The following is a 115,343-nucleotide window of genomic DNA, read 5'->3' as shown; positions in this document are numbered from 1 at the left end:
GATGGGACGCGCCGGTGCCTCGTCGCTGGGGCGCTCGTCGAACGCCGTCGACACGGCCGCGTTGCCCAAGATCGCGTCGCGCAGCGCGAGCGTCTCCGGCATCGGCGCGACGCCCATTTCGGCCTGGAGCCGCTTGGCGAAACGTTCGAACTGCGACAGCGACGACGAGCGGTCGCCGCACTCGTAACGCAGGGTCATCGCCAGACGCAGCGCGTCTTCACGCCACTCGTCGATGGCCAGAATACGGTCGGCGTAACCGACGGCGTCGCGCGGCCGCGAATCGCGCCGCAGCGCGAGCGCTTCGGCGAAGCACGCGTCGACGTAGAGCCCGCGCAAGCGTTCGCGATCGGCGAGCAGACACTCGTCGAACGAGCCGGAAAGCAGATCGCCGCGGTACAGCTCGATGCCCTCGGCCCGGCGCTGCGGATCGGCAACGGTATCCTCGAACGTGCGCGAGTCGATCCACGCGGGTGCTGCCGGGTTCCACACCAGGTGCGTGCTCGTCGCCTCGATCCAGGGCGTCGCGTCGCATGCGGGAAGCGATTGCAGCAGCAGATGCAGCCGGCGCCGCAGGTTGGCGCGCGCGTCCACGTCGAGATCGTCGGGCGAGATCTGCGCGGCCAGCGACGCGCGCGTAAGCGGCTCGCGGCGCACGGCCAGTAATGCGAGCAGTGAAATGCAGCGCGCCGGCGGCAGTCGTAGCGGCTTACCGTCGAACGCGAGCGCCGGCTCCCCGAGAATCTTAAGAACGAGTCCGTCCACGGACCCGATTCATTCGGCGAGCCTGGTTACCGGAGCCTTGGCTCGAGCAGCTCGACGGGGATACCGTTGGGATCTTCGACGAAGGCGATCGCTCGGGTCCCGCCCGGCGACTTCTTGACGTCTTGAAGAATCTTCACGCCCGCCGCCTTCAGGCGGTCGACGAACTCGCGCAGGTCGCCGTCGCTCTCGACCGCGAGGTGCTCGTAGCGGTTGCCGAGGTTGTACGGCGGATGTTCTTCGAGATCGTACACGAGCTCGACGTACGCGCTCCAATCGCTTCCGACGAACGCCATGTCGGCGTTGCCGGGATAGTGAAACGGTCCGTCGAGCAGCTTGAGCCCGAGCTTGTTCGTATAAAAGTCGATCGACTCGTTCATGTCGTTGACGAAGATCGACGTGTGCAGAAAGCGCGGCATGTCTTGATCTTTCTCGAAACGAAGGGGCTGCGTTGATGTCTACCCGGCAGAGACGCTTTTCGGTCGCCGCCGCGACGCTCTTCGTGTTTTTTGGAGCCTTGGTAGCGTGGGACGCGGTTCGATCCGGCGTGGCTCTCCCCTGGCGGCACATGTACGACTTTCCGGTGACCTACTGCGGCGGTCGCGTCGTGGCCGGCGGCAACGACCCGTTCCGCTACGAACCGCTTCACCACTGCCAACAGCAGGTGGGAGGAACCGACTTTCACTCCGACCCCGCGCGCGTTCTGCCGTGGGTTATTCCGCCGTATTCATTTCCGCTGCTCGCAGTGCTCGGCCGCATGCAGTTCGACGCCGCCCGTACGGTCTTTGCAGTGCTCGTCGCCGGCGCAACCTTGGCTTGCGTCGTTTTCCTGGCATCGCTCGGCATCGACGTAACGCTCGTTTTCGCGGCACTGCTGCTCTGCGTCGGGTACTTGCTCCTCTACGCTGCAAACGTCGTCGCCTTCACGCTTCTGGCCGTCGTGCTCTGCGGCTGGGCCCTGAGCAAGAAGCATTCCGTGGCCGCCGGAATTTTTGCGGCCGCCGGCCTGATGGAACCGCACATCACCCTGCCGATCTGTGCTGCCGTTTTTCTTTTCGGCGGCCTGCGCGCTCGCATTGCATTGTTAGCCGGCGCCGCCGTGCTTGCCGGCGTTGCTGCGATGGTGCCTATTGCGCAAATCCTCGAATACGCTACTCGCGTACTACCGGCTCAAGCCGTCGCCGAGACGCACTTTCCGTATCAATATAGCCTCACGTACGTCTTAACGCTTTTTGGAACGCCGCCGCAGCCCGCAATCCTTGCCGGAAACCTCATGTACGCAGCGCTCGCGGTCGCAGCCATCGGCGTCGGTTACAAGCTCTCCAAGACGTTGAACCGGCCGGAGATGATTGTATTCACGCCGGCCGCTGCGGTGGTTTTCGGCGGCTCCTACATGCACATGGTGGATATCGGCTTTGCGCTTCCGGCGGCGCTCGTGCTCGCGACGGAGGCGCGCGGCCGCGCACGAACGATCGCCGGCGCGGCGCTCTGTCTCTTGGCGGTGCCGTGGCTGGGCGCGTGGCAGTTCCACCATCTGTTCTTGCTCTCGATCTTTGTTTGCGCCGTGATCTTATGGCGGCTGCACGTTCCGTTGTTGTCCGCGGCCGTCATCGTGACGGCGGTCGCGCTAACGCTGTACGCGTTCGACCCGATTCCGGGATCGTTCCACTCCGGTCTCGGACCGTTGCACTATCCGCCGGACGGACTCGCCGTCACGGTGTGGCAGATCATCGTCGCCGGTACGAGCGCACCGGTCGCGCCGTGGCTTGCGATCAAGATTCCAACGTGGCTGGGCCTCGGCACGGTATTGGGCCTCGCATGGCTAATGCGGCACCCGAAGCGAGATACCGTTACGGCGTAACGGCTAGCGTTATCGCGCCGGCGATACCGTTCCTAATGACAAGGCTCGGCGTGCTGGAACCCGCAGCGTACACCAATACGCGCTTCGTCGTTCCGACATAAAGCCGGTCGCTCGAGTCCACCGTTACCGCCCACGTGTTTATACCGGTCGACAGCCTTCTGGACGGTGTGCTTTGCCCGGGCGCATAGACGGTAACGTTCGAATTCCGATAATTGGCCACGTACAGGTTGTTGGAGCTGTCGACGGCAAGTGCCCGCGGCTCGTTAATTCCCGTAGCGATCGCGTGGCTCGGCGAAGAGGCACCTGGCGCGAATACCACGATCGAATTGGAGCCGTAATCTAGTACGTACAAGTTACCCGCGTGGTCGAACACCAGTGCGGCCACGTCATTGCCTACGCTCAGGGTTCTCGACGACGTCTTAGCGCCCGGCGCGTACACCGATACCGTACCGCTTGCCGAAATGGGCCCAGTCCGACTGCCGACGTACAGGTTCCCGGAGCCGTCAAACGCCAGTGCGGCGGGCTGCACCACGCCGATCTGATAGGACGGCGTTGAAGTGCCCGGCGGAAATACCGAAACCGTATTCGCGCCGAAGTCGGCGGTGTAGGCGTTCCCCGACGAGTCCACCGCGACGGCGAATGGCTCGTTACTCGGCAAGGTGCGCATTGGCGTAGCGGCGTTTTGCGCATACTCCGTCACGCCACTTCCATCGTTATTGGCGACGTAGAGATTCTTGGCTCCGTCGAATGCAAACGCATATGGCTCTTCGATGCCGTCGGTCATCGTGCCGACAGGATCGACGGCCCCCGGTGGATAGATCTCCACGTTTCTTAAGTTGCCAAGTATCTGGTCGTTTCCAACCAAGAGACAGCCGTCGGGACTAACGGGCGCGCTCGACACGCTAAACGTGGCGGTGCTGGCATGGTTCCCCGCAGAGCCATTCTGTTTCATCGCAGCCGTGAGCGTTGCCGGTCCGGCAGGCGCGTTTGGATCGGCATCAACGATAAACTCGTTGGGCTCGGTCAGACCGGCGGGCGAGACGAGAAGTCCGGCAGTCGATTGGAGCGTTGACGTTGGTGCTCCGGGGCCGATGATGACGTTTCCAGCGGCGTCGAGCGCAGTAAGCGTGAAAATCTGTGGGAACCGTTGGCATGGATTGAGACTGAATCCCGATTTTTGATCGCCTGCCATTGGCGCGGAGACACGCACACCTTTGGGAATGCCGTTGAGATAGATCCCAAGGAAAATTGTGACATCGTACGACGGCACGTAGACCGGCAAATTGTCGTTCGTGGAGAGCTTGTGACCGCTGGGAACGCCTTGGGCTCCCAACGGGCCGTCGAACAGATTGATCGAGGCGCGGTACGGACCAACCGGCACCCGGAGCGTTCGTTGGTTGATCCCAGCGGTGAGATTGGTGTACGCCGAAGCGCGCTTCGCGCCCGAAGGCGAATATAACGCAATTGCCGCAGATCTGCTCGACGGCGAAATGAATTTTGATCTCTTGCTGCCTGAGGCCGGCGGAACGTCGATTCGAAACGTAATCTCTGCGCTCGCCGCCGTAGCGACCGGCCGCGCGCCCGCGTCTTGCCATGAGCTTGGGACGAAGCCATGCGGGCCCGGGTTGCCCGTGCATCCGGCCAGAAGCACCACGGCGAGCGTTCGGCGCATTACAGATTTCCGAACGCTAGAGCGTTGGCGCCGCGATCGATCGTATAGGTCGGGCTGGTAGCGGCGGGTGCGAATACGCTCACGCTGTTATAGTTACCGGCATAAAGATTGTCGCCGGCGTCGATCAGCAGCGTCGACGCGTACGCTGAGAGCGTCCGGACGGGTGTCTTCCCTCCGGGCTCGTACTCGACGATTCCGCCGTTCGTGCAGTTATAGTTGCACGTGACATAGAGCACGTCTTGAGAGTCGATGGCCAGCGTGCTCGGATTCTGCACGCCGGTCCTGATCGTATGCTTGCGTTTCGACGTCCCCGCTCCATAGATCGCGACGTCTCCCCTGTTATAGGGATAGTTTACTTCGTATGAGGTTCCATAATTGCTCACGTAAAGGTGTCCGCGCGAGTTGAAAGCGATGTGCGTCGGAACCCTGATGCCGTCGGTAATGCTGCGGATCGGTGCGACGCCTCCTTGCGAATACACGGAGATGCCGCCATTGGCCGACGAGAGGCGCCCATAAAAGAGATTTGCAACGTATAGCCGGTCCGCCGAGTCGAACGCCAGAGCGTGCGGTTCGTTGATGCCTTGCGTGATCGTGTGCAGCGGGTTAATTCCAGTGGGCGAAAAAACGACTACGGAGCCGGGCGCGTCGCCGCTTATGCTGGGCTCGTTCAACACGAACAGATTTCCGGCATGGCTGAAGGCAAGGGCCGTCGGACGATCGATTCCCTTTTCGATCGTGCGCGACGGCTTCGTCGCGCCGGGCGCGTACACCGTTACCGTATTGGCGGCGTAGTTGGCGACGTAAAGATTACTCGCGCGATCGAGCGCGAGACCACTGGGCGAGTCGATGCCTGCAACGATCGTACGGATGGGGACCGCACTGCCGAGTGGATATTCTTCGACGGACCCCGAGGGGTACGGCGACGATGCCGGACTCGCGACGTACAGATACGGCGCTGGACTAGCCGAAACCGACCGCAAACGCGGCGAGGCCGCGTATGGCCCAAAAGAACTACGATCGCCGGCGGAAGAACATCCGGCGAGAACGGCAAACAAAGCAAGCGCGACGGCGCTACGCATACGTTAGAAACGTTCTGCGCAGCGCCGCCGGTTCCCAGGACCCGAAGATTAGAGCTTGACGTTCACCGAGAAGTACATGTTCAGTGCGAGCGGATAGTTCCCTGAGAACGGATCGCCGTACGACGGTACGAACGAGTTCGCAAAGTATGGATTCTCCGCGACGCCGTTCGCCCTGAGATCGTACGCTGAGGTTCCCTCGTTGAAGTTGTTCCCGTTGTTGTAGAACTTGTTGTACGTATAGGCGCACGTGAAGCCGCCCGGCGGATAGGCTTTCGTCCATGGCGTACTCGAGCCGCCGAAGCACGTGTTGAGGATGTTCGTGACGATGAACTTCGTGGTAATGCGCGGCGATACGTCATACGACAACTGCGCGCCGAGATTGAACTGCCAAGGCTGCTGGAACTGACCGAACTGGTCGAACGTGCCGGTCTGCGGATTGGGGATGTACAGCTTGCCGGGCGTGGTTCCGTCACTCGTGAGCGCGTGGCTGCACGACGTGTAATCGGCATTGAGCGGCGTGCTCGAGGGAACGCCGGAGGTGCGCTGGTTGGAGTAACAGGAACGCGGATCCATGCCCTGGACGTCGGACGGATTTCCGTAGGTCGTTCCCTCTTGCAGCGACATCGCCGGAGTGAACGCGAACTTTCCATGACGATAGTTCAAGACGAGCGAGAACGTGTTGGGCGATAGGTACGGGTAATCCAGTCCCGTGGTATACCACGCGTGCGGGTCGAGCAGCGGCTGCGGCGCCATCGCATAGTACGGATTGCGAATCGACGTTGACGGACAGCCGGGTGCCGCCGTTCCGGTACGATCCGGCGTGTAGCAGGGTGCGCCGCCGCCCTTCTTGGTCAGGGCGTTGAACTCTTGGATATCTTGAATGTACTGATCGACCGGACCGATGGTGCTGTTGGGATAGTCTCCCCACTTCTCGGACGAGTTCGTGTACGTGTACGAGAAAATACCCGACAAGCCGTTCTTGTCGAAATCGCCCTTGGTGAGTTCGAACTCCACACCGTCCACGCGAAGCGTTCCTGCGTTGAACGACGGCGAGACGCCGAGGCTCGGGAGATCGACCGATTCATAGAGCTGATTGGTTCCCCAGCGGAAATACGGCGTTACCTTGAACGCGATGTCCGTTCCCCGCAAATGCTGCTCCCACGAAACGTCGTAGTTATTTGAGAACTGCGCTTGCGACGGATGCAGCGGCGAGTTGAACCCGAAGGGAATGAACCCGAGCAAGGTCGACGCGAGATTCGGCTGTGCGGTCGCATACTGAATCTCGTAGTTTTGCGGCGCTTGCGCGTAACGTCCGGCCGAAGCGCGGAACACGGTATCGGGGCTGGCCGCGTACGTCAGCGAGAGGCGCGGCAGGAAATACGTCTGGCTGTACTGCGACGGATAGTTGTTCGTCAGCAGAATGCCGTCGGTACCGTTGGGATGCACCGTTTGAATCGCAGTTCCGGTGGAACGATCGATCGGGCAGTGGAACGTCACGAGCGGCTGATAGTAGTAGATGTACTGCGGCGGCTGCGGAACGAAGATCGGCTGCCGGGTGACCGGATTGACGCAGAACTCGCGCTGCGCCGCATTGAACCAGAAGTTCGTGCCGGGGTTATCCGTGTTTGCCAAATCGAAGGTATCGTTTTCGTAGCGGAGCGCCGCGTTGAGATTCCAGCGATCCGTCGGGCGCCATTGGTCCTGTATCGAACCGCTGCTGACCTTCGGCATAACCGAGTTGTAGTCGGCGTTGTTGCCGAGGTACGTGAGATTCATCGCGGCGCCGTTGCGGCACGCCGGCGAGTTCGCCGGGACTTCCCCGGCCGCGCACGGATCCTGGGTATCGACGTTGTAGCCGTAGGGCGCACTGAAGAATCCCTGCGATATGGCCTTGTTGCACGGCGCGGGATGGCCGATCGGATAGTGCTTCGTGTCCTTCGTGCTGTAACAGATGTTGCCGTCGGTGAAGTTACTGACCTGTGCCGAACCGGTGTTGTCGTACTGGTGACTGTAATACCGCAGCGTACCGGAGTCCAAGTACGACAGCATGCCGCTCACCAAGTTGGAGCTCGAGATTTGATCCGCAAACTGCAACTCGAGTCCGCGCGTGTGCGAGTCGACTTCGTACTGATAGTTGGTTACGCCGAACGCGTACGCGTTGCCCCAGCCGTTGGCGGTCGCGCGGTTGGTGTTGGAATAAAAGGTGTAGCCGAATAGACGCAGGTAGGCGTTGGAGCCCATGTTTTTCTGATACTGCAGCTTGACGATGCCTGCCGTGTCCCAGCGTCCGTCGCGATAATCATTGGGAATCTGTACGGTTTCCTGATTGCCCCGCGCATCTTCCGGACAGGCGCCGGGAACGCCAACGACATTGGCGCAGCGGCCGGTCGGCGAGCCGGGGTACAGATACGCGATCGGCGGCGTCGAGGCCGGTGCAAGCCACTTCGTTCCGCCGGGGAAGGTGTAGAAATCACCCCACTGATTGGTAAGGCCCGCGTAGAAGTCGTGATAGTTGAGAGTGCCGCTATTGACGATGCCCAAGCCCAGCGGGCCCGCGTCGTTGACGCTGGAGTAGTACTGCGTGAACGTCGCCGACGACATGTACAGCAACTGGATGTCGTCGCGGCCGCTGTCGTTCTTGTGCGGTACGCCGAAGTGCATGTTGGCGACGACCTGCCGGTCATCGACGTCGGACGGCTGTCCGTAGTTTGCGGGGAAATAGCCGAAACAACCGGGATCCTTATAAAGGAACGCGTGAGCACCGTTTGCCGCCGGGTTCGTGTAGGTCGTGTTGGCGTTGCACGTGGGATACACCGCGGGGAAGAACGCCAGATTGGTCGTCTCGTCCGACGGATACGTTCCGTAGGGAACCGTATCGCTCAGACTGGCGCCGTTGTATTGGTCGAAGTAACGGAACGCCTGATTCGTCCCGCTCACGCCCACGTAGTACGAGAAGAGCCGGTCGGGCGTCGCACCGCCGACTTCAACGCGTGCGTCGTGATAGAACGTGGGCGTCCCCATGGCCAAGCCGCCGACCGCGTAACCCGGAAACGTGCCCGTCTTAATAACCTGGTTGATGAAGCCGCCCAGGCCGGTGGCGTTGGCGTCGGCCTCGCCGCCGCCGGTATAAATCTGCAGCTCTTGTTGGCCCAGCGTCGTCAAACCACTGCTGGGATAGTTATCGAACGACCGGTTAACCGGAACGCCGTCGTACTCAAATCCGATTTGATCGTAGTAACCGCCGCGAATATAGACGGTCTGATTGACGCCGACCTGGTTGGGCGGCACGTACGCGCCGGGCATCGCCGCGATGGCCGAATAGGCGGTGTTCATTCCGCCGCCGCCGCCCAGCGTGGCGGAGGCGGTCGCGACTGCCGGATTCACCGAGTAGACGTCGGTTCCGGTGCCGGGACGAACCGGGCTGAGCGAGGAGCGCGAGGTAACGTGCGCGATCTGCTTGAGACTCTTTTGAAGCGCGACGGGGACCGATTGGCTCTGATCGGCGAACACCGAGATGCCGGCCACGGACTGTTCGTCATAGCCGGCCTTACGCGCGGAGACCGTGTACGTGTCCGGAGCGAGGGAGATGAACGTGAACCGCCCGGACGCGTCGGTAGTGACGGTTGCGATCTGCGACGGGCTGACGACCGTGACGGCCGCTCCAGCGATCGGCGCGTGAGCCGTCGCATCCACGACCGTACCGGTGATCGATCCGGTGGTCCCGGCAACGACGCTCGAGACGGGTGAAAGCACGAGCGCCAGCGCCAGAAAAGCGCCCGCGGTGCGGTGAATAAGCGAAACGTTCATGCTCCCTCCAACTCCTTCGCAGCCTCTTCCATTATAAAGGCGATTCGCGTTCGGGATATCGGGGATTTCCGCTATGAGCGCGAGCCGATCCAGCGCGCGATCAGCTGCGCGCGCGATTTGACGCCCAGCCGTGCGAAAATTCCGGTCAAATGGTGCTCGACGGTGTGCTCGCTGATATGGAGGCGGGCCGCGATCGTGCGATTGATCTCGCCCTGTGCCACGAGTTCGGCAATCTGCGTTTGGCGCGCCGTCAGGCCGCTGCCGGGCTTGCCGTCAACGTGCGGTTCGGCCAGGCGGGCTGCGTCACGCACGGCGCCCATAGCTTCGTAGGACTGCCGGGCGCGTTCGCGATCGCCGGCCAGCTCGGCGCTCAACGCAGCGTGCCAGCGGAATCCCAGCCGCGCAAAGACGCGTTCGGCAGCCGCGTAGTGCCCGGCGAGCAGGAGCCGGTGCGCGCGCATCATCCGCGGCCTGCCCGTCGACCGGGCCAAGACGTCCCGCGCTCGTTCCAGGTCGGCCGGACGCCCGCATAACGCGACGTAGGACCACAGATTCCAAGCGCGATGGCTCGTCTCGACCGATGCGACGGTTTCGCTGAGCGTCGTGCGCGCCCGCGCGGCATCACCTTGCGCGCGAAGCAGTTCGGCAAATGCGGCGCCGCCGGCGGCGACGCGCTGAATCTCACCCGACTGACGCGCGTACTCGAGCGCCCGGTCGTCCGCACACGCGAGCAACAGCGCGCGATCGTTGAGCGCGAGCGCGATCGGAACGCCCACCGCCGCGGCTTTCGTTTTGAACGTCGCCGTCGTAACGCCGCAATCGAGCGCTTCCAGTACCATCGCACGCGCGCGCGTTAACTCGCCGCTCCACGCCAGCGTCTGCGCGTAGTTGAGCGCGCAATACGCCACGCGCCAGAGCAATCCGGTGCGGTGCGCTTCGGCCAGCGCGCTTCGATGGTGCTCGCCCGCGAGGTCGAGCTCGCCCAAATCGGCCGCGACGAGCGCGACGTTATTTTCGACCTGCGCGACCAGCTCGCTCGAACCGGTTTCGCGCGCGAGCCGCACCGCGTGCGCGCCGTCGGCGAGCGCACCGGCCGCTTGACCCAACGCCGCGCGCGTCTCGGCGCGCACTTCGTAAAACGCGACGTTGAGCGGCGCGTCGAAATGCGCGTGCCGGCGGCCGATGTCGTCGAGGAGGGCCGCCGCGCGCTGCGGATCGCCGAGCGTCACCGCGTAGCGCGCCACCGACAGCGTTGCGGAGAGCCACGGACGCGTCTCACCCAAACGCTCGAGACGCACCGCCGCTTCGGACGCGGCTTGCGCGCCTTCCGACGTGCGCGCGTCGACCCAGCGCTGATCGGCGATCATCAACAGTGCTTGGCAGTAGCCGATCTCGTCTTCGATTTGCTCGTACTCGGCGCGCGCGCGCTCGAACCAGCGCGCGGGTTCTTCGCCGACGCCTTCGATATAGAGCAGCGTGCCGAGCCGTTCGTAAATCGCGGCGCGCGCGAGCCCCGGCGGATAGTCCCACTGCAGCGCCGCGCTATAAAAGTGAATCGCGTCGCGGTAGGCGTAGACGTCCCACGCCGCCTGCGCCGCGAGCTCGTTATAATAGCGCGCTTTATCGGCGACGCGCGCCTCCGAATAGTGAAACGCCAACTCGGCTGCACGCTTCGACGCGTGCTGTCCGTTTTCGATGCCGCGCGCGATGCGCAAGTGCAGCGGGGCCGCCAATCCCAGCACGAGCCGGTCGGCCAATACCTGCCGGATCAGCGAATGGCGAAACGCAAACCGGTGCGGATGCACGCGGTCGGTGATGACCAGCTCGTGATCGAGCGCGCGCTGCATGGTCGCGAGCACGCGGTCGGTGGTCGTGCCGGCGATCTCGGCCACGAAGCCCGAGTCGAAGTGCTGGCCGACGATCGCCGCGCGAACCAGCACGCTGCGCTCGTCTTCGGAAAAGGTCGCGAGACGTTCGCTGAGCATTGCGTGCGCCGAGAGCGGCGACGACGTGCCCAGCACGATCTCGCCCGAATCGATCGCGATGCGCGTCAACTCTTCGGCAAACAACGGATTTCCGTCGCAGAGCGACTCGATCTTGGCAATCGTTTGCAGCGGAATCTCGGTTTCGTGATCGCGCACGACGTTGCCGATGAGGTTGCGGATGTCGAACCGGCGCAGTCCGCGCAGCACGATCGAGGGACCGCGCACGCGCAGCAGGCTCAAGCGCAGCGCTGCGAGTGCCGGATTGGACAGCATCGTCGCCGTGCGCACCGTAATAATCACTAGCACGCGCGCTTCTTCGATCGCGGTGGTGAGGTAGCGCAGCAGATCGATCGTCGCGTCGTCGGCCCATTGCACGTCTTCGATCACGATCGCCAGCGGTTTGCGCGCGGATTCGCGCTCGAGCGCTTCGGCGACGCCTTGAAAGTACGCCGCGCGCTCTTCGGCGTGCGTGCGTCCGTCGTACGGCGCCGGAAGACGGGGACGGCGCCCGAGCCGCTCGAGCACTTGTTCGATGGGCAGATACGGCCGGCGAATCTGTTCGACGCAGCCGCCGGCCGCAATGACTGCCGAATCGCCGAGCCGCCCGGAGAATTCGCGCACGAGGCGCGATTTGCCGATGCCCGCTTCGCCTTCGATTCGCACGAAGCGCGATCGTCCGTCGCACGCGCTGCGAAACGCGTCGGCGAGCAGCTCCAGTTCTTCTTGCCGCCCGACGAATGCGTCGGAGAAAGCAGCGGGAGAGATCACTCGAACGGGTTTCGGCTATAAGGTGAGGTTTTGCTGCCGTCCACGGTCACGCGGTAGATCGGGCCGTCTCCTGCCTTGGTCTTCAGGTCGAGTTTTGCGCCCGGATGGTCGAGATGGAGCACCTCGACGGTCGCCTTCAGCGGCTTGCCGGGGGTCAGCTGCTGCACGTTGACGAGATGGATCAGGTACGCTCCGCGCGTGGCATAACCGCTGCCGGGATATTCGGCCAAGGTCGCGATGCCGTTGCGATCGGTGAGCAGCACGCTGCGCTCGTCGACGGCCAATCCGTAGAACGTGCCGGTCGGCAACCGGCGGTCGTGTTCGATGCGCGCCAGGAACGTGACCAAGCGCCCGAAACGATCGCGCCGCGCGAAGTGCGTGTCGGTAATCACGTTGCGCAGCGGCGGCCACACGAGCAGGTCGCTCGTAAAGCTGATCTCGGGCTCGAACGGATTGCGCAGCGCGTCGGGCGTGCGCACCTCGAACCCGTCGTCGTTGGGATGCAGCCGGTCGGCGGCGACGGAATCGTATCCGACCGCACCTTGAATCGCCAAGCCTGCGCTCGTGCCTCCCTCAACGCCGCCGCGCTTCCACACGTTGCGCACCGCGTCGATCAGCTTGCTGCCTTTCCACGGTGCGTAGTTCGCTTGATCGCCGCCCGAGAAGAACAGCACGTCGGCACCGTCGACGTACGGCGCCAACGCGTCGACTTGTTCGCGCGACAGGCAGTGCGGAATGATGATGGTTCGCACCGACTGGAACGGCCCCAGCGGCAAGATGTACGGATCGTAGTCGTCGGTGCCGTCGGCGCGCAGCACGACCACGTTGCCGAAGCGCGCCTTGGATCCGCCCGAAATCGTCGCGTGCGCCCAATGCCACTCCGCGTCGATGTCGGTGCCGCCGCCCTCGAGAATCAACCCGGGACCCCGCAACGGCGTCGGCGTGCGTTTATAGCTGCCCACCGGCGGATAGACGCGCGGCTGGCAGAACGTCCAATGCGCGACGTCCCACCACGCGCCCGCCGCGGGCGACGTCGTTTGATTCACGATGTCGTCGGAGAATGCGTTGACTTGCGTGCGGCGGTAGATGAGCGCGATGGGCAACTCGTCGTAGAGCAGCTTTTGCAGCTGCACGTAGGTAGCCTTGCGCGCCGCCGGATCGTAGGTTGACAGCCCTTGGTGCAGCAGCGCGTCGATACGCGGATCGCAGACGCGCGACTTATTGTAGCCGTTGGGCGGAACGTTGGCGCACGCAAACTGGTCGGTCGTGTCGGGATCGTCGCCGTTTTCGAACGAGTAGAGCGCCATTTGGAACTTGCCGCCGTAGACCGGGCCGCCTTGGTCGGGCGGCGCGACGAACTGCGTCACTTGATACTGCTTGAGCGTCACGCCCACACCGACGGCGCGCTCGTACTGCGCGATGTCGTTCGCTGCGACGCCGTCGGCCGGCGTCTCGGCTTGCAAAATGAGCAGCACGTGCAGCGGAACGCCGTTCTTCTGACGGATGCCGTCGGCACCCACGTGCCAACCGGCCGCGTCGAACAGTTTTCGTGCATCGGCCGGATCGTAGGGAACGTCCGGGTATGCGCTCGGGTCGAACGCCCACAAGAAGAGTCCCGCGCCCGCGTGCCGGCTGTCGAGGGTCTTTAAATAGGCTTTCGAAACGGTGCTCCGAATGTCGATCGCTTCGGCTAACGCGTGACGAACGCGCGGATCTTTCGTAACCGGATCCTGCGTGTTGAAAATGATCGCACCGACCGCATTTTGCGGCGTGCTCGTAACGACGTATCCGGGAATGCTCTGCAGGATCGGATAGATACCGTAATCCTGTGAGTCGAAGTAACCGTCGACTTCGTGCGTGCGCAGCATGTTGAGTGCCGTCTGCGCGTTGGCGATGAATCGAATGGTAATGTGCGAGATGCCCGGCTTACCTTGCCAGTAGTACGGATTGGCCTTGAGCTCGACGCGATCGCCCGGAGCCCAGTTAGTAACCATGTACGGGCCCGATCCGAACGGTGCACGATTGAACGGCGCCGAGTTGATGTCGGGCAGCGATGCGAGTTCGTGCTTAGGGAGGATCGGGAATCCCTGCGGCGCGCCCACCGTAACGATCAGCGGCGGAAACGTCTTCTTGAGATGGAGAACCAGCGTGGTGGGATTGGGCGCGTCGGCAGAAATCACTTGATCGTACGCGAAGCGCGTTTGCACGTTGTTCTTTGGATTATTGATCGCCATGATCGACCACGCGGCGTCGGCCGCCGTCAACGGCGTGCCGTCGGCGAAGCGGATGCCTTTGCGAATGTGATACGTAATCGTCTTGCCGTCGGCACTAATGCCGCCGTTTTGCAAGGTCGGCACTTCGGTCACGATGTCGGGGATGAGGTTCCCGCTATCGTCGTATTTGACGAGATACGAGAAGACCAGCATCGACCATTGCGTCGACGACGTCCCGTTTTCCAGCGCGGGGTTGAGCGACCGCGGCTCCCACTGCTGCGCGATCGCCAGGGTGCCGGGAGCGGGGGCGTGGCGCCCGCAAGCGGCGAGGAGAGCCGCCGCGACCATCGCCAAGACGAGTCGGCGCATCATCGATCGAGAATCGCCCGTATCTCCCCCACGACCCTTCCGCTCTTGTTCTTGACGACGGGACGCGCGAAGGTCCGCACGCGCTGGAGCTGCGTTTCCGTCATCAGTCCGGCCAGGCGAAGGGCTTCGCACGCGGCCGGCGGCCGAGCCCGCTCGTTGCCGTCGATGACCTTGATCACGAAGCCGATGCGTTCGTCGATCAGGGCCCCGGCGAAGATGCCCTCGGCACCGCCCTTACAGACCAGCGACCCCTCATACGCGCGAATCATCGCCGCGTCGAACTCGCCGGTTCCCGACATGTATTCCGGATTGAGGATCATCGCGTCGCGCACGATGCGCAGCGCCCGCGCGTCGCTCGGATCGAGATCGTCGAGCGTGGCCAGGCGCCGGTACGACAGCGCCGCCTTTTGCAAGGTCGTCGCGTACACCGGGATGCCGCAGCCGTCGACCGCGATCGTCAAAGTTTCGAGCTTTTCGTCCGACGCGCGCGCGCAAAACGAGAGGATGCGCTGCTGCGCGGGGTTGGAGGGATCGAGATAGGTCGCGGGATCGGCCCCGACGGCGATGCACAGCGCCAGGATGCCCGCGTGCTTGCCCGAGCAGTTGTTCGTGATCGACTCGATGAAAGGCGGCTCCGGACCGCAACGCAGCGCGCTTTCGTCCAAGCCGATTTTTCGTAGGATGGAGCGCACGGTCTCCAGATGAAACGACTCGGCCGAGTGCGATGCCGCCATGACGGCGATCTCGCGCGCCTCCAGGCCAAAGCGTTCGACGACGCCGGCGGCGACGGCCGCCGCGGCGATGAACGGCTTTGCCGCCGAGCGCAGGTAGATCGGCACGTCGACCGCGCCGAACGAAAAGATGGGCATGCCACGCGCGTCGACGGCATATCCGGCGACGTTGTGAACCGACTCGACCACACCGCCGCGGATAACCGCGACGTATGGTTCCCCTTCGAGGAGCTGCATCCGGCCATAATCGTAGCTTGGGACGCGCCCCGCTCCTATGGCGGATTTCCGTAATAGTGGGGGCAAGAGACGCTCGATGTTTCCCGTAACCCGCGCCGACGCGATCCTCCTCGTCGCGATCGCGATCGTCGCCCCCGCTTACTCGTACTATGCCGGCCGGCGGATCGCGGCGGGCGCGATGCCCGCCCGCACGCTCGCTTACGCGCGCACGATGCTCTCGTGGTGGCTCATCAGCTTCGCGATGGGACTCATCTGGGTGCGCATGGAGCGTCCCGCCACCGCGCTCGGCCTGACGATCCCCGGCGACGCGCGGTCGTGGGCCGGCGTCGCGCTCTGCGTGCTCGCGCTCGCGTACGCCGTCGCACAGCGGCGCCTATTGCAGCAGATGACGCCGGAGAAGCTCGAGCGCGTTCGCGATTCGTTCGGGCGCACGGCCGTCGTGCTGCCGCGGACACCAATCGAATACCGTCTGTTCCTCGCGGTCTCGATCACGGCCGGTATCTGCGAAGAGCTCCTCTATCGCGGTTACTTCTTCGCCATGACGTCGCATTGGCTGACGCTTGCGGGCGCGGCCATCGTCAGCGCGATCGTCTTCGGTTTAGGCCACGCGTATCAAGGATGGAAAGGCGTGATCAAGACGGCGATCGTTGGACTCGTTCTCGGTGCCATTTATATCGGTACCGGCTCGCTGGTGTGGCCAATGATTCTACACGCACTCATCGACGTACAAGGCGGATCCGTCGGCTACAAAGTGCTACGTACCCCCAGACCGTAAGCGCGAAAATCGCCGCGGCAAATCGGGCTCGACCGACAGCAATCATGTTTGCCTCGCTGTTGGTTAGTCCGCAACGTCGTTGATGATGCGCAGCCAGCGCGACTGGTCGGAGCCGGGCCCGGGAGCGCGTTCCTTCCGGCCAGCGATGTTTCCGTGCGCGCTCCAGTAACAACGAGTGGTATAGGGCGCCGTGATATTCGTGAATTTATACGGTGGATGAGTGAAATCGAAGTACGCGTCGAGATCGTTGAGGTAAGGTGTCGTGTCGGTCGCATTGAGCGATGGCAAGTTGAACGTCGTCTCGGCGAACTTCAGCAAGGTCGCGAACTCGGTCGGCGTCTTCACGATGATCCCCGCCCGCTTGATGTACGGCGAGACGACAATCAGCGGTACGCGAAATCCCGGACCCTGTTGGTCGCGAACGACGTATGGCGGTACGTGATCGTAGAATCCGCCCCAGTCGTCCCACAAGATGAAGATGACGGTCGAGTCCCAATCGGGTTTCGACCCGATCGCGTCGACGATGCTTGCGACCCACGTCGGCCCGCAATAACCGCCCGAGATGCCGGGATGATCGGAGTTGTACGGACCCGGCATAATCCACGTAATGGAAGCGAGCGATCGCCCTGGATGCCCGGCGTACGGCAGCTCGTCGTCGAAAAACTCGTTGCTCGGCGTTCGGAAATGTTTCGTGTTGACATCTCCGGTCGATGCCGGCCCGTAGCGAAGGTGGCAGTTCTGCATCGAAATGTTTTGCGGCCACAGGTCCGCGTTGTGCCTTATGTTGCTATTGGCGTCGAGCGCGTCGATGCCCGAGCACATCGACCACAGATAGACGCGCCAACTCAGCCCTTTCGATTGGGCTGCCTCGGCGAGCGACGTGTATCCGGATCCCCCGAAGCACGGTGCCGGCCCGCTCTTCGGAAATTTCGGCGGCGTTGGAACCTCGGCCCCGTTTGCGTCGATCGTGTACATCTTGGTTCCGCTTGGCGAGTCGCAGCCCCACGGCGTGTACGCGCAGTAAACGTAATAGGCGTCGCAGTAGCCACCACCTAGATTCGGGAGGTCGAATTGAGGCGCGTCGACGGTGTTATGTGACTGTCCCATGAACAGGTACTGATGGGCCGTATACGACTCGCTGTTGTGGCCCATGAAAAAGTGATCGCCCAGTGCGTAGTAATTAGCGAGGTCCCAGTATGGCTGCACTTCGGTGCGGTTCACGTATGAGTAGATAACGCTGTCGTCAACGCCGACCGGAACGGGGAATCCTTTCTGCGGTTTTGCGTTGAGATCGAAGCCGTTCATTCGGCACGGAGCCGGTTGGCCTACGGGAAACGGCGGTGGGTTCGGCGCGTTGCACGCGAGCAGCCACTGCGGGTGATAGTTATTCGGGTCCGCGCACGAAAACCAACCAATCGGACACGACGGCTTTTCGAGCGGGACCTCCGTCAACTTGATTTTATTTCCGTCGTGAGAATACCCATACGACACGGCGTCGGCGCCGGAGAAGGGATCTTTCCCCCCAAAGATACTATCGAACGTGCGGTTTTCCTGAATGATGAAGACGATGTGCTTGATCTTCGTGCCCGCAACCGCGCTCTGGAGCGCCCGCATCGTGGCCGCCGGGGAGTTGGGCACGGCCGGCGTCACCGGCGCATGCGCGCAGGCTGTCAAAAACAGCAATGCGACAACGAGCAAACCAAGTCTCTTCATAGCTGCTCCGTTCGGTGGCCTCGGTCTCAAAAGAAGTTGGCGAGGTCGCCCTAGCTACCTCTTAAGCTGTCATCCTGAGCGTAGCGCCCGAAGGGCGCGAAGTCGAAGGGCAGGCGCCTCAAATGCCCCGCATGGTAAACTCACGGGGAAAGAACTACCCGTGAACCAACCTCTCGAGCACCGCATCGCTCAGCTGGAAGCGAGCGTGGAACATCTCAACGGCGCGTACGAGCAAATCGACAAGCGCCTCGGCGACTTGCGCTCCGACACGGTCGCCGGCTTCGTGCGAGTCGATCAGCGCTTTGATGCGATGGAACGACGCTCCGACCTCCGGTTCGAGGCCGTTGAGGGCCGGCTCGACGCTATTGATACGAGGCTCGAGACTAAGTACGACAAACTCGATTCGAAGGTGGACGCCAGCGTACGAATGCTGGTAACGTGGATGATCGGCAACACGGGCATAGTTCTCGCCGCCATCGCAGCGGTAGCGTTTTTACGACACTGATGTTTTCGGGACGGCTGCAGGCTGCGCTCCGCAATGTCATCCTGATATTGAAGATCTGATAGGCCTCGCCTTAATAGAAGAACTTGCAAATAGCGAGCTTTGGAGTCTATAACGATCCATTCGCCCGCCCTTCGACTTCGCGCCCTTCGGGCGCTACGCTCAGGATGACAGGGTTAGTGTAAGATGACGGAGTTAGTGTAAGAAGTAGCGGTACGTCGAGAAGACGAGCGCGACGCCGAGCTTGTCGGCGGCGGCAATCACTTCGTCGTCGCGCACCGAGCCGCCGGGCGCGATGATCGCCGTACAGCCGCGTGCGGCGGCCGCTTCGAGTCCGTCGGCAAACGGAAAGAATCCGTCACTCGCGCACGCCGCGCCGATCGCTTCGGTGCCGGCGCGCGCGGCTGCAATATCGACCGCGCTCACGCGATTGGTTTGGCCCGCGCAGATTCCGCGCGTCGTGCCGCCTTTGACGATGACGATGCCGTTGCTCTTGACGTGGCGCACGACGTCCCACGCAAACGCCAGGTCGTGCCATTCTTGCGCGCTCGGCACGCGTTTGCTCACGGTCTTCCACTCTTCGGGCGGAGCTTCCGGATCGTTGTCCTCGGCCAGAACACCGCCTAGCGCGCTGCGCAAGCGCAGCTCGCGGGCGAGCTCGTCGGGCAGCGACGGAACGAACTGCATCACGCGCAGATTCTTTTTCTTTTTGAGCAGCTCGAGCGCTTCGTCGTCGAAGGCCGGTGCGGCGACGATTTCGAGAAAGAACTTCGCGAGATACTCGGCGGCCTCGAGATCGATCATGCCGTCGGTCGCGACGATTCCGCCGAACGCCGACACCGTATCGGCATCGAGTGCGTCGCGCACGGCGACGGCGACGCTGGAGCGCTGCGCGACGCCGCACGGAACCGTATGTTTGATGACGGCCGCGCGCACGAAGCGCTCGTGCTGACTGCCGAACTCGGCGCCCAGCGGCGCGCGCGACAGCAGCCGTAACGTCGCGTCGAGATCGAGCAAGTTGTTGTAGCTGAGCGCCTTGCCGTGCAGTTGCTGCGGCAGCCGGTCGGCCCGATCGAGATAGAACGCGGCGCGCTCCTGCGGATTGGTGCCGTAGCGTAGCCGCTTGGCCAGCGGTAACGTTACCGCCAGCGCGCCGGGGAGCTCGCTCGGCAGTACTTCGCCTGCCGCAGCAAGATAGTGCGAAATCGCCACGTCGTATTCGGCGGTGCGCTCGAATGCGTGGATCGCTAACTTTCGCCGCAAGGGCAGCGGCATGTCGCCCGCTTCCACTGCCGCGATATACTCGGCGTACTGCGAGGGATGCGTGAGCACCGCAACGTGCACGAAGTTCTTTGCAGCGGCGCGCAGCAGCGAGACGCCGCCGATGTCGATCTGCTCGATCGCCTCGTCCAAGGTCGTGCCCTCGCGTGCGACCGTCGCCTCGAACGGATAGAGATTAACGGCAACGATCGAGATGTCGGCAATCGCGTACTTCTCGGCTTGCGCGCGATGTTCGCCGTCGTCGCGGTCGTAGAGAATCGATCCGAACACCTTGGGATGCAAGGTCTTCACGCGGCCGGAAAAGAGTGCAGGAAAACCCGTGAGATCCTCCACGTCGCGCGCCGGGATGCCGTGCTCCTCGAGAAACGTCTTGGTTCCGCCGGTTGCGAAGATGATCGTTCCTCGCTCGTGCAGCACTCGGGCCAGTTCCGCCGCTCCCGTTTTATCCCACAGCGAAAAGAGCGCCGCCGTGCGGTTAGGCAAGCGCGAGCTCCGGTTCGGCGCGCGCGAGCTCGGCCGAAACGATCGAACTGACGCCGGCCTCCGACATCGTGACGCCGTACATGCGGTCGGCCATTTCCATCGTCTTCTTGTTGTGCGTGACGATGATCATCTGCGAGTCGGCCGCAAACTCTTTGACCATGTCGGAGAAGCGCTCGACGTTGGCGTCGTCGAGTGCGGCGTCGACTTCGTCGAGCAGATAGAACGGCGACGGCTTTGTGGCGATGAGGGCAAAGATCAGCGCCGCAGCCGTCATCGCGCGTTCGCCGCCCGAGAGCGCGGCCAGCGGCATCTGCTTCTTGCCCGGCGGCTGCACGGAGATTTCGATGCCGGTTTCCGACAGATTCTCGGGATTGGTCTGCCACATCTTCGCCTGGCCGCCCGCGAACAGCCGGCCGTACATGTCGGTGAATGCCCGCGCGACCTTTTCGAACGTTTCGTTGAACTGCGCCTGCGTCTGCAGTTCGATCTCGCGAATCGATTCGAGCAGCGTTTCGCGCGCTTTCGCTAAATCGTCGAGCTGCGCTTTGAGGAAACCCTCGCGCTCGGCGAGCTCGTCGCGCTCGGCCTCGGCGTTGAGGTTGACGTTGGCGGAGAGCCGCGCGAGCTCTTCGCGCAGCCGAGGCAGATCGTCGACGACGGTATCGGGTTCTTCTTTATAACGGCCCTCGACGTCGCGACACTCGTCGTCGGTCGCCGGATTCTGCGCGAACTGCGAAACGAGCATGCCGAGCTCGGCCTCGATTTCGGCCACGCGCGTGCGCACGCGTTCGCCGCCCGCCGCCGCTTCGCGCTCTTCGTTTTCGGCCAGGCGAAGATCGGATTCGAGCCGCATCTGGTTTTCGCTTAGCGTTTCGCGCCCGCGCCGCGCGACGTCGAGCTGCGCGTCGAGATCGGATACGCCGTGCTTGAGTCCCTCGACGTGCGCGTGCGCCGAGCGCGTCTGCTCGGCCAGCGCCGCAATCTCGGCGAGCATCTCTTCGCGCGCTAAACGCGCGCGTTCGCCGTCCTGATCGAGCATGCCCAAGCGCGCTTTGGCAGCGTCGCGTTCGGCCGCGAGCGCCGCGGCGCGTTCGCGCAAATCGGCCGCGTGCGCGCTGGTCTGCACCTGCGCCGCTTCGGCCGCGGCGATCTGTTCGCGCGCTTTGGCGAGTTGCGCCTCTAAGCGCGTCCGGGCGGCGTCGCTTTCCAGCGCGCCCGGCTCGGCGCCTTCGTATTCGTGCTCGAGGGCGCGCGACTTGCGCGCGCGTTCCGCGAGCTCGGTCACCGCAGCGCGTGCATTCTCGAGCTCGGCGCGCATGCGCTGCACTTCGGCGCCGATCGCCGTCATTTCGGTACGCGTCTGCGCCATCGATAGCTCGAGCCGCGCCAGCGTTTCGCGCGCCGCGTCGCGCCCGACGACGGCGGCTTCGGCGCGCTGCTGCGCCGTCATTTGCGCGCGCTCGGCATCGTCGAGCTTCGAACGCATCGAGCTGAGCGCTTCGCGCAAGCTCTGTGCCTGCATGCGCCGCGACAGAATCGAGCGCTCGCGGTGGAAGCGGCCGCCGGTGATCGCGCCGCCGCCGGTAATCTGTTCGCCGCCAAGCGTCACGACCGTATCGCGGAAACCGCGCGTGCGCACTAGATCGATGCCGGTCTGCAGCGTATCGACGATGAGTACGTTGCCGATTAAGAAGTTGACGACGCTGCGATACTGCGCCGGCGTGCGCACGAGCGTGTGCGCGTAGCCGATGATCCCCGCAACGTTGGTGAGATCGGGCGTCACGTGGCGCCCTTCGCGGTTGCACAGCGTGTCGAGCGGCAGGAACGTCGCGCGACCGGCTTCGCGCCGGTTGAGAAACTCGATCGCGCGCTCGGCGTCTTCCGACGTCTTCGTGACGACGTTGGAGAGCCGGGCGCCGAACGCCACGTCCATCGCGCGCGCGTAGCGCTCGTCGGTCTCGATCAAGTTGGAAATGATGCCTTCGATCCCGTGCAGCTCGCCGCGCTGCCACGCTTCGACGATCGCGCGGGTGCCGGGAACGTGGCCTTCCAGCGAGTTCTCCAGCTCCTCGATCGTGTGCAGCCGCGACTCCGCGGCTTTGACTTCCGCCGCGTTGTCGCGATGCGACGTGACGGCGCCGGTGAGACCTTCTTGCGCGAGCGCCGCTTCGCGTTCGCTGTCTTCGAAACGCCCGCGCGCGTCGAGCAGCCGTTCCTCAAACATCGCAAGTTGGCGCTCGCGCTCACCGTAACGGTGCGCGGCGCCGCCGGCGGCGATCTCCGCAGCCGACGCGCGTTCGCGCGCGCCTTGCGCTTCGGCGTCGAGCCGTTCGGCTTCGCTGCGCAGGTTCTCGGCGACGACGCGGCGCTCGGCTTTCTTTGCGGCCACTTGCGCCGCGCCGGCTTCGACCTCGCGAAGCTCGGTGAAGATCGCATCGAGCTGCGCGCGCGTCTGCGCGAGTGCCGTCTGCGCTTCGAGCTCGCGCTCGCGTGCGCCGTCGACGTCGCCCAGCAGCGGTGCGAGCCGCTCTTCGAGCCCGGCGATCGTCACGGTCAGCGATTCGCGCTCCTGAGCCACGCGCGCGACGTCTTCGGACGTTTGCGTCGATTGGCGTTCGAGGGCTTCGCGCCGCGCGAGGGCGGCGGCGTAATCAGCCTCGATACGCGCGAGTTCGGCCCGGCGCGACTGCGCTTGCGAACGCAACTCTTCGAGCTGCAGCTCCTGCTGGTAGGCGCGCGTGCGCATTTCCGCCAGCGACGCGCCCAGCGACGCGGCCTTGGCGGCGGCGAGGCTGCGCTGCTCTTCATTACGTTCGAGCTCGCTGCGCAGCGTCTCGCGTTCGGCGCGGCGCGACGCGCTCGCGCGCATGTAGCCGAGAATTTCGAGATCGCGCACGCGCGCGCTGACCTTGCGGTAGCGCTTGGCGCGGCGCACTTGGGTTTCGAGTTCGGGAATGCGCCGCTCCATCTCGGCGATCAGATCGCTGATGCGAATCGCGTTCTGTTCGGTTTGTTCGAGGCGGCGCAGCGACTCGTGCTTGCGCGCGAGAAATTTGTTGATGCCGGCGGTCTCTTCGAAAAGCGCGCGCCGATCGGTCGGCTTGCTCGTGAGAATGGCGTCGATCTGCCCCTGCGAGACGATGGCGTACGAACCCGGCCCTAAGCCCGTGCCCATCAGCAGATCCAAAATGTCGCGCAGCCGCACTTGGCTGCGGTTGATGAAGTACTCGCTTTCGCCCGCGCGATACGCGCGCCGCGTGATCTCGACTTCGCTGAAGTCGAGCGGCAGCCGTCCGTCGGTATTGTCGAACATGATCGACACTTCGGCCAGGCCCAGCGGCTTGCGGCTGTCGTTGCCCGCGAAGATGACGTCTTCGAGCTTTCCGCCGCGTAAGCTCTTGCTCGACGTTTCGCCCAGCACCCAGCGAAACGCGTCGACGAGATTGGATTTGCCCGAACCGTTGGGACCGACGACGGCGGTAATGCCGCCGCCGAACTCGAGCGCGGTCGGTTCCGCGAACGTCTTAAATCCGAAAGACTTTATACGCCGTAGTTTCACATTGCCGCCTGTAGTTTAGAAAGTGCCGCCTCGGCGGCTGCTTGCTGTGCGGCTTTCTTCGAGGGACCGCTCCCCGTTCCCAACGTCTTGCCCTTCACCGTGACGCGCGAGTTGAAGGCCGGGCGCTGCGGCGTGCCGCGGCTGGTCTCGCGATAGACCGGCGTCGCCGACAAGTGCGCCTGTGCATAATGTTGCAGCCGGGTCTTGGCGTCGAGCACCGTGGACGCGTCGTGGTCGTGCTGCTCCACGTGCTCGGCGATCACGAATTTGCGCGCCCGCTCGAGGCCGTAACTTATGCACAGTGCCGCCACAAACGCCTCGAACGCGTCGGCGAGAATCGACGTGTTGTCGGTGCCGCCGGCCGTGCGCATCCCCGCGCCCAGCCGGACGATTTCGGGAAAACCCAAGCGCCGCGCGGATTCGGCAAGCCGCGCGTCGTTGACGATCGAGGCCTTGCGCACGGTGAGCCGGCCTTCGGGTTCGTCGGGAAAGCATTCGAAGAGCCAGCCGGCCACGATATGGCCGAGCACCGAATCGCCGTAAAACTCCAGCCGCTCGTTGGACGTGCCGCCGCGTTCCTTGGCGTAGCTTTCGTGCGTGAAAGCGCTATCGATCAACTCAAGATCGCCCGCGGAACGCACTCCGGCAAGCCGAAGCAGGGCGCGTAAGCGCCGCCGATGCTGTTCGCCGCTCATGGCTGGGCGCGCTAGCGGACCTTACTGAAAACGATCACGCTGTTGTGGCCGCCGAATCCGAACGAGTTCGAAAACGCGATGCGAACCGGCGCCTTGCGCGCGATGTTGGGAACGTAATCGAGCGTGCACTCGGGATCGGGAAACTCATAGTTGATGGTCGGCGGCATGATATCGTGCTGCACGGCCAGCGCCGTGAGCACGCCTTCGATACCGCCCGCCGCACCGAGTGCGTGCCCGTGCATCGACTTCGTGGAGCTGACGGCGAGCTTACTCACGTGCTCGCCGAAGGCTTTTTCGATCGCCCGCGATTCGGCCGGATCGCCGATCGGCGTCGAGGTGCCGTGCGCGTTGATGTAGTCGACGTCGGCGGGTGTGATGCCGGCGCTTTTGAAGGCGCGCTCGAACGCCAGGCGCACGCCGTTGCCTTCGGGGTCGGGCGCGACGAGGTCGAACGCGTCGGCGGATTGACCGTAGCCGAGAATTTCGCAGTAGATCTTGGCGCCGCGCGCCTTAGCGTGCTCGAACTCCTCGAGAAACAAGATGCCGGCGCCTTCGGCGAGCACGAAGCCGTCGCGCTCCTTGTCGAACGGGCGGCTCGCGCGCGCCGGATCGTCGTTGCGCGTCGACATGGCTTTCATCGAGCAGAAGCCGCCGACGGCCAGCGGCGAAACGGTCGCTTCGCTGCCGCCGGTGATCATCGCGTCGGCGTCGCCGTACGCAATATAATTGTAGGCGACGCAAATCGCGTCGTTGGCGCTCGCGCACGCGCTGCCCGTCGCGAACACGGGGCCCTTTAAACCGTACGTCATGGAGATGTGCGCGGGCGCGGCGTTGCTCATGAGCATCGGAATGAAGAACGGCGTCACCTTCGACCACGTGCCGTTGTCGTTGGCCTTCTCGGAGTTGAGCCAGAACGTGATGATGCCGCCGATACCGGTACCGACGACGGCGCCGATGCGCTCCTTGAACTCGGGGTCGTCGGGCACGTTGGCGTCTTCGATCGCTTCGCGCCCGGCCACGATCGCAAACTGCGAGAAGCGGTCGAGGCGGCGCGCCTCTTTGCGGCCGATCAGCTCTTCGGGCCTGAAGTCTTTGACCTCGGCGGCAATGCGCGTGGTGAACAGGGCCGCGTCGAAAGCGGTGATCGGGGCAATGCCCGACTCGCCGGCGAGGGTGCGTCGCCAGAACTCGTCGCGCGTATTTCCGGTCGGGGTGACGGCTCCTAGCCCGGTGACGACGACGCGCCGCCGGGAAGGCGCCTGAGTACTCGAAGCGGTCAAAACTTCACCAAGTTACCACGGCCTACCAATGGACCCTCTCGAACTCAGGCCGTATGCTGAGAGCGTGAAACTCTTGGTCGCCCTCCTGCTTGCCAGCCAGACCTTCTGGACGCTGTCGAGCGGCCCGGCACCCTCGCCCTGGCCCACGCCCAGCGCCTGGCCGGCCAACTGGTACGGCACGCTCTACTACCCCGAGTACTGGCCGGTCTGCACGATCCCGGCGACGGTCCACTGCCGGCCGCCGCACCGCCCCGTCTGGCCGCCCCGCATGCCACCGGGCAAGCACCCGGTTCAGGCACCCAAACCGCCGCGCTAGCGGGGATTGCCCAACGCGGCGTACGGTCCGGGCGTATATGGCGGGGTCGGATCGATCGCGCAGATTTGCGCCGGGTCCTCGGGCCACTGCAGCACGTCAACGAGCCGTGAGTCCGAGTGGCGCGGGATCCAAGCCGAGACGGTCTTGGCTTGCACGTCGCTATGGTAGGGCAGTTCGCCCAGGATGATCTTGGCGTCAATTGGTTCGGCGATGCGCTGCGCGTCGTCGAGGGATTGCTTGAGATCGTTGCCGTCGGCCGAATACGTGTGCAGCTCGAGGTACGGCGGCTTCACGCCGGCCGCATTGAGATCGGCGACAAGCAAGTTGAGCCGGTCCGCGGTTTCAGTGGCGTTCGACGCATCCGAACGCGCCGCCGAAATCAGCCACTTCGATCCGAACGCGCTTTGAAAGCGTGACGCAATCGCGCCGAGGTACGTCTTGGCGTTTTGCAAGGTTGCCGCCGGCATGCGCGGATCGGGCGCCTGTTCGTTGCCGAGATCGAAGCGTAACGTCATCGGGCCGGCGCCACCGATCGCCGTCGTCGCGATGCTCGATATGAAATGCCAGTTTTCATCGGTGCGTTTGGCCTCGAAACAGTCGCCCCAGGCGCTGCGCTTGCAATAGAGCGAGTTCTCCTCGAGGAACGTCGGGCCGAGCTCGAGCGAATGGAAACCCGCATGCGCGACGTCGCTCACGAAATCGTGCAGCTTACGCGCGTCGGCCGGCGTGAGGCTGCCGTCGAGCGACGTGAACGAGTCGTCTTCGACATCGGTAGAATGGTCGTGAAAGACGAGTGTCCGCAAGGTGGTGAATCCCGCGGCGTGCATCGCCGCGAGCTGGCGCCGCACCTTATTGCGCACGGCGGGATCGCCGTAATGCGGTAAGATCCACACACCGACCGAACGTGACTCTGCGTTGGTGCGGCAATCGTGCAGCGATTCTAGATGAAGCGCGTACCAGTTATAGTTGACGCCGATCCCAATCAGCACTGCAAGGACGACGTGCATCACCGGTAGCGGACCTGCGTGAGCACGATGCTCAGCGTGCGCGTGTCGCTGTTGATCCCGACGTCCGCGGGCACGTACGAAACGCCCATGTCGAGAAACGCGTTGACGTTGGCCTTCTTCACCAGCGATCGCGGCAAGGTGACGGCAACGTCGTGGAGGCCTTTGGGCACGTCGATCGGCCGCATGGCAATGCCGTTGAACGTCAGCGCGATGCGTTCGGGCACAGTGGCAAACGGCGCAAAATCCGGAACGAAGAACGTGAAGATCGCCGTCGTCGCGCCGGCCGGCTTGGCGAGCACGATCGCTGCGGACTTGGCAAGAAAGCAGCACGTTTCGCCGCCGGCAGCCGGATAGACGCCGCGCCGTTGCGCGACGGTCTCGTCTTGCGGCAGCACCAGCCCGCCTGGATAGCTAAAGGCCGGCACGGGCGTGGGCGACGGCAACGGCGTTGCCTGTGCGGGAAGTTGCACAGCTCTCCCGGTCGTCTGCGGATCGTACGCTCTCGCCAGCTCGCCTTTGTCGTTGAACGCGAGAATCAAATCGTAATCGCGCGGGCGTACGTCGCGCGCTTCAATCGGTCGCGCGTGCGGCTGCACCACGATCGGCGCGTACGGCGGATCGTGCACGACGGTCCAGTCGCCGTTGAAGTGCAGCAGCGGGCCGAGAAATGCGGGATAGATCCACGGATGATACGGATAGGCCAGGCCCGTCACGAGCACGTTATGCGCGGCAGCGATCTGCGGCGCGTCCGCGATCACGGCCCTATACGAATTGCGGTTAATGCTCTGCTGGATGAGCCCCCAGTTTTGTTCGGGATCATTACGGTTCTGCACGCTCAGGTACGCGACGGCGAGGAACACCACCAAGACGGTGACGGCGCCGATCGCGATCTCGCTGCCGACGAGGGCTAGCGGCACGAGCAGCGCGAGCAGTGGCATCGGAACGCACTCATAAAAGTAGATACGGTGATTGGGCAGCACGAGATACGGCAAGTACATCGCGATGGCGGCGATGAGGATCGTGACACCGATCCATAGGCGCTGGCGGATTGCCGTGCCCACCAGACAGAGGCCGACGAGGACCACAAACCACGTGCGCAGCGGCGCGGTGTAATATGTCATCAGCGCCCACATCGACGCCGGCGCGAAACTCGCGTAGTAGGGGTCCGTCGCGCGCGCGCTCGGATTGACGAACGGGGAGTGCACGAGATGACTATCCGCAAAGCCGATCGCCGCCGCGGCAAATGGTAACAGCGCGATCGCCACGGCGGGCGCCGGCGTTGCGCGATCGTGAATCGCCGAGGCGATCCCATAGACGACCAGCGCGGGCAAGAAGCTCTCCTTGGATAAGGCACTCAAGGCAAAGGCGACGGCGGCGAGCACGAGCGCGCCCCACGGCTTTTGCGGCACGCGTCCTTCCCACGCGTAGATGCCGAGCATCCCGAAGAGCAGGGCCAAGGTATAGCCGATATCGAGGCCCGGCTCGAAGTACATCGCCGGTCCCGCAAACGCCAGCACGAAGGCGGCGAACGCAATCCACCACGGAATCGGTGCCCGCACCGCAAAGCGCTCGACGACGAGCATGGCGAGCGCTAGCGCCGCCAGCAACAGCACCGTAAAGAAGATCAGCGATCCTTTAAAGCCGAGATGTCCGCCGGCGAGCAACGTGATCCAATAGACGGGCCGCGGCCAATGCAGCAGCTCGCTGAACGTCACGCCGCGCGCTGCAAAATCCACCGGCATGTACATGTCGGAGTGAAACGCCGAAAACGGCGCAAAGAACCGCGGATAGACGAACTGCAGAGTCGCGGCGTACGCGATGGCCGCGATCGCCAGAAAGATCGCAAACGAGACGGCCGGTGGGCGCAGACGTGAGGTCATCGTGCCTGCCGGCGTCGTAGCGACGAAACGATCAGGACGATTGCCGCCACGATCGCCACCGCGAGGGCCGCAAGGATGACGCGCAGCGCGGTGACGCGACGCTGAATATTCGCGCACTGCGCGTAACCGTTACCGAAGATGACCTGCGCACACCATGGGATGCGCCAGCGTCCCGTCCACTGAGTCCAGCGAAACGCGGGGTTGCTGGGCCATGCCACCGATCCTAACGCCCACTGCGTGCGTGTCGACTCGTCATTTCCAAGCCGCGTGTGGAGTGCCGCCAACGATTTCGCGTCGATACGCGGCAGCATCCATTCCTTGTCGAAGCTGTGTGCTCCGTCGGCCCAATCGCCGGACCATTCGTCGTACGCGTACGTATCGATGTTGGAAATGCTACCGTCACTGCCAAAGCGCATCGCGTAAAACGCCGGATTGTTTTGGTAAACGGGCGAGAGCGAGCCGAAGACGAGGATGGGTATGCCGCCGTACAATCGGAAGTCGAAGTGGTGTAGATGTCCGGCGATCGCGTAGGGTACGTGTGAACTCGGGTTTGCCAGAAGCCCGAGCAACGCCGTCGTATAGCTGCTCTTCATGAAGCTCCAAGCCAGGAAGCCGCGCGCGTACTGCGTCGAGACGGGATCGTATCCGGGTGGAATGTGCATCATCACGACATTGCGCGTCCCGGGCGGCGCGGCCAACAGCTCGCCCTGCAGCCACGAAATCTCATCGCGTCCGAGCGTCCTTGCCGGGCCATCGCAGTTGCCGGCATATTCGCTCGACATCGCTACGGTGTTTAAGACGATGAGCCGTAGCCCGTGCATCGGTAACGCTTCGGTGTAATAAGCGCCGGCCGAAAAGGCGCGCACGAAATCGGGAGCGCTGCCGTTGCGATCGATCAGTGGCTCCCAGATGCGGGCGAGGTCGCGGAGATACTTGTCGCCGGCGTCGGTCCGATAGTCGCCACACGAAGCATCGTTATTGCCGAGCGCGATCGCGAACTGGGCGTGAGGATACAGCTTGCCGAGCGAGGTCGCGATGCGCTGCATGGTCCGCAAAGCCGATTCGGCAGTCGTCGACGCCGGTGCGTTCGCGTGAACTTTGCCGGGGAAACCGTGCGCCAAGAAATCGCCGGGCAACAGCACCACCGACGGATTTGGAACGAAGTGCTTCATCTGCTCGACCGTCTGATCGAAGAGCGCGAGATTCGTATCGCTGCCGACCCGCGCCGGATACTCATCGCGATCGAATGGATTGAGGTGAATGTCGCTCAGGACGAGCCACGTCTGGCCGCCCGAGGAAGCGGGCGCTGCGGCACGAGCCGAAGCGCCTGAAGCGAGCAGGACAAGCGCTAAGGCGAGGGTGCGACAAAGCATACGCTGATCGCGGTTCGCGAGAGGAAGGCGACGCGCCTCGGCGACATGTTTCGGTTCCAAGGACACAAAGCAACTGCTATACTATTCGGATGAAGTCATTTACGTCTCTCACGGACGACCTTGTAGGATTCGGAGAGCTGGAGATTCGGCTGTGGCGCGTGGAAGGGGGACATGACAACTTCTTCGACTTCGCAGAGCGTCGCGATGTACTGTTTATGCAAAAAGGGCGCTCCATGGTCGAGGCCTATGGGCGCCTTGCTTCGATCGCCGGCAACGTCCGGAACATGCTCGAGGTAGGAGTCCTGCACGGAGCGAGTTCGGCCTTCTTCCATCAGTTGTTTCAACCATCACGGCTGGTCTGCGTCGATTTATTCGGACCTAAACCTGTGCTGGAGGGCTATAAGAACCGGTATGCGCCCGATGTGATAAAACCACACCTGGGCATCGATCAAAGCGACACTAAGCGGATGCAACAAATCATAGAGTCGGAGTTTTCGGATGCTATCGACATCGTCGTCGACGACGCGTCGCACCTGTACCAACCGACAAAGGCGACTTTCAATGTCGCATTTCCGAAGCTGCGGCATAACGGTCTCTACGTGATTGAGGATTGGGAACATTGGGGCGATCTGGCATCTCGACCTGCGCTCGTCGACTTCATCTGTGAATTGGTCGTAGAGCTTGGTTTCGGCCGCGACGTCATCCGCGACATCGGGTTTGGGCCCTGTATGGCGTGGATCCGGCGAGGATGTGCGGAGATTCCCGAAGGTTGGCCGAATTAGCCGGGCGGCTTCGCGTACTTGACTGTGGTAACCCGGTATCCGATGTCGTCGATGAAACACGCCGGCACTTCGGCGGAAAAGGTCACCGCCCTGACGCGATCGACCGGATTCCCCGCAAGCAGGGAACGCAGACTCCGCACGTCCTTTGGCACTGGATCGATCAACATCCCGTCGCGCGCGACGGCGGGAATGATTCGCAGCGATGCGTTGTCGCCATCGCCATAGTCGACGTTCATATTGATTGGCGGCACGTGATAGAACGTCTTGAAGAGTAGACCGAGCAGCGTGTAATGGAAGTCGGCTATTAAAAACGTTATGTTGCCGTGCGGCGCGGCCACCGTGATGGGCTCGCCGAATGCCACGGATCCGGCATCGGCGATTCGCTCGTTGCTGCACCGTTGCGCCGATGGCTGCAGCGCGACGAACGCGTCGTTTCCGCTCGAGGTCGTTACCGGCTGCGTGATGCCGGGCACGAGGACGCGACGGCACAGGAGCTCATCGTACGTGAAGGGCTGATCGCTGAGTGGATAGCGGTTGTCGACGCTGGTGTAGGCGACGAGCTCGCGCCGCGCCGCCGGCGTTTGTAGGCTCGCACGATCGATTAGATCTAACGCCGGAGCGTATGCGTTGCGCGGCTGAAAGACGGGCTCTGGTTTCCACTGTAGCCCGTTGGCAAAGATGACGTTAGTCTCGGAGCCCACGAGATCGATGGGATAGGGGCGAAGCTGTGCAACCACGCTGGGTGGAAGGCTGTCGGGCGCCAACGCGGCGCGGTACCCGTTGTCGAAGGCGAGTTCTCGACTGTGCCAATTAAGAACGGTCGAAAGAGCGCCGCCGATATTCTGTGCAACCGATGAAGGAAACGTTCGTGCAAGTACATTGCTTTGCGCGACGCCTTCGAGTAAGCGAACTGAAGCGAAGATCGTAAACGCGACGACCAACAACGCGATCGCCGCGGTATAGCGCAACCGCGCAGCAAGCAAGACGACCGCCGCGAGCAGACCTGCCGCGAGAAGGAAGACGACGAGGTGACCGGTGTCTTGTCGCACGAAGCCCTCTTTGAACGCAAGACCCAACATGAGAACGATGACGAGAATGCGCGCCAGACCAAGAGCAGCGCGCTCCCAAATCGCAAGTCCGATCACGACCGCGACGATGAAGAGTCCGGCAATCAGATCACGGGCGGAGCCGTCGGCGGCCATACCGGCAGAGTACTCCGAAGCCTCTCTCCATGACTCGATGAAGAACCGCGCGTACGGCGTGAATACCGCCGGAACGGCAGCACTGGTTGCCGCCACAACAAGCGCCAGCGATCCGAGTCGACGCCGCAGCGTGCCCGCAGCAATGCCGACCACTAATGGAACGATCCACGGCCAAAAACCGAACGTTACGCACGCATAAACTCCCGCCGAACCGAGACAAAAGCCGATGATGTAGATCGCCACTGCGTCGGTATCGGCAAGCGCGGCAAAGGCCGCGATACCGGCAAGAAGCGATCCCACACAGTACGAGAATTTGACAAGCCCGGCCGCTCCCGCAAAGAGTCCGAGCGCAAGCACGAGATATCGATTCGGCCGCTTTTGCGCGAGCGACGGCGGCGTTAGCGCGAGGACCAATGCGAAGAATAGTAAGATATCGATCGTCGTGACCTGCACGACTATCGCCACGATAAGTACCGACCCTACAGCGAACACAACTCGCTGCCACGGCTTTCCCTCGGCGACGCTGCGGAACACTACCAATGACGATACGATTGCCGCAATTATGATTGCCGCGATAATTTTCGCCGCATAGCTAGCCGGCAGCGCGGCATTCACCGCTAGATATCCGAGTGGTCCATACGTGAAGACGACGTCGCGGCCAAAAATTAAATGTTGGTGCACCGCCTGCCCGAGAGCAGCTTGCCACGAGGGCTCGTTCCCCGGGGTTGCCGTCCACGGGAGCACAAGCGCCACCCCAAACGCGTAGATGCCGATAAAAGAGTAGAGGATAGCCCGGGCCATGCTTGGCAACTTGCTTCCGCCGATGCGCAGGGCTAAACTCGGGAAGGCAAAAGGACCAGGGTCATTTTGCAAAGGTAGCTAAACTAGCGGAGTAATTGCCAGGAGCTTAGACCTTGGAGGGCTCGGTCGTATGTCGTGGGCACGGACCGTTAGAGTCGCCGCCGCTTTTTGTGTGCTGGCGTCGTTACTCATTGCCTGTAGCAGCCCGCCTGGGAACGTCGCGATCGTGCCCGCGACGAAGTTTGGTCCGGATCGGAAATCGGGCTCGGCATATTTCGTCATCACAATCCCCCACAGAACATCATCGGCCAATCGGCCGCATTTCGTCTCGCCGGCGACCCAATCAGTCTCGATGACCGTATTAACGCTCTCCGGCAAGACGATCTTTACGAAGAAGGCAAACGTCACGCCGACATCGCCCGGCTGCACGGGCATTTCTGGCGGTACGCGTTGCACGGTCAGCGGAATTTCACTGGCGACAGGCTCGTATTCGGCAGAGATCACCGCCTATAGCCGGACGAAAGAGGAGGGACAGATTCTTTCTCAGGCCCACGGCATTCCATTTACGCTAAAAGCCGGAGCACCGCGGAAGATCGCCTTCACGATGGACGGAGTGCCGACTTCGTTTCGCGTGGTACCCGCATCCGGTGCGGTTACCGGATCCGCGCTGACCGGCTTTACGATCGGGAGCGGCGGTGTGTGGGGAGGCACACAAACTTTTCTGATGACCCCGCTCGATGCCGACGGCGATGCCATCGTCGGCGCCGGCTCGCCGCATCTCTCGGTCGCATCCTCGGACTCGAGCTTCACGGTGGTTCAGCCCGTCGCGCCTCAACAGACGTTTACGATAACCCCGCCTCACGCCGTCAACGGTGCGACGCAACTCACATTGTCGGCGTCCTACGCGGACAAGAGCATCTGCAGCCAACAGGGCGCCCATTGCATTCAGATCCTAAAACTTACGTACGCACCATTTGCGGCGGACGACTGGATTGCTTTTGCGCACGACTTCCAGCGCACGGGTTCCGAAACCCGATCGACGGGGATCACTGCGTCGACCGTGTCCAGCCTGACGCAGCGTTGGAGTACGAATGTCCTCGACAACATTTATTCGAGCCCGGTCGTCTATAACGGGAACGTCATCGTCGCGACCTACGGCGGCATCGTTTACGACCTTTCCGCCTTGGACGGCTCTGTAATCTGGAAGACGACAATTTCATCCAACGCGTCCGAGAATACACGATCCTCGCCAATGATCGATACGGCTGATGGACTCGTCTTCATGGGCACCTGGTACGCCATCAACGGAATCGAGTTCCAGCCTCAGCCGTCGCACTTCTTCGCGCTGCGCCTAGCCGACGGGAGCGTTGCATGGAAGACGGTCGTGCCCGGAATGATCCACGATGCACCGGTCTACGCAAATGGCATAGTGTACGAAGGCTGGTCGGGAGGTGACGTGGCCTGTATCAACGGCGGCGTTAGTGCATTCGACGCAAAGACGGGCACCGTGAAGTGGACTTGGCTCACGAATCCCGTAAATAATCCCGGCGGCGGTGGCGGCGTCTGGGGAGCGATTGCCTGGGATGGATCGCACGTCGTGTTCGGCACCGGGAACACGTGCCAGGGAGGGGCATGGGACCAGGGTGCCGTCGCGCTAAACACCGACGGTTCCATGGACTGGCATTTTCAAGCCGACCCGACGTACACCGACGATAACGATACCGGCGGCGGCATATCTATCGCCAATGGCACGGACACGTTCATCAACAAAAATGGAACACTTTACACCGTCGACGGGACGTCTGGGCACCAGATCATTTCGACGCCCCTCGGCGGTGTCAATGGGGGGCATGCGACACCAACGACCAACGGATCAACGTACGTTATCGGCGCCGGCTTCTTTCCGGCGTCAAGCTCTGCCATCAAGCGTGTATCACGTGAGGTACTCAATCGGCCGGGCAACACGAAGAGCGGGTTCATCTCCTATCTAAAGGCGATAACTGTGAACGGCACGGTGCTCTGGTCGATTCCCATGACCGCCGCGGTCGATGCCTACGCGGCGATCGACAACGGCGTCGTCTACGAGGGCATGGACGATGCTGTCGATGCCATCTCCCTTCAGTCCGGAACAATTCTCAAGCAGTTTCCGGGGGCGGCGAACTTCAATGCCGGGCCCGTCGTCGTACCCAGCGGACTGTATTTTGCGGACCACCGCGGCTTCGTGTATGCGTACAGCTTGCCGCAAGCCTCAAGCGCGATCAAGACGTCGAAGCCTTAGCGGTTGACGGCGAGGACGACGACCTCCGGCGACGCAATTCGAACCCGGATGCGGCTTTCGCCGATCGCGCCATCCTGACTTGTGAAGGGTTGCAGTGTCAACGATCGTACCCACGCGTCGAGATATTTTGATTCATTTTGGGCAATGAGAACCTCCCCCTCACGCGAGGCTGCCATCTCCCGCACGGTTCCGAGAAACTCCGGATGGCTCGTGAAAACACCGGCAAGCATCCCATGCGTCGCAAGATCGTCGCGGGCCATAGAGTGGACACAGTTCGACCCGTTGAGCCTCGCGATCCGGGTCGTGCGCGTCTTGAAGCCGAAGCCCGACGGCGGAAGTTGGAACTCGACGGTTTCGGAAGGGCGTGCCGTGCCATCGGGATGATAGGCCGAAATGGCAAGGATTACAGAATCCACCTTCCACGAACCAACTGCCATCCGCTTAATGCCGCCTTCACTATCGACACCGCGCAGAAGGAACGCGTCACCGTCAGCCATGTGCTCGAGAACAGAATAGACCCAGGCTTGGCCGGTTGGCAGCGATCGTCGCACGCCGGCATGGTCCCGGATCTGCGTATCTAGAACGCTCCAATGCCACACGCGGTTGACTCGCGCTTCGCGAAGACAGAACAGCATCTGCAAGAGCTGGGCCGCACCCAATGCACCCGGCTCCGATCGTGCGATTTGCCCATGCGCGGTCATCTGCCACGTCGCAATTCCAAACTCCTGAACCTCCCGAGATGCACCGCGAAGCTCCGGAACGAGGCTCCCAAACTCGTCCCATACGGCGCGGCATTGCTGCCCGACTTGCTCGGGATCATCTTGTTGCCAGTAGTAACGAGAAAATGCGATGAAATCTACGGGTACCTGGGGTGTACGTGCAAAGCAGCTTCGGGCTAAAGCGAACGAGTCGACGTTTTGCGAGGGAATCGAGCGAACGTTGACTCGTGATATGTTGTAGAAGCTGACGGGCACGTCCGGCATGATCTCGCGGATGGCGGCCGCGGTATCTTGGTAGTGACGCTCGTATTGAGCCTGCGATCCGTCGAAGCGCTCGCGCCCATTACATTCGCTTCCAACGCGAAATCGCAATCTGGACGCACCGGAGGACCCGACGATCCCTAAGACCTCGCGGGCGACTTCACGAACGAACGCCTTCCACTCGGCTGGATCGCGCGGCGGCGCGATCTGCCCAAAAGTTGCAATCTTCGGTTCGGAGGGGAAGCAGTAAGGAACATTGTCGAGCACGAGGGTAATATCGCGGTACCCGTTGTCGAGGTATGGCTGCAGCCTCGGTCTGAGTAACTCCATACGATAGTGGATCGTGCCGTCGTCCCCGCGATAGGCGAGGTCGAGTTTCTGCAGCTCGGCTCCCGATAGTCCCGGCTTCACATATCCACCCAACAGTCGAACGACGGTCAGTTGATCCGCGAATAAGGCCTCTTTCAAAAACGGGCGTTTGAGATAAGGAAAGTCACCCTGCAGCATGTACGACGGCACGTCGATAAGTGCGTTACCCGTTTCGAGATAGGGGCCCAATGCCGCGCTGAAGCGCCAGAAGCGACCGAGCTTTCCAAGGGAAACGATATTCTCATTCCTCTGCGACGCCGGCGCAAGGGCAGCAGCGCTCAGGGCAAGCGGCACACTTAAAAACTCGCGCCTGCTAAGGATAACGTTCGCCAACAGTAGAGGCACCCAAACGGCTATTGGATGCGACCGACTTTATTTCCAAGGAACTCTGTAAACCACAAATTCCCATCCGGACCTTTGATGATGTTAACTGGGTGAGCGGCAGCCGTCGCTAAGGGGAACTGAGAAAAAGAACCATCAGTGGCAACGCGACCGATCGATTGCGATGCTTCGTTCGTAAACCACATCGCGCTGTCCGGGCCGGCGGTAATCCCATAGGTTGTGGCGGGAAAACCTAAAAAGGCGGGTACTAAGTATTCGGTGACTGGTGAACCTGCGGTTGCGACGGTACCGACACTGTGTGCGCCGCATTGCGTGAACCACAAATTTCCGTCTGGGCCGGCTGCCAGGTCAAACGGTTTTACCGAAGCACCAACGGAGTAGTCCGCCACCGACGTACCATCAGTCGTGATACGGCCAACCTTATTCCCAGAGGATTCCGTAAACCACATCGCGCCATCCGGACCAGGCGCAATACCGGCCGGTTGGCTCGACGCGGTTGGAACTGAGAATTCCATGACCACGATTGGTCCGCTCGTCGGAATGCGCCCGATCTTGTTTCCCAACAGCTCCGTGAACCACATAGCTCCATCCGGTCCAGCGGCGATGGCACGAGGAAAGCTGTGTGCCGTTGGAACGACGAACTCAAATATCGGCGAGCCATTCATCGGTATCCGCCCGATTTGCCCGACGTTGTATTCTGCGAACCACAATGCTCCGTCGCTACCAGCGGCAATGCTAATCGGGCCCGCGTTTGCCGTCGGCAGCGTATACTCGGTGATCTGCGAGTTGGAGAGCGTTGCCGTCGTTGGAATGCGGCCGATCTTGTTCGTGTTCTTTTCGGTGAACCAAATGGCGTTGTCTGAACCCACGGTGATACCGAACGGCTGACTGCTCGCGCTAGGAAGCGGAAACTCGGTCACGACTCCGCAGATGTCGCTGCTGAACGTTATCTTTAACACGAGAGCAACTGGGATGCCGCCGCTGCCGCTTCGCGGCGTCGCGAGCGCTTCCAAAAACACCGCCGAGCCGCCCGGCGGATAAGTCGGCGGTTTTGGAGGCATTAACACGAACGTATTGGGAGATGACGGTTTTGGCGTCGACACGGCCAGCATCGAGGAGCCCGAACGCAGGGTGACCGCCGGTGCACCGTGGCCAACGATGAAATTGCCGTCGGCGTCGATGCCGACCACGCTGACGGACTGCGGGGTTGGACTGCACCGCGGCATAACGTAACCCAGCGTCTGGTTTCCGTAGATCGTGGACGAAGCAGACGGAATGAAGGCAACCGCCGTTGGAATTCCGTCGAGTACCACCTTGACGTCGTTCGGGTTATTCTTTTTGATCGAAAAGGGAATGCTTTGATTGGCCGACAGCACGTGGCCTGTCGGCGTTTTTCCGCTCAGCAAGCCGTCGTAGGTGGTAAATGCAGCCGTGTAGTTCCCGACGGGAAGATCTGCTGTAATCGTGCAGGTCGTACCCGTCGAATCTGCAACGCAATGCGAGTTGGATGCTGGCGTGAGGTCAGCGTTAAAGCTTTTGACGGTGGCGTCGGCGAAGGTGACGGCGATCGCAACCGACTGTGTGGCGGGCGACACATAGTGACGATGCAACTTCTGTCTTTGGCGCCGAGCGGCGGCACCGATCGTGGGAATGGAAATGACGATCGTCGCGTGACTCTTAGTAGTCGTTCGGTGGCGCCCTGCCGCTCCCCCCACGAACGACGACGGCAGAACGCCGTTGCCGCCGCTACAGGCCGAAAGCGCGGCCAGCGCCAGCGCTGAAAAAACGAGGGTTCGCTTCATGTACTCCTCCACCCGAAACGCGTTTCCGTAGGATCTTGAGCTAAGGATCTTGATTTTCGTAGGCACCGACGTCGCAGCTATCCTTGTCGAGGACTGGATCTCTCGGAAGCCCGCGCTGATCGACGAAGATGTTGAACTGCAAGCAGCTGTCAAAGGGAATATAAGCGGTCCCGGGACTTGTTTTGCCGTCGGCGCTCGTTTGCGTCGGACCGCCGTTACTGGCCAATCCCGCGAGTTGCGGGTCGACGGCGAGATCGTGCGAGGTCGTGCCGCTGATAACGTTACCTACTACCGGGCTTTGAATGATGTCGTAGTCGCCTGAAACAACGCTGCCGTCGTTCGAGATCTCGTTCGGACCACCTGACGCGGTCCCGTGAGCCAGAATCGAGTTGGCGATAGTGATGGAGGCATCGGCATAGAGATTCTTGAGGCTACCACCGTTTAAGGAGGCCGTGTTGGCGTAGATCGTCATATTTTCAAGGCTGACGTTCGCGGCAGCATCGTTTTCCAAGCCGCCCCCGTCGACCGACGAAGTATTGTTCTCTATGGTGCTGTTCGTCATCGTAGCACCGCCGGCGTTGAAGATCCCGCCTCCACCAGCATAGGCGGGCGTACCGTACACCTTGTTCGATGCTATGGTTGAGCCAGACATCGTCAGCGTGGCCGCGTACGCCGCGTAGATGCCACCGCCACCGTCATTAGCAGCCTGCATGGCAGTGACACTGTTTCCGGAGATTGTGGAGTTCGTCAGCGTTGCCAGGCCGTCGATCCACAAACCGCCGCCCTGAGTAGTCGCGGTGTTGTTGCTAATGGCGCCGATGAACGAGAACGGCCCTTGCTCGATTGCCATCGCGCCTCCTTCCCCACCATAACCCGTGATCGCCGCGCTAGCGACGTTTGCGGAAAAGGAGCTCGCACCGCCGATGTTCACGGCGGCGAATGCGGCAACCCCGCCGCCGCTTGCAAACGAACCCGCCCCAGCTGCCGAAGCGCGGTTTGCCGAGAACGTCGCAGATGTAAACACGCTGCTTCCGCTTCCGAGGTAGACGGCGCCGCCTTCAGCGTAGCCTCCCGAGCCACCGACGGCGCTATTGCCGGTAAATGAATCGGACGGGAGCGTGGAGCTCGACTCGCCGTCTATGGCGCCGCCGAAGGCGTAGCCGGCCCTTGCACTATTGCTGGAAAACGTGCTTACGCTCATTGAGACGCCGTTGCCGGCATACACGGCACCCCCGTACGCGGCCCCCGATCCGCTCGTTCCGTCCGAGAAATTCTGGGAAAACTTGTTCTTGGAACCGGAAAAAGTTTGATCGGCATAAATGCCGCCTCCGTAACCGTACGAGTCGCCTCCAGCTTCGTTTGCATTAAACGTGCTGCCGGACACGCTTAGCGATCCCGCCGTTGTATATATCGCTCCCCCGGTTCCCCACGATCCGCCTGTTCCACCGCCTGCGATGTTCGAATCGAAAACGCTGTTTACCACAGTCGTCACACCTGAAATCTGTGCAATCGCACCGCCGACGCCGAAACTCCCCTGCGAATGTCCTCCGGCGACGTTCGCAGTGAACGTGCACGACGCGACGGTGAGCTTTCCGCTGTCGTAGAGCGCCGCGCCATAACCGAATGCCCCCACAACGGGTGACCCGGAGCCGCGATACCCCGCATTGTTCTTAAACACGTCGGAGGTCAGCTTCGCCATGCCCAGGTTGTCGATTGCTCCGCCGTAGGCAGCCGCGTTTTCTGAAAACATGCTCTTAGTAACGGTGAGCTTCGCGTGAGCCGCGTTGTAGATTGCACCACCCGCGCCCGCCCCCGACGCATCGGTAACCATCATCCGCGGAGCGTGGGCGTGTCTGATCGCGTGAGAGCCTAGGCGGAAGGGCCGTCGACTTAGCGGGGTCGCCTTCTCTGCGACGGCAGTCGAGCTGCCGGCGCCCGACGCCGCATTCCCGTTGAACGCCACATCGTCGACAGTGAGCGACCCGGCATTATAGATCGCGCCGCCTTGCGCGGCCTTTCCGTCCCGTAATGTGAGGTCACTGATGCTCGCCACGACGTGCGCGGCCACCGAGAAGATCTGCGACTTTCGATTTGCGGAGATAAAGAGCACCGTCGTCCCAGGCCCAGTGATTCTGATCTTCTTCGAAATTGTGATTGGCCCCGTCGTCAACTTGATCTGCGCGTGCTTGGGCAGATGGAACGTGACCGTGCTGCCGCTCTGTGCTTTCGCAAGGGTGTCACGCAACGATCCACGACCGCTATCAGCCTTCGACGTAACGACTAACTGTGGGCCTTTCCCGTCCCAAGGTGCGCCTGCGCCGGCATCGGTCATCGGCACCACCGGTGGAACCAACTGCCCTGTACCCGCACGATATGGTCCGGCACAGCCTGCGATGAGAAAGGCGCATGCGATTAAAACGCCCGCTCCGCGTTTGCCGCGTATCATCACATGTCGTCCGGAGCCCTGTGCGATGGCTTCGCCCGCAGGAAGTGAATCATACTGTACGGCGCGGATACCGGGACGAACTTGCGCGGAGACTGCAGGAAGTTGAAGCTGTCTACGAGACTGGCCGCGCGTGCGTCGGTTGCGCCGAGCGAGGGGACGCCAAACGTCTGCTCGATAAACTTGAGAACGCTGCCGAACTCGTACTGCGTGTGCGAAACGTAGTGTGCGCGCGCGTACGGGGAGATGATGATGCAAGGCACGCGGATGCCCAGTCCCAAGAAGTCCAGCTGTGGCGGCGGTACGTTGTCATACCAGCCGCCCCAATCGTCCCATACCACGACGATCGCTGAGGAGTTCCAATACTTGCTCTGACCTACTGCGTTAACCACCGAGGCAACCCAGGATGGTCCCGTGTTACTGTTCGTATCCGAATGATCGGAGTCGAGCCAGTCTGGTATGACGTAAGAAACCGCCGGCAAGTCTCCGCTCGAGATATCTTTGAGCACGTTCGTCGGTGGACTGCTGACATTATTCTTCCAGTCCGGTCCGTAGCGCACGTCGCGGATAGAGTCGAAGACGGACCATTGAAAACCGGGGTTAGACAAGGCCGGGTCATAGTATTTCCAAGAAACCTTCGCAGCATCGAGGGAAGCGGCGATGGTCTTCGGACCGAAGATTGAGTTCGAGTCATCAAAGCAAGGAAAAGGGCCATTTTTATACGTGTAAACCCCAGACGAGCTGTACGTATCGGATCCAGTCCCGGCTGGCGCATCACAGCCCCACGGCATCGCGGTCGGCGTGTCGACTTCGGCCAGGCCCGTCTGCAACAGCGTGTCGCCGGCAACGAGCGTGAGGTGCCCAGTGTAGCTCGGGCCAAACATCGTCGGGAACATATGGTCGGCCAGCACGTATTGATGTGCCATCGTCCAATATGGCGCAACGAGGTTGCGCGGAATATAGCTATAGACATCGTTGCCGACGGGAAGCTTGTTAATGTTCTGCGCCAGATCGAACCCGTCCATCTTCCCGTGATCGTAGTCCGCTTGGCCTTGCTGGAACGAGTAGTAGCCCCAGGCGTCCCCCGGCGCGATAAACCCTAAGGGGCGCAATGGCACCGTCGTCCCGTCGTGCCGCTTTCCAAACGTCGGTGCCTCTGCGCCGGGGAAGCCGGCGAAGATGTTATCGAAGCTTCGGTTTTCCTGGACGATGACGATGATGTGCTTGATCGGCGTGCTTGGCGACATCGCGGGGCGAGCCTGCGGTACGGCGGACGCGCCCCCCAGCAACGAGGGGGCGGCGCCAGGCGAGCAGCCGGATAATAGCGCGCTCGCTACGATCGCGGCGCACAAAGTGCGCCCGCCGGCACGCATTGAAATGACGACGTCGCTAAGGAGCGCACGCATGGGCTGCCTGTACTTTGTCGGTTCCACGTCCTAACCTGCAACGTATGGGGCGCTGGCCTGGTTACCCCCGGCCGCATACCATACTTCCACTTATTCGGACCTTCGGCGCGAGGGCTTACCTGGTCGGGCTCTTTAGCAGCCCAGCCAGCCCTTCCTCGATTCAACGCGCTAGGAGCCGCTCCGTTCTCTCGTAAAATCCACGGCACCGGCAATGATAGAGAACAAGGAATTCAGGGTTCCGCTGGATTTGGCTCTGACGCCGATTGGGATTCGTCGTTGCATCGTCCTGGGCGAGTGCCTCATAACCGGCTATCCGCCTTATATCGAACACGCCGATAATGGATGCCCGTGCGACTTCTTCCTAATCAATAACGTTCCGCGGCTTCCCGAGCTTCCGCCCAAACCAGTCGCGGAATACGACTTTCAGGTGCTGCAAATACCGATGCGGTCTATCCTGAAAGATTACGAGTATTTCTCGTTGTCGTACGGCGACGTCACGGCATATGAACGGTTGTTCGAAACTTCGAAGCAGAACCTCCGTATGTTCTTGGACGCGGCGCTGCTGTGGAACGTGGAGCATGGGTTATTGACGTTCGTTTGGAACTTCATGGTCCCACAACAGAACCCGATGGGCAGATTCTTCCCGCGGTACGATCTCCGCAATATGGTTCACTTCGTTGAAAAGTTGAACGAAGCTCTTGCGGACATGCTCCTCGATTATAAGAACTGCTATTTTTTCGATCTAGATTCCGTTATCGCTACGTTCGGACGCCGCTATTATCAGGATGACGTGCTGGCCGTAACCAACCACAGCAGCCAACTTACCGACTACGACTTCGAATACGACGAACAACGGCTCGAGGGCCCCGCACGCGCCACGGAGTGGTACCCTTCGAATGGCGAAGACGTGATGGTTGCCGTCTGGGACGAGATCGTCGCCATGTATCGAACGTTGCGACAGGTTGACTCAGTAAAAATGGTCATTCTCGACCTCGACGACACATTGTGGCGCGGCGTTGCCGCCGAGTTCACAGAAGTACAGCCGCATGCGCTAGAAGGCTGGCCGCTCGGTGTCGTTGAGGCGCTGACGTATTTGCGCCGCCGAGGCGTTCTGCTCGCCGTCGTCAGTAAGAACGACGAAAAGCGAATAAGTGACCTGTGGAACCAGATATTTATGGGGCGGCTTAGGCCCGAAGACTTTGTCGCTTTGAAGATCAGCTGGGAACCTAAAGCCAACGGAATCGAACAGATCTTAAAAACGGTGAATTTAACACCGCGCAGCGTCCTTTTCATCGACGACAATCCCGTGGAACGCGCTGCGATCGAAGGCGCCTTCCCAGGCATTCGAACGTTGGGCTCTAACCCGCTGTTGTGGCGGCGGATATTGCTGTGGTCTGCTGAAACGCAGGTAGCGCGCCTTAGCACGGAAGCGGCAAGCCGCACGGAGATGGTTCGGGCGCAGATCGTGCGGGAGGAGCAGCGCCAACAGCTTGGGCGCGAAGATTTTCTCAAAACGCTCGATCTTAAGGTGTCGCTCAGCGAGATCGTCGACACGGATTCAGAGGAGTTCGCGCGTGCCGTCGAGCTGCTCAATCGGACCAATCAGTTCAACACGACCGGCGTGCGGCGGTCCGAGCAGGAATGTCGGGAAGCCCTTCGCGCGGGAAAGCGCCTTTTCACGCTGCGCGCGAGCGACCGGTTCACCAACTATGGGCTCGTCGGCATTATTATTACCGAGGGGTCGCACATCGAACAGTTTGCAATGAGCTGCAGGGTCATTGCACTCGACGTTGAGGTGGCAGCGATGTCTGCGCTTTTAGAGCTGTTCGGTGAGAGTGGGCGGAAGAGTGCGGTCGGGACGATCGTTGAGACACCACTCAACAGCGTCGTGCGAGACCTCTTTGACCGCTGCGGTTTTGTTGGCGCCAACGGCCGATGGGAACGGCCGTTGGCTCAGGCGCTTTGTGTTCCAGCGCACGTGAGGTTAACGAAATCTTGGGAGACGGCTCCCAAGAGTGGCGACTCCCTTCCGGCTTAAGCCCGGACCGGCGGCATCAGAACGTCGTCTGCAAACGCGCGACACATCGCATCAAGGGAAAACTCACGACGAACGATTTCCTGCGATCGCGCAGAAAGCTCCCGCCACAGGTCGTCATCCTCGAGCAACGCGACGATATAGTCCGCAAGCGTCGTCGCATCGTCTGAAGCTCGCAAGGCATCGGATGCGTACCCGAGTCCCTGCACGCCGACGCTGGTCGTAACCATGGGCAAGCCATAACGCATCGCCTCGACGACTTTTCCCTTCACGCCCGCGCCGAACCGCATGGGCGCAACGGCGACTCGTGCGCGCTGGTAGAATGCCTCCAGTTCCGCTTCGGAAACCGACCCCGTAACGGTCACGTCGGGACCGGCGAGCGCTCTCACCTCATCCGTTGGATTCGAGCCGACGATCCACATATGTGTATTCGGCCGGCGGCTATGGACCTGCGGCAGGATCTTCGAAACGAGCCATTGCGCCGCGTCGATATTTGGCGGATGACCGAAACCGGCGACGAAAATAACGTCGCGCCGCTCGCTAAGATTTGCCGCCGGGCACGCTGCGACGTCTTCGAAGGCCAGCAGCGGCACGGTGCGAACGCGGGTCGACAATCCGCGACTAGCAAGCCATTCCCGCGCATATTCCGCTTCTTCGGCTGAGAAATAATAAACCGTGTCCACCATGCTCCAAACACGTTCCTCGAGTTCGCGCCAGTACGACTCTTCTTCAAGCAAAGATTCCGACGTCGGATCGACCTCCCGCTGTCTGGCTATTCGCAAGTGGTGGATGTCGTGCCCGTAGTAGAGAAGCTTGGCGCGACTGTGAGTTCGCAGCGCTTCGATAAATTCAGCAGCGACGTGCGGGCGGCTCAATAGTGCGTAGTCGACATGGGTTCCAATGTCACGGATCCAGTCCTCGAAGCTGCCGGTGTTCGAGTCGTAGAACACTTCAATACCGGACTGCAGCAGGTGGTCGATGTATTGAGGATCGCGGTAGCGGTTCTGTGGCCAGAACTTAACGTTCATCCCACATTTTTGGAGCGCGTGCATCGCGGCCAGCGTTGAGCGCGACCCGGCATCGCGATCCGGCTGCGGAACGTAGTGGTCGACGACGAGAACGCACGGCTTGTTTCGCGACCGCTCTCTGGCCGCGAAGACGTTCTCGGCGTTTGGAAAGTGGTCTCGCTCGAGCGTCTCTTTCCACCGCTCAAAGAATTTCGTCGCGTTGAGCGCCTGATAGGCTTTCACGCCCCCGCCCACGTCCGTTCCATGCGAAACGCCTTCGTAGTGCACGATGACTGAGGCGGGCTGAAAATACACCTTCTTGCCGTGAGCGCGTGCCTTGAACGCAAGGTCGGTATCTTCGTAGTATGCCGGCGCGTACTCCACATCGAAGCCGCCGACGCTCCTAAAGAATTCCGCATCGACTAAAATGGCCGCGCCCGAAATGTAGTCGGCTTCACGAACGTAAGCAAATTGAGGAGCATCGGGATCACCGAGACGCCCGTAGTTCCAGGCGCTCCCGTCGCGCCAGACGATTCCGCCGGCTTCCTGCAAACGCCCATCGGGATAGACGAGCTTCGATCCAACAATGGCCGCGTCGCTGTGCATTTCGAACACATCAACCAGGCGATCGAGCCACCAGCTCGTGACTTCGGTATCGTTATTTAAAAAGAATAGATACCGGCCTCGAGCTGCTGCGGCTGCGCGGTTGCAGTTCCCGATAAAGCCGAGGTTCTCTTGCGCGTTCAGCAATCGCACGCCGGGGATGCTCGCGAGCAGCTCTACTTCCGGATCGCCCGAAGCATCTTCGGCGACAATTACTTCGAACGCGCGGCGTGACTGATAATTCATGATCGAAGCCAAACACTGCAGCGTGTACCCGACCTTACCATACGTTGGGATGATTACGCTGACTTCGGGCTCGGCAGAAATCGGCAACCGTATCTTGGCCGCAGCATCGGCATTAGACCCGGCACCCGCATCTTCGGCGGCAACCTTCGCGACGAGCTCCGTGTACTTCAGCTCGGGAAGCCGCTCACCGAGTGCTGCCTCACGCTCGAGCGCAAGCTCGGCACGCATAGCGTCGCGCGCTTCCCGTGCCGCCGCGAGCTGCTGAAGCAGCGACTCGATCCTCTCATCGTCTCGAAGCGGCGAACGGTCACCGATGGGGACCGCCCGTTGGGACGATTCGGCTACGGGCGCCTGTGCCTGATCTTTAGAATCGAGCACCGCTTCCGCGCGCCCCTGGGCTGCTCTCGCCGAAAGGATCGCATTCTGCACTTCGATCGAGCGTTTTGCCGCACGTTCGGCAGACAGAAGCTCACGGAGATCGTTTAGCTCAGCGTCGCGACCATGGACCATTTCGCGTAGGGCTTGAACCTCGCTGCGACCGTCTTCCACGGCGGCCAAAGCCGCATCGACGCGCGCCTGACGTTCCGTGAGCTCCCGATCGCGAACCGCTAAGCGAGCGGATTCGCTGTCGGCCTCCCGCTGTAAAGAGAACAAGCGCTCGTGAAGTGCACCCGACTCGCGGCGCACCGCAGCCAGTTCCTCGCGCATTGCCGTCACGTCTGCGTCGCGTTGCGCAATTACCGACTGTAACGTAACGAGCTGCTCTCGCAGGAGTCCAATCTGATCCTTGGCAGACGAGAGGGTCGAATGGGCACTGGTGAGTTCGTTTCGGGCCACCTCGGAGTCGCGTCGCTCTGCGTCGCGCTCAACTTTCAGTGCCGCCATATCTTCGGTGGACGATGCGAGCCTTTGCCGGGATTGCAGCAATTCGGCCTCGCGAGCGGTAAGCTGCTCGTACAACCGGTCTGCCTTGGCGCTTAACGTTTCCATCTCACCGCGAACCGCCTCGGCCCGCTGCTTCGCTTCGTTGAGCTCCGAGTCTCGGGACGAGAGTTGTTCCCGTAGCGCGCGGGTCTCGCCACGCGACGCATCGAGCTCGGCGTTACGCCCGTTGAGTTGCTCGGATACGCCCGCTTCGCCGGTTCGCAGCAGCTGATTTTCCGCTCTTTCCGCCGCTGCTTGCTGCTGCGCGCTCTCCAGCTCCGCCGCGCGCGCGTTAAGCTGATTGCGCAGATCATCGGCCTCGGCCCGCAACCCCTCGCAATCGGCGCGCGACGCATCCAGTTCGAGTCGGCTGTCCTCAACGTGCTGCCGCTCTTGCGTGAGTTCCGCTTCGCGGGTAGTCAGTCGCCCGAAGAGCCACTCCGCCTTGCGGTTCAGCTCGTCGTTCTCGAGGAGCAACGCCTCGGCTTTGGCGAGAGTCTCCGTAGCGTGGGACTGAGCTTTCCCAAATTCCGACTCGATGCGCGCGGTCTGCTCGCGCAACAGCGTTAACTCGCCATGCAAAGCTTCACTTTCGCGACGCAGGGCTTCATTCTCGCCGCGAAGGGCTTCGTTTTCACCGCTGAGCGCGTCGTTGGCACCGGTCGCGGCCTTTGCCTGATTCCGAGCGGCTCCAAGGTCGGCGTCGCGTTTAACGAGTTCCGCGTGCTGCAAACGCACCTCGTTAAGTAAAATCGCGTTCCTGGCGCGGAAATCTTGAGCTTGGCCGCGCATGGCTTCGGCTTCGCTGCGCAGCGCTTCCGCTTGCTGTCGAGACTCTTGAAGTTCCTCGTCGCGCGCGGTGAGCTCCGTGTAGAGCCAGTCAGCTTTCGCACTCAGTGCGTCGCTATCGGCCCGAACTGCCTCGGCTTGCCGCCGCGCGTCCTCAAGCTCTTGCCGGCGCGCGGCGAGCTGGTCGTTGAGCGAGCCCGCTTCACTCCGTAGTGCTTCGAGATCGCCATCGCGAGCGGAAAGATCCGATCGCAGGGTCTTCACCGTTTTCTGTTCGGATGTGACTGAAGCTTCGAGGCCTTTGCGTTGCACTTCGGCGGCAGCGAGAAGCGGTTCGTACGCTTTGTCCGCCACGGCGACTTGATTTCGAATGTCGTCGAAGATCGCCGTCACGTCCTCGTCTTCCGACGCGGCAACGCATGCGCGGTAAATCGCTTTCACCCAGCGGACGACGTCTCTGCGCGCATCGAGTTGCTTGATGCTGTTGCGATGATGCCGCAGCGAGTCGGCAATAATGTACTCGAAGGCGAGGTCGATCTCGGACTGGCGACGCGGCCACGAGATATCGAGCCGCTCGCCGACCTTGTGCAGCACGTCTCGCCAATCGCTCATGAGTTGGTCGTACGTGACGAAGACGCGAGGCAAATCGCGGCTATGAAGCTCCGCTTCCAGAACGTGGCGCAGCCAAAGCAGCAGCGATTTGCTCCAGTGGAACCCGTCGCGGTCGCGAAGCGAGGCCGCAACTTCGAGCGGATGCCGCGCAATCAGTATGCAGCTCGGTGCAATGCCGCCGTCTTCCAATGCTCTCCGCAGCACCGGGAAGATTCGGCAGAGACGTGGATCCTTGGCGCAGAGGAAATCGGAGCCATCGTACTCCTCAGCGATCACCTCGGCGTAGCGCGGCATGAAGCGCTCAGTTTTTGTTGAGCGCAGCATTTCGGGCGGCAGACTAAGGGTCGAATCCCACGAGAGACCAAGCGCGGCCAGCAGCTCGTTGTCGAGAAAATACAGCGGCCATGACTCCCAGTGGCCGGTCGGGTTATCGCCGCCGCCGGCCATGAGCTGTCGCGGCGGGTCCGCGCCTGCCTTACAAAGGAGGGCAGCCATCAGCGAGGTTCCCGAACGATGCATGCCCAGAACGATCGCCGCGCGGCGCGTGACGAAGTCCGCGTCTCGTACCACGCGCTGGTTGACGTTCTTACCCGAACGGTCGCGTTCTGCTGGCACCCCTTACCTCAATCCGCTCTCTGGGCACTCGTAGCCTCTTGAATCGGCCTAAATCGGACGGCGTTTGAGCGCCCGCCGCTCGCCTCGGCGCGGGTGCCGGCCGATGATAAGGCAAAGGAAAGCCGCATCTGACGATATGGAGCGCGCGGACACTTTGAAGGCGGTTTCAGAAAACGTTCCCGATCCCGGCATTACGCGATGCGTCGACCTTCTGAGCGCGGCGCACGACGTACTGCTGATTGGTGACGTCGGCGAAGAATTGCTGCACGCTCTCGATCGACGCGGTTGCTCGATTGCGTGCATCCTCACGGGTTCGATGGATGAGGACGAAGCGCGAATTTTTGCGACTCAGGTTACGACGGTTATGCCCGCAGACATTTCGATTCCGCCCGAGTTCCTCGCCGGCAGAGCCGATGCAATCGTTCTTTGCGACCCGTCCGATCGCTTGAGCGATCTCGCGGGCGTGCTGCAGAGCGCGCGCCACATCTTAGGCGAAGACGGCATCGTCGTCGCTGCAGTGGGGTCGCCGCGATTCGATATCTTCACGCGAGCCGGGTACGTGATCGAAGGCGCCGACGAGTTGCATAGCGTCATTGGCTCGCTGCTGGTGCACGCGCGACCCGCTGCGACGTTGAGCTCGCCGAGTGCTGTCGGCGCTGAATCCGTGCAAGGATTGTATCTTGAGTTGGAGCGCGAGCAAGCGGCCCGGCATCAGCTGCTCCACGCGCTGGCAACCGCCGAACGCTCGGCAGCGGAAATCCAACGCAAGGCTTCCGACATCGCAGCTCGGCGTAACGATTACGAGACGCAGTCTCTGGCGCTCGTCGCGGAGCGCGAAGCACGTCTGAGGCTTCACATCGCGTTGCTCCTGTCGCAGCACGTCACCGACGTGGCGCAGCGCGATGCGGCGAATGCGGAAGCGGACTGGTATTCGCTTCTCACTCAGCTCGAGAGCACGCGCGCGGACGCCGACAAGGCTTTCTCGCAAATGCGAGCGATGCTCGAAAACGCGCGCCGCGATCGGGACGTCGCTAAAGCCCGCGTCGATCGCCTTACCACAATCGAAACGTCTTCTAAGGAGCGCGCGGCAGAGCTCCAGCGTAAGATTTCCGACTTGGAGCGCGAGGTCTCCGGCGGAGCTGCATACGTGAAGCAGCTGCTCGGCGAACTCGATGCCATCCGTATTGCCTCGTTGGCCGATAAGGCCGTCATGCAGGCATACGCTGACGACGTTCGGGAACGAAGCGAACGCAGCCTGAACGGACTTCGCTGCGAAATTGCAGCGGCGACCGAACGCGAGCGCCAAACGAGCGAAGGACTCACTCAACGCATTGAGGATTTGCAAGCGGCCCTTCGCGAAGCGGAATCGCGGTTAGGCGCTGAAACTCGCGAGTTACGTGAGCGGGTCGCCTCGGCCGAGGGAGCGCTGGCGGCGCAAACCGACGCCGTCATTGCAACGCTGCAAGCGGAAAGCGCTCAGCTTTCTCAGTTGGTCGATACCGTGCAATCGAGCCGCTTTTGGCGCTTCAAACGGTGGCTGAACCGGTTGCGCGGCAGTTTCCGCTCCTAAAGCGCGGACGTTGACTCAGCTGATCGCTTCGACAAACCCCATTGCTTCGATCGTCATTCTTTCGTATGAGGACGTGGCGCTGTTGCGGGATTGCCTTTCCGCAATCGCGCGATCGACTAAGACTGCATCAACGCCGTACGAAGTTCTCGTGCTCTTCCAACAAATGAGCCAGGATACGGTCGACGCCTTCGTAGCCGAGGTGCGGGGAATTCGTCCGTTGCATGCGCGGCTCAATTTGGGTTTCGGCGGTGGGGCAAACTTCGCGGCGAAGCACGCAAAGGGCAAATACCTCGTCTTCCTCAACGATGATAGCGAAGTGCATCCCGGCTGGCTCGATGCGCTAGTTGCCGCGGCGCAAAGCGACGAGCGCGTAGGCGCGGTTGGTTCCAGAGTTCTCTTCCCCGACGGAACGCTGCAAGAGGCCGGCGGAATCATCTGGTCGGACGGCTCCACGATGCCGTTAGGCCGCGGCGAGCGTCCCGGGTCGCTCGCCTACTCGTACGTTCGCGCCGTCGATTACACGTCGGCAAACGGCATGCTCGTCCGCCGCGACGATTTCGATCGGCTGGGCGGATTCGATATGCGCTACTTTCCGGCGTACTATGAAGATACCGATCTCTGCCTGGCGCTGCGCCATCAGCTCGAGCGCGAAATTGTCTACGAGCCGCGCTCGCTCATCTCGCACCTGGAAGCGGCCAGTTCAAACGATGCCGACTTTCGCGCCTTTCTGTTTCGGCGCAATCAAGCATTCCTCGCCGAGAAGTGGCATGACGTACTGCAAACCTATCCCTCACCGAAGCCGGACTCGCCGAGAGCGATCGAGGCAGCAGTGTCGCGCCGCCGCGGCGCACCACGCGTCTTGGTGATCGACGACCGGCTTCCGGATGCCGGCGCGGGCTCAGGCGGCTTAGGGTCGGGATTCGTGCGCGCAAGTGAGCTGTTCGCGGATCTCAAGAGCTGCGCCGTCTCCGCCTTCGTAACGCACCGTCCGCGGCGCAACACGCTGGCGGAACTCGGTGTCGACGTGATGGACGAGCCGCTCGCAAACCACTTAGCGCATCCGGGCAAAACGTACGACGCCATGGTTATCTCTCGCCCCCACAACTTCCGGTTCTTCTGCGATACCGTCCGTGCGGCGCTGCCGGGGGTCCCGTTGATCTACGACGCCGAGGCGCTCTATCACAAGCGTCTCTGGCTACAGGCGCGGCTTGAATGCAATGACGAGCGCAGAGATCTCATCGAAGCCCGTGCGCGGGACACGGAAGAGCTGGAGCGTCACATTGCCCGAGCGGCCGATCTGCTCGTCACGATTTCCCCGGAGGAACGGGCGTGGCTGGAAAGCGTCGACGGTCATGCGCCCATTAAGTTCATGCCGCCGCTGCTTTCCGGCATCGAAGTTTCGCCCGCAGCGCTCGACGGGCGCGCCGGCGCCGTGTTCGTGGCCGGGTGGCTAGGCGGGACGCAATCGCCGAACGTCGATGCGTTGCGCTGGTACTGCGACGAGGTGCTGCCGCTCGTTCGCGCCGCGCTGCCGCATTTCCGCACGATCGTTACGGGCAAGAGTCCGCCGCCGGCCGTACAAGCGCTGGCAAGCGATGCGCTCGTGCTCACAGGATTTGTCGAGTCGATAGCGCGGATGTACCGTAATGCGCGCGTCGCGATCGTGCCGATGCGGATCGGCGCGGGCGTGAAAAACAAAACGATGGAGGCGCTCCAATCCGGCGTTCCGGTCGTCGCAACCGCGGTCGGCGCCGAGGGCCTCGACCTGCACGACGGTGACGATGCCGACGTTGCCGACGATCCTGCCGCATTCGCGCAGCGTCTCATCGCACTGGCCACCGACGACGCACTGTGGTACCGCCGCCGCCAGGCACTCGAGCGTCGCATGCAGGCGTGGGAAGTTCAACGCGTAACGTGGCGCGATGTGATCGAACGCGCGCTAACCACCCGAGGAGCCGATGCTCGAAGCGCTTCGTAAGGTCTACCGGTTCCGCTGGCTCCTCTATGAGCTCGTCTGGCGCGATCTCGTTCTACGCTATCGCGGCTCGGTGTTGGGCTTCGCCTGGACCCTCCTCAACCCGCTGCTCTTCATGGCCGTGTACACGCTGGTGTTTTCCGTTTATCTCAACTCGGGCGTCCACGCCTATCCTCTCTTTCTTCTGAGCGGTATGATCCCATGGTTATGGGTCTCGAGCGCGATATCGCAAGCGGTAACATCGATTATCGACGGTCGATCCTTCGTCGGAAAGACACTTTTGCCAACGGAGTTGCTGGTTATCGTGCCCGTGCTCTCAAACGGCTTGAATTTTCTCATCACAATTGTGCTGCTGTTCTTCGTCAGTCTGGCGATTGGCATAAACGTCGTCTGGGCACTGGCTTTTTTGCCGTTGCTACTCGTTATTCAGTTGTGCATTACGCTGGGCTTCGCGCTCCTGGCAGCAACGCTCAACGTCTTCTATCGCGATTTCCAGCAGATCGTTACCTACTTGCTCATGGCCTTCGTCTTTCTCACGCCGATTTTTTACGAGCGGGCAAGAGTACCAGTGAACCTTCAGTGGATGGTGAAGTTCAGCCCGATCGCGGCAATGATCTCGGGCTATCAGCACGTCTTCTACTTCGGAACGCCCCCAAGATGGCAAGATCTGCTCTTCGCGGGCGCCTTCGGAGTCGTGCTGCTCCTGGTTGCGCTGTCGTATTTCAACCGCAATCGGGATGCATTCGTAGAATTCGTCTAGAAAAGAAGGCGCCGATGGCTCCCTTTCTTCGCTTGAGTGCTGGGATTTTGGCCCTCGCTCTACTGCTGGGCGTTCAGGCTCCCGCCAACGCCGATAACGAGCTCGCCGCGTCGGCCTCTACCTTCTATATTGTGGCGCCCGGCGGCGACAACAGCATCGCGCCGATGGTTCACTCGCTCGTCGATCGGCTGCAGCAGCTTTTCGACGAGGCGCACGCCGGCACGGTCTGGGTTCTGCCGCGCCTTTCGTGGGCGCCCAACGATCTGGAGGATCAGTGCGAGAACGACCCCGGCAAGGGCAATCCCAATGGCCCGCAAGTGCTCGGCGGCATCATCTTGGAAGGCACCAATACCTACAGTAGTAACGATCCTTTTGTGATATGGAATCACGGCTGGTCGAAAGTCAGCACCAACGCCGAGTTGATATCGTGCGCACCGACCGGTTTTCCCAAGCCGACGATCACGTGGGTCTCCAACGATCTCAAAGGCTACGGATCTCGCAACGGCTTTCCGTTCGAAACGATCGCTGCCGGCGTCGTGGGTGCCAGCATCAAGAACTCCGATTCGAAAGCGCTCTTCTTGGGCACCGCGATCGGCGGCGAGTCGGGCGCATCGACGATCCCGCCGGTGAACGACGCATTGACCACTCACGACGCCTCCGAGCGCATTGCCAACGATCTCGTTGCGAAACTGAACACCGCGTGCGGCCAAACCAATCCCGGCATTCACGCGATGTGCGTGAAACTAGGACTGCCGCGGCCGACGCTGCCGAACCCGACAGACTGACCGTGCTCTACTGCGTGATTCCGGCGTACCGCGCGGCCGAGACGGTCGCAGCAGTCGTGGGACAAGCGCTGCAATACGCCGACGCGGTCGTGGTCGTCGACGACGGATGCCCGCAGCACTCCGGCGAGGCGGTGCGGGCCGCTTACGGCGGTAACCCCGCCGTTGTGGTGCTGCAGCGCGAACGCAACGGCGGCGTCGGCGCGGCGATGAAAACCGGCATCGCTTTCTGCATCGAAAATGGGGCCGAAGTAATCGTTAAGCTGGATGCCGACGGTCAGATGGACGCCAAGTTCATTCCGATCATCCGCGACCTCTTCGCAAACGATACGTCGCTCGTGTGCATTAAGGGCAACCGTTTCTTCGACTCGTCGGTGATCTCGCAGATGCCCAAGCGCCGGCTCTTCGGCAACGCCGTGCTGTCGCTGCTCGCGAAGTTCGCATCGGGTTATTGGAACGTCATCGATCCCACCAACGGCTATCTGGCGTTCAACGGTTCGCTACTGGCGCTGCTGCCGTGGCAGAAGTTCGCCGATTCGTACTTTTTCGAGACGTCGGTGCTCTGCGAGCTGGGTTTGCGGAGACTGCCGATCCTCGAGCTCGAGATGCCGACCATCTATACGAACGCGCCGAGCTCACTTTCTATACCGCGCATAATTTGGGATTTTCCGTTCAAGCTGTTGCGGTTGATCCTGCGCCGCGTACTGGTGCAGTACTTCATCTTCGATCTCAATCTCGGATCGCTCTATTTGTTCTTCGGCAGTTTGCTGATGCTCGGTGGTACGGTGTGGGGTGCGTATCAGTGGGCCCTGAGCGAAGCGACGAATCAAGACCGCTCGACCGGCACCGTGATGCTGGCGGTGCTGCCGTTCTTAATGGGCTTTCAGCTCGTGCTCAACGCGCTGATGTACGACGTGCAGTTCGCGCAGAAAACGAGTCACGAGCTACTGGTCAACGTGTACCGACGGTTTCCGTCTTTAACGAAGACGCGGTAGCCCTGCGGGTTCGTCACCGCGATCTGTCGGTAGCCGCCGGCTCGCAGCTGCCGGGCGAGCAAAGCGCCGTAGTTCGCGTCGAGATAATCTTGCGGGCCTAGCACGACGGCGTGCGTTCCGAGGTCGGCGAGAAACTCAACGGCTTCGCCGGCGTCGATCGCCCGGGCCAGCCGGAGATAACTGGCGGGACCGTTGCTGGTACCGATGCTCGAAATGCCTTGGCGCAGCATGTAGTAATCGAAAGCCGTGCCCGAGACGACGAAGACGTTTCCGGCGTAACCGTGCGCGCGCATCCAATCCATCGCCGCTTGTGCGGCCGGATACCCCTCGTCGTTCTCCATCAAAAACGCTTGATCGCCGTGATACGACGGCAAGTGCTTGAGATCGGAGATCACGTCGTTGCGGGTGAACTGGCGCATCACCGGCTCGTTGGCGAGGTTCGGCATCGCCCCCACGACCGCGACGGCCAGCGCGGCCGGGATGAGACGCGGCCACCGGTAGGCCAGCTCGAGCAGCACCATCCCCATGCACACGGCGAGCAGCGGATAGAACAGCAGCGCGTACCGCAAGAGGTACGTGGTTGCCAGGTAATAGCCGATTAAGCCGGTCAGCACGAAGATCGGAATCGCGAACTGCGCCGATACCCGGCGCTTGCGCAATAGCGCTATGAGCCACACCGCGGTCGGAACGTACAAGAATAAGATCACGCCGGACGCGCCGTACTCGCGAAAGTCGTCGCTGGTCGGATCGACGTACGCGCGAACCGGTAACGTGGCGTAGGCCTTGAGCGTGCGCGGCGTTGAGAAGTCCGAGACGATCCCGTCCCACTCCGCCTTCTCCCACACGCCGTCGTGACCGTAGAGAGCGAGATTGAGCACCGGATCGATCGGATCGCCGGTCAAAACGAGATTGCGCACGTACCACGGTGCGGCGACCGCGCAGAGCAGCGCCAGCATCAATGCGATTCGCCCACGCGGCCGGCCGGCCGTTACCGCCGCCCACGCAATCGCGATCGCAAACAGCGGCACTAACAGGAAAAACGACGCCTTCATACCCGCGAGAAAGCCCGCCATCACCGCCGCCGCGTAGAACCAACCCGGACGGCAGTCGCGGATTCCGATCTGAATGGAAAGCACCGCCAGCAGCGCAATCGCGCCGATCTGCACGTCGACGTATCCCAAAACGGAGTAATCCAAAAAGATCGCCGTCGCGATGAGCGAGAAGACGCCCAGCAGGGCGATGATCGCGCGCACCGCTCGATGCACGCTCGGCAGATAATCGTCGATCGCCGCGTATACCGCCAACGCCGCAAGCAAACCCGTCAGCCACGTCAGGTACGTCGAGAACTCGCCGACGCCGTACACCATCCACGTGACGTAGAGCAAGAGAAAGTTGTTCGCGTAAAACGGATACTGCAAGAATGGGTCGGGCTGCAGGCCGCCGGCATTGGCCCACCATTGCGCTTGCGCCAAGTGATAGTAAATCGCATCGGAGTAGACGTTGGCGTCGGGAACCGTCGCGCGCACGCCGATGAGCAGCAGGGCCGCGTAGACCGGCACCATCGGCCAACTCCAGCAATGCGTCAGCGCGCGTAGGCGCGAGTGCCAGAATCCCGCACGCAGCGGAGATGTGCGCCACGCCGCGCAGCCGGCCCCGAAGAGCACCACGAGCATCGCCGTCGTCGCCGGAACGTTGAACCATCCCAGCGAGCCGATAGCGAACATGCCGAGTCCGACGAGCGACAGGCCGAGACCGCACGTGCACGCAACGCGCAGCAAGATGCGCGACGCGTTGCCGAAATCCGCTTCCATATCGCACCACGGAAAGGCCACCGAACCGATCAGAAAGAACAGCAGTAGGCTCACATGGGCGACGGCAAGACCTTGCAAAACGTGCAACAGCGCCTGCATTTTCGCTACATTACCGCCGTCATCGCGGTGTGCCTGCTCGTTTCGTGCGGCCCGCGGAACGATGCGTACAATCCATCACATTTCGTCGTGCACGCGGTCGTCGCGCCGCCTGACGTCGCCGTTCCCGGCGGATGGACCAACACGTCGTTCGACTTCAACGGACTCTACGTCGAGCCGCCGCAGGTGTTGACGTGCTGCTGGATAGCAGCGCAAGCAACGCTGTACGTGCGCAAGCACGGCCCCGCAGACAAGCTCGTCGCCGGTTTTTGGGTTCCGAATTTGGCACCGTTCAGCGAGGGTCAGCGCGTGCGAATTGCGTTGCCCGGCGATGCTAAGCGCGCTTGGTACGATCTCGATGCAAATGGGCCGACTGCGGTTACCATTTCGCTTCCGCCGGCCTTGCGCGGCGCGACCGGACTGATTCCGGTCAACATCACGAGCGCGACAGCGTACGTTCCAAAAGAAAACGCGGCGCCGCCGTCGTTGGTCGATCGAGTGCTCGTCTTTCTCGGCTTGCGAGTGGCGCAGCACGGCTCCGACGCTCGCCGGCTCGGCGTGATCTTGCGCTATCTCTACTTCGATTCGAAAAACGGTCCGCGCGCAAAGGCGGCGGCAATCCCGCCGGCCGCCTTGCAAGCGCCGTTCTTTCCACTCGGCGTGCTGCCGCCGGCGAACTGGCAGCAGCAACAGCGAGACGGTGTGTGGTCGGCCGATACGCGCGCATCGTGTTGCTTCCTTGCTAAGCGAGCCGGCGTTCGTCTGGCCAATCCAGCCGGCACGCAAATGGTCGCGTTCGACGTCTACGTTCCGTCGAACGGACCGCTAACCATTAAGCCTGTCACGTTGTCGTGCGCGTTCGATGGCGTCACGGCCGGACCGCCGGTACGCTTACAGTTGGGACTGCAGACGATTACCTTTGTCGTGCCGCCCGCGTTACGGAATACACCGCACCTGACCGCCACGCTCGTGTCATCGGTGACGTGGGTTCCTGCACAACTGGGACTCGGCAACGACCGGCGCGAGCTCAGCGTGATGCTCCAGCGAGTCGGCTATATTTAACAAAGCGCGAACGATCTTCGCGGCCCACGGCCCGATTGGTCTCGTTCGCCGTGCCGGCAGATGGGTCGCGCGCAACGCCCGCGAACGCACGGCGTCCGCCCGACGTAAGCGCGCGCTGCGACGCGCATGGCGGCTCCCAAAGAAGCCCGTTCCCGTTCGCTTTGCCGGCGCTGCCGGAATACCGGTGGTTTCCGTTATCGTTCCGGCGTTTAACCGCTGGCACTATACGAACGCCGCACTGCGCGCATTGGCGGCTTCGCGCGACCCGGCGATTGAAATGGAAGTCATCGTCGTCGACGACGGATCGACCGATCCTACCGCCGAGCTTCTCGCGGCGTGCGACGGCGTACGCACGATCCGCCTCGACCGCAACGGCGGTTTCGTTGCCGCGAGCAACGCGGGCGCCGCCGCCGCACGCGGCAGGTACCTGCACTTTCTCAACAACGACGCGATCGTAACGCCCGGCTGGCTTGCGCCGCTCGTCGAGACGCTCGAACTCAATGCGAGCGTTGCGGCCGCCGTGTCGCAATTGCGTTACGCCGACGGCACGCTCGCCGAAGCGGGCGGCGTAATCTGGCGCGACGGACGCGGTTCGAACTACGGCCGCGGCGATTCGCCCGGCGATTGGCGGTATGCCAGCGCCCGTGACGTCGACTATGGATCGGCGGCAAGTCTAATGGTGCGCGCAACGGCTTTCGCGCAAGCCGGCGGTTTCGCGCCGGAGTTCGCGCCCGCGTTTTATGAAGATGCCGATCTTTGCTTCAGGCTGCGCGAGCGCGGCGGCCGCGTCGTCTATCAGCCGCGTTCGGTCGTCTATCACGCCGAAGGCATCAGCTACGGCAGTAACGCGCGTCCCGACGCGCGCGCGCTGCAAGAGCGCAATCGCAGCGTCTTCGTCGAAAAGTGGGCGCAGCGCTTGAGCGAACACGTCGAGCCCGATCCCGCGGTCATCGATCGTGCGGCCCGCCGGCTAGGCGGCACGCGTACGATGCTCGTCGTCGACGAACACGTGCCGTTCACCGATCGTGACGCCGGCTCGCGCCGCATCTTCGCGCTGGTCGAACTGATGGGCGCGCGCGGCTGGAACGTCATCTTCGGCAGCATCGACCGCGCCGCGTACGAGCCATATACCGATGCGCTGCGCGAGCGCGGCGTCGATGTCATCACTGGATTCGGTGCTGCCGCGTTCGACCAACTCGAACGCGACGGCATCGCGATCGATGGCGCATGGCTCTGCCGGCCCGAGCCGGCGGAACGTCTGCTCGACGCGCTGCGTGACGTTCCGGTTATTTTCGATACCGTTGACGTTCACTACGTGCGGCTCGAGCGCGAAGAGCGCCTGCGGGGAAAGAAGACCGGCTGGCAAGCCGTGCGCGAGCGCGAGTTGAAGATTGCGCGCCGCGCCGCCGTTACTGTGACGACGACGACGAACGATCGCGACGCGCTCTCGGAAGCCGGCGTTCGTAACGTCAGCGTCGTGCCGGTCATCGAATCAATTCCGCCGCGCGCACCGGACGGCTGGGAGTCGCGCGACGGTATCGTGTTCTTAGGCAACTACGCGCACGCACCGAACGTCGACGCAGCGCAGTGGCTCTGCTCCGAGGTCGTGCCGCTGCTGCGTCAACGCGTTCCCGGCATCACGGTGACGATCGCCGGCGCCGATCCAACGCGTGCGGTTCGCGCGCTCGCGCGGCGCGACGTTGCGGTCACCGGCTACGTCGCCGATCCCGCCGCCCTACTCGATCGCGCGCGGGTGTTCGTCGCGCCGCTGCGCTTCGGTGCGGGGATGAAAGGGAAGGTCGTGTACGCACTCGCGCACGGCATTCCCGTCGTGGCGACGCCGATTGCCGCCGAAGGTATTTTCGCGCCCGGCGAATGGGAGGCGATCGCAAACGCGCCCGCCGAGCTTGCCGCACTGATCGCGCGCGCCCACGACGATCGCGCGCTCTGGGAATCGCTCGCGCTACGCGGACGCGAGATCGCGCAACGCTTCTCACCCGAAGCCGTAGGAACGGCGTTAGACGACGTGCTGGCGTTACTGCGGCACTAACGACCGTACGCGGTCGAAGATATCCAGGAGGCGCGGGCGTACCCATTCGGGCGTGAAGGGCTCGAGGGTTTGCGCCGACGCACGCGAGTATCGCTGCCAACGTTCGGCGTCACCATAAAGCGCGACGACGGCCTGTGCGAACGCTTCGGGGTTCGCGGCGACGATCGTTGCGTTCTCTCCGTCGCGCAGGTTGAGCCCTTCGGCGCCCACCGGCGTCGTGACGACCGGCAGCGCGTACTCGAGCGCCTGACCGATCTTGCCTTTCATCCCCGCACCGAAGCGCAACGGCGCGACGAAGACGCGGCTCTGCAGAAAATACGGCGCGACGTCGCGCACGTAGCCGGCGACGCTCACCCGATCGGCGGCTAGCGCCTCAACTTCGCGCGGCGCGTTGCTGCCGAGCAAGGTCAATCGAACGTTCGGGAGCGAGCGCCATACGATCGGCATCACGTCGTGGCAGAGCCAGCGAACCCCGTCGACGTTGGGCGGATGGTTGTAGTTGCCGATGAACAGCAACCCCGACGACGCGTCGAACGCGCGCTCGTCGCCGACGCGCGGCTCGTGAATCGTCGGCACCACGAACACCTCGCGCGCGCCGAGATCGTGGAGCACGCTTTGCTCCTCGGGCGTCACCGCGATCGTGGCGTCGGCGCGGCGCGCGGCCGACGCTTCCTGACGCTGCAGCTCTTCCCACTGCCGGTCGGTCTCGCCGTGCACCTCGGCTTTGCGCCTCTTGCGCACGTGACTCAAGTCGACGGTGTCGTAAATGATCCGGAGGTTGGCGTTGCGGCGCAGCAGCGGTTCGTACTTATCGTAAAGCTCCGTGCGGCTGATCCACGCGACGTCGATATACGGCAGCACGTGCTCCAACGACTCTTGCGGCGTACGGCCGCCGTCGAAATGATGCAGCACCTCGACGCCGAGCTGCTGCAGCTCGCTCGTGTACGGCTGCAGCGGCGCGTAGTTGTCCGGCAAGAACACGACGCCGTAGCCGGCCTGCCGCAGCATCGTGACGACGTGCAGCAATCGCAGCGATCCGGCTTCCTTATCGTAAAGCGGTACGTAGGAATCGACGACCAGCACGCGCGGGCCTTTGCTGTGGCGGCGCATCGCCGCGGGAACGTTCGCGCGCGCGTTTTCGAAATGATCGTCGAGCTCGGCTTTCCACTTTTCGTAAAACTTGGGCCGGTTGATTTCTTGAAAGCGTTTTGCGCCAGACGATGCATCGGTCGAGCTGCCGCCGTCTTCGTGTACCAGCACCGAGCGCGGTTGATAGACGACGCGGTAGCCCAGCGCGCGCGCACCGAAGCAGAGATCGGCGTCTTCGTAGTACGCGGGACGCAGCGCTTCCGAAAATCCGTTCAAGCGCCGGAACAGGTCGATGCGCACGATCAGCGACGCGCCCGACACGTAATCCACGTCGCGCACGAACCCGTAGCGCGGATCGTCGGCGTGTTCGTTGCGCCCGACGTTCCAGCCGGTCGCGTCGCGCCATAGGATGCCGCCCGCCTCTTGCAGCCGCCCGTCGGGAAAGAGGAGCTTCGAACCGGCGATGCCGACCGACGCGTCGTGTTCGAGCGTCATGACGAGATAGTCGAGCCAGCCGTCGCGCACGATCGTGTCGTTGTTGACGAAGCAAACGTATTTGCCGCGCGCGAGCGCCGCGCCGCGATTGCACGCGCGCACGAAGCCTTCGTTCTTCGCGCTGCGCACGTACTCGACGCCGTCTAAACGGGTAGCCACCGCGCTCGTTTGGTCGGTCGAGCCGTCGTCGACGAGCACGAACTGCACGTCGAGCGATTCGAACCACGAATCGGCGATCGATTGCAGGCAGCGCACCGTGAGGTCGCGGCGATCGTAAAACGGAATGACCACGGTGACCAGCGGCGACTCCGACATCGCGCGCGCGGCGACGCGCTCGTTCCACGACGAAATCAGGGCCGTCTCTTCTTCCGAAAGCGCGGCCGTCGGCGCGACGTCCTTGCGTTTGCCGTTGCCGCGCTGCGCCCGTCGACCACCGGTCAGGCTCGGCTCGAGGCCGGCCGACCACGCCGCGTAGACGTCTGAGGGGCTCGAAACGCCGAAGAGCTGCTTGATCGAAAACCACAACATGCGCAGTGCGTGAAAGCGGCTGCGCATGATGACCTCGTAATCGGCACGCACGCTCTCCAGGCGCGTACGCTCGTCGCGCACGCGTGCTTCAAGCTCGCGATAGCGACCGTTCTCGTTCATCTGCTTTTGCTGTTATCGGCGTTTCCCGGCGGGACCTGGCACGCTGGGGTACCGAGCCGCACTGGTGGGAATCTCACTGATTGTCAGCGAACGTGTATTCGTATGCGCTTGTCGACCTGGGCTAAAAAGCATGGCGTCCACTATCAGACGGCCTGGAGGTGGATCCGGGACGGAACGATGCCGGTTCCGTGGACCCAGCTTCCCACCGGCACTATCCTAGTCCACCCGCCGGAGGTTCACAGCGGCGGCGTTGCGCTCTACGCGCGTGTTTCCAGTGCCGATCAGAAATCCGATCTCGAACGGCAACTCGGACGACTTGCCCAATACGCGACGCGCGAACGGCTTTACGTTGTAAAAACCGTCGGCGAGGTCGGCTCGGGCCTGAATGGACATCGCCCCAAACTCATGCGGTTATTGGGCGATCCATTCGTCCAAACGATTGTTGTGGAACATCGCGACAGGCTCGCCCGCTTCGGATCGGAGTATTTGGAAGCGGCACTGCTGGCCGCAGGTCGTACGCTCGTCGTCATAGATCGGGCAGAGATGCGCGACGATCTCGTGCAGGATATGATCGACGTTCTCACAGGCTTTTGTGCGCGCCTGTACGGTCGGCGCTCGGCTGGTCGGCGCGCACGAAACGCCGTTAAGGCTATCGAAGCTCCATGATCGTCGCGCACCGCATCCGACTCGATCCCACGCCGGAACAATCGGCGTATTTTACGCGCGCCTGCGGCGTCGCACGGTTCGCATACAACTGGGCGCTGGCCGAATGGAGGCAGCGCTACGATGCCGGTGAGAAGCCTTCCGAGATCGCGCTACGCAGGATGCTCAACGCAATCAAGCACGAGCGCTTTCCTTGGATGCGCGAGGTAACCAAGAACGCGCCGCAACAGGCCGTCAAGAACCTGGGACGCGCGTTTTCGAACTTCTTCGACGACCTAGGGAAGTACCGTCGCGGCGAGCTTGCTTGGAAGCGCGTGCGGGTACCAAAATTCAAGAAAAAGGGCCGGAACGAGCGCTTTCGAGCCGACAACGGTCCGGATAAGAACCACCCGAACGCGGTGCAGATCGATGGCAAACGCGTGAAGCTCCCGGTCGTCGGCTGGGTGGCGATGCGCGAAGAAGTCCGCTTCGCCGGTCGCGTTCTCTCGGTAGTGATCTCCCGTGAGGCCGATATCTGGTACGCGAGTTTCTCCATTGACGTTGCGTACCAGGTCGACGCCCGCTCCGATACGCGTGTCGTCGGCGTCGACCTAGGCATTACGGCGCTAGCGACGCTCAGTGACGGCTCTCCAAAGATTCCCGCACCCAAACCACTTCGGAGGTATCTCAATAAGCTTAAACGACTCTCGCGTGCCGTGACGCGCAAACAACGCGGTTCGCGCAACCGTGCCAAAGCAAAAACCAAGCTGGCACGATTGCATCGGCGAATCGCTGCCATCCGGGCCGATGCACTCCACAAACTCACGACGCACCTCACGCGCTTTGCGACCATAGTCATCGAGGATCTCAATGTCAGCGGCATGCTCGCGAATCGACATCTCTCGCGCTCGATTGCCGACGTCGGCTTTTTCGAGTTTCGGCGGCAGTTGGAGTACAAAGCGGCGATGGCCGGGTCGACGGTTGTGGTGGTAGATCGGTGGTTTCCGTCATCGAAGCGCTGCTCGACCTCGCGATGCGGCTGGATCAACGAGTCGCTCGCGCTGGCAGAGCGTCAATGGACGTGCGACCAGTGCGGCGTTACTCACGACCGCGATGAGAACGCGGCCAAGAACTTGGAATACGCCGGGAGTTCCCCGGTGTCAGCCCACCGAGCCGTAGGCGCTGGCGACGGTCAACAGATCGTCGTGAAACCGGCGGCGTAGAAGTGGGAAGGGGTTTTAGAGGCGATGAGACATTCGCTGATAAAATCGAGAACGGTACCGAAGGAGCGGGCAGTGTCTTTTGTCAGCGACAATGCCGTCGAGGTCGTCGGCGTCTCGAAGCGCTACCGCTTCCCTTCGGTGGGAAAGCAAGCAACGCTTAAAGACGTCGTCGTTCGGCGCGTCCTCCACGAGGGACGCTACGGCGTGGTGGACGCGCTCGACGACGTGACGTTCACGGTTCCCCGCGGCCAGACGCTCGGCATCATCGGCGTCAACGGTTCGGGCAAATCGACCCTCTTGCGGATCCTGGCCGGCATCAGCAAGCCCGATCGCGGCGAGGTGCGCCTGCGCGGCACGGTCGCGCCGCTGCTCGCCCTGGGCGCCGGGTTCAATCCCTATTTCACCGGCCGCGAAAACGCACTCATCGAGCTTTTGAGCTTAGGGCTCAGCCGAGCGCAAGCTTTCGGCGAGCTCGACGCCGTCATCAACTTCTCGGAGCTGGGCGATTTCATCGACGCGCCGATGCGCACGTACTCCTCAGGCATGACCATGCGGCTGGCCTTTGCTGCCGCCATTCGGGTCGACCCCGACATTCTGCTCATCGACGAAGTGCTGTCGGTCGGCGACGAACGGTTCGCCGCAAAATGCTCCGCGTGGCTCGACGGCTTTCGCGCGCGCGGCAAAACCGCGATATTGGTGACTCACAGCACCGGCGACGTGTTGGCGCAATGCGAGCTCGCGCTCTGGCTGCGCGACGGACGCGTCGCGGCGTACGGCGACAAGGTCGACGTCGTGCGCGCCTACGTCGAAGCGACGCGCGGCAAACCCGTCGCCGACACGCTGCCCGTTCGCGCCGAGAGCGTCGAGCAAGCCTCGGCGATCGCCGAACGATACCGCCGGCGCATCATCGGCATGCTTCCGCTGCTGCGTCTCCCGATCGTTGGATTCGTGCGACAGTCCGGCACGATCAAAGGCGGATACGAAGACGGCTGGACCGACGGCGCGCTCGAGTTTTCCATCGAGCCGATGCGCGACGTGCGCGCGTGGAGCGTGCGCGTAACGGTGCCGCCGGGAACGACCAAAGGCAACGTCGCGGTGGAAGTCGACGGCGCGCGGGTCGCCGCTGCCGAGGCGACGCCCGGCGAGATGCTGCTGCGCTGCAACGCGCCGCTGCGCCGCGACCGGCCGGCGCGCGTGCGCATCGTCTCCGAAACGGTGAACCAATCGGCGCTGGGCATCGGCAGCGACGAACGCGACATCGGCGCGCGCATCGACGAGATTCTCTTCGAGCACGAGCCGGCGGAGAAGCGCTCTTGACGCTCGTCGCGACCATCGTCATCTGCGTGATTATCGCGGGGCTAGGCATCCGTTTTCAACTGCGCTACTCCGCGCGGGCGGTCACGCAGGGGCCGGCACTGCTGACGATGCTCGGCATCGCGGGAACGTTTCTCGGCATCGCGATCGGACTGTATTACTTCAACGCCAACGACGTGCAGGGCAGCATTCCGGGCTTGCTCGAGGGCATTCGCACGTCGGTCTGGGCGTCGTTTACCGGCATCTTTTTTGCGATTCTCATCAAGCTGCGCTACGCGTTTTCACCCGAAGAAAGCGACGCGACCGGCGACAAGTCCGACGTCGAAGTGCTCGTCGAACGCCTCGAAGCGATTCGCAAGGCGATCGCCGCCGACAGCGATCTTACGGTGACGTCGGAAATCAAGCTCATGCGTTCCGAGCTGGCATATAAAATCGAAGCCTTGCAGCGCTCGGTCGCCGAACTGGCCGAACGAGAAGCCCGGACGCCGTGAGCCGCCTCGGCCTGCGCCTGCACGCCGACGAAGAACATTGGATTCCGCTCAGCGATCTAATGACCGGCTTGATGTTTCTGTTCTTGCTGATCGCGCTCGCGTACATGGTCGCCGTCGAGCATCAGAAGAATCAGCCCAAGAACGTGGCGCTGCAGTACGCGCAGACGCGTGCGGCGCTCGGCGGCGAAATCGACAAAACGTTTGCGACCGACTTCGCGCGCTGGGGCGCGCAGTTCGACCCGAATACGCTGACCGTTCGCTTCACCAATAAGCAAGCGCTGTTCGCCACCGGAAGCGCCGAGCTGCAGCCGCGCTTCAAGGCCATCCTCGACCGGTTCTTTCCGCGCTACTTGAGCGTGCTGACGCAGCCGAAGTATCGCGACCTCATCTCCGAAGTGCGCATCGAAGGCTACACGTCGTCGCTGTGGAAGCCCGGCGCGTCGCTCGATCAGAGCTACATCGGCAACATGCAGCTGTCGCAAGATCGCACGCGGTCAGTGCTCGCCTACGTAATGGGATTGCCCGCGACGCAGCCGCACAAGGATTGGCTGATGGACGTGCTCACGGCCAACGGCCTTTCGTTCTCGCATTTGATCCGCAACCCCGATGGTTCCGAAGACGCGGCCGCGTCGCAGCGCGTCGAGTTTCGCGTCCGCACGAACGCAAGCGCCCCGATCGGCCAAATCCTGGCGGCGCAAAATCTCGCTCCCACCGTTGCGGCAACGCCGTCGCTGCCGTATCCCGCGTGGTCGGCGGCGATGATCGGTACGTCGCTGCGCACGCTCTATCCGAACGTCACGACGAACTGTTTGGGCTATCTCGACGGCGTTGCGGCAAAGTATGCCGGCGGACGCGGCGCGCAGCTGCATGGCTGGGGGTACGATACCGCCGCGAACGCGCCGGTCGAGCGCGTGCTCTTCGCCGACGACCGCGGCATCGTGCGCGGCGCCGCCGACGGCGGCGGTCAGCGTTTTGACGTCCCCCAAACGCTGCCGCAGGTGCGCTCGGAAACGACCGGCTGGCAAGGCTACGTGAGCGTGACGTCGCGACCGGTTCAAGCCTGGGGCATCATGCGCGCGCCCGCAACCGTCTGCCGGTTCCCGCCGGCGTCGGAATCGGGCGGTGAAAGCATGTGACCGCGCGGCGCTCGCTCTTTCTCTTCGCGCATCAAGACGACGAATACGGCGCCGCGCCGTGGATTCTCGACGAGCTCGAAAGCGGTGCCGAGGTTGCGTGTCTCTATCTCACCGACGGCGGATCGCGCGTCGCGCCGGCGGTTCGCGATGCGGAGAGCGCAAAGGTGTTGCTTTCGCTGGGCGTCGCCGCCGACGGCATCGTCTTTCTGGAAAACGCGGGCGCGCGTATCGCCGACGGAGCGCTCGCCGCGCGCTGTCTCGACGGCCTGGCGATGGTCTCGGACTGGATCGAACGCAACGCCCGGCGGCCCTCGCGCATCTACAGCCCGTCGTACGAAGGCGGTCATCCCGATCACGACGCCGCGCATCTCATCGCCGCCGCGATCGCGCGGCAGTTCGGAGCGATCGAGAACGCGTGGCACTTCGCGCTCTATAACGGTTATCGGTGCCGCAAGCCGTTCTTCAGCGTGCTGCGCCAGCTGCCGGCGAGCGGGCCGGCGCGCGGTGCGGGCCTTTCCGCCGATCGGCGCGTTCGGCTCGCGCTCCTGTGCTATCGCTATCCTTCGCAGCGCAAAACGTGGCTCGGGCTGTTTCCCGGCGCGTTCGTCGAACGCGCGCTGCTGGCGCGGGAATCGGTCGTGCGTTTCGATCTCGCGCGCTTGAACGCGCGCCCGCACGACGGCGAGCTGCTCTACGAACGGCTCTTCGGAAAAACGTACGCCGCGTTCGCGGGCGACGTTGCGGAGTTAGTTGCCTTGCTCGGCCGGTAACGCGCGTTGCGCGGCGAGGCTGCGCGCGTCGGGCAGCGTTTGCGTGCGTACCGGCAGCGCTCGACGCACCGCGGGCTTCATCGCCGCAAAGGCCAGCAGCGACGGCGAGACCGCAAAGCGGCCGAACACGATGCCGGCAGCTAAGATCAGCGCCGCCACGACGGCCGCAGCGCGCCTGACGGCAAGCGAGTTGACCGGCTTGTCGGCAATCGCGGCGACGTAGTGCGCGCGGATCGTCGCGTCGGAGTGTTCCTTCGCGCGTCCGTCGACGCCCGCCACGAAATCGCGCAGCGCGGCGCACACCGCAATCGCGCGCGCGAACTGCAGGCGCACGAGTTTGGGCAGCAGCGAGCGCAGCGCGTAATAACTAAACGCGACCGGCAACGACTTCGGAAAGAACTTCTGCACTAAGCGCAGGATGTTGCGCACCGCGTAATAGTCGTGCGTCGGACTCTTGAAGCCGATCGACCGCGCTTGCTTGTGGCGCACGACGGCGTCGGGCCGGCAGAACAGCCGCCAGCCGTGCCGGCGCATGCGAATGCACCAGTCGGTCTCTTCACGGTACAGAAAATACGACTCGTCCATCAGGCCGACGTCGCGAATCGCTTGCGAGCGTACCAACAGGCACGCGCCGATCAGATGATCGAGCTCGATGCGACGCGTCGCCCGATGACGGCGCCGCTTGCCGCGACCGAGCTGCGTGTCGTGGCACACGATCGGCAGGATGTAACCACCGCCGATCGCTTGCACGACGTTGGGCTCGTCGTAGTTAACCAGCGTGCAGCCGACCATGCCGGCCTTGGGATCGTCCTGCGCGATCTCGAGCATCGACTGTAGCGCGTCGGGCGAAACCACCGCGTCGTTGTTGAGAATCCAGCAATACTCGGCGCGCGTGCGCTCCAGCACGTACCGCAATCCCACGTTGTTGCCGGCCGCGAACCCGCGGTTCTCGCCGTTGGCAATGAAGATCAAATTCGCGCCGTGATACGGCGAAGCAAGCGCTTGCGAAGACGAATCGAACGATTCGTACCCGATGCCGTTATCGGCGGCCCACTGCTTGAGAAAGCCAAGCGAGCCGTCGACCGATCCGTTATCGCACACGACGATGTGCGACGGACGCGACGTCGACGCCAGTAAGCCTTCCAGGCATTCAATCGTGTCGCGCCAACCGTTCCAATTCAAAACGACGGCAGCGACGTTAACAACGCCCGTTCGCGGGACTACGCTAAGCACATGACCCCTTCCAAAGACGTCCAGGGAGCGACCTGGGGGTACCCTACATTCATCGTCACTTAGGGGAGCCCCGCTAAGGGCGGTTAACCGCCCGCTTGCCCCATCCGGATGAACGCTAGCGAGCGCCAGGAAGTTCCTTCCGAAGCTGCCGGCGTCAAGCGTCCTTGACGCTCCGTAGGGCCCCTGGCTATACTTAGGGGCTGTCTGCCGGCGACGTCGATTCGCACGGCCGCTCTCCCAATACCGGAAGGAACCTCGTCAATGAAGCGGACGTACCAACCGCACAACCGCCGCCGTAAGCGTGTCCATGGCTTCCTCGAGCGCATGTCGACGAAGAATGGGCGTAAAGTCCTGGCTCGCCGCCGCAAGAAGGGGCGCCATCGCCTCTCGGTCTGATGCGTCATTTTGCCAGCCTGCGCCGCCAAGCCGACTTCGTTCGCTTGCGGCGACGCGGCCGGCGCGCGTCGAGTCCTATCCTTACTATCTACCGCAGTGACGTCTTCCCGGGCGATCCCGGATCGCTCGTGGGCATCACCGTGACCAAGTCGATCGGAAAAGCCGTGGTCCGTAATAAAGTGCGACGCCGCCTCGCCGCGATCGTGGACGATGCGCTCGCCGGGCAGCCGCCGATGCGGTTGCTCGTGATCCCGCAGCCCGCCGCAGCGCAGGCCGGCTTCGCCGCGCTGCAAACCGCGATGACGGCGCTGCTCGGACGCGTTCGCTAAGCGTGCGCTTCGTTTTGATCGCGCTGCTGCGCGTCTACCGGACGATCGTTTCGCCGCTGCTGCCGCCGGCTTGCCGCTATTATCCATCGTGTTCGAACTACGCGATCGACGCGATCGCGCGATTCGGCGCGCTGCGCGGAACCGTAATGGCCTTGTGCCGGTTGGCACGCTGTCATCCCTGGCATCCCGGCGGCGTCGATTTTGTCCCCGGAACTGAAAGGTAATCTTGCATCTTCTAATCGCCGCGAATTGGTTTTTCGATCCGATCGTCAACACCATTTGGACGGTCGTGTCGGCGATCGACGTACCGCTGAAAAACTACGGCTGGAGCATGATCGTGCTCGCAGCCCTGATTCGTCTGGTCTTTTGGCCGCTCAACACCGCGCAGTTCAAAGCGATGTTGAACATGCAGAAGATCGCGCCGATGATCAAACGGCTGCAGGCGAAGTATAAAGACGACGCGCAGCGCCTGCAGCAAGAGACGATGGCGCTCTACAAGGAGCACAAGGTCAACCCGCTGGCCGGCTGCTGGCCGATGGCCGTGCAGTATCCGGTGATCGTCAGCGTCTACTGGGTCGTCCTCAATCACAAAAACGTTTTCGAGAATCAAACGTGGGGCTGGATCGGCAGCGGGATTTCGCAAGCCTTTGCCACCTTGACGCTTTTCGGACAGCCCGTGGTCGCGCAAAGCCTCGCGCACGCCGACCTGGTTCTGGTCGTGCTCTACGCCCTCTCGATGTACTTGAGCGTTCGCTACGTCAGCATGCCGGCGACCGATCCGCAGCAAGCGCAGACGCAGCGAATCATGGCCGTCGTTTCGCCGGTGATGCTCGGCTTTTTCGGCTGGAAGTATCAATGGCCGTCGGCGATGGTGCTCTACTGGTTCGCCTACAACATGTTCCTGATGGGGCAGCAGTTCTATCTGCTGCGTAGATACCATCAGCCGCTCGCGATGATCGATAGCGAGCACGTCATCACTTCGGACGCCGGCAACGGCAACGGCGCGAAAGCGCTGCCGGTCAGCGCCCAGCCCGCCAGCAACGGCGCTCCCAAAAGCGGGAACTCCAGCTCGCGGCGCAGGCGAAAAAAGAATAAGAAAGGCGCTTAAAACAAGCGATGCTCTACGAAGACGATTTCGAGTTCGAGGAACAGCCGGCTAACATTCGCGATCGCGCGATTCCCGGCAAAGGCGGCGGCGGTGGCGGCGGAGGCCGGCGCGGCGGCGGTAACGGCGGCCCGCGCGGACGCGGCGGCGATAGCCGTCGCAACAACTACGGACGCCGCAGCTACGGGCGAAGCGCGGGGGCGACCGAGCCCCCCGATCAGGCTAAACCAGCGCTCGAACTGCTGCGCGAGATTATGACGCGCATGGGCGTCGGCACCGTCGATATCGCCTACATTCCGCGGCCGGAAGGCGAGTATCTCGAAGTCAGCGGTCCCGATCTCGGCATGCTCATCGGCAAGCACGGCAATACGCTCGAAGCGCTCAACCTGATCTTCAACAACATTCTCAACGCCGGCGTGCGCAACAACCGCCACTACTACACGATCGACGCCGAAGGCTATCGCGCGCACCGCGCCGATCAGCTCAAAGCGCTCGCGATGGAAACGCTCGAACGCGTCCTGCGCGAAAGCTCGCCGCAGAAGCTCGAGCCGATGCTGCCGTCGGAGCGAAAGATCGTTCACCTGGCGCTCGCCGACGACGAACGCGTACGCACCGAATCCGAGGGAGAAGAACCCGAACGTCGCGTCGTGGTGTTTCCCAAGTAACCAGCGACGCTACGGTCGTTGCGATCGCGACGCCGCCCGGAAAGGGCGCGATCGCGGTGGTGCGCACGAGCGGACCGCTCTCGCAAACGATCGCACGGCGGCTCTTTCGCGCGCCCGCGAAGCTCGAGCCGCGCGTCGCGCGATACGGAACGGTCGTCGACGAGCGCGGCGCGACGATCGACCGCGGCCTAGCGATTCTGTTTCCCGGGCCGCACAGCTACACCGGTGAAGACGTGTTGGAACTGCACGTGCACGGTTCGCCGATCGTCGCACGCGAAGTCGTGCGAGCAGCGCTCACGTGCGGGGCGCGTAACGCGCTGCCGGGCGAGTTCACGCGCCGCGCCTTTCTCAACGGCAAAATGGATCTCCACGAAGCGGCTGCCGTCGCCGACGTCATCGACGCCGAAACGCGCTCGGCCGCCCGAGCCGCCGTCGCCAATCTCGGCGGCGGACTGGCCGGCGAACTCGCGGGGCTGCGCGCCGAGCTGACCGCGATGCTGGAGGAGCTCTCCGGCGCCATCGATTTTCCCGACGAGGTCCCCGATCCCGACCGCGGTGCGCTCGAGCGGGTGCTGGCGGGTGTCGTCGAGCGGCTCGAGACCCTGCGCCGCGACGGCGAGCGCGGGCGGCTCGTGCGCGAGGGTGTGACGGTGGCGATCGTGGGTCCGCCCAACGCGGGCAAGTCGTCGCTGCTCAACGCGCTGCTGGGCGAGGACCGGGCGATCGTCTCGGAAACGCCGGGGACCACGCGCGATACGATCGAGGAGTCGATCGCCGTCGGCGGTGTTCCGGTCCGGCTGGTCGATACCGCCGGCATCCGCGCGCACGCCGACCGACTCGAGGCGGCCGGGATCGAACGGACGCGCCGCGCGTTGGCCGGGGCCCGAATCGCGCTGGTGGTGCTCGACGGCAGCCGGCCGCTCGACGCGGAGGCCTACGACCTCCTGAGTGCCACGAAGGGCCGAGAACGCATCGTCTTCCTCAACAAAGCCGACCTGGTCACGAAGATCTCGCTGCAAGGCGCGGTCGCCGGGAGCGTTTTCGACCAGGGCTCGCTCGACGCGCTGCGCGACGCGATCGCGCGGGTGGGCTGGAACGGCGAGCTGCCCGACCTGGAGCGTCCGCACCTTGCCTCGCTGCGCGAGTTCGACGCCGTCAATGAGGCACTCGACGCGCTCGAACGCGCCCGCGCGACCCTCGCGGCGGGCGAGCCGAGCGATCTGTGCGCGGGTGAGCTGACGTGCGCCTTTTCGGCCCTGGGGCATGTGTGTGAGCGCGTTGCCGCCGAAGAGGTGCTCGACGGGATCTTTTCCCGTTTCTGCATTGGAAAGTAATCCTCTGGCTAGAAGGGCTGGTTATATGTTTCGCACTCTTGGTATCTTTGCAGTAGCCTTGGCCGTTTTGGGCGGCAGCGCGCAAGCGGCATCGTCAGTGTATGGGCAATACGGGGTTAGCGTCGCGAGCTGCACCGTGAACAACAACAACGGCTACACCAACGGCGTCAACGTCGTGTACATCAACACGCACCCGTCGCCGGCTACCGAAGTGGACTTTTACGTCGCCTACCGCGGCCATCACGCCATCCTGCCCGACCGCGGCACGTTCAGCAAAGGCGCGGTAATCAACCACAACCTGCGTACCGCGCTGGTCGGCAACGTCTGGAAAGGCCCTAACCCCAACCAATGCTACGTGTATCGCGCGTACTTGGCCAACGGCCGGTACTTCGGACCGTAACGTCATGCTGCTTCACGCACTCGCACGTAACTGGTGGGCGCTGCTGATCCGCGGAATCGCGGCGGTGATCTTCGGTATTCTGGCGCTCGTCTGGCCCGGCGCGACCTGGGTCGCGATCGGGATTCTCTTCGGCGCGTACGCGTTGGTCGACGGCGTTTTCGCAATCATCGCGGCGGTACGCGCCGCGGAAACGCACGAACGCTGGTGGCCGCTCGTCATCGAAGGCGCCATCGGTCTCATCATCGCAGCGATCACGTTCTACGACGTCGGCATCACGATCTTGGCGTTGTACTTTACGATCGCAGCGTGGGCGCTGCTCACCGGAATCATGGAAATCGTCGCCGCGATGCAGTTGCGCAAGCAACTCGCCAGCGAAATGTGGCTCATTCTCGGCGGCGTTCTGTCGATTCTGTTTGCGGTGCTCATGTGGTGGCGGCCGATCGCGGGAGCGGTGGCCGTCGCTTGGATCATCGGCATCTACGCTATCGTCTTCGGCATCATGATGATCGGCCTGTCCTTGCGTCTACGGACGCATGCGGCCGGCCCGCACGCCGCCGTAAGTTAGTACCATGCAGAACGACGACGCGGGTGTCATCGTCGTCGGCGGCGGGCATGCGGGAGTCGAAGCCGCGCTCGCCGCCGCCCGCATGGGCGTTGCGACACTCCTGGTCACTGGCGAACCGGAAAAAATCTGCACGTTGCCGTGCAATCCGTCGATCGGCGGCAGCGCGAAGGGACAACTCGTTCGCGAAATCGACGCGCTGGGCGGCGCCATGGCAAAGCTTGCCGATCGCTGCAGCCTGCACGCGCGCTTTCTCAACGAAAGCAAAGGACCGTCGGTCCGCGCGCTGCGTCAGCAGATGGATAAACCGGCGTACGCGCGGTCGGCGATCGGCGCGCTGCGGGCGCAGCCCGGACTGCGCATCGTGCGCGGCCTCGTTGAGGATCTTATCGTCGACGCCGGTCGCGTGCGCGGCGTCGCGTGCGGCGACGGTACGCACTACTTTGCTCCTCGCGTGGTGCTGGCGACCGGCACGTTTCTCGGTGGAAAAACCTTCCGCGGCGGCGTGGTGCAAGACGAAGGCCGTTTCGGCGAAGCACCCGCGATCGGGCTGGCGGCGACCTTGCGGCGTCTCGGGTTTCCGACGCGCCGGCTGAAAACCGGCACGCCGCCGCGCATCGACAAAACAACCGTCGATCGCGACGCGATGCTGCTGCAGCCGCCCAGCGACGTTCCGCTGCTGTTTTCGTACACGAGCGAGCGGCGTTTCGGCGGTCCGCAGCTGGCGTGCTACGTCACCGAAACCAACGCGCGCACGCACGCGCTCGTGCGCGACAACCTGCACCATTCGCCGCTGTACGGCTTGGATTTGATCCGCGGTATCGGGCCGCGCTACTGCCCGTCGATCGAAGACAAAGTCGTGAAGTTCGCGCACAACCCCAGCCACCAGATCTTCATCGAGCCCGAAGGCTGGGACGAACCGACCCTCTACGTCGGCGGCTTCTCGACGTCGCTGCCGGCCGAGATCCAGATCGAGATGCTGCACACGCTGCCGGGTTTGGAAACGTGCACGATGCTGCGCGCCGGGTATGCCGTCGAGTACGACATGGTGCCGCCGACCGAGCTGCTCGACACGCTCGAAACGCGCCGCATCGGCGGCCTCTATCATTGCGGGCAGCTCAACGGAACTTCGGGCTATGAAGAAGCGGCGGCGCAAGGCTTGATCGCCGGCATCAACGCGGCGCTCGGGGCGCGGGGCGACGAGCCGCTACGGCTCGAGCGCGGCCAGGCCTACATCGGCGTGCTGATCGACGACTTGATCACTAAAGGCGTCGACGAGCCGTATCGCATGTTCTCGTCAAGGGCGGAGCACCGCGTGGTGCTGCGACACGACAACGCCGACGTGCGCTTGACGCCGGCCGGCCGCGCGATCGGTTTGGTCGACGACGCGTCGTGGCAGGCATTCGAGTCGCGGCGCGACGCGCTGCACGCGGCGATCTCCGGCGCGCAACGCCGCCGGCTTCCGGTCAAGGCCATCGGCAGCGAAACGTTCGAAGCCGGCGCGACCGTGGCCGACGCGCTGCGACGGCCGCAACTGTCGTATTGCGACGTGGCGCCGTACTTCGAGCCGCCGCTCGACGACGAGACCGGCGAGCGCGCGACGATCGAAATTAAGTCGGCCGGGTACGTACGTCGTCAAGAGATGGCGATCGAAAAGGCCGCGAAAAGCGAGCGCGTGCTCATCCCCGACGATTTCGACTACGCGTCGCTGCACGCGCTTTCCACCGAAGCTCGCGAGAAGCTCGCGCATCAGCGTCCGCGGACGTTGGGGGCGGCCGGCCGGATTCCCGGCGTGACGCCTTCCGACGTCGCGATCGTCGGCCTCTTCGTGCACAAGCTTTCGCAGGAAGTCGCCCACGCTTAGAGCGCTGCTCGATGCGGTCGTAAACGCGGACGTCGCGCAGCGGCTCGCGCATTACGGCGAGCTCGTTTTAGAAGCCAATCGCAAGTTCAACCTTACCGGCGCGAAAAGCGAGGCCGAGCTGGCCGAGCATTTGCTCGACAGCTTGACGATCGTTCCCTACGTCAGCGCTCCTTACGTCGACGTCGGATCGGGTGCCGGACTGCCGGCGATTCCGGCAGCAATCGCGGCCGGCATCCCGGTCACGATGATCGAGACGACGCGCAAGAAGGCGCGGTTTCTGCAGCACGCAATGGCCGAGCTGCATCTCGACGGCGAAGTCATCGCGCAGCGCGCCGAAGTTGCGGCACACGACGAAACGTTGCGCGAGCGCTTCGCGTCCGCGACGGCGCGCGCAGTTGCCGTCGCGCCCACGGTTGCGGAGCTGGTTCTGCCGTTTCTTGCGATCGGCGGCGCCGCGGTGTTACAGCGCGGTAAGCTCGACCCGCGCGAACGCACCGCGCTCGACGATGCGGCGCTGATGCTGGGCGGCGCGGTCGAATCGGAGATCGCGCTCGACGGCGAGCGGCGCATCGTTCTGGTGCGCAAAAACACGGCGACGGCGATACGGTTTCCGCGCCGCACCGGCGTTCCCGAAAAACGGCCGTTGTGTATGTGAAATACGTCCGAGCTACGTAGCGCTGAGATCTTCGCCGCGGGCTGCTTCGGCAAGCGCCGCGTCAAACGTCAGTATCTGCAAGCGCGGCCGTTCTAAACGCAACGTAATAGCCGCCGCAAGATGCCAGAGGTCTGCGCCCTTGAGCAACCATTTGCGTGCCAGATCGCGCAAAAGCGCACGTGAAGGCACGTCGACGGCATACCGCCACCTCCCCGACTCAAATCGCGCGCGCGCGGCTCGCGCATCGTCAACCGATATCGCGTGACCGCGCTCTAACCGCGCCAACACCGCGTAGACTTCGGCCGCACCGACGGACGAAATGAGATGCGAAAGATTGAGCTCCGAATGTTCCATCGCGATGCTCGAATTGGAATCGGGAAGCAGCAAAGACAGCACGGCGGACGAATCCCAGTAGCACTGGCCGTCGCTCACGGGCCGGCGTCTCGGTCTTCGCGCAGCAATCGTTGCGCGACGTCGGACGGTTCGATGTCGAGCGGCCGCGGCATTCGCGCACCCGGTGGAAGCGGGATCAAGCGCCCCTCACGCTCCAGGCGCGCGACCCACTCGGCGTCCGTTTCCGCTTGCGTACTCACCGCAGAGAGTTTTGCGATTGGACGTCCGCGCTCGGTGATGATCCATTCCTCGCCGCGACGCACGTCGCGCAACAACTTGCTCAGTTGCGCCTTCGCCTCGCGTATGCCGATCCGGTTCACTTCGCAAATGTAGTTCTTGTAACTACATTGGTCAAGAAGCGGCCTCGCGCAGAAAGGCTGCGTAAATGGTGCCCGCCAGCGGTTCGTCGAGCGCCATGCGCTCGGGATGCCACTGCACGGCGACCAGCCACGGCTTCTTCTCCGGCGCCGACCACTCGATCGCCTCGACGATGCCGTCGGGGCTCGTGCCGACGACCCGCAACCCGCTGCCCGGCCGATCGACGGCTTGATGGTGCGACGACGAGACCGCGCCGGCGCTGCGGCCGGCGATGCGATCGGCCAGGAACGACCCGGCAGTGAGTGCCACGCTGTGGCGCTCCGAGTCGTCGTCCCAGTCATGATCCGGCAGATCCGGCAGCAGCGTGCCGCCGCAGGCGACGTTGAGCATCTGCATCCCGCGGCAGATCGCCAGCACGGGCAGTCCGCGCTCGAGCACCGCTTCGGCCAGTGGAAACTCCACGGCGTCGCGCTGCGGATTGGCGAACCGGCACAATCCGTGCGGATCGGGAAAGCCGTACCGTTTCGGGTCGACGTCGGCGCCGCCGGTCAAAACGACGCCCGCGAGACTGTCGAGGGAGTCCGGCGCAAAGACCTGCCCCTTGCCGGCCAGCCAGACCGGTTCAACCGGAAAACCGTAACGTGCGCCTGCCTCCAGCAGCATGTCGACGTAGAGCCGGTCCTTCGGCCGCCCCTCGTTGTAGCTCAGTCCGATCTTCAGCAAGGCGTTCCCCGGGAAACATTCACCCTTGAGAATGACCTCCAAATATTTGGGTATATTGGCAAAAGTGAGCGTCTGGTCGGTGCGATTTCATGCCCTTAGCCTCGCCTTGGGCGAGCCGCGTCTTACCGTTGGCGAATCGGTTCCCGACCGAATGCGATACGCCTGGGACTGCGGCTGTCATGCCATTACCGCCGACAACATCACGTGTCTCGTCACTGCCTGTAGTCAACACGAGGGGCTCTTCCCGACACAGACCGCGCTCCGCGAATCGGAGTAGCGTTTCCCGGGAAACATCCCGCACCGCATTCCCCGCTAGTGCTACCATGGAGCGGATGTACCGGCCCCATCCGCTGGATAGCAAGCTCGCGTCGGTTCTGCCCCCGGGCTCCCTTTTTGCGGTCGGGGGTCGAGTTCGCGACGAGCTGCGCGCGGCGCTCGAAGGCGCCCAACCAGCGAGCAAGGATCTCGACTACGTGGTCACGCGGGTGCCGATCGAGGAACTCCAGAGTCAGCTCGCGCCGCTCGGGCGTCTCGACGTCGTGGGTGCCGCGTTCGCCGTCGTCAAGCTGACCGCCGACGGCCAGACCGTCGACATCGCGCTTCCGCGTCGCGAACGGTCGGTTGGGCACGGCCACCGCGACTTCGAAGTGCAGAGCGGCCCGGACATTCCGCTCGCGGAAGACTTGGCGCGGCGCGACTTCCGCATGAACATGCTGGCGCGAGCGCTGCCGGCCGGCGACCTCATCGATCCGCACGGCGGCGAAGCCGACATCCGTGCCAAACGGATCGACATCCTCACCCCCGAGACGTTCGAAGAAGATCCGCTGCGCATGCTGCGGGCGGCGCAATTCGCGGCGCGCTTCGGGTACGCGCCGACACAGGAGACGCGCGCCGCGATGCTGGCCTCGGCGGCGCTCGTGCGCACGGTCTCGGCCGAACGCGTCTGTGACGAGCTCACCAAACTCTTCACCAAGGCCGAGCGGCCGTCGATCGGTCTCGAGCTGCTGCGCGAAACCGGCGTCCTCGCCTACCTCTGGCCCGAGCTGCTCGAAGGCGTCGGGGTCGAGCAGAACGAGTGGCACGCCCACGACGTCTGGAACCACACGATGCGCACGCTCGACGCGACGCCTCCGGGCGACCTCGTGTTGCGGCTGGCGGCGCTCTTTCACGACGTCGCGAAACCGCGCACGAAAGAGGGCCCACACTTTTACCGTCACGAGATCGTCGGTTCTGATCTGGTCCGCTCGATGCTCGACCGCTTCCGATTTCCGAACGACGTCGTCAAGACGACGGCTCACCTGGTCCGATCGCACATGTTCTCGGCCGATCCGGAGATGAAAGATGCCACGATCCGGCGCTTCATCCGGAGGATCGGGCTCGAAAACATCGAACGTCTGTTCGATTTGCGCGATGCCGATGTCGCGGGCTCCGGTTTGCCCAAACGCGGCGACCATAATGAGCGCTTTCACCGGCGGGTTCGCGAAGAAATCGCGCGCAAGCCGGCGTTTTCGGTGGCCGACCTGCATCTCGGCGGCAGCGACGTAATCGCCGCCTTGGTTTCCCGCAGCGAAGTCCCGCCGGATTTTCGCGGAGACGAGCGCGTCGGCACTGCGCTGCGCTGGCTTTTCGAGCAGGTCACGGACGCACCCGAGCGTAACGAGCGCATTTCGCTTTTGAAACTCCTAGATCAATATCTCGACGCGGAGCGCCCGTAAAATTTCGCGTATCATCGCACTCGTCAATCAAAAAGGCGGCGTCGGTAAAAGCACCACCGCGGTAAATCTCGGTGCCGCACTTGCAGTGCTCGGCGAGCGCATTCTCGTCGTCGACTCCGATCCGCAAGGCAACACGACCACCGGTTTCGGCGTCGACAAAACGCGTCTGCACCGCGACATCTACGACGTGCTGCTGCAAGAAACGTCGATCGACGATGCGATCGTCGGCACCGAAATCGAGAACCTCTCGCTGGTGCCCGCGACGATCAATCTTGCCGGCGCGGAGATCGAGCTGGTTTCGGCCCTGTCGCGAGAAACGCGCTTGCGGCAAGCGCTGATTCGCGTTGCCGCGCGCTACGACTTCGTTTTCATCGATTGCCCGCCGTCCCTCGGACTGCTCACGATCAACGCGCTTACCGCGGCCGACGAGTGCATCATTCCGGTGCAAGCGGAATACTATGCGCTCGAGGGTTTGTCGCAGCTCACCAGCGTCGTGCGCCGCGTGCGCGAAGCGCTCAATCCAACCTTGCACGTTAGCGGCGTGCTCGTAACGATGTTCGACGGACGCACGCGGTTGGCGATGGAAGTGCTCGACGAGCTCGAGAAGTTTTTCCCGCAGCAAATGTTCAAGACGCAGATACCGCGCAACATACGGATCTCCGAAGCACCGTCGTACGGCAAGCCGGTCATTCTGTTCGACGTGAAGAGCCGCGGCGCACAAGCTTACCTTGCGCTCGCTCGCGAGATGCTCGAGCCGGCGGAAGTTCACGCGTGAGCGAGCTGGAGGCGAGCCATAGGCACCCCACAGGATGTGGGCGCGGGCCGGAGGCACGCGTACCGCGGAGCGGTGTGAGTTAGTGTCCGCTCCGAAGCGCGGTTTGGGACGCGGATTAGGCGCCTTGCTGGGCAACGCGCCCGTGCCGGTGTCGCCGGTCGAATCGCTGCAAGAAATTCCGGTCGACCGCATCACGCCCAACCCGTATCAGCCGCGCAAACACTTCGACCCCGAGGCGCTCGACGAGCTCAAGACCTCGATCGCCGAGTTTGGCGTGCTGGTGCCGATCATCGTTCGCCCTCGCAACGACGGCTACGAGCTCATTGCCGGCGAACGGCGCTGGCGCGCATGCGCCGCCCTCGGGCGGCCGGCGATTCCGGCGATCGTGCGCGGCAGCGACGACCGGCAGACCCTCGAGGTCGCCATCATCGAGAACCTGCAGCGCGAAAACCTCAACCCGCTCGAAGAGGCGGCCGGCTTCCAAAACCTCATCGACGAGTTCGCCTTCACCCAGGATCAGCTGGCGTCGCGACTTGGGAAGAGCCGGCCGGCGATCGCCAATACGCTGCGATTGCTCGCGCTGCCCGACCAGATCAAGGCGATGCTCGCCGATGGACGATTGAGCGGGCGGCACGGCCGCGCGCTGCTCGGCGTCCCCGAAGCCGTTCGCACGCAGCTCGCGCAGCGGGCCGCTATTGAAGGGCTGACCGTGCGCGCGCTCGAGGCGCTCGTCGCTGAGGCCACGGGCCCAAATCAGCAAGCGAAAAACGCCGTGCCGAAGGCGCGCACGCTGTCGCCCGAGGAGATCGATTTCGAATCGCGTTTGCGCGAAAAATTCGCGGCGCACGTCGCGCTCGTGCGCGGCGGCCGCGGCGGTCGCATCGAGTTTCGTTTCGACAACGAGGACGAGCTGCTGCGCTTGGGCGATCTGCTGCTCGGAAACGACTGATGGCCTTCGTCGGGATCTCGCGCTTGATGACCGTCTTCATGGCCGGCGTCGTTTGCTTCGGCTTGATCGTACCGCTTGCGCTGATGCGTCACGACGTCGTGCTCGCGCGCGCCCTGATCGCCACCTATGCAATCTATCTCGTCGTCAACGTGCTGCTATGGCTATGGCAGCGAAGACGCGCTTAATCGACCGAACGCAGCGCGCGGCGCTGCTGCACGGCATCTACGCGATCGTCAATGAATCCGCGAGCGCGCTTGACGTCGCGCGTGCGGCGTTGGACGCGGGAGTGCGCATCGTACAGTACCGTGCGAAGGGCGGCATCGTTGCCGACACACTGTGTCCGCTGCGCGTGATGACGCTCGAGAATGGCGCGCTGCTCATCGTTAACGACGAACTCGAAGCGGTTCGCACGTTCGACTGCGACGGCATGCATCTCGGTCCCGACGATGCGGGCTTTTCCGACGTGGCACGCGTGCGCGCGGCGTTTCCCGAACATCTCATCGGTCTGTCGTGCGGCACCGTCGAGGAAGCCAATCCGCGTAAAACCGCCTTCGCCGACTATCTCGGCGTGGGTTCGGTTTACGCGACGACGTCCAAGGACGACGCCGGCGCACCGATCGGCGTCGGCGGCTTAGAACGCATCGCTTCGGTAACGGCGCTGCCGGTTGCCGCAATCGGCGGCATCACGCTCGACAACGTGGTCAACGTGCGGCGCAGCGGCGTCGCGATGGCCGCGGTCATTTCGGCAATTTCCGCCGCCGCCGATCCGCGGGCCGCGGCCGTAGCGCTTGTCGACGCTTGGCAAGCGCCGTGAAACCCATTGTGATCTCGATCGGCACGACGCATCCGTGGAACGTCGCGGGGGTCGGGCGCGACCTCGTCGTCGCCGCTGAGCGTGGCGTGCGGGTCTTCACCGCCGTCGCCGCCGTGAGCGCCCAGGACGCCTCCGGCGTCACCGCGCTGCACGCCGTGCCGGTCGACGTGCTGCGCGCGCAGTTGGCCGCGCTGCCATGGGACGCCGCCGGCGCGATTCGAATCGGCGCCCTGGGAAACATCGCCAACATTCGAGCCGCCGCCGCAATCGTGCGGGCGCGCCCCTCGATTCCCACCGTCGTCGATCCGGTCTTCACCGCGAGCAGCGGGGGCGAGCTCGTCGACGTCGACGGGCGCTACGCGCTGCGCGACGAGCTTGCCACGTTGCCCAGCGTCGTGATGACGCCCAACCTCGCAGAGGCCGCCGAGATGCTCGGGGTCGAGCCGATAGCGCGTGACGCGATCGGCGAGGCAGCGTCGGCGCTGCAGCGGCTGGGCCCCCACGCCGTGCTGCTCAAGGGCGGACATCTCGACGGCGATCCCGTCGATGCGTTCGCCACCGCCGAAGGCGTCGAGCTCTTCAGCGAGCCGCGCATCGCGGCGTCGATGCGCGGCACGGGGTGCACGCTCGCAATCGCCCTTGCGTGCGAGTTGGCCAACGGCACGCCGCTGCGCCACGCCGTGCACGCGGCGCGCGCCTTCGTACGCGCGGAAATCGCGCGGCATTAGCCAATACACGGCCCGCGATGACCGAAACCAAAAAACCCCGCGTGATGGCCGGCATGCGCCCGACGGGCGGACTGCATCTGGGCCACCTGCTCGGCGTGCTGACGCAGTGGGAAGCCTATTGCGAAACGGCGGACGCCTATTTCGAAATTGCCGATCTGCACGCGTATACAACCGAGTTCGCCGACCCCGCGAAGATTCGCGACGTGCGCAACGACATGGTGGCCGTGTGGTTGGCGGCCGGCGTCAATCCACAGAAAGCCACGATTTACTTGCAATCCGGCGTGCCGGAAATTTCCGAGCTGCACGTGATTCTGTCGATGATTACGCCGATCTCGTGGCTCGAGCGCGTACCGACGTTCAAAGGGCAGATCGAGGCGCTCGGTCAGGAAATCGCGACCTACGGTTTTCTCGGCTATCCGCTGCTGCAGTTGTGCGACGTAGCGATCGTCCGCGGCGAGTACGTTCCGGTGGGTCGCGATCAGGCGGCGCACCTCGAGTTCGGACGCGAGGTCGTCCGCCGTTTCAACCATCTCTACGGAAACGGCGCGCAGATTCTCATCGAACCGCAGCCGACGTTCTCCGAGTTTCCCGAAGTGCCCGGCACGGACGGCCGGAAGATGAGCAAGTCCTACGGCAACGCTATTCTTATTGAAGACGACGAGGAGACGACGACCAAAAAGGTCCGCTCGATGATTACGGATCCACTAAAGGTACGTAAGGGTGATCCGGGCCGGCCCGAGGTCTGTCCGCTGTTCTATCTCTGGCGTTTCGTCAATCCGCTCAAGCTGGACGCCGTCGCCGAGGGGTGCCGCTCGGGCGCGCTGGGGTGCGTTGCCGACAAGACCGACTTTGCCGAACAGCTTAACGCCTATCTGCGACCGGTCCGGGAGCGGTATAGAGCCTTTCGCGACAATCCCGCCGAAGTAGAGCGCATCATCGAAGAGGGGACCGCTCGAACGCGCGAGGTGGCAGCGCGGGTCCTAGCCGAGGTTAAGCACGCAATGAGGCTTACGTGATGTTCTTTCGGAAGCGACCGAAGGATGAAGACGACGAGGCACAGTTCAACAAGCTGAACGAGCTCGTCGGCAGCGGCGATCAAAACCCCGTCGCCGAAGGTATTCGCCGTGCCCTCCAACGCGACGATCTCACCGACGAAGATCGCGCCGAGTTCGAAGCCGCCCTCAAGCGTCTCACTTCCGGCGACGCGAAACCTCCGAATTGAGAACCGATTTCGGAAGCTAAGAACGCCGCAGCAGCAACGCCCCCAGCGGCAAACCCAAAATAAGCACGAACGGCAAGAAAAAAATATGCCCTCGCGAGGCGAAGAAAACAATCGCCGCTATCGCGAGCATCACGAGAACCGCTACGGCGATTCGGAGGAACGTCGCCACGGTTGCGCTATCGGCGGCCTATCCGGACGTTTCGCCCGACGCGCGTCCTGGAATTGAATTCGCTATAATTCATCGTGTATTGCGCGCGCCAATCGCTGGTGACGCGCTCATGTATCGTATACGAAACGATCAGGGTCATAACGGCCGCCACAATAAGCCATACCAAGTCCGACATCCGGATAACAGCGCGAACAACGAGCGATAGCGGAATACAGAAAAGGGCCGCCATCAACAACGCTTTCCAGTATTTCGGCTCGGGTGGGTCCGGAAGACCGTACAAACCGCTAGCCCTTGAACTTCGGGATTGTCTTGGCGATAGAATCCAGCGCCCAGTCGATGTCTTCCAGCGACGCCGCGTAGGAGAATCGCAGATAGCCTTTTCCGGCCGCGCCGAACGAAGAGCCGCCGCCGCACGCGACGCCGCCTTCCTCTAAGAGGAACTTCGCGAGCGCGCGGTCGTCGTGCGTGATCTCGGTCACGTTGGGGAACGCGTAGAACGCGCCTTCGGGCAGCGTGCACGAAACGCCCGGAATCGCATTGAGGCCGTTGACCAAACGGTCGCGCCGTTGGCGGAAGATGTCGTTCATGCGGCGCACCGGCGTGTCGTCGCCGGTGAGCGCGGCGATGCCGGCCATTTGCACGAACGTCGCCACGCAGCTAAACGTGTTGTTGTTGAAGAGCGTCACGGTCTTGGCGAGACGATCCGGCATCAGCGCGTAGCCCAAGCGCCAGCCCGTCATCGCGTACGCTTTCGAGAATCCGTCGACGATAATGGTACGGTCGCGCATGCCGTCGAGCGCCGCGATCGAGACGTACTCGGTGTCCAGATAGAAGTTGCGGCTGTAGATCTCGTCGGCGATGACGATGAAGTCGTGACGGTTCGCCAGCTCGGCAATGCGTTCGAGATCGCCTTTGGTGAGCACGCCGCCGGTCGGGTTGTGCGGCGAGTTGATGACGATCGCCTTGGTCTTGTCCGAGACGCGGCGCGCGAGCTCGTCGAGGTCCATGCGCCACTGGCGCGACTCGAGCAGTGGGATCGCGTGAATGTTGGCTTGATGGTAGCTCGCACAGGAAGCATACGCCGGATACGCAGGATCAAAGTAGACGAAGTCGTCGCCCGGATCGAGCAGAGCCGACAGGATGTTCCAAATAATCGGTTTGGCGCCCGGCGAGATGACGACGCTCTCGGCCGTGTAGGCCGGCGAGATGCGGCGGAAGCGGCTGGCGTAATCGGCGATCGTCGCGCGCAGCGTCGGAATGCCGGCCGACGGCGTGTAGTGGGTGTGGTTGTCATAGAGCGCGTCGACGGCCGCCTTCTTGATATGCTCGGGCGTATCGAAGTCCGGCTCGCCGATCTCCATGTGAACGACGCGACGCCCTTCGGCCTCGAGTTGACGCGCTCGAGCGAGCACTTCAAATGCATTTTCGGAGCCGAGACGCGCGACGGCGGCGGCGATACGATCTTCGTGAACTGCGAGCATGGCAACCCTTTCCTTGCGGCGAAACGTCCCGCGTCATGCGCACGCTGTCGGAAGTTTTCGCCCCCGGAGCACCTACGTTGCCCGAGGGCCTTAGAACCCTCGCCGTTTCGCCCGACCGCGAGTTGGAACCTGGAATGACGGTACGTGCGACGTTCACGTTCCGCAACCAGGGCGGCGCCGTGGCCACCGGCGTTCGCGTACGATTCAATCTTCCCGACGGCCTGGTGTATCTGGTCGGAAGCGGCGAGCTCGACGGCGCGTCGCTCGACGACGAACTCGGCAACTCTCCGCTGCTCGCGCGCAGCGGCGCGCATATCGGCGACGTTGCCCCAGGCGAAGAGCGCAAGATCGAAATTGCGTACAGTGTCGCCGGCGCGATCGAGAACGGTACGACCGTCGAGCTCCAAGCGGCCGTCGCCTCGTTCGAGCTCCCGCCCGTCGGCTCCAACGTCGTCCGGCTGGTCGCGCGCAGCCGTCCGCAACTGCAGAACGCGCTCACCCGCATTTCGGTCGAGGCGCGCCAAGATCCGAGCCCCGGATCCGAAGCGCAGGTGACCATTCGCATTCACAATGCCGGGGAGTCGAGCGCGCACGACGTGGTCGTCGTCGCACCGATTCCCGAACACGCCGCGTACGTCACCGGTTCGGCGCGCGTGAACGGCCGCGAACTCGAACGCGATCTCGGCATTGCGTACGACCGGCTCTACGCGCCGATCGTCGCCGCGTCGCTATCGGCAAGCGCGTCGGCGACCCTGGTCTATCGCATTCGCATCGACGCCCCGCTGGCCGACGGCACGCGCGTCACGGCAAGGGCGCAGATCGCGTCCCAAGAAACGGCCGCGTTCGAGCTCGAACCCGCGACGCTGGTCGTTCGCGCGGCACCGGATTTCGGCGACGACCGCACCGGACTGTCGGTCGAACCGTCGCACGACGTGCGCCCGGGACAGCGCGTCACGCTCGCGGTAACCGCCTACAACACCGGAACCGCGGCCGCCGACAGCGCAACGGCGACGCTCGAACTTCCCGATACGCTCGCGCTCGTTCGAGGCGCGTCGAGCATCGACGGACGGCCGATCCGCGACCGCCGCAAAGATCCGTTGGTCTTCGATCTCGGACGCATCGACGCGGGCGAACACGTCGACCTCCGCGCCGAAGCCGTCGTCGTTTCGCCGCTGCCCGATGCGACGACGCTATCGGTTGCCGCTTCGCTGACGTGGGAACCGTCAACCGACGTCGCGGCACGGCGGCTCGAACGCAGCATCGCCATCCATTCCGAGCCGGCGCTCGCGCAGCGACGCAACTATATCGCGCGCCTGGGCGGCGAGGTCGTGCGGCCCGGCGGCGACGTCGAAGCCACCATCGACGTTGCCAACGACGGCAGCGCGCCGGCGGCCGACGTCGTGCTGCATCTGCGTCTCGATCCGGCACTGGAAGAAACGCGCGTGTTCGAAAAGAATTCGCGGCTGACGCTCGAGAGCGACACGGTCGATCTCGGCACGCTCGACGCCTACTCCGCGCGCCGCATCAACATTCGCGGGCGCATTCGCACGCCGTACGCCGATCGCAGCGAAGTGCGCGTCGGCGCGAGCGTGCACACCCGCGAACTGGGCGAAACGCCGCTGGGCGAAGCCGCGTGGCGCGTCGATTCGCATCCGGCGTTCGACGCGCAAACGTCGCGGCTCGAGCTCGCCAGCGACGCGGTGCTGCGTCCCAATCAGCTCGCCGACGTCGACGCGATCGTCGTCAACACCGGCACCGACGTCGCGCACAACGTGCGCCTGCGCCTCTACGTTTCACCCGAAGCGCGCCTTGAAAGCGTCGACGGAGCGATCCGCGAGAAGTCGTCGCTCGTCTTCGGCGAGATTCTGCCCGGTGCGACCGCCAAAGCGCGTTTGGGATTGCGTTTGCTGCGCAGTCTGGCCAAAGAGTTTCCGGTCACCGTCGACGGCGTGCTGACCGCCGACGCGATGCTTCCGGTTCCGTTACCGCGCTTGGTCATCGCGACGACTGCCGAGCCCGACTTCTCGGTGGGAACGTTCCGCAGCGAGCCGATCGACGTCGTCGACGTCGGCGAAACGGTGGAATGGGTGCTGCACGTGCGAAACGGCGGCGACGGTCCCGCGCGCCGCGTCATCATCTCGGTCGAGCAGCCCGAGACGCTCATTTACGTTCCGAACTCGACGACCGTCAACGACGTTCCGGTACGCGACGTCGGCGCGCAAGCGCCGTTTGCCAGTTCGCGCGGCATCGTGCTCAACGACGTCGATCCCGGCGTCGAGGCGACGGTGCGCTGGCACGACGTGGTGCACAACGGTCTGCCCGCCGGTGAAGCCATCGTCCGCGCCGCACACATTCGCTACGACGGCGAGCGTGACGACGAAGTCGCCAGCGGCGAGCTCAAAGTGCGCGCGACGCCGGTGTTCGCCAACGCCATTCCCGGTTTGCCGTTCGGCCTCGACGGCATGATCGGGCCGGCTTTCGGCGGCAGCCAGCGCGCGATCGACTCCGAGCGCTTCCTGGAACTTCCGCCGGCCACGCCGGTCGGCGAAGCCAACGGTCACACGCGCGTTCTCAACCGGTATCCCATCGCCGCACTCGAGCAAGGGCAAGAACCCGATAACGACGCGACGCAGAGCGGCGTCGTCGAGGGGACGCTGATGGCCAACGGTGCGGGCAGCTCGGTTGCCTTTACCGGCGACCGGCTCGCGCGCGCGCTCCGGCTGTTGGAAGAAGCGCGCTTCGGCGGAATGGTAACGCACTTGTTCGCGCTGCGCGCACTGCTGCCCGATGCGGTCGGCGATACGCACGGCGGATCGCTTCCCGCCTTGCGCGATCTGCTGCGCGAAGAGTTCGACCGGCTCTTCATCAAGCTGCGCCTGCCGAGTTACGTTATCGCGCCGCGCGATCTCGAAACGCCGTCCGTGCGCACCACGATCGAACGCGTGCTCGAAGACGCGGCCAACGCGCGCGGCGTTCCGGCCGAATCGCCGGCGGCGACGGTCGTGCTGCGCGGCAGTTACGATCCGTCGGAACTGCGCGACTTTGCCGATCGTCTCGAAGAGGCTCCGCTCGCGTCGGCGCTTCCGTGGGGCGCGCTCGCGCGGCTGCTGCCCGACGGTACGCAGCAGCTGCAGCACTACCGCGCGCTGCTGATCGACCGGCTCGATGCCCTCGCGCAGGCCGACACGACCGAGTTCATCGACGCGCTGCAGCGCAAGCGCGATGCCGCGCTCGACGGAGCGCTCGACGTCGTGCGCACGTCGCTTCACGCCGGCGTCTAGCCAAGGATGAGCGCGATCGCGATTGCCCTGATCGTGGCCTTCGCCATTGGGGCCGCGCTGGGCATCTACGCACTGGTCGCTCCGCGCAAGGCGCGCGTCGAACGCGAGGTCGCTGAGACTCCGCGCGAGGACGTGCACGTGGATACCGGCTTCAACACGGCAACCGCCGCAGAGTTCGACTCGCTTCTCGAGGCCGCGCGCTGCGACATGATCTTCGGCGTCTCGGCACTCGACGACGAGCGCTCCGCGCAGCTGCTCGAGCACGCGTTGGACGACCCGTCCGAGACCGTCGCGCTGGCCGCGGCCCGCGCGCTCAAGGAACGCGGACGTTCCGACGCCGTCGACGCGTATCTTGCTCGGCACCCCGGGGAACGAGCCGAGCGCATCGCCCATACGTTAAGCTTACTGGCGCCGCCGTAGGTCGCCGTGCCGTACAGCGTGAAAGAGGCTGACTAGTGGCATCCACGTCGCTGACCGGCATCTTTGCTCCGGGCTCTCCCGCATTGGTCGAGAGCCTGCGTACGCTCGTGCTCGAGCCCAAGCGCTCGGTGCTTCCAGGTGAAACGGTTCGCGCGGAGTTCAGCTTCTCGAACTTCGGCGGTGCGAGCGCGACCGGCGTGCGCGTGCGGTTCTCGCATCCGCAGGGCGTCTCGCACGTACCCGAAGACGATCTCGTCGACGATCGCCCGATCGCCGGTGAAGGTCACTTGGTCGACGCGAACGGCACGCTGATCGGCGATCTCGAACCCAACTCACAACGCAAAGTCTCGTGTTCGTTCCGCGTCAGCGATCCGATCGAAGACGGAACCGAGCTCGTTTTCCAAGCGGCGCTGGTCAGCGATCAAACCGCGCTGCTCGCATCGAACATCGAGCGCGTCATCGTGCGCAGCCGTCCGATGCTGCAAAACACGTCGACGCTCGTCACCTTGAGCGCGCCCGACAAACCGCGTCCGGGCGACGCGGTGTCGGTGCGCGCGACGATCGTCAACACCGGATCGGCGAGCGCGCACGACGTGGTCGCACTGCTTCCCGCGCCGGAGCACACGACCTACGTTCCGCGCAGCGCGCGCATCGACGGACGCGTGGTGCTGGGAATCGAAGGCGAACCGTTCGATTACGACAGCGCTACCGTCGTTACGGAAAAGCTTGCGCCCGGTCAGTCGGTGACCATCGAATACCAAGCGACGATCGACTCGCCGCTTCCCGACAGCACGCGCATCAAAGCCGTCGGCGGACTCGGCTCGCGCGAATGTAACGAGTTTCCGATCGCGTCGGCGGAGATTTACGTCGCGTCGCCGGTCGATTTCAGCGGCGAAGAAACCGCGCTGACCGTGTTGTGCGACGATGCGGTCGCGCCGGGAATGCGCATTCCGATCGCGATGCGCGCCGTCAACGCCGGCACCGGCGCGGCCGAGTTTGTGGCGATTTCGTTCGCATTACCGCCCGGCCTGGTCTACGCACCCGGTTCGGCAAGCGTCGACGGACAGCCGGTCAGCGACGAATCGATTCCGGGACTCACGTTCTCGATCGGCACGCTCGCGTCCAATCGCGTCGTGGAAGTCGGCCTGGCAGCGACCGTTGCCGTTCCACCGCCCGGCGGCGAGTTGACGCTGCCGATCGAAGCGGCGCTGCGCTGGAAGGGCGGCGAACGCGATTTCGCACGGCGACTGAGCGTCCGCGTTTCACCGCGCTTCAACCGCGCGCGCAACTACGTCGAAGCCGATCACGGCGTCGCGCACGCGCGCGACGACGTCCGCTTCCTGGCACACGTTTATAACGACGGCACCGCACCCGAACGCAACGTGCGTCTGCGCGTCATTCCCGGCGTGCATCTCGACGACGTGCGGATCGCCGAAGCCACCGACGAGCCGCTGCCGTATCGCGAGCCGCTCGATCTGGGCATCGTGCCCCCGCATCACGAGCGCGTCTTCGTTATCTCCGCGCGCGTCGCGTCGAAAGTGCCCGACCGTTCGAACGTTACCCTCGGCGTGGTTCTCGAGCACGACGGCGGCGCGATCGATCTCGGCACGTCGACGGTCGTCGTACGCTCGCGACCGCAAGTCTTCCGCGAATCGGTCGCGTGGGAACTCGCTTCGAACGAGCCGCTGCGCCCGCACCGCTTCGTCGATGTCCTGGTGCGTTTCACCAACGCCGGATCCGACGTGCTGCGCGACGCCCGCTTGACGCTCACGTTACCGCCCGAGCTCGCGCTCGAGCGCGCGATCGACGCGCGGCGCGATCGCGAAGGCCTCGTCTTCGGCGACGTCGCCGCCGAGCGCACGCACGAAGCGCGCTTGACGTTGCGTCTGCTGCGCCCGGTTCCTCACGACCGGCCGCTCACGCTCGAAGGCTGGCTGCGCGGAAAGGGCATCAGTCCGGTGCAGTTCCCGCCGCTGGAAGTACCGACGCACGCGCAACCCGATTTTGCCGGCGCGCAGCTCATGGCCGCGCCCTCCGACAGCGTCAACGCCGGCGAGCACGTGTACTACGAGATTCGCCTGCGCAACGAAGGCGACGGCCCCGCCGACCGTCTGCTGGTGCGCGTCATTCCGACCAACTTGGCGGTGTACGTGCCGTCGAGCACGACGATCAACGGACTCGCGCTTGCCGACGAAGCCGGCGCGTCGATCTTGTGGTCCAATCGTGGTTTGGTTCTCGCCGACGTCAATCCCAACGTGGAGCTGCGCATCCGCTGGGAAGTCAGCGTCATCGCGCCGCTGTCGGCCGGCACGACGCTCGAAACGCGCGCCGTGCTGGAGTGGGGCGACGGGCAAAACATCGCGCTGGCCGCGCCGCCGCTGCGCGTGCAGGCGCAGCCGACCTTGGGCGAATCGACGATCGGCGTGCCGCTTTCGGTGGCGCGCATCTTCCCCGCCGAATCGGCCGCCGCATACGAACCGCCGCCGCTGCCGCCGCAGTTCGAGCTGCCCGACCCCGAAGTTGCGCTGACGGCACCGGCGCTCGAAGAACCGCCGCCGCGCGCGATTGCCGAAGTCATCGCCGAACAGGCCGATCGTCTCGAAGCGACGGCACCGCTTGCCGCCATCGCACCGATTGCCGCCGCCGGCGGACCGATGCTCTACATCGACTTCGCCGCGGACCGATTGGCGCACACGATCAAACTGCTCGAGCGCAGTGAAGCCGGCGGTTTGGTGCAGCACCTCTTCGCACTGCGCATGCTCTTTCCGGAAAACGCCGTCGCCGCATCGCCGGCGTTGTCGTCGGCGTTTACCAACACGAGCCGCGCGGTGCGCGCGCCCCTCGAGCGGTTCTTCGTCCGGTTGCGCATGCCGCGCTTAACCATTACCGGCAAAGATTTGGAAGATCGCGACAGCCGCGCCGCGCTGCGCGGTCTGCTCGACGAGCTCGTGCTCGCATCGCCTCAAGATGCGCTCGCGCCGCCGGCCGGCATCGTGCGCATCGAAGGATCGATCGACGCCGACAAAGTGCGCGCGCTGATGCCCGAGCTCGACACGGCACCGCTGGGCGCGGTCAATCCGTGGATCATCAACGCGCACCTGCTCGGAACCAGCGTGCTGCACGACGGCACGCGCTCCGAGGCGCTCGCCGCCTATCGCGAAGAGATTACGCGCGTCTTCACGGTGCTTTCGGAACTGCCGATCGACGAGTTCCACCGCGTGCTCACCACGAGCGTAAACCGCGGGCTCGACGACTCCTTCACCGGCGTCTTGGACGCGCTTCGCGGCGCGGCACATCTGGCCGTCGATTAACTACGCGATCCCGGTCCTCGTCTTCGCCGGCGGCACGATCCTCTACGCCGTCGGCACGATTTACGCGCGCGCACGTTCGGTCGATCCAAACGCCGAAGCCGCGGCGTCGGCGTGGCTCGAAGCTGCCGGCGTCGACGACGCCGCGTCGTGCGACGCCGCCACGCGCATCGAAATCGTCGAGCGCCTCACGATCGTCGGGGAACCGTGGTGCGTGGACGTCCTGCGCGCCGCGCTGCGCGACGAACGCACGCCGTCCGTGCGCAAAGCGATCGATGCCGCGTTGAAAACGCTGCCCATGTCAGGGGCCTAGTATCCCGGGCCGGGGTCTTTGATCTTGAAGTATTCGATCATGATTTGGCGGGCGATCGGCGCTGCAACGCTCGCGCCGTACCCGCCGCTGCGATCGACGAACACGGCAATCGCAAGTTTCGGATGACCCGTCGGAGCCCACGCGATGAACCACGTCGTGTTCGGGCCGGCGCCGCCGGCGGTTTCGGCGGTTCCGGTTTTCCCGGAGTACGGTAAGCCTTTGATCTTTTCACCGTACGCCGTGCCGCCGGGATCGGTGACTTTCGCCATGCCCTCGCGCACCGCCGCAAGCGCTGCCTGCGTCACCGGAACGTGGCGAATGATTTGCGACGAAAACGTTTTGACGAGCGTTCCATTGGGTTTGCGAATCTCGCGCGCGATGTACGGGCGCCACAGCGTGCCGCCGTCGATTACCGCCGACGCGATGTTGGCCATCTGCAGCGGCGTCGCTTGCATCGCGCCTTGCCCGATCCCCAAGAAACACGAGTCGCTGGGCTCCATCGGAACGCCGAAGTTGCGCATCGACCACGCATTGGTCGGCCAGTTGCCTTCGTTTTCACCCGGCAGGTCGATGCCGCTCTTGGAATCGAGGCCGAACGCCAACGCGTACTTGCGCAGCCGCTCGTTGCCCAGCCACCACGCCAGCCGGAAGAAGTATCCGTCGGACGACGCCGCGAGCGCCGGAACGAACGTCGTGTTCCCCAGACCGCCGGCCGCGATGTCGCGCGCGTAGAAGCCGCCACAGTTCCAGCCGCCGGTGTCGTAGACGACCTGATCGACTTTCACGACGCCCTCGGTCAACGCAGCCGACCCGGTGACCATCTTGAAGGTCGATCCGGTCGGCGTGGCTGCGGCAATCGCGCGATCGAACAGCGGCTGAGTGGGGTCGAGCAGGTCGAACGCGACCTTCTTATAGTTGTCCGCGGCGAAATCGTTGGGATCGAAGTTCGGATAGCTCGCCAATGCGAGGATCCCGCCGGTCCACGGATCCTCGACGACGACCCCGCCTGACAGCTTGCGGCCGTGTCCCCAGCTCTTGATGCCGTCGGCGAGGGCCTCTTCGACGATCTGCTGGAGCCGAAAATCGATATTGGTGATCAGGGTATCGCCGGAGATCGGGGCCTGGGCCGAGGTCGTCGAGACGACCGATCCGGTCGCGTCGACCACCACCCGCTGCCCCCCGGGCACGCCGCGCAGATACGAATCGTACGTGTATTCCAATCCGTCTTTGCCGACGACGTCGTTGAGCGCGTAGCCTTGTTTTTTGAGCCGCGCGTATTCGCTTTGCGTGATTTGTCCGACGTATCCGAACAAATGCGATCCTTCACCGTGATACGGATAATCGCGAATCGCTTGGACTTCCAGATCGACACCCGGTAAATCCGTCAGCACTTCCGAGAGCCGCGCGACGCGCGCGACCGGAACGTCTTCGTCGAGCAGCACCGGTCCGTACGGCTCGTAGGTCACCACTTCGTCGAAGTTGCGATAGTTGACGCCGTGATGGTGCAGCAGCTTGTACTCGAGCGTGTCTAAAGGAATGCCGAGCTTTTCGGAAACGGTGTGCAGCTCGGCGTCGATATCGGCCACCTGCGACGGAATCAGTCCCACGACGAACGACGGACGGCTGCGCACCATCGCGACGCCGTTGCGGTCGCGAATGATGCCGCGCGGCGCCGCGACCGGAATCAATCGCACTTGGTTGGCCATCGCCGCGGAGCGGTACGAATCGCCCTCGACGATTTGAATCTGCGTCAGCCGCACGATCAGTGCGATCAATAACAGTAACACGAATCCGACGAATCCAACGATTCGCCAAACGGGCCGCTCCCAGCGCGGCTTCTTGCGCCGCTCGTACGGGTAACTCACGAACGCGGCGTCGTTTCGAAGCGGCGCGCGATCAGCATGGCAACGATCATCACGACGACGTCGAGCAGCGCTTGCCACAACGCTTGATGGAAATGCAGTCCGGCCAAGCCGCCCGGATACCCTTCGAGCGACATAACCGTCCAGAAAATGAGCGCGCGCACGAGCGTCGCGATTGCGGTCACCGCGGCGACGATCGGAATCGAATCGGCGAAGAATCCGCGCGACAGCACGCTGGTGAGCATCGCGGTCGCGGTCGTCGAAATCGTCCACGCGCCGCCCGTTCCGGCCGCCAGCACGTCCTCGCAAATTCCCGCAAAAAGCCCATAAATTGCGGCGTTTCGCACGTCGACGCGGATGGCAAACCAGACGACTGCGACCAGCACGAGGCTCGGCGTCGCACCCCGAATCGCGAGAAAGTGTAAGAGCGTCGCCTGCGCGACCACGGCCGCCGCGAGCACGAGCGCGACGATATGCCACTGCGGTCCGGTGTACGGAGCGAAGCGGCGTTTCGGAGAAGCGGTTGGTCTACTGCGGGACAACGACAACGCGATCGAGAGCACCCAACGCTGCGGCGGGTTTGACCACCGCGGTTTGATACAGCGTCGTGTCGCCGCGTTCGATCGAAACGACGTTCCCGATCGGAACGCCGGCGTGGAACGATCGCCCTTCGCCGGTGACGATCACGTCGCCGGCGTGCAGCGGTGCGTCTTCGGGAATATACTCCATGCGCACGCTGCTGAGATTTCCGCGCGCGATGCCCCACCAGCGTCCGCGCCGCACGACCGCGGGAATGCGGCTGGTGTAGTCGGTGATCAAGACGACCGTACTCGAGAACGGTCCGACCGACGCGATGCGTCCGACGACGCCGTTGGCGTCGAGGACCCCATCGTCGCGATGCACGCCGGAAATCGAGCCCTTATCGATCGTGACGGCTTGCGACTCGTTCTCGGGCGGGAAGCCGACGACACGCGCTTCGACGCCGTGGTACAGGTCGACGATCGGACGGATCGTCGTCTCCGATGCGTAAATCGAAGCGAGCTCGTGCAGTCGCGCGTTCTCTTGAACGAGCTTCTGATTCTCGTCGCGCAGCCGCGCGTTCTCGTGCACGAGTCCCGGGAGCGAAACGATACCCGTGCCGGCCGAACGCAGCGCGTCCACGCTGGTCGAAATCGCGACCTCGGTAATACCGAAGAGCGACGTTGCCGCCGTTGCGATCGGACTCTCTTCGCCCGAGCGCTCGGCACTGATTTGCACGAGCGCAACGATCGCCGCAATGATGATAACGGTGATCAACGCGAACAGTCTTCGTTCGTCCCGATAAGTAAAAATGGGCCAGCCCCTTACGAATTAACGCCCCTACGTTATTTGATTCTTCGGCAAGGGCAACGCAAATCCCAACCGGCGCAGCGTGCGAACGAAGCGCGCCAACGGAAAGCCCATGACGGTATAAAAGTCGCCCATGATCGACTCCACCAGCGCGGCGGCAAGCCCCTGAATGCCGTAGGCACCCGCTTTATCGAGCGGTTCCCCGGTTGCAACGTAGTCGCCGATCTCGTCCGGCGTCAGCCGGTAAAAGCGAACTACGGTCGTCGAGCGTTCATTGATCGTTTCGCCCCCGGGCACGGCCAGCGCAAAGGCGGTGTGCACGAGGTGCTCGCGGCCCGAGAGCACGGAGAGCATCCGGACCGCGTCGGCTTCGTCCGCCGGCTTGTTGAGCGCGGCCCCATCGACGTCGACCACGGTATCGGCGGCGACGACCGGTACGGCGGAGTCACCGATCTTGGCGATCGCGGCGGCCAGCTTTTCGCGGGCGTGCGCGACGGCAAGCTCGGCCGGGGTGAGCTGCGGCGAGTCGGGCTCGTGGTAGCCGCTGGGCGCAACCTCGACGTCAAGCCCGAGCGAACGGAGCAGCTCCAAACGGCGCGGCGACGCGCTCGCTAAGATAATTCTCGTGAGGGGACAGGGCTCGCTCATTGCAGTATCAGGGCGGGATGCGTGTTCGCATGGATCAACGCCTCCTTCAGGCTGCCCTCATGGCGGCCGCCGTCGTGCTGCCCTCAATTAGTGGTTGCTCGGGAGCGCCCGGCAACACCGTCGCGCTCAGCGGACGGATCGAAGGCGATGACTCGGCCGTTGCCTCAAAACTGCCCGGCCGCGTTCTGGCGGTTCGCGTGCGCGAAGGCGACATGGTGAGCGCAGGTGAGGTGATCGCGACGCTCGACGACGCGCAAGCGCGCGCCACCGTCGCCGAAGCGGAAGCGCGCGTATCGGCCGCGCAGCGGCAAGTCCCGGTGTTGCAGGCACAGCTGCGCCAAGCCCAACTCGGAACCGAGCAAGCCAGCGTCGGCGCATCCGGCGACGTCAGCGCTGCGCAATCCCAAGTCGCGGCGTCCGACTCGCAGCTCTCGCAAGCGCAAGCCGCGTACAACCTCGCCGCCTATAACGAAAAGATGGCGAAGAACCTGTTCAAGACCGGCGACGTGTCGGAGCTGCAGCGCAATCGCGCCGTCTCCGACGCACAGCAGGCTCAAGCGACGCTCGACGCCGCGCGTCAGCGAACGCAGGCGGCGCAGGGTCAGCTCCGGTCGGCAAGCGCGACGTTGAGCAACGCGCCGATGCGCGAACAGCAAGCGGCGGCCGTTTCGGGACAGATCAACCAGCAGACGTCGGCGGTCTCCGCCGCAATGGCGCAGCTCGATCAAGCACGCGCGAACCTGCGCGACTTGACGATTCGCGCGCCGTTTGCCGGAACGGTGCTCACGCGTTCGGCGGAGCCGGGCGAAGTGCTGGCCGCCGGCACCCCGGTCGTGACGTTGCTCAACCTGCAGAAAGTGTATCTGCGCGGATTCGTCCCCGAAGGGCAGATCGCACGCGTCAAGCTCGGTCAATCCGCACGGATCTATTTCGATGACGATCCCAAGCACCAACATCCGTATGACGCATACGTGATGCGCATCGATCCCGAAGCGATGTTCACGCCGGAGAACACGTACTTTCAAAGCGACCGCGTGCAGCAGGTTTTCGGCGTCAAGTTAGGCCTTCGCGGCGGCTACGGCTCCGCGCATCCGGGAATGCCTGCCGACGCTGAGATTCTCGTCGGCGGATCGTGGCCGAAGTAGCGGTCGCACTTCGCGACCTGCGTAAGCGTTACGGCACCCTCGAAGCCGTGCGCGGCATTACGTTCGACGTCGAAAAAGGCGAGATTTTCGGCTTCATTGGGCCCGACGGCGCCGGGAAAACGACGACCTTCGAAATTCTCGCCGGCGTCATGAATCCCACGTCGGGCGAAGTCGACGTCTTTGGACGATCCGCGCGCGACGCGCGCTTGAAAACCGGCTATCTGACGCAAGGCTTCACGCTCTATCACGATCTCACCGTGATGGAAAACATCCGCTACATCGGCGACCTGCGCTTGGCGCCGCCCGATACCGTGGTCGCGCGCGGCCGGCATTATCTCGGACTGTTCGGCATGGCGCAGTTCGAAGACCGGCTCGCGGGCAATCTCAGCGGCGGCATGCAAAAGAAGCTCGCGTTAGCGTGTGCGCTCGTTCCGCAGCCCAACGTGCTGCTGCTCGACGAACCGACGACGGGCGTCGATCCGGTCTCGCGGCGCGAGTTTTGGGATTCGCTCGCGCACTTGGCCAACGAAGGGTTGACGATTCTCGTCGCGACGCCGTACTTGGACGAAGCGGAACGCTGCAACCGCGTCGCGTTCATGCATTTGGGCGAAATCAAAGAGCTCGACACGCCCGATCGTCTGCGCAAGAGCCTGCACGCGCAGCGCCTCGAGGTGTATTTAAACGATCTGCGCCAGGTCGGTGCCGCCGTGCGTGCGATCGAGCCGCGCTCCGGCGTCGTCGACGTGCAGCGTTTCGGCGATCATCTCGACGTCTTAGCCGACGACGCGCACGTGCAGAGCGTGCAGAGCGACGTAACGTCGGTGCTGTCGCGCGACGGAATCGCGGTCGGCGAAGTCCGCACCGACGAACCCACCTTGGAAAACGTCTTCGTGGCGTCGATCCGCGCGTCGGATCCCCCACTCGACTGCGGTCCGTTTCCGCTCAAGCGCGCGCCGGTCGATCGTCCCAACGACGTCGCCATCGGTGCGCAGTCGCTGGTCAAACGCTTTGGGACCTTTACCGCGGTCGACCGGTTGAGCCTCGAGGTGCGCTTTGGCGAAGTCTACGGGCTGCTCGGCGCCAACGGCGCGGGCAAGACGACGACGATCCGCATGCTGTGCGGCTTGCTGGGACCGACGTCGGGATCGACGATTCTCGCCGGCGTCAGCGGCAACGTTCGTTCCGGCGACGTGCGCCGGCGCGTCGGCTACATGTCGCAGAAGTTTTCGCTCTACGACGATTTGACGATCGCCGAGAACCTCGAGTTCTTCGCCGGCGTGTACGGCGTGCCCAAAGACGAACGCGACGAGAAGATCGCGTGGGTGCTCGACTTTGCCGGACTGCGCGGCAAAGAAGAGGAGATCACGGGCAGCCTGCCCGGCGGCTGGAAGCAGCGCGTCGCGTTCGGCTCGGCGATCATGCACGAACCGACGGTCCTGTTTTTGGACGAGCCGACCTCGGGCGTCGACCCGATCGCGCGCCGCAGTTTCTGGAGCATGATCGATCAGCTGGCCGAGGCCGGCACCGCCGTGCTCGTCACGACGCACTATTTAGAAGAAGCCGAACAGTGTAACCGGCTCGGCTTCATGGCCGCCGGCAAGCTGATCGCCCAAGGCACCCCGACCGAAGTGAAGGCGCGCCAGCACGGTTCGCTGATCGAGATCCGGGTCGACGATCTGCAAAAGGCCGTCGCCGTGCTGCAAGGCGCACGCGAGCGCGTCTCGCTCTTTGGCGACCGGCTGCACGTCGTGGTCGACGGGGACGCCGGCACGGCGGTGAGCGCCTTGACCGCGCAACTCGAAGGCGCGGGCGTGCGCGTCATCGCCGCGCGCCGCGCCCAGTTCTCGCTCGAAGACGTCTTCATCGGTGCGGTCGAACGCGCCGAGGCGGCCGCCTGATGCGCCGCATTCTCGCACAGGTGCGCAAGGAGCTGACCCAGCTCGTTCGCGACCGGCTCGCGCTGGCGCTGGCGCTGCTGCTTCCGGCGTTTCTGCTGCTGCTGATGGGCACGGCGATCTCGCTGACGGTCGACGACATGCCGCTGGTCGTTCAGGATCTCGACAACTCGCCGGCGTCGATCGCATTGGCCGACGCCTTTCGCGCATCGCTGACGTTTCACGTTATCGCGTATCCCGTGCAGCAGGATCCCGTGCGCGCGCTGACCGGCAACCGCGTGCGCGGCGTCTTGATCATTCCCGAGCACTTCGAGCACGATCTCGCGCGCCGGCAGCCGGTGCAGGTGCAGCTGCTCGTCGACGGCACCGACGCCAACACCGCCAAACTGGTCGCCGGCTACGCGCAATCCGTGGTCGCCGCGTACAACGCGCGTGTCGCTCCGCGTCCGCCCGGAGGCATTCAAGCCGTCATCCGTCTTTGGTTCAACCCCGGCCTGGACTCGAAGAAGTTCTACGGACCGGGCATCTTCGTGCTGGTGCTCACGCTCTTTCCGACCTTGCTCGCCGCGCTGTCGGTCGCGCGCGAGGGTGAAGAGAAGACGATCTTACAGATTTACGTTTCGAATATCTCCGCGCACGAGTATCTGCTCGGTAAGATCTTTGCGATCATGGTCGTGTTTGCCGCCGAAGCCGTCTTGCTGAGCATCCTGCTGTTCACGTATTTCGGCGTGAGCTTGGCCGTCGATCCGACCTCGCTGATCGTCGGGTCGATTCTCTACGCGTTCTGCGTCGCGGCCTTCGGCGTGATGGTGGGTGTCGCGATTCCCAACCAGCTCGGCGCGATCTCGGTCGTGGCGCTCGGCGGCTTCTTGCTGGTCTTCATCATGTCCGGCTTGCTCTTCCCGATCGAGAACATTCCCGCGTCGCTGCGCTGGATCTGCAACCTGGTGTGGGGACGCTACTACATCGAAATCGTGCGCGACGCGTTTCTGCAGGGTGCCGGCTGGCCCGCGACCTGGTGGAAGGCCATCGTCATCGCCTTCATCGGAGCGATCTTCTACGGCAACGCCTGGCGAAGCACGCGCTCGATGCAGTTGAAGTATTAGCGATGTTCGGCTACCGCTTTCGCGCCTTGCTCTTCAAAGAGTTCCGGCAAATGCGCCACGACAGGCGGATTGCGTTCGTCGCCATTCTTGCCCCATTCATCCAGCTGTGCGTCTTCGGCTTCGTGCTCAGCGCGAACGTCACGAACCTGCCGATCGGTATTCTCGACGAGTCGCAGACGCCGGAAAGCCGCTCGCTGATCTCTGCCCTGACGCAGAGCGAAGCGTTCACGCTGCAGGGATTCTATTCGTCGCCGCAAGCGCTCGGCCACGCGATTACCGTCGGCACGCTCGACGCCGGCGTGGTCATTCCGTTCGATTACGCGCGCCGGCTCTACCGGCACCAAGTCGCGCAAGTGCAGTTTCTGCTCAACGGCACCAACGCCAACACCGCCGAGATCGCACAAGGCTACGCATCGGAAATCATCTCGGTCGACAACCTGCGAACGCTATCTCGCGTTCTCAACGCCGGCGGCCCGGTCCAGCTGATGCCGGCATTTCTCAACAATCCGGGGCTGGTCGGTTCGTGGTTCATGGTCTGCGGCGTGCTCGGCATGCTGATGATCCTCAACGGCTCGATGATCTGCTCGACCCAGATGATCAAAGAACGCTCCGCGGGCACAATCGATCAGCTGCTGATGTCGCCCGCGACCACGTCGGAAATCATCCTCGCGAAGATCATCCCGCTGTTTTTGCTGCTGGGCACGATGACGACGGTCTCGCTCGTAGCGGTTCGGTTCATCTTCGGCGTGCCGTTTCACGGCGGATTGGGCCTGGTGATCCTCGGCGCGGCGCTGTGCGTGCTCTCGGGCATCGCGCTGGGCATGTTCGTCGCGACCTTGGCCAAGAACGCGCTGCAGGCGCAGCTCGCGGTGTTCTTCCTCAATCCCCCGCTGGCGGCGCTGTCGGGTGCCTTCACGCCGATCGAAGCAATGCCGAAGTGGCTGCAGCCGTTTACGATCCCCAATCCGGTCGCCAACTGGGCGATCATCGCCCGCGGCGCGCTGATCAAAGGCAGCCCGTTCGACGTGCTCTGGCAGAATTTTCTATGGCTGTTTCTGTTCACGTTGATCCTGCTAACGCTCAGCGTAATCCGCTACCGCAAGCAACTCGCCTAATGTCATCCTGAGCGCAGCGCGCCAACCCATTGTCATCCTGAGCGTAGCGAGCCAACCCATTGTCATCCTGAGCGTAGCGAGCCAAGCCATTGTCATCCTGAGCGTAGCGAGCGCAGCGAGCGAAGTCGAAGGGCAGGCGCATCAAAAACACGCTCACAACCCTTTGTCGCCTCCGGAAAACGGAACGTTGCCGGGTGTCATGATACGCGCGATGTCCCGAAAGATCGCGTTGGCGACGCCGGGAGACGGCTTGTCGGCTTGCAAGTCGACCCATGCCACGATGAACGCCCCGGTCGCCGGGAAATAATAGTCCGCGGTATTGTAACCCGGTAGCCCGCCGGTATAGCCATACCAGCCGGCGCTGCAGCCCAGACCGAGTCCGAACGCAAGATTTCCGTGTCCCGTCGGAACGCAATTCATCAACGCGCGATGGGTAGCCGGTTTGCTCGCTTTGCCGGCAACGTACAGCGTGATCCATTTCCGCATGTCCGTCATGTCGGAGATCATCTCGCCGGCTGCGCCCATGAGTGAAACGGGTATGGTTCCGCTAACGTCTTCCCAGTTGCGGTTCTTGTCCAGACCGTAGCCGTGCGCCCAGGGATCCGGCATCGCTTGCGTTTGCGGATAGCTCGTTTGCGAAAGACCGAACGGGATCAGCAGCCGCTTGCGAATTTGATCGCCCACGCTATCGTGCGTGAGCGCCTCGATGATTTGCCCGAGGATGAGATAGTTGGTGTTGCTGTAGTTGTAACCCGCGTTCGGCGCAAAGTACGGCTTTTGAGCGACGGCCCAACCGATCAGCGTCTTCGGATCGAACGTCGTTTCGGGTTTGACGTTCATGCGGTTCATCTGCGGTGTGTCGAAGGCCTCGAAGAGTCCGCTGCGCATCTCGCAGAGCTCGCGCACGGTGATGTTCCGGGCGTTTGGCACCTTGACGCCGATGTCGAACTTGTCGAGCGAGTCGTCGAGGCTGAGTTTGCCTTCGTCGACGAGCTGCAGAATGACGCTCACCACGAAGGTTTTCGTATTACTGCCGATGCGGAAGTGATCGGCCGCCGTGAGCGCGCGTTTGTTGGCGAGATCGGCGTAGCCGAAATCGTGCACGTACGACCCGCCGGCGCCGTCCCATACACCGATCAGCACGCCCGGTACGGGCGTCTTGCCACCGTAGACGATTCGCTCGCGCTCGACGGCCGCAGCGATCGCTCGCGAGACGTTCGCATCTGCCAGCACCGCGTTCTTTATGCCGCCCGCGCTTGCCGTTTGCGCCGGTCCCGCAAAGCTCAAAGCGATGAGAGCGGCGGCGATGAGCTTGCTCATTGATACGTCTTTCCCCCGATGATGATGAAGCCGGCTTCGTGACGGAAACGCGGATCGTGATGCGTCCAATGAATGACGCCGCCGCGCGAATAGTATTCGTACTCGCCTTTGACCGTTACCGGATCGCCGTTTGCAATGGGAAACGTGCCGGCGAGATCGGTATTGACCTCGACGCGCACGATCGCGCTGCATCCGGAGTTGAGCCGCATGAGAAACCCCTCGTGCGGGCTCACGCGACCGTTTTGAATCCCAAGCACGCGCGTGACGTGACCGTCGGCGACGACCTCGACGTGCGAACGCCCCGCGTTGTACGCATCGCACACGGCGGAATCGTTCGGAGAGGTTTGTGCGGCGCAGCCTGCTAGTACGAGCAGCGCGCCCGCAACGGCCCTAAACGGGGGCCGGAACCCCATAAAGCTTCTGCGAGACGATGTACTGCCATACCGGTTCGGGGACCAGATACCGCACGCTGCGTCCTTGACTGAGCAGCGTCCGGACGGTCGTCGACGAGCTCGGAATTTCCGGCATATTCAGCGTCGTGGCACGGTCGCGCAAATGATTGGGCACCGCGGCGATCACGCGCTGCAGCGCGTCGGCGCGCACGCCCGGACGCGGCGCAATCGCAAACTTTTCGAGCGCCTCGAGCACTTCATCGAACCGCACCCACGTCGAGTTCACGAGCGAGTCGGCGCCGATAATGAACGTAAAATTTGCGCCCGGATGCTTAGCTTGCAGTTTAGGCAACAGATCGGCAGTATAACCCGTGGAGTCGGGCCTTAAGTCGGTGTCGTCGAGCTCGAACGCGCGATTGCTCGCGATGGCACCCAAGATCATCGCGCAGCGATGCTCCGCGGAGGTCTCGGGCTTGTCGCGATAATGCTGATTGCTCGCGGGCACGAACAGCACTTTATCGAGGCCCTCGAGCAGGCGCGCTGCTTCGGCTACGAAGAGATGACCGTTATGGATGGGATCGAAAGTCCCGCCGAAAATTCCAAGGCGCATTATGAATACGTAAACTCATACTGCCCAATGCGCACGGTATCCCCTTCGACGGCGCCAAGTTCACGCAATTTTTTCTCAACGCCCATCTTGCCCAGCGTGCGCTCAAAGCGCGCCAGGCCTTCATCCGAGTCGAAGTCCGTCATCGACGCAAGGCGTTCGATGCGCTCGCCGGAGACCTCGAATGCCCCGTCTCTGGCACGCTCGATTTTGAAGGCGCCCTGCGGCACGAGCTCGATGTGCGCCGTCTGCGGCGCGACGATCTCGGGCATCGGCGCGTGTTCGATGAGTTGCCAAACGGCATAGATCAAGTCGCGCACGCCTTCGTTGGTCGCCGCGCTGATGCCGCGAATCTCCGGGAAATGGTTGCGCAACTCTTCGAGCCGCTCTTGCGCGTCGGGAAGATCGAGTTTGTTGAGCACGAGCAAGGTCGGTTTTTCGAGCAGCTGCGGATTCCACGCACCGAGCTCGCGCTCGATCGTTTCCTTATCGTGCACGATTTCGTCGAACGCTTTCGCGCCGTCGAGCAAATGCACGAGCGCACGCGTGCGTTCGACGTGCTTCAAAAACAAGTCGCCTAATCCGGCGCCTTCGTGCGCGCCTTCGATGAGGCCGGGCACGTCGACCATCACAAACGAGACTTCGTCCGAAACGCGCACGACGCCGAGCTGCGGTTCGATGGTCGTAAACGGATAATCCGCGATTTTCGGACGCGCCGCGGACACGACCGACAACAACGTCGACTTGCCTGCGTTGGGAACGCCCACGATGCCGCAATCGGCGAGCAGCTTGAGCTCTAGGCGCACGGCGCACCGCTCGCCGGGCTCGCCCTTCTCGGCAAAGCGCGGCGCCTGACGGGTGCTGGTGGCAAAGTGCTGATTGCCCAGCCCGCCGCGCCCGCCTTTGGCGACGATGACGCGATCGCCCGGGTGCGCGAGATCCGAGACGAACGTCTCGGACCGGCCTTCGAAGGTGCGGTGGACGAGCGTCCCCACGGGGACCGGCACGACGAGGTCCTCGCCGCTGCGGCCCGACTTATTCGAAGTGCTGCCCGGCTTACCGGCGTCGGCGGCAAAGCTGTGGCGGAACCGGAACTCGACTAAGGTCGAGAGCTCGGGGGTCGCTTCCAGGTAGACGCTGCCGCCGTGGCCGCCGTCGCCGCCCGCCGGACCGCCCTTGGGAACGTACTTCTCGCGACGCCACGCGACGATGCCGTCGCCTCCGTTACCGGCGGCTACCGAGATCTTGGCTTCGTCGATGAACTGCACGGGCGGCTGTAGGTTCGCTGGAAATGGAAAGGGGCCCGTAGGCCCCAGCAGTCCTTAGCGCTCTCGGATTTTACGCGGCCGGCATGACGTCGACATGCTTGCGATTGCGCCGCGTAGCGAAGGTCACCGTCCCGTCGATCAGGGCGAACAGGGTGTGGTCCTTGCCGATGCCGACGTTGTGGCCGGGGTGGAAGCGGGTGCCGCGCTGGCGGACGATGATGTTGCCCGCGATCACCTGCTCGCCGCCGAACCGCTTGACGCCCAAACGCTGAGCGTTGGAGTCGCGGCCGTTGCGAGTGGATCCGGCGCCCTTCTTCGAGGCGAACAGCTGGAGGTCGAACTGGAACATAACCGGTGGAGTATACCAGGGCCGCCGCCCGGATGGCAAGGCCGCGAGTCGCTGACGCTCCTCATTGCATGATCCTCAGGACCCTATAGCCGGCAAACACCCCAATCACGATACCGGCGATCGTAAATAGCACCAGGGCCTGCGCGTTATGCCAGATTCCGGGCAACCTGAGGCTGACCCAGACGCCCATGACGATCCACAGATACACGACGGAGCCTATCGCGATTCGCATAGGAGTCAGTACGGTGGCCATCGCCGGGAAGAGGCGACTAGAGAAAACGAGGGCCGGCATCGTCAGTAAAAAGAGCGCGATCCATGCGATGGACATTATCAGTAATTCTTTCGGCCACGAGGCAACCCAGCGGCACGTGCTGCGGGTTTTGAGGCCAAAGGCCTAGGCAACCATTAGGAGCGAGCGCCAGACTTTCCACATGTGTGGACAACCCTGTGGAGAAGCGTCGCGAACGGCCCTCAGAAACCTCTCAGAAACGCCTATGGGGCCGCTGCTTTAGGGCTTGTCAATCCCCCGGATTTTTGCGGTTCATAGATTCGAAAAATCCCGGTAAAACCGTTCCACGGCACCTGTGGATAAGTGTATAAAGTCGTGCATAGAAACCGCAGGACCGGGCCCTGATTAAGCCAACGAGAGCGCCCTTCGGGGGCCGGGTGGCGCCTCCAAATCCGACCAAAAACGAGGACGCATTAGGATGGCGCTTGCGGTTGGCTCACCCGACACATCTAATGAGCTGTGGCGTTCGGCGCTTGATACGCTCGAACGCAACTTCTCCAAGCCGGTCTTCGAGATGTGGATCAAGCCCATGCGGTTCGTCTCCTATCACGGGGACGAACTGCACCTGGCCGTTCACAGCAAGTTCGCCCGCGAGTGGGTTGGGAGCAAGCTCCAGAGCCAGATTCTCGACGTTTTACGCGAGGTTTTCGGGGCTTCGCTAGAGCTGCGCTTGTCGGTGGCCGAGCCCGGCGGTGACGCCGGAGCCGCATCGCCCGCAACGCCCGCCGTCGCGGCCCGCGTCCCTGAAGAGCTGCGCACGGCGAACCTCAACGTTCGTTACACGTTTGAAGAGTTCGTCATCGGCAACTCCAATCGGTTCGCGCACGCTGCCGCACAAGCCGTCGCAAGCGCGCCCGCCAGAGCGTACAATCCGCTATTTCTGTACGGCGGCGTCGGCTTGGGCAAGACGCACTTGATGCACGCGATCGGTCATCGCGTACTGCAAGACAACAGCGGCGCAAACGTCGTCTACTGCACCTGCGAAAAGTTCACCAACGAGTTCATTATCGCACTGCAGAACAACCGCACGCCTGAGTTTCGCAACCGGTACCGGCAAGTCGACGTTCTGCTCATCGACGACATTCAGTTCTTGGCCGGCAAAGAGACGACGCAAGAAGAGTTCTTCCACACGTTTAACGCGCTGCACGAATCCGGACGCCAGCTCATTATCTCGTCGGACCGTCCGCCCAAAGAGATTCAAACGCTGGAGTCGCGCTTACGCTCGCGATTCGAGTGGGGATTGCTCACCGACATCCAGGCGCCCGATCTCGAAACGCGCGAAGCCATTCTGCGCAAGAAAGCCGAGAGCGAGAAGATTCCGGTGCCCGACGAAGTGACGTCGTTCATCGCCAAGGTTATTCCGTCGAACATCCGCGAGCTCGAAGGCGCGCTCATTCGCGTCGTGGCATACGCTTCGTTGACCAAATCGCCGATCACGATCGATCTGGCCGCCGAAGTGCTCAAGAGCGCCGTCGCGCAGGTTCCGCTGCAGCGCATCACGATCCCCAAGATCAAAGACACCGTCGCCGGCGCGCACGGACTCACCGTCAAAGAGATGGACAACGGGCGGCGCGATCAGCGCTTGGCAGCCCCGCGTCAGATCGCCATGTACATCGCTACCGAGCTCACGCAGTATTCGCTGCCGCAGATCGCCCGCGAGTTCGGCAAGAAAGACCACACCACGGTCATGTACGCGCGCGACAAGATCAAGGACCAAATGCAGCGCGACGAGGCTTATCGCAACAAAATCCGGCAGCTGATTGCGATGTGTCAAAACCCCTAGGCCCGTGGGGATAACCCCGGCCCTCGGATACCCGGCGTGGAACTGTGGAGGTCCCGGGATAACCGTCCACACGTTATCCCACGCGAAAAGTCGCGCCGCAGCAAGCAAATGGGCACTTCTTCGCAGAATACACCGCTCTACTACTATTACGACTCCTTACGTATATTCTTACTAGGAAAAATCGCACGCCCGACGACGGTGGAAAATGAAGTTTAGCTGTAACACGAAGGACATCTCCGCAGCAGTGGGGGCCGCCAGCAAGGTGGTCAACCAACACACCACGGTGCCCATTCTGTCCAACGTGCTGCTGCAGGCCGACGACGGAAAGATCGCGGTGCGGGCGACGGACCTCGAGCTGACCCTCGAACACGCCTTCCCGGCAGAGATCACCGAGGTGGGTTCGGTAACGGTACCGGCCAAGCTCTTCTCGAGCTATCTGGGGAACTTGCCGGCGGGGATGCTCGAGCTCACCGGAACGCCGACGCGTGCCAGCATCAAGTGCGATCGCAGCAACTACGACTTTCACGCGCTGCCCGCCGACGAGTATCCGCCGCTGCCGGCGGCCACGCGCGGCTCGCACTTCACGATCGCGGCAAAGCGCTTTCGCGACGGCATCGACGGCACGATCTTCGCGGCCTCCAGTGAAGAGGCGCGCGGCGCCGTCCTCATGGGAACGCTGCTCGAGATCGAAGGCGACTCGCTGACGATGGTCGCCACCGACGGCTACCGTCTCGCGAAGTTCACGACCACGCTCGACGACGGCATCACCGGCAGCGAACGGTACATCATTCCATCGCGGGCGTTGGCCGAAGTCGCGCGGAATCTCGGCGGAGGCGAGCAGATCGCGGTCAGTGCCCTGGGCGCGCAGAGCAATCAGCTTCAGCTGACCGCCGGCACGGTGTCGATTACGGTGCGTCTGGTCGACGGACAGTATCCCAACTATCAGCAAGTCATTCCCGCGAAGTTCGACCGCTCGGTCACGGTCAACACCGCGGCGCTCATCGGCAGCCTCAAACGCGCCGAGCTCGTCGCCGGCGACCGCGCCAGCATGGTGAAGCTCTCCGTCGCCAATCAGACCCTGATCGTCACCGCGAGCTCCGACATCTCGGGCAACGCCTACGAAGAGATCGAAGTCGAGCAGACGGGCGAAGATTTGACCATCGCGTTCAACGCGCGCTACTTGGTCGAGATTCTCAACCACGTCAAGAGCGACAAGACCGCCATCGAGTTTCTCGGACCGCTTTCGCCCGCGGCAATCCGCCCGCTCGAGCCGCTCGATTCCGGCCAACAGCTCTACGTGCTGATGCCGCTGCGTCAGTAGTTGCTTCTCGAGCGCGTAGCACTTTCAAACTTTCGTAATTATGCGGAGCTCGATCTCGAGCTTGCGCCCGGACTCAACGTATTTGTCGGCGCCAACGCGCAAGGGAAAAGCAACTTGCTCGAAGCGATTGCGATGCTGGGCACCGGGAAATCGTTTCGCACCAGCCGCGATGCCGACGTGGTACGCACGGGCGTCGAGCTCGCGGTCGTGAGCGGCAAAGCATCGATGCGAGCGGGAAGCGTGTCGCTGGCGTGCGCGATCGCCAAAGGCGGACGCGGAACGAGCAAAACGTACACGCTCAACGGCAGCAACGTACGCTACGCCAACTTCCTCGGAAAGCTGCGGGTCGTCACGTTCGTCCCTGCCGATCTGCAACTGGCAAGCGGCGCGCCCGGCGTGCGGCGCGCGTTCCTCAACACGGCGCTCGCGCAAGACGAGCCGCGTTACTATCGCGAGCTCGCGCGCTATCGCAAAGCCGTTTCGCAGAAGAACGCGATGCTGCGCGGAACGGTTACGTTCGACCAAGAGCTGCTGTCGATCTACGACCGCACGCTGGTGGAAGCGGGGACGCAGCTGATCCTAGCGCGCGAGCGGTTCGTTCGCGCGTTGGCGGCGCAAGCCGCGCGCGCACACGCGCGCTTTACCGGCGGTGCCGAGGCACTCGGCGTCGAGTACGATCCCGACGTCGCGTTCGAATCCCCAACGGCCGACGCCGTTGCCGGCGCCTTCGAAGCGCGCCTGCGTCACGTCGCCGACGCCGAACGCGCACGCAAGGCGGCCGTCGCCGGCCCACATCGCGACGACGTTCTGCTAACGCTCGACGGTGTGACGCTCGACACGTACGGCTCGCAAGGCCAACAGCGCACGGCGGTGCTCGCGCTCAAGGTTGCCGAATACGGCGTCATGCACGAACGCGCCGGCGAAGCGCCGCTGCTGTTGCTCGACGACGTCCTCTCGGAGCTCGATCGCGACCGCGCAGCGGCCTTCTTGAACAGCGTCGGCGATTACGAGCAAGCCTTCGTGACCGCGACCCATCTGCCCGACACGTTGCACGGCACGGTGCATCGCTATCGTATCGAAGCGGCGCGCGTCGCGGCGGAGATTCCGGCATGCTGAAGCTGTCCGAGGCGCTGAAGAACTGGCAGCCCACGGCGGGCGCGCCGCGCGACCCGGTAGACCTGCTGGGCGCGGGCTGGGCCGAGATCGTCGGCGCGGACGTCGCCAAGAACTCGCGTCCCACCAAGCTCGCCGGCGACGCACTTCTGGTGACGGTGCGGTCGAGCGCGTGGAGCCATCAGCTAAGCCTCCTTTCCGAGACGATCCTCACGGCAATCCGCGCGCGGGTACCGAGCGCCGGCGTGGAGCGGCTGCGCTTTCGCGTGGGGCGAATCGCCGAAGCGGTAAAGGTCGCGACCCCTTCGAAACGGCCGGCCGGCTCGCCGCGGCGCGTTGCTGCGCGGCCGGAATCGGCCACGCTGGAAGAGGCGATGACGCGGCTGCGCGAGGACGTCACGGCCGCGCGGCGGGCAAAGCTGGCAGCGGGGTGGAAAGAGTGCAAAGGCTGCGGCGCACTCGTCGCGCCGGACGAGCCAGCGCTGTGCACCGTCTGCGCCGACGCGCGGACACGCGAGCGGGCCGGCGAAGCGGCGCGGCTGCTCTTCGAAGCACCGTGGTTGGGTTATACCGGAACGGCGGCGCTCGTCTCGGGGTTATCACTAGAGGATTACGAAGCGATTCGCGCGCGCTTACTCTCGGCGTGGTGGGAAACGTTGTCTAGAGCGCGGGCGGCCAAGCGCCTTTCCCGTGACGGACGCGAGCGGTCGGTTGCCAGTTCGTACGTCCTCTTGCGCAGCAAGCTGCCGCCGGAAGATATCGTTCCGGCGACGGTACGCAGCGTGCTCGGCGACGAGCTGCACGATTTGATTTATGGAACGGAACACAGTTAAAACGAATGTCCAATAACTACACAGGCGAACAGATCGAAGTTCTCAAGGGTCTCGAGGCGGTACGCAAACGCCCAGGCATGTACATCGGCAATACCGCCGAGCGCGGTTTGCATCAACTCGTGTACGAAGCCGTCGACAACGCCGTCGACGAGGCGCTCGCGGGATACGCGAACAACGTCGTCGTGACGCTCCACGCGGACAACTCCTGTTCGGTCGAAGACAACGGCCGCGGCATTCCGGTCGACATCCACGCCGGCGAGAAGCTGCCGGCGGTGGAAGTCGTCATGACGATCCTGCACGCCGGCGGTAAGTTCGGTAAGGGCGGATACAAGGTGTCGGGCGGTCTGCACGGCGTCGGCATCTCCGTCGTCAACGCGCTTTCGGAATGGATGATTACGCGCGTCAAGCGCGACGGCAACGAGTACGAAATGAGGTTCGAGCGCGGCATCACCGTGCAGAAGCTCAAGAAGATCGGGAAAACCGAGGGAACGGGCACGGTGCAGTGGTTCAAGCCCGATACGCAGATGTTCGAAGTGCTGGCGTTCCACTGGGACATCTTGCAGAAGCGGCTTCGCGAGCTGGCCTTCCTCAATCGCGGATTGTCGATCACGCTGCGCGACTTGCGCGGCGAAACGCCGCGCGAGCGCAATTATAAGTTCGAAGGCGGCATCGTCTCGTTCGTCGAGTGGCTCAACGAGAAGAAGGATCCGCTGCACCCGATCATCTCGACGCACGCCGAGCGCGACGGCGTCGACGTCGAGGTCGCGATGCAATACACCGACACGTACGCCGAAACGATCTTCGCGTACGCGAACAACATCAACACCATCGAAGGCGGCATGCACCTGCTCGGCTACCGCACGGCGGTCGCCAACGCGGTGAACTCCTACGCCCGCAAGCGCGGGATGCTCAAAGAGAGCGACACCCAGCCGTCGACCGACGACATCATGGAAGGGCTGACCGCCGTCGTTTCGGTGAAGCTGCAAGACCCGCAGTTCGAAGGCCAGACGAAGACCAAGCTCGGCAACGCGCGCGTGCGCAGCATCGTCTACGGTTTGGTCAACGAGCGGCTCGAGTTTTTCTTCGAAGAGAATCCGAAGTTCGCGCGGGCGATCATCGACAAGTGCATGCAGGCGCAGCGCGCGCGCGAAGCAGCGAAGAAAGCGCGCGATCTCTCGCGGCGCAAGAACGCATTGGAAGGCTCGGGCCTGCCCGGCAAACTGGTGGACTGCAAGAACACCAATCCCGCCGAGAGCGAGATCTTCTTAGTCGAAGGCGACTCGGCCGGGGGTACGGCCAAGGGCGGACGCGATCCGAATACGCAAGCGATTCTGCCGCTGCGCGGCAAGATTCTCAACGTCGAAAAGGCGCGGCTCGACAAGGTGCTGGCCAACGAAGAGATTCGAACGATGATCACCGCGTTTGGAACGGGTTTCGGCGACGAGTTCAATCTCGACAAGCTTCGTTACCACAAAATCATCATCATGACCGACGCCGACGTCGACGGTTCGCACATCCGCACCTTGCTGCTGACGTTCTTCTATCGACAGATGAAGGCACTCGTCCAAGAAGGCTACGTGTACATCGCGCAGCCTCCGCTGTACGGCGTGAAGAAGGGCAAGAAGCAGTGGTGGGCCTTCAACGAAGCCGAACTCAAGTCGATCCTCGGTGACGACGGCAAAGACTATACCATCCAGCAATACAAGGGTCTGGGTGAGATGGATGCCGACCAATTGGCCGAGACGACGATGGAAGTCGGACACCGCCGTCTCAAACAGATCACCGTCGAAGACGCGGTCGAAGCCGAACAGATCTTTACCGATCTGATGGGCGACAAAGTCGAACCGCGCAAGCAGTATATCTTCGAATACGCGAAGTCGGTAAAGAACCTCGATCTTTAGCCCCGTTAATGCGGCCCGAAGGCCCCTCGGGGGCCGCGGGTAATAGGCCGATAGGCATGCGCAAGCGATGGATGACCGTGTTGGCGGTCGTTGCGGCCGGCATCGGGTTCGTGATCGTCAACCGTCACGAGATCTTGCGCTATTCCATCCAAACCATCGGCGGGCTGGCGAGTGGTTACACGATTGCACTGGCCGACCAGCACGTCGCCGGCGACGAACTCTCGCTCTTCGACGTCCGCGTGTCGCACCGGGGATACCCGTTGCTCGGCGCGCGCCGCATCGACGTTCACTACTCGCTGCGCGATCTGCTGCCGGGCAGCGTGCATCGTTTCGGCTTGACCGGCATCGAAATCACGCGCGCGAAGCTGACCATCGTGAAGTTTCGCGACGGAACGTACAACTTCAACATTCCCGGCGGCGGCCCGCCGGGGCCGCCGGTTCCGCAGGCACCGGTAACGGTGCCGCTGCGATTTTTCGTGCGCATGCACTCGGCCTCACTCGAGCTGCGCGAACCCGAAGCCTTTGATCCGAGCGCTAAGGACGTGCTCGTGCGCGACTTCAACGTCGACGCGTCGGTCGACAGCGCGGCCGTCACGAGCTATCGAGCGCGCGGAATCTTCCGCGAGCGCCGCGACGAACCGTTCACGATCGCCGGACGAATCGACTCGATCCGCAGCTACGCGATGCACCGCATGCTCGCACCGCGCTTTCCGCTGCGCGCGCTCGCAAACTACTTTGCCGATACGCCGGCGGTGCGGATTCTGCGCGGACGCGCGCGCAACTTCGACGCGCGCCTGTACTCGCTCGACGTTCGGCCCAACGTCGCGCCGAGCTACCACGTCAACTTGACGCTCGACATCGATGGCGGCCGGATGGCGCTGTCGTCGCTCGCGCAGCCGCTCGAAAACATTCACGGACATCTGCAGCTGGTCGATAACGCGTTTTTCCTCAAGCGCGTCGACGGTACGCTGTCGGGCATTCCGCTCGAGGTCACGGGCGGGATCTACGATCTCACCGGCCAGCTCACCGGCGGTGCGCAGCTGCGTTTGGGCGTGTGGGGAACGGGCGACCTGCACGACTTGCGCCACGCGTTTACGTTCACGCGCGACCAGCCGATCTCGGGCTCGACGGCGCTCGGCGTGCTGGTCGAAGGTCCGATCGATAATCCGCTCATCTTAGCGCGGGCCCGCGCGCAGCGCACGATCTACCGGCAGCTTCCTTTTGATGCGCTCGAGGCCGGCATCGTCTATCACGACAACACGCTTGCCTACGCACCGTTGCACGCCTATTACGGCGGAACCGAAGTCGGGATTCGCGGAACGATGCTGCTCGGCAAGAAGCTGCATTCCGAGTTGGCGATGCACATCGTCGGTTCGGCGGACCGCTTGCCGTATCTCGACGAGATGCTCGGCCGCGAGCCGGTAA

91 protein-coding genes (2 of these 91 only partly in view) are annotated in these 115,343 nt (G+C 63.2%); 51 read left to right on the top strand and 40 right to left on the bottom strand.

Annotated elements, in window-relative coordinates:
• Positions 1-762 carry the beginning of an AAA family ATPase gene (locus VGG89_11520; protein HEY1977171.1) on the bottom strand. 2,706 nt of this gene lie to the left of the window's left edge, so the window shows 762 of its 3,468 coding nt (coding positions 1-762); its start codon is at positions 760-762; its stop codon lies off the left edge, out of view.
• Positions 763-788: 26 nt separating this feature from the next.
• The gene (locus tag VGG89_11515; GenBank protein HEY1977170.1) at positions 789-1,178 is read right to left on the bottom strand and encodes a VOC family protein; all 390 of its coding nucleotides are present in this window, start codon (positions 1,176-1,178) and stop codon (positions 789-791) included.
• A gap of 35 nt (positions 1,179-1,213) precedes the next feature.
• Here VGG89_11515 and VGG89_11510 point away from each other — a divergent pair, with 35 nt between their 5' ends.
• Complete coding sequence (locus VGG89_11510; GenBank protein ID HEY1977169.1) at positions 1,214-2,620, top strand: hypothetical protein; 1,407 nt, start codon at positions 1,214-1,216, stop codon at positions 2,618-2,620.
• Here VGG89_11510 and VGG89_11505 read toward each other — a convergent pair.
• From VGG89_11505 to VGG89_11480, 6 genes are all read right to left on the bottom strand, one after another.
• Positions 2,610-4,292, bottom strand: a complete 1,683-nt coding sequence (locus VGG89_11505) for a beta-propeller fold lactonase family protein (GenBank protein ID HEY1977168.1) — start codon at positions 4,290-4,292, stop codon at positions 2,610-2,612. The genes VGG89_11510 and VGG89_11505 overlap by 11 nt on opposite strands.
• The gene (locus VGG89_11500; GenBank protein HEY1977167.1) at positions 4,292-5,371 is read right to left on the bottom strand and encodes a hypothetical protein; all 1,080 of its coding nucleotides are present in this window, start codon (positions 5,369-5,371) and stop codon (positions 4,292-4,294) included. Before VGG89_11500 ends, VGG89_11505 begins: the two co-directional genes overlap by 1 nt.
• Positions 5,372-5,419: 48 nt before the next feature.
• On the bottom strand, positions 5,420-9,178 hold the full coding sequence (locus VGG89_11495; GenBank protein HEY1977166.1) for a TonB-dependent receptor: 3,759 nt from the start codon (positions 9,176-9,178) through the stop codon (positions 5,420-5,422).
• Between the two features lie 71 nt (positions 9,179-9,249).
• Positions 9,250-11,931 (bottom strand): AAA family ATPase, encoded by a 2,682-nt coding sequence (locus tag VGG89_11490; GenBank protein ID HEY1977165.1) that lies wholly within the window; start codon positions 11,929-11,931, stop codon positions 9,250-9,252.
• Positions 11,928-14,516 carry an ABC transporter substrate-binding protein gene (locus tag VGG89_11485; protein ID HEY1977164.1) on the bottom strand — a complete coding sequence of 863 codons (2,589 nt, stop codon included), beginning with the start codon at positions 14,514-14,516 and terminating at the stop codon, positions 11,928-11,930. Before VGG89_11485 ends, VGG89_11490 begins: the two co-directional genes overlap by 4 nt.
• Complete coding sequence (locus tag VGG89_11480) at positions 14,513-15,481, bottom strand: asparaginase (GenBank protein ID HEY1977163.1); 969 nt, start codon at positions 15,479-15,481, stop codon at positions 14,513-14,515. Before VGG89_11480 ends, VGG89_11485 begins: the two co-directional genes overlap by 4 nt.
• A 76-nt stretch (positions 15,482-15,557) precedes the next feature.
• Between VGG89_11480 and VGG89_11475 the strand changes: the two genes are divergently transcribed.
• Positions 15,558-16,256 (top strand): CPBP family intramembrane glutamic endopeptidase, encoded by a 699-nt coding sequence (locus VGG89_11475; GenBank protein HEY1977162.1) that lies wholly within the window; start codon positions 15,558-15,560, stop codon positions 16,254-16,256.
• A gap of 63 nt (positions 16,257-16,319) precedes the next feature.
• Here the strand turns inward: VGG89_11475 and VGG89_11470 are convergent, their stop codons facing one another.
• On the bottom strand, positions 16,320-17,969 hold the full coding sequence (locus VGG89_11470) for an alkaline phosphatase family protein (protein HEY1977161.1): 1,650 nt from the start codon (positions 17,967-17,969) through the stop codon (positions 16,320-16,322).
• A gap of 160 nt (positions 17,970-18,129) precedes the next feature.
• Here VGG89_11470 and VGG89_11465 point away from each other — a divergent pair, with 160 nt between their 5' ends.
• The gene (locus VGG89_11465; GenBank protein HEY1977160.1) at positions 18,130-18,474 is read left to right on the top strand and encodes a hypothetical protein; all 345 of its coding nucleotides are present in this window, start codon (positions 18,130-18,132) and stop codon (positions 18,472-18,474) included.
• A 192-nt stretch (positions 18,475-18,666) separates the two neighbouring features.
• Here VGG89_11465 and purH read toward each other — a convergent pair whose 3' ends face one another.
• From purH to fabF, 4 genes are read right to left on the bottom strand one after another with little or no spacing between them, the layout of a single operon-like run.
• Positions 18,667-20,235 carry a bifunctional phosphoribosylaminoimidazolecarboxamide formyltransferase/IMP cyclohydrolase gene (gene purH, locus VGG89_11460; GenBank protein HEY1977159.1) on the bottom strand — a complete coding sequence of 523 codons (1,569 nt, stop codon included), beginning with the start codon at positions 20,233-20,235 and terminating at the stop codon, positions 18,667-18,669.
• Positions 20,228-23,794 (bottom strand): chromosome segregation protein SMC, encoded by a 3,567-nt coding sequence (gene smc, locus VGG89_11455; protein ID HEY1977158.1) that lies wholly within the window; start codon positions 23,792-23,794, stop codon positions 20,228-20,230. Before smc ends, purH begins: the two co-directional genes overlap by 8 nt.
• Entirely contained in the window at positions 23,791-24,489 is a 699-nt protein-coding gene (gene rnc / locus VGG89_11450; protein ID HEY1977157.1) for a ribonuclease III, read from the bottom strand. Before rnc ends, smc begins: the two co-directional genes overlap by 4 nt.
• 11 nt (positions 24,490-24,500) lie before the next feature.
• Positions 24,501-25,769: a beta-ketoacyl-ACP synthase II gene (fabF, locus tag VGG89_11445; GenBank protein HEY1977156.1), complete on the bottom strand. Its 1,269-nt coding sequence runs from the start codon at positions 25,767-25,769 to the stop codon at positions 24,501-24,503.
• A 64-nt stretch (positions 25,770-25,833) separates the two neighbouring features.
• Between fabF and VGG89_11440 the strand changes: the two genes are divergently transcribed.
• Positions 25,834-26,085, top strand: a complete 252-nt coding sequence (locus tag VGG89_11440; GenBank protein HEY1977155.1) for a hypothetical protein — start codon at positions 25,834-25,836, stop codon at positions 26,083-26,085.
• Here VGG89_11440 and VGG89_11435 read toward each other — a convergent pair.
• Genes VGG89_11435 through VGG89_11425 form a run of 3 tightly spaced genes read right to left on the bottom strand, consistent with a single transcriptional unit; the run spans position 26,082 to position 30,345 of the window.
• Complete coding sequence (locus VGG89_11435) at positions 26,082-27,095, bottom strand: hypothetical protein (protein ID HEY1977154.1); 1,014 nt, start codon at positions 27,093-27,095, stop codon at positions 26,082-26,084. The genes VGG89_11440 and VGG89_11435 overlap by 4 nt on opposite strands.
• Complete coding sequence (locus tag VGG89_11430) at positions 27,092-28,972, bottom strand: hypothetical protein (protein HEY1977153.1); 1,881 nt, start codon at positions 28,970-28,972, stop codon at positions 27,092-27,094. The genes VGG89_11435 and VGG89_11430 overlap by 4 nt, the downstream gene beginning before the upstream one ends.
• Positions 28,969-30,345: a metallophosphoesterase gene (locus VGG89_11425; protein ID HEY1977152.1), complete on the bottom strand. Its 1,377-nt coding sequence runs from the start codon at positions 30,343-30,345 to the stop codon at positions 28,969-28,971. Before VGG89_11425 ends, VGG89_11430 begins: the two co-directional genes overlap by 4 nt.
• 89 nt (positions 30,346-30,434) lie before the next feature.
• Here VGG89_11425 and VGG89_11420 point away from each other — a divergent pair, with 89 nt between their 5' ends.
• Positions 30,435-31,127: a class I SAM-dependent methyltransferase gene (locus tag VGG89_11420; protein ID HEY1977151.1), complete on the top strand. Its 693-nt coding sequence runs from the start codon at positions 30,435-30,437 to the stop codon at positions 31,125-31,127.
• Here the strand turns inward: VGG89_11420 and VGG89_11415 are convergent.
• A complete protein-coding gene (locus tag VGG89_11415; protein ID HEY1977150.1) occupies positions 31,124-33,130 on the bottom strand; it encodes a hypothetical protein in 2,007 nt (668 codons plus the stop codon). The genes VGG89_11420 and VGG89_11415 overlap by 4 nt on opposite strands.
• Before the next feature lie 352 nt (positions 33,131-33,482).
• Here VGG89_11415 and VGG89_11410 point away from each other — a divergent pair, with 352 nt between their 5' ends.
• Positions 33,483-35,408 (top strand): PQQ-binding-like beta-propeller repeat protein, encoded by a 1,926-nt coding sequence (locus VGG89_11410; GenBank protein HEY1977149.1) that lies wholly within the window; start codon positions 33,483-33,485, stop codon positions 35,406-35,408.
• Here the strand turns inward: VGG89_11410 and VGG89_11405 are convergent.
• The 4 genes from VGG89_11405 to VGG89_11390 all read right to left on the bottom strand — a co-directional run bounded on the left by VGG89_11405 (position 35,405) and on the right by VGG89_11390 (position 42,750).
• Positions 35,405-37,102 (bottom strand): hypothetical protein, encoded by a 1,698-nt coding sequence (locus tag VGG89_11405; GenBank protein ID HEY1977148.1) that lies wholly within the window; start codon positions 37,100-37,102, stop codon positions 35,405-35,407. The two genes, VGG89_11410 and VGG89_11405, sit on opposite strands and share 4 nt — an antisense overlap.
• 8 nt (positions 37,103-37,110) lie before the next feature.
• On the bottom strand, positions 37,111-38,901 hold the full coding sequence (locus VGG89_11400; protein HEY1977147.1) for a hypothetical protein: 1,791 nt from the start codon (positions 38,899-38,901) through the stop codon (positions 37,111-37,113).
• 40 nt (positions 38,902-38,941) lie between these two features.
• Positions 38,942-41,146 carry a choice-of-anchor Q domain-containing protein gene (locus tag VGG89_11395; protein ID HEY1977146.1) on the bottom strand — a complete coding sequence of 735 codons (2,205 nt, stop codon included), beginning with the start codon at positions 41,144-41,146 and terminating at the stop codon, positions 38,942-38,944.
• A 200-nt stretch (positions 41,147-41,346) separates the two neighbouring features.
• Entirely contained in the window at positions 41,347-42,750 is a 1,404-nt protein-coding gene (locus tag VGG89_11390) for an alkaline phosphatase family protein (GenBank protein ID HEY1977145.1), read from the bottom strand.
• Between the two features lie 211 nt (positions 42,751-42,961).
• Between VGG89_11390 and VGG89_11385 the strand changes: the two genes are divergently transcribed.
• Positions 42,962-44,788, top strand: a complete 1,827-nt coding sequence (locus VGG89_11385) for an HAD-IIIC family phosphatase (GenBank protein HEY1977144.1) — start codon at positions 42,962-42,964, stop codon at positions 44,786-44,788.
• Here the strand turns inward: VGG89_11385 and VGG89_11380 are convergent.
• Positions 44,785-49,581: a glycosyltransferase gene (locus VGG89_11380; protein ID HEY1977143.1), complete on the bottom strand. Its 4,797-nt coding sequence runs from the start codon at positions 49,579-49,581 to the stop codon at positions 44,785-44,787. The two genes, VGG89_11385 and VGG89_11380, sit on opposite strands and share 4 nt — an antisense overlap.
• Before the next feature lie 136 nt (positions 49,582-49,717).
• Here VGG89_11380 and VGG89_11375 point away from each other — a divergent pair, with 136 nt between their 5' ends.
• Genes VGG89_11375 through VGG89_11355 form a run of 5 tightly spaced genes read left to right on the top strand, consistent with a single transcriptional unit; the run spans position 49,718 to position 55,663 of the window.
• Positions 49,718-51,151 (top strand): hypothetical protein, encoded by a 1,434-nt coding sequence (locus VGG89_11375; protein HEY1977142.1) that lies wholly within the window; start codon positions 49,718-49,720, stop codon positions 51,149-51,151.
• Positions 51,152-51,161: 10 nt separating this feature from the next.
• Complete coding sequence (locus VGG89_11370; GenBank protein HEY1977141.1) at positions 51,162-53,129, top strand: glycosyltransferase; 1,968 nt, start codon at positions 51,162-51,164, stop codon at positions 53,127-53,129.
• Positions 53,110-53,886 (top strand): ABC transporter permease, encoded by a 777-nt coding sequence (locus VGG89_11365; protein HEY1977140.1) that lies wholly within the window; start codon positions 53,110-53,112, stop codon positions 53,884-53,886. The genes VGG89_11370 and VGG89_11365 overlap by 20 nt, the downstream gene beginning before the upstream one ends.
• Before the next feature lie 14 nt (positions 53,887-53,900).
• The gene (locus VGG89_11360; protein ID HEY1977139.1) at positions 53,901-54,671 is read left to right on the top strand and encodes a hypothetical protein; all 771 of its coding nucleotides are present in this window, start codon (positions 53,901-53,903) and stop codon (positions 54,669-54,671) included.
• Positions 54,620-55,663 (top strand): glycosyltransferase family 2 protein, encoded by a 1,044-nt coding sequence (locus VGG89_11355; GenBank protein ID HEY1977138.1) that lies wholly within the window; start codon positions 54,620-54,622, stop codon positions 55,661-55,663. The genes VGG89_11360 and VGG89_11355 overlap by 52 nt, the downstream gene beginning before the upstream one ends.
• On the opposite strand, the gene VGG89_11350 is transcribed toward VGG89_11355, so the two are convergent.
• Complete coding sequence (locus VGG89_11350; GenBank protein ID HEY1977137.1) at positions 55,606-57,573, bottom strand: hypothetical protein; 1,968 nt, start codon at positions 57,571-57,573, stop codon at positions 55,606-55,608. The two genes, VGG89_11355 and VGG89_11350, sit on opposite strands and share 58 nt — an antisense overlap.
• On the opposite strand from VGG89_11350, the gene VGG89_11345 reads away from it, so the two are divergent.
• Together VGG89_11345 and VGG89_11340 are read left to right on the top strand one after the other, a co-directional pair.
• Positions 57,529-58,632, top strand: a complete 1,104-nt coding sequence (locus tag VGG89_11345; GenBank protein ID HEY1977136.1) for a hypothetical protein — start codon at positions 57,529-57,531, stop codon at positions 58,630-58,632. The genes VGG89_11350 and VGG89_11345 overlap by 45 nt on opposite strands.
• 184 nt (positions 58,633-58,816) lie before the next feature.
• Positions 58,817-60,682, top strand: coding sequence for a glycosyltransferase (locus VGG89_11340; protein HEY1977135.1), 1,866 nt, complete (start codon positions 58,817-58,819; stop codon positions 60,680-60,682).
• Here VGG89_11340 and VGG89_11335 read toward each other — a convergent pair.
• The gene (locus tag VGG89_11335) at positions 60,668-62,914 is read right to left on the bottom strand and encodes a glycosyltransferase (protein ID HEY1977134.1); all 2,247 of its coding nucleotides are present in this window, start codon (positions 62,912-62,914) and stop codon (positions 60,668-60,670) included. The genes VGG89_11340 and VGG89_11335 overlap by 15 nt on opposite strands.
• A 102-nt stretch (positions 62,915-63,016) precedes the next feature.
• Here VGG89_11335 and VGG89_11330 point away from each other — a divergent pair, with 102 nt between their 5' ends.
• The 6 genes from VGG89_11330 (at position 63,017) to VGG89_11305 (ending at position 68,490) form a co-directional block, all read left to right on the top strand.
• A complete protein-coding gene (locus VGG89_11330) occupies positions 63,017-63,580 on the top strand; it encodes an IS607 family transposase (GenBank protein ID HEY1977133.1) in 564 nt (187 codons plus the stop codon).
• Positions 63,577-64,779 (top strand): RNA-guided endonuclease TnpB family protein, encoded by a 1,203-nt coding sequence (locus VGG89_11325; protein HEY1977132.1) that lies wholly within the window; start codon positions 63,577-63,579, stop codon positions 64,777-64,779. The genes VGG89_11330 and VGG89_11325 overlap by 4 nt, the downstream gene beginning before the upstream one ends.
• 72 nt (positions 64,780-64,851) lie before the next feature.
• Positions 64,852-66,096: an ABC transporter ATP-binding protein gene (locus tag VGG89_11320; protein ID HEY1977131.1), complete on the top strand. Its 1,245-nt coding sequence runs from the start codon at positions 64,852-64,854 to the stop codon at positions 66,094-66,096.
• Positions 66,093-66,584 carry a hypothetical protein gene (locus VGG89_11315; GenBank protein HEY1977130.1) on the top strand — a complete coding sequence of 164 codons (492 nt, stop codon included), beginning with the start codon at positions 66,093-66,095 and terminating at the stop codon, positions 66,582-66,584. Before VGG89_11320 ends, VGG89_11315 begins: the two co-directional genes overlap by 4 nt.
• Positions 66,581-67,720, top strand: coding sequence for an OmpA family protein (locus tag VGG89_11310; GenBank protein ID HEY1977129.1), 1,140 nt, complete (start codon positions 66,581-66,583; stop codon positions 67,718-67,720). Before VGG89_11315 ends, VGG89_11310 begins: the two co-directional genes overlap by 4 nt.
• Positions 67,717-68,490, top strand: coding sequence for a PIG-L family deacetylase (locus VGG89_11305; GenBank protein HEY1977128.1), 774 nt, complete (start codon positions 67,717-67,719; stop codon positions 68,488-68,490). The genes VGG89_11310 and VGG89_11305 overlap by 4 nt, the downstream gene beginning before the upstream one ends.
• Here VGG89_11305 and VGG89_11300 read toward each other — a convergent pair.
• Positions 68,467-69,723: a glycosyltransferase family 2 protein gene (locus tag VGG89_11300; GenBank protein ID HEY1977127.1), complete on the bottom strand. Its 1,257-nt coding sequence runs from the start codon at positions 69,721-69,723 to the stop codon at positions 68,467-68,469. The two genes, VGG89_11305 and VGG89_11300, sit on opposite strands and share 24 nt — an antisense overlap.
• A gap of 261 nt (positions 69,724-69,984) precedes the next feature.
• On the opposite strand from VGG89_11300, the gene rpmH reads away from it, so the two are divergent.
• Genes rpmH through rsmG form a run of 10 tightly spaced genes read left to right on the top strand, consistent with a single transcriptional unit; the run spans position 69,985 to position 77,033 of the window.
• A complete protein-coding gene (gene rpmH / locus VGG89_11295; GenBank protein ID HEY1977126.1) occupies positions 69,985-70,119 on the top strand; it encodes a 50S ribosomal protein L34 in 135 nt (44 codons plus the stop codon).
• Entirely contained in the window at positions 70,119-70,448 is a 330-nt protein-coding gene (gene rnpA / locus VGG89_11290) for a ribonuclease P protein component (protein HEY1977125.1), read from the top strand. Before rpmH ends, rnpA begins: the two co-directional genes overlap by 1 nt.
• 2 nt (positions 70,449-70,450) lie before the next feature.
• Positions 70,451-70,672: a membrane protein insertion efficiency factor YidD gene (gene yidD / locus VGG89_11285; GenBank protein ID HEY1977124.1), complete on the top strand. Its 222-nt coding sequence runs from the start codon at positions 70,451-70,453 to the stop codon at positions 70,670-70,672.
• A gap of 2 nt (positions 70,673-70,674) precedes the next feature.
• Positions 70,675-71,556, top strand: coding sequence for a YidC/Oxa1 family membrane protein insertase (locus VGG89_11280; protein HEY1977123.1), 882 nt, complete (start codon positions 70,675-70,677; stop codon positions 71,554-71,556).
• A gap of 8 nt (positions 71,557-71,564) precedes the next feature.
• Positions 71,565-72,218 (top strand): R3H domain-containing nucleic acid-binding protein, encoded by a 654-nt coding sequence (locus VGG89_11275; GenBank protein HEY1977122.1) that lies wholly within the window; start codon positions 71,565-71,567, stop codon positions 72,216-72,218.
• Complete coding sequence (gene mnmE / locus VGG89_11270; protein ID HEY1977121.1) at positions 72,170-73,552, top strand: tRNA uridine-5-carboxymethylaminomethyl(34) synthesis GTPase MnmE; 1,383 nt, start codon at positions 72,170-72,172, stop codon at positions 73,550-73,552. The genes VGG89_11275 and mnmE overlap by 49 nt, the downstream gene beginning before the upstream one ends.
• Positions 73,553-73,577: 25 nt before the next feature.
• A complete protein-coding gene (locus tag VGG89_11265; GenBank protein HEY1977120.1) occupies positions 73,578-73,952 on the top strand; it encodes a hypothetical protein in 375 nt (124 codons plus the stop codon).
• Between the two features lie 4 nt (positions 73,953-73,956).
• Positions 73,957-74,517 carry an HdeD family acid-resistance protein gene (locus VGG89_11260; protein HEY1977119.1) on the top strand — a complete coding sequence of 187 codons (561 nt, stop codon included), beginning with the start codon at positions 73,957-73,959 and terminating at the stop codon, positions 74,515-74,517.
• 4 nt (positions 74,518-74,521) lie between these two features.
• Positions 74,522-76,378, top strand: coding sequence for a tRNA uridine-5-carboxymethylaminomethyl(34) synthesis enzyme MnmG (gene mnmG, locus VGG89_11255; GenBank protein HEY1977118.1), 1,857 nt, complete (start codon positions 74,522-74,524; stop codon positions 76,376-76,378).
• A 4-nt stretch (positions 76,379-76,382) separates the two neighbouring features.
• Complete coding sequence (gene rsmG, locus VGG89_11250; GenBank protein HEY1977117.1) at positions 76,383-77,033, top strand: 16S rRNA (guanine(527)-N(7))-methyltransferase RsmG; 651 nt, start codon at positions 76,383-76,385, stop codon at positions 77,031-77,033.
• Positions 77,034-77,045: 12 nt separating this feature from the next.
• On the opposite strand, the gene VGG89_11245 is transcribed toward rsmG, so the two are convergent.
• Genes VGG89_11245 through VGG89_11235 form a run of 3 tightly spaced genes read right to left on the bottom strand, consistent with a single transcriptional unit; the run spans position 77,046 to position 78,467 of the window.
• A complete protein-coding gene (locus VGG89_11245; protein HEY1977116.1) occupies positions 77,046-77,465 on the bottom strand; it encodes a type II toxin-antitoxin system VapC family toxin in 420 nt (139 codons plus the stop codon).
• Entirely contained in the window at positions 77,462-77,746 is a 285-nt protein-coding gene (locus VGG89_11240) for a type II toxin-antitoxin system prevent-host-death family antitoxin (protein HEY1977115.1), read from the bottom strand. The genes VGG89_11245 and VGG89_11240 overlap by 4 nt, the downstream gene beginning before the upstream one ends.
• A 31-nt stretch (positions 77,747-77,777) precedes the next feature.
• A complete protein-coding gene (locus tag VGG89_11235) occupies positions 77,778-78,467 on the bottom strand; it encodes a gamma-glutamyl-gamma-aminobutyrate hydrolase family protein (protein ID HEY1977114.1) in 690 nt (229 codons plus the stop codon).
• Between the two features lie 323 nt (positions 78,468-78,790).
• Here VGG89_11235 and VGG89_11230 point away from each other — a divergent pair, with 323 nt between their 5' ends.
• The 8 genes from VGG89_11230 (at position 78,791) to VGG89_11195 (ending at position 84,670) form a co-directional block, all read left to right on the top strand.
• A complete protein-coding gene (locus VGG89_11230) occupies positions 78,791-80,182 on the top strand; it encodes an HD domain-containing protein (GenBank protein ID HEY1977113.1) in 1,392 nt (463 codons plus the stop codon).
• A complete protein-coding gene (locus tag VGG89_11225) occupies positions 80,154-80,957 on the top strand; it encodes an AAA family ATPase (GenBank protein HEY1977112.1) in 804 nt (267 codons plus the stop codon). The genes VGG89_11230 and VGG89_11225 overlap by 29 nt, the downstream gene beginning before the upstream one ends.
• 82 nt (positions 80,958-81,039) lie before the next feature.
• Complete coding sequence (locus tag VGG89_11220) at positions 81,040-81,906, top strand: ParB/RepB/Spo0J family partition protein (protein HEY1977111.1); 867 nt, start codon at positions 81,040-81,042, stop codon at positions 81,904-81,906.
• A complete protein-coding gene (locus VGG89_11215; GenBank protein ID HEY1977110.1) occupies positions 81,906-82,091 on the top strand; it encodes a hypothetical protein in 186 nt (61 codons plus the stop codon). Before VGG89_11220 ends, VGG89_11215 begins: the two co-directional genes overlap by 1 nt.
• A complete protein-coding gene (locus VGG89_11210) occupies positions 82,064-82,720 on the top strand; it encodes a thiamine phosphate synthase (GenBank protein ID HEY1977109.1) in 657 nt (218 codons plus the stop codon). The genes VGG89_11215 and VGG89_11210 overlap by 28 nt, the downstream gene beginning before the upstream one ends.
• Positions 82,717-83,448: a hydroxymethylpyrimidine/phosphomethylpyrimidine kinase gene (locus tag VGG89_11205; GenBank protein ID HEY1977108.1), complete on the top strand. Its 732-nt coding sequence runs from the start codon at positions 82,717-82,719 to the stop codon at positions 83,446-83,448. The genes VGG89_11210 and VGG89_11205 overlap by 4 nt, the downstream gene beginning before the upstream one ends.
• 17 nt (positions 83,449-83,465) lie before the next feature.
• Positions 83,466-84,464: a tryptophan--tRNA ligase gene (trpS, locus tag VGG89_11200; protein HEY1977107.1), complete on the top strand. Its 999-nt coding sequence runs from the start codon at positions 83,466-83,468 to the stop codon at positions 84,462-84,464.
• The gene (locus tag VGG89_11195) at positions 84,464-84,670 is read left to right on the top strand and encodes a hypothetical protein (GenBank protein HEY1977106.1); all 207 of its coding nucleotides are present in this window, start codon (positions 84,464-84,466) and stop codon (positions 84,668-84,670) included. The genes trpS and VGG89_11195 overlap by 1 nt, the downstream gene beginning before the upstream one ends.
• A 453-nt stretch (positions 84,671-85,123) precedes the next feature.
• Here the strand turns inward: VGG89_11195 and VGG89_11190 are convergent, their stop codons facing one another.
• Entirely contained in the window at positions 85,124-86,320 is a 1,197-nt protein-coding gene (locus tag VGG89_11190; protein HEY1977105.1) for a pyridoxal phosphate-dependent aminotransferase, read from the bottom strand.
• Here VGG89_11190 and VGG89_11185 point away from each other — a divergent pair.
• From VGG89_11185 to VGG89_11175, 3 genes are read left to right on the top strand one after another with little or no spacing between them, the layout of a single operon-like run.
• Positions 86,257-89,601, top strand: coding sequence for a hypothetical protein (locus VGG89_11185; protein HEY1977104.1), 3,345 nt, complete (start codon positions 86,257-86,259; stop codon positions 89,599-89,601). The two genes, VGG89_11190 and VGG89_11185, sit on opposite strands and share 64 nt — an antisense overlap.
• Positions 89,602-89,607: 6 nt before the next feature.
• Positions 89,608-90,021 (top strand): hypothetical protein, encoded by a 414-nt coding sequence (locus VGG89_11180; GenBank protein HEY1977103.1) that lies wholly within the window; start codon positions 89,608-89,610, stop codon positions 90,019-90,021.
• Positions 90,022-90,056: 35 nt separating this feature from the next.
• Positions 90,057-93,332, top strand: coding sequence for a hypothetical protein (locus VGG89_11175; protein HEY1977102.1), 3,276 nt, complete (start codon positions 90,057-90,059; stop codon positions 93,330-93,332).
• A gap of 60 nt (positions 93,333-93,392) precedes the next feature.
• On the opposite strand, the gene VGG89_11170 is transcribed toward VGG89_11175, so the two are convergent.
• The 5 genes from VGG89_11170 to VGG89_11150 all read right to left on the bottom strand — a co-directional run bounded on the left by VGG89_11170 (position 93,393) and on the right by VGG89_11150 (position 97,481).
• Positions 93,393-93,629, bottom strand: a complete 237-nt coding sequence (locus VGG89_11170; protein ID HEY1977101.1) for a hypothetical protein — start codon at positions 93,627-93,629, stop codon at positions 93,393-93,395.
• 9 nt (positions 93,630-93,638) lie between these two features.
• Entirely contained in the window at positions 93,639-95,507 is a 1,869-nt protein-coding gene (gene mrdA, locus VGG89_11165) for a penicillin-binding protein 2 (GenBank protein HEY1977100.1), read from the bottom strand.
• Positions 95,504-96,046: a rod shape-determining protein MreD gene (gene mreD / locus VGG89_11160; GenBank protein ID HEY1977099.1), complete on the bottom strand. Its 543-nt coding sequence runs from the start codon at positions 96,044-96,046 to the stop codon at positions 95,504-95,506. Before mreD ends, mrdA begins: the two co-directional genes overlap by 4 nt.
• Entirely contained in the window at positions 96,033-96,800 is a 768-nt protein-coding gene (gene mreC, locus VGG89_11155; protein HEY1977098.1) for a rod shape-determining protein MreC, read from the bottom strand. The genes mreD and mreC overlap by 14 nt, the downstream gene beginning before the upstream one ends.
• 63 nt (positions 96,801-96,863) lie before the next feature.
• Positions 96,864-97,481, bottom strand: coding sequence for a Maf family protein (locus tag VGG89_11150; protein HEY1977097.1), 618 nt, complete (start codon positions 97,479-97,481; stop codon positions 96,864-96,866).
• Positions 97,482-97,510: 29 nt separating this feature from the next.
• Here VGG89_11150 and VGG89_11145 point away from each other — a divergent pair, with 29 nt between their 5' ends.
• The 4 genes from VGG89_11145 to VGG89_11130 are packed head-to-tail and all read left to right on the top strand — an operon-like array spanning position 97,511 to position 102,742.
• Positions 97,511-98,626: an HlyD family efflux transporter periplasmic adaptor subunit gene (locus VGG89_11145; GenBank protein ID HEY1977096.1), complete on the top strand. Its 1,116-nt coding sequence runs from the start codon at positions 97,511-97,513 to the stop codon at positions 98,624-98,626.
• Positions 98,614-100,524 carry an ATP-binding cassette domain-containing protein gene (locus VGG89_11140; protein ID HEY1977095.1) on the top strand — a complete coding sequence of 637 codons (1,911 nt, stop codon included), beginning with the start codon at positions 98,614-98,616 and terminating at the stop codon, positions 100,522-100,524. The genes VGG89_11145 and VGG89_11140 overlap by 13 nt, the downstream gene beginning before the upstream one ends.
• Positions 100,524-101,627, top strand: a complete 1,104-nt coding sequence (locus VGG89_11135; protein ID HEY1977094.1) for an ABC transporter permease — start codon at positions 100,524-100,526, stop codon at positions 101,625-101,627. The genes VGG89_11140 and VGG89_11135 overlap by 1 nt, the downstream gene beginning before the upstream one ends.
• A gap of 2 nt (positions 101,628-101,629) precedes the next feature.
• Positions 101,630-102,742, top strand: coding sequence for an ABC transporter permease (locus tag VGG89_11130; protein ID HEY1977093.1), 1,113 nt, complete (start codon positions 101,630-101,632; stop codon positions 102,740-102,742).
• Between the two features lie 153 nt (positions 102,743-102,895).
• On the opposite strand, the gene VGG89_11125 is transcribed toward VGG89_11130, so the two are convergent.
• The 6 genes from VGG89_11125 to VGG89_11100 form a co-directional block, all read right to left on the bottom strand.
• Positions 102,896-104,062: a serine hydrolase domain-containing protein gene (locus VGG89_11125; GenBank protein HEY1977092.1), complete on the bottom strand. Its 1,167-nt coding sequence runs from the start codon at positions 104,060-104,062 to the stop codon at positions 102,896-102,898.
• Positions 104,059-104,475: a DUF3465 domain-containing protein gene (locus VGG89_11120; protein ID HEY1977091.1), complete on the bottom strand. Its 417-nt coding sequence runs from the start codon at positions 104,473-104,475 to the stop codon at positions 104,059-104,061. Before VGG89_11120 ends, VGG89_11125 begins: the two co-directional genes overlap by 4 nt.
• Positions 104,453-105,064 carry a nicotinate-nucleotide adenylyltransferase gene (gene nadD / locus VGG89_11115; GenBank protein HEY1977090.1) on the bottom strand — a complete coding sequence of 204 codons (612 nt, stop codon included), beginning with the start codon at positions 105,062-105,064 and terminating at the stop codon, positions 104,453-104,455. Before nadD ends, VGG89_11120 begins: the two co-directional genes overlap by 23 nt.
• A complete protein-coding gene (obgE, locus tag VGG89_11110) occupies positions 105,064-106,329 on the bottom strand; it encodes a GTPase ObgE (GenBank protein HEY1977089.1) in 1,266 nt (421 codons plus the stop codon). The genes nadD and obgE overlap by 1 nt, the downstream gene beginning before the upstream one ends.
• A 70-nt stretch (positions 106,330-106,399) precedes the next feature.
• Positions 106,400-106,678 (bottom strand): 50S ribosomal protein L27, encoded by a 279-nt coding sequence (rpmA, locus tag VGG89_11105; protein ID HEY1977088.1) that lies wholly within the window; start codon positions 106,676-106,678, stop codon positions 106,400-106,402.
• Positions 106,679-106,739: 61 nt separating this feature from the next.
• Positions 106,740-107,006 carry a hypothetical protein gene (locus VGG89_11100; GenBank protein HEY1977087.1) on the bottom strand — a complete coding sequence of 89 codons (267 nt, stop codon included), beginning with the start codon at positions 107,004-107,006 and terminating at the stop codon, positions 106,740-106,742.
• A 379-nt stretch (positions 107,007-107,385) separates the two neighbouring features.
• On the opposite strand from VGG89_11100, the gene dnaA reads away from it, so the two are divergent.
• From dnaA to VGG89_11070, 6 genes are all read left to right on the top strand, one after another.
• A complete protein-coding gene (gene dnaA, locus VGG89_11095; protein ID HEY1977086.1) occupies positions 107,386-108,750 on the top strand; it encodes a chromosomal replication initiator protein DnaA in 1,365 nt (454 codons plus the stop codon).
• Positions 108,751-108,955: 205 nt separating this feature from the next.
• Positions 108,956-110,071 carry a DNA polymerase III subunit beta gene (gene dnaN / locus VGG89_11090; protein ID HEY1977085.1) on the top strand — a complete coding sequence of 372 codons (1,116 nt, stop codon included), beginning with the start codon at positions 108,956-108,958 and terminating at the stop codon, positions 110,069-110,071.
• A complete protein-coding gene (gene recF, locus VGG89_11085; GenBank protein ID HEY1977084.1) occupies positions 110,072-111,187 on the top strand; it encodes a DNA replication/repair protein RecF in 1,116 nt (371 codons plus the stop codon).
• Positions 111,181-112,017, top strand: coding sequence for a DUF721 domain-containing protein (locus tag VGG89_11080; GenBank protein HEY1977083.1), 837 nt, complete (start codon positions 111,181-111,183; stop codon positions 112,015-112,017). Before recF ends, VGG89_11080 begins: the two co-directional genes overlap by 7 nt.
• A 5-nt stretch (positions 112,018-112,022) precedes the next feature.
• Positions 112,023-113,918: a DNA topoisomerase (ATP-hydrolyzing) subunit B gene (gene gyrB, locus VGG89_11075; GenBank protein HEY1977082.1), complete on the top strand. Its 1,896-nt coding sequence runs from the start codon at positions 112,023-112,025 to the stop codon at positions 113,916-113,918.
• Between the two features lie 56 nt (positions 113,919-113,974).
• A protein-coding gene (locus VGG89_11070; protein ID HEY1977081.1) for a translocation/assembly module TamB domain-containing protein crosses the window boundary here: on the top strand, positions 113,975-115,343 show its beginning. Its footprint extends 3,863 nt past the window's final position; the window shows 1,369 of its 5,232 coding nt (coding positions 1-1,369); it begins with the start codon at positions 113,975-113,977; the stop codon falls past the right edge of the window.

Source organism: Candidatus Baltobacteraceae bacterium, from assembly GCA_036488875.1.
Taxonomy (GTDB): Bacteria; Vulcanimicrobiota; Vulcanimicrobiia; order Vulcanimicrobiales; family Vulcanimicrobiaceae; genus JAFAHZ01.
The sequence above is the reverse complement of the archived record's forward strand: the minus strand, read 5'-3'. Positions and strand labels throughout refer to the sequence as shown.

Coding starts and splice junctions, on each gene's coding strand:
- VGG89_11515 (HEY1977170.1), bottom strand. CDS start 1,178: ATGCCGCGCTTTCTGCACACGTCGATCTTCGTCAACGACATGAACGAG.
- VGG89_11510 (HEY1977169.1), top strand. CDS start 1,214: ATGTCTACCCGGCAGAGACGCTTTTCGGTCGCCGCCGCGACGCTCTTC.
- VGG89_11505 (HEY1977168.1), bottom strand. CDS start 4,292: ATGCGCCGAACGCTCGCCGTGGTGCTTCTGGCCGGATGCACGGGCAAC.
- VGG89_11500 (HEY1977167.1), bottom strand. CDS start 5,371: ATGCGTAGCGCCGTCGCGCTTGCTTTGTTTGCCGTTCTCGCCGGATGT.
- VGG89_11495 (HEY1977166.1), bottom strand. CDS start 9,178: ATGAACGTTTCGCTTATTCACCGCACCGCGGGCGCTTTTCTGGCGCTG.
- VGG89_11485 (HEY1977164.1), bottom strand. CDS start 14,516: ATGATGCGCCGACTCGTCTTGGCGATGGTCGCGGCGGCTCTCCTCGCC.
- VGG89_11480 (HEY1977163.1), bottom strand. CDS start 15,481: ATGCAGCTCCTCGAAGGGGAACCATACGTCGCGGTTATCCGCGGCGGT.
- VGG89_11475 (HEY1977162.1), top strand. CDS start 15,558: ATGTTTCCCGTAACCCGCGCCGACGCGATCCTCCTCGTCGCGATCGCG.
- VGG89_11470 (HEY1977161.1), bottom strand. CDS start 17,969: ATGAAGAGACTTGGTTTGCTCGTTGTCGCATTGCTGTTTTTGACAGCC.
- rnc (HEY1977157.1), bottom strand. CDS start 24,489: ATGAGCGGCGAACAGCATCGGCGGCGCTTACGCGCCCTGCTTCGGCTT.
- VGG89_11430 (HEY1977153.1), bottom strand. CDS start 28,972: ATGACCTCACGTCTGCGCCCACCGGCCGTCTCGTTTGCGATCTTTCTG.
- VGG89_11425 (HEY1977152.1), bottom strand. CDS start 30,345: ATGCTTTGTCGCACCCTCGCCTTAGCGCTTGTCCTGCTCGCTTCAGGC.
- VGG89_11420 (HEY1977151.1), top strand. CDS start 30,435: ATGAAGTCATTTACGTCTCTCACGGACGACCTTGTAGGATTCGGAGAG.
- VGG89_11415 (HEY1977150.1), bottom strand. CDS start 33,130: ATGGCCCGGGCTATCCTCTACTCTTTTATCGGCATCTACGCGTTTGGG.
- VGG89_11410 (HEY1977149.1), top strand. CDS start 33,483: ATGACCGTATTAACGCTCTCCGGCAAGACGATCTTTACGAAGAAGGCA.
- VGG89_11400 (HEY1977147.1), bottom strand. CDS start 38,901: ATGAAGCGAACCCTCGTTTTTTCAGCGCTGGCGCTGGCCGCGCTTTCG.
- VGG89_11390 (HEY1977145.1), bottom strand. CDS start 42,750: ATGCGTGCGCTCCTTAGCGACGTCGTCATTTCAATGCGTGCCGGCGGG.
- VGG89_11385 (HEY1977144.1), top strand. CDS start 42,962: ATGATAGAGAACAAGGAATTCAGGGTTCCGCTGGATTTGGCTCTGACG.
- VGG89_11375 (HEY1977142.1), top strand. CDS start 49,718: ATGGAGCGCGCGGACACTTTGAAGGCGGTTTCAGAAAACGTTCCCGAT.
- VGG89_11365 (HEY1977140.1), top strand. CDS start 53,110: ATGCTCGAAGCGCTTCGTAAGGTCTACCGGTTCCGCTGGCTCCTCTAT.
- VGG89_11360 (HEY1977139.1), top strand. CDS start 53,901: ATGGCTCCCTTTCTTCGCTTGAGTGCTGGGATTTTGGCCCTCGCTCTA.
- VGG89_11345 (HEY1977136.1), top strand. CDS start 57,529: ATGGGCGACGGCAAGACCTTGCAAAACGTGCAACAGCGCCTGCATTTT.
- VGG89_11350 (HEY1977137.1), bottom strand. CDS start 57,573: ATGCAGGCGCTGTTGCACGTTTTGCAAGGTCTTGCCGTCGCCCATGTG.
- VGG89_11335 (HEY1977134.1), bottom strand. CDS start 62,914: ATGAACGAGAACGGTCGCTATCGCGAGCTTGAAGCACGCGTGCGCGAC.
- VGG89_11330 (HEY1977133.1), top strand. CDS start 63,017: ATGCGCTTGTCGACCTGGGCTAAAAAGCATGGCGTCCACTATCAGACG.
- VGG89_11325 (HEY1977132.1), top strand. CDS start 63,577: ATGATCGTCGCGCACCGCATCCGACTCGATCCCACGCCGGAACAATCG.
- rpmH (HEY1977126.1), top strand. CDS start 69,985: ATGAAGCGGACGTACCAACCGCACAACCGCCGCCGTAAGCGTGTCCAT.
- rnpA (HEY1977125.1), top strand. CDS start 70,119: ATGCGTCATTTTGCCAGCCTGCGCCGCCAAGCCGACTTCGTTCGCTTG.
- VGG89_11275 (HEY1977122.1), top strand. CDS start 71,565: ATGCTCTACGAAGACGATTTCGAGTTCGAGGAACAGCCGGCTAACATT.
- VGG89_11265 (HEY1977120.1), top strand. CDS start 73,578: ATGTTTCGCACTCTTGGTATCTTTGCAGTAGCCTTGGCCGTTTTGGGC.
- VGG89_11260 (HEY1977119.1), top strand. CDS start 73,957: ATGCTGCTTCACGCACTCGCACGTAACTGGTGGGCGCTGCTGATCCGC.
- mnmG (HEY1977118.1), top strand. CDS start 74,522: ATGCAGAACGACGACGCGGGTGTCATCGTCGTCGGCGGCGGGCATGCG.
- VGG89_11230 (HEY1977113.1), top strand. CDS start 78,791: ATGGAGCGGATGTACCGGCCCCATCCGCTGGATAGCAAGCTCGCGTCG.
- VGG89_11215 (HEY1977110.1), top strand. CDS start 81,906: ATGGCCTTCGTCGGGATCTCGCGCTTGATGACCGTCTTCATGGCCGGC.
- VGG89_11210 (HEY1977109.1), top strand. CDS start 82,064: ATGGCTATGGCAGCGAAGACGCGCTTAATCGACCGAACGCAGCGCGCG.
- trpS (HEY1977107.1), top strand. CDS start 83,466: ATGACCGAAACCAAAAAACCCCGCGTGATGGCCGGCATGCGCCCGACG.
- VGG89_11195 (HEY1977106.1), top strand. CDS start 84,464: ATGTTCTTTCGGAAGCGACCGAAGGATGAAGACGACGAGGCACAGTTC.
- VGG89_11185 (HEY1977104.1), top strand. CDS start 86,257: ATGCATTTTCGGAGCCGAGACGCGCGACGGCGGCGGCGATACGATCTT.
- VGG89_11190 (HEY1977105.1), bottom strand. CDS start 86,320: ATGCTCGCAGTTCACGAAGATCGTATCGCCGCCGCCGTCGCGCGTCTC.
- VGG89_11180 (HEY1977103.1), top strand. CDS start 89,608: ATGAGCGCGATCGCGATTGCCCTGATCGTGGCCTTCGCCATTGGGGCC.
- VGG89_11170 (HEY1977101.1), bottom strand. CDS start 93,629: ATGGGCAGCGTTTTCAACGCGGCATCGATCGCTTTGCGCACGGACGGC.
- VGG89_11150 (HEY1977097.1), bottom strand. CDS start 97,481: ATGAGCGAGCCCTGTCCCCTCACGAGAATTATCTTAGCGAGCGCGTCG.
- VGG89_11145 (HEY1977096.1), top strand. CDS start 97,511: ATGGATCAACGCCTCCTTCAGGCTGCCCTCATGGCGGCCGCCGTCGTG.
- VGG89_11135 (HEY1977094.1), top strand. CDS start 100,524: ATGCGCCGCATTCTCGCACAGGTGCGCAAGGAGCTGACCCAGCTCGTT.
- VGG89_11130 (HEY1977093.1), top strand. CDS start 101,630: ATGTTCGGCTACCGCTTTCGCGCCTTGCTCTTCAAAGAGTTCCGGCAA.
- VGG89_11125 (HEY1977092.1), bottom strand. CDS start 104,062: ATGAGCAAGCTCATCGCCGCCGCTCTCATCGCTTTGAGCTTTGCGGGA.
- VGG89_11120 (HEY1977091.1), bottom strand. CDS start 104,475: ATGGGGTTCCGGCCCCCGTTTAGGGCCGTTGCGGGCGCGCTGCTCGTA.
- nadD (HEY1977090.1), bottom strand. CDS start 105,064: ATGCGCCTTGGAATTTTCGGCGGGACTTTCGATCCCATCCATAACGGT.
- rpmA (HEY1977088.1), bottom strand. CDS start 106,678: ATGTTCCAGTTCGACCTCCAGCTGTTCGCCTCGAAGAAGGGCGCCGGA.
- VGG89_11100 (HEY1977087.1), bottom strand. CDS start 107,006: ATGTCCATCGCATGGATCGCGCTCTTTTTACTGACGATGCCGGCCCTC.
- dnaA (HEY1977086.1), top strand. CDS start 107,386: ATGGCGCTTGCGGTTGGCTCACCCGACACATCTAATGAGCTGTGGCGT.
- dnaN (HEY1977085.1), top strand. CDS start 108,956: ATGAAGTTTAGCTGTAACACGAAGGACATCTCCGCAGCAGTGGGGGCC.
- VGG89_11080 (HEY1977083.1), top strand. CDS start 111,181: ATGCTGAAGCTGTCCGAGGCGCTGAAGAACTGGCAGCCCACGGCGGGC.
- gyrB (HEY1977082.1), top strand. CDS start 112,023: ATGTCCAATAACTACACAGGCGAACAGATCGAAGTTCTCAAGGGTCTC.